106 protein-coding genes and 1 pseudogene (1 of these 107 running past the window's edge) are annotated in these 115,343 nt (G+C 57.1%); 63 read left to right on the forward strand and 44 right to left on the reverse strand.

All coding sequences use genetic code 11. The annotated features are described in order from the left end of the window. Nucleotides 1–345 precede the first annotated feature (345 nt). Entirely contained in the window at nt 346–1,485 is a 1,140-nt protein-coding gene (gene queG / locus IM303_RS10000) for a tRNA epoxyqueuosine(34) reductase QueG (RefSeq protein WP_028015248.1), read from the reverse strand. On the opposite strand from queG, the gene nnr reads away from it, so the two are divergent. From nnr to rlmB, 14 genes are all read left to right on the forward strand, one after another. Further along, nucleotides 1,484–3,007, forward strand: coding sequence for a bifunctional ADP-dependent NAD(P)H-hydrate dehydratase/NAD(P)H-hydrate epimerase (gene nnr, locus IM303_RS10005; protein ID WP_193359864.1), 1,524 nt, complete (start codon nt 1,484–1,486; stop codon nt 3,005–3,007). The two genes, queG and nnr, sit on opposite strands and share 2 nt — an antisense overlap. Next, entirely contained in the window at nt 3,000–3,461 is a 462-nt protein-coding gene (tsaE, locus tag IM303_RS10010; protein WP_048998718.1) for a tRNA (adenosine(37)-N6)-threonylcarbamoyltransferase complex ATPase subunit type 1 TsaE, read from the forward strand. Before nnr ends, tsaE begins: the two co-directional genes overlap by 8 nt. A gap of 16 nt (nt 3,462–3,477) precedes the next feature. Continuing rightward, the gene (amiB, locus tag IM303_RS10015; RefSeq protein WP_048960999.1) at nt 3,478–4,812 is read left to right on the forward strand and encodes an N-acetylmuramoyl-L-alanine amidase AmiB; all 1,335 of its coding nucleotides are present in this window, start codon (nt 3,478–3,480) and stop codon (nt 4,810–4,812) included. 9 nt (nt 4,813–4,821) lie between these two features. After that, nucleotides 4,822–6,666, forward strand: a complete 1,845-nt coding sequence (gene mutL / locus IM303_RS10020) for a DNA mismatch repair endonuclease MutL (RefSeq protein ID WP_048998719.1) — start codon at nt 4,822–4,824, stop codon at nt 6,664–6,666. After that, a complete protein-coding gene (gene miaA / locus IM303_RS10025; RefSeq protein WP_028015253.1) occupies nt 6,659–7,609 on the forward strand; it encodes a tRNA (adenosine(37)-N6)-dimethylallyltransferase MiaA in 951 nt (316 codons plus the stop codon). Before mutL ends, miaA begins: the two co-directional genes overlap by 8 nt. Nucleotides 7,610–7,694: 85 nt before the next feature. Beyond that, nucleotides 7,695–8,006: an RNA chaperone Hfq gene (gene hfq / locus IM303_RS10030; RefSeq protein ID WP_013095287.1), complete on the forward strand. Its 312-nt coding sequence runs from the start codon at nt 7,695–7,697 to the stop codon at nt 8,004–8,006. 73 nt (nt 8,007–8,079) lie between these two features. Further along, nucleotides 8,080–9,360 carry a ribosome rescue GTPase HflX gene (hflX, locus tag IM303_RS10035; RefSeq protein WP_023331851.1) on the forward strand — a complete coding sequence of 427 codons (1,281 nt, stop codon included), beginning with the start codon at nt 8,080–8,082 and terminating at the stop codon, nt 9,358–9,360. A 56-nt stretch (nt 9,361–9,416) separates the two neighbouring features. Beyond that, complete coding sequence (gene hflK, locus IM303_RS10040; protein WP_028015254.1) at nt 9,417–10,676, forward strand: FtsH protease activity modulator HflK; 1,260 nt, start codon at nt 9,417–9,419, stop codon at nt 10,674–10,676. Between the two features lie 2 nt (nt 10,677–10,678). Beyond that, on the forward strand, nt 10,679–11,683 hold the full coding sequence (gene hflC / locus IM303_RS10045; protein WP_028015255.1) for a protease modulator HflC: 1,005 nt from the start codon (nt 10,679–10,681) through the stop codon (nt 11,681–11,683). A gap of 71 nt (nt 11,684–11,754) precedes the next feature. Next, nucleotides 11,755–11,952 carry a DUF2065 domain-containing protein gene (locus IM303_RS10050; RefSeq protein ID WP_003855996.1) on the forward strand — a complete coding sequence of 66 codons (198 nt, stop codon included), beginning with the start codon at nt 11,755–11,757 and terminating at the stop codon, nt 11,950–11,952. Nucleotides 11,953–12,056: 104 nt separating this feature from the next. Continuing rightward, a complete protein-coding gene (locus tag IM303_RS10055; RefSeq protein ID WP_006178975.1) occupies nt 12,057–13,355 on the forward strand; it encodes an adenylosuccinate synthase in 1,299 nt (432 codons plus the stop codon). Nucleotides 13,356–13,547: 192 nt separating this feature from the next. Continuing rightward, complete coding sequence (gene nsrR / locus IM303_RS10060; protein WP_028015256.1) at nt 13,548–13,973, forward strand: nitric oxide-sensing transcriptional repressor NsrR; 426 nt, start codon at nt 13,548–13,550, stop codon at nt 13,971–13,973. Between the two features lie 38 nt (nt 13,974–14,011). Beyond that, nucleotides 14,012–16,453 (forward strand): ribonuclease R, encoded by a 2,442-nt coding sequence (gene rnr / locus IM303_RS10065; protein WP_028015257.1) that lies wholly within the window; start codon nt 14,012–14,014, stop codon nt 16,451–16,453. A gap of 65 nt (nt 16,454–16,518) precedes the next feature. Further along, nucleotides 16,519–17,253 carry a 23S rRNA (guanosine(2251)-2'-O)-methyltransferase RlmB gene (gene rlmB, locus IM303_RS10070; protein ID WP_193359865.1) on the forward strand — a complete coding sequence of 245 codons (735 nt, stop codon included), beginning with the start codon at nt 16,519–16,521 and terminating at the stop codon, nt 17,251–17,253. A 90-nt stretch (nt 17,254–17,343) separates the two neighbouring features. On the opposite strand, the gene IM303_RS10075 is transcribed toward rlmB, so the two are convergent. Beyond that, the gene (locus IM303_RS10075) at nt 17,344–18,618 is read right to left on the reverse strand and encodes an MFS transporter (protein ID WP_193359866.1); all 1,275 of its coding nucleotides are present in this window, start codon (nt 18,616–18,618) and stop codon (nt 17,344–17,346) included. A 194-nt stretch (nt 18,619–18,812) separates the two neighbouring features. On the opposite strand from IM303_RS10075, the gene IM303_RS10080 reads away from it, so the two are divergent. Then, nucleotides 18,813–20,435 (forward strand): isovaleryl-CoA dehydrogenase, encoded by a 1,623-nt coding sequence (locus IM303_RS10080; protein ID WP_193359867.1) that lies wholly within the window; start codon nt 18,813–18,815, stop codon nt 20,433–20,435. Here the strand turns inward: IM303_RS10080 and IM303_RS10085 are convergent. From IM303_RS10085 to bsmA, 3 genes are all read right to left on the reverse strand, one after another. Further along, complete coding sequence (locus IM303_RS10085; protein WP_063437230.1) at nt 20,432–22,363, reverse strand: methyl-accepting chemotaxis protein; 1,932 nt, start codon at nt 22,361–22,363, stop codon at nt 20,432–20,434. The two genes, IM303_RS10080 and IM303_RS10085, sit on opposite strands and share 4 nt — an antisense overlap. Nucleotides 22,364–22,534: 171 nt before the next feature. Then, entirely contained in the window at nt 22,535–22,822 is a 288-nt protein-coding gene (yjfN, locus tag IM303_RS10090; RefSeq protein WP_032644956.1) for a DUF1471 family protease activator YjfN, read from the reverse strand. A 136-nt stretch (nt 22,823–22,958) separates the two neighbouring features. Further along, nucleotides 22,959–23,288, reverse strand: a complete 330-nt coding sequence (gene bsmA / locus IM303_RS10095; RefSeq protein WP_028015263.1) for a biofilm peroxide resistance protein BsmA — start codon at nt 23,286–23,288, stop codon at nt 22,959–22,961. A 137-nt stretch (nt 23,289–23,425) separates the two neighbouring features. Here bsmA and yjfP point away from each other — a divergent pair, with 137 nt between their 5' ends. Next, entirely contained in the window at nt 23,426–24,148 is a 723-nt protein-coding gene (gene yjfP / locus IM303_RS10100) for an esterase (protein WP_193359868.1), read from the forward strand. Here yjfP and ulaR read toward each other — a convergent pair. Beyond that, a complete protein-coding gene (gene ulaR, locus IM303_RS10105; protein WP_024907324.1) occupies nt 24,145–24,900 on the reverse strand; it encodes an HTH-type transcriptional regulator UlaR in 756 nt (251 codons plus the stop codon). The genes yjfP and ulaR overlap by 4 nt on opposite strands. 110 nt (nt 24,901–25,010) lie before the next feature. Next, on the reverse strand, nt 25,011–26,075 hold the full coding sequence (ulaG, locus tag IM303_RS10110) for an L-ascorbate 6-phosphate lactonase (protein WP_006810379.1): 1,065 nt from the start codon (nt 26,073–26,075) through the stop codon (nt 25,011–25,013). A 358-nt stretch (nt 26,076–26,433) separates the two neighbouring features. Between ulaG and ulaA the strand changes: the two genes are divergently transcribed. Genes ulaA through IM303_RS10140 form a run of 6 tightly spaced genes read left to right on the forward strand, consistent with a single transcriptional unit; the run spans nt 26,434 to nt 30,841 of the window. Then, complete coding sequence (ulaA, locus tag IM303_RS10115) at nt 26,434–27,834, forward strand: PTS ascorbate transporter subunit IIC (protein WP_028015265.1); 1,401 nt, start codon at nt 26,434–26,436, stop codon at nt 27,832–27,834. A 12-nt stretch (nt 27,835–27,846) separates the two neighbouring features. Next, nucleotides 27,847–28,152, forward strand: coding sequence for a PTS ascorbate transporter subunit IIB (gene ulaB, locus IM303_RS10120; RefSeq protein ID WP_003856022.1), 306 nt, complete (start codon nt 27,847–27,849; stop codon nt 28,150–28,152). A gap of 9 nt (nt 28,153–28,161) precedes the next feature. Beyond that, a complete protein-coding gene (gene ulaC, locus IM303_RS10125; RefSeq protein ID WP_045259633.1) occupies nt 28,162–28,629 on the forward strand; it encodes a PTS ascorbate transporter subunit IIA in 468 nt (155 codons plus the stop codon). A 12-nt stretch (nt 28,630–28,641) separates the two neighbouring features. Continuing rightward, nucleotides 28,642–29,292 (forward strand): 3-keto-L-gulonate-6-phosphate decarboxylase UlaD, encoded by a 651-nt coding sequence (ulaD, locus tag IM303_RS10130; protein ID WP_023334265.1) that lies wholly within the window; start codon nt 28,642–28,644, stop codon nt 29,290–29,292. Between the two features lie 9 nt (nt 29,293–29,301). After that, nucleotides 29,302–30,162, forward strand: coding sequence for an L-ribulose-5-phosphate 3-epimerase (locus tag IM303_RS10135; protein ID WP_192972012.1), 861 nt, complete (start codon nt 29,302–29,304; stop codon nt 30,160–30,162). Further along, entirely contained in the window at nt 30,155–30,841 is a 687-nt protein-coding gene (locus IM303_RS10140) for an L-ribulose-5-phosphate 4-epimerase (protein ID WP_193359869.1), read from the forward strand. The genes IM303_RS10135 and IM303_RS10140 overlap by 8 nt, the downstream gene beginning before the upstream one ends. Before the next feature lie 139 nt (nt 30,842–30,980). Here IM303_RS10140 and yjfY read toward each other — a convergent pair whose 3' ends face one another. Beyond that, nucleotides 30,981–31,256, reverse strand: coding sequence for a DUF1471 family protein YjfY (yjfY, locus tag IM303_RS10145; protein WP_041911476.1), 276 nt, complete (start codon nt 31,254–31,256; stop codon nt 30,981–30,983). A gap of 340 nt (nt 31,257–31,596) precedes the next feature. On the opposite strand from yjfY, the gene rpsF reads away from it, so the two are divergent. From rpsF to IM303_RS10170, 5 genes are all read left to right on the forward strand, one after another. Continuing rightward, a complete protein-coding gene (rpsF, locus tag IM303_RS10150; protein WP_014068637.1) occupies nt 31,597–31,992 on the forward strand; it encodes a 30S ribosomal protein S6 in 396 nt (131 codons plus the stop codon). Between the two features lie 6 nt (nt 31,993–31,998). Beyond that, nucleotides 31,999–32,313, forward strand: a complete 315-nt coding sequence (gene priB / locus IM303_RS10155; protein WP_028015270.1) for a primosomal replication protein N — start codon at nt 31,999–32,001, stop codon at nt 32,311–32,313. Nucleotides 32,314–32,317: 4 nt separating this feature from the next. After that, nucleotides 32,318–32,545 (forward strand): 30S ribosomal protein S18, encoded by a 228-nt coding sequence (gene rpsR / locus IM303_RS10160; protein ID WP_000135199.1) that lies wholly within the window; start codon nt 32,318–32,320, stop codon nt 32,543–32,545. A 41-nt stretch (nt 32,546–32,586) separates the two neighbouring features. Continuing rightward, the gene (rplI, locus tag IM303_RS10165) at nt 32,587–33,036 is read left to right on the forward strand and encodes a 50S ribosomal protein L9 (protein WP_006810372.1); all 450 of its coding nucleotides are present in this window, start codon (nt 32,587–32,589) and stop codon (nt 33,034–33,036) included. Between the two features lie 152 nt (nt 33,037–33,188). Next, nucleotides 33,189–34,118, forward strand: a complete 930-nt coding sequence (locus IM303_RS10170) for a DMT family transporter (protein ID WP_028015271.1) — start codon at nt 33,189–33,191, stop codon at nt 34,116–34,118. 46 nt (nt 34,119–34,164) lie between these two features. Here IM303_RS10170 and IM303_RS10175 read toward each other — a convergent pair whose 3' ends face one another. Further along, on the reverse strand, nt 34,165–34,803 hold the full coding sequence (locus IM303_RS10175) for an OapA family protein (RefSeq protein ID WP_192972016.1): 639 nt from the start codon (nt 34,801–34,803) through the stop codon (nt 34,165–34,167). Nucleotides 34,804–35,036: 233 nt separating this feature from the next. Here IM303_RS10175 and fklB point away from each other — a divergent pair, with 233 nt between their 5' ends. Both fklB and cycA read left to right on the forward strand, forming a co-directional pair. Continuing rightward, nucleotides 35,037–35,657: an FKBP-type peptidyl-prolyl cis-trans isomerase gene (gene fklB, locus IM303_RS10180; RefSeq protein ID WP_008502892.1), complete on the forward strand. Its 621-nt coding sequence runs from the start codon at nt 35,037–35,039 to the stop codon at nt 35,655–35,657. A 312-nt stretch (nt 35,658–35,969) separates the two neighbouring features. After that, nucleotides 35,970–37,379: a D-serine/D-alanine/glycine transporter gene (cycA, locus tag IM303_RS10185; RefSeq protein ID WP_041911474.1), complete on the forward strand. Its 1,410-nt coding sequence runs from the start codon at nt 35,970–35,972 to the stop codon at nt 37,377–37,379. Nucleotides 37,380–37,465: 86 nt separating this feature from the next. Here the strand turns inward: cycA and ytfE are convergent, their stop codons facing one another. After that, entirely contained in the window at nt 37,466–38,128 is a 663-nt protein-coding gene (gene ytfE / locus IM303_RS10190) for an iron-sulfur cluster repair protein YtfE (RefSeq protein WP_045631260.1), read from the reverse strand. A 244-nt stretch (nt 38,129–38,372) separates the two neighbouring features. Between ytfE and IM303_RS10195 the strand changes: the two genes are divergently transcribed. Beyond that, nucleotides 38,373–40,022 carry a methyl-accepting chemotaxis protein gene (locus tag IM303_RS10195; RefSeq protein WP_193359870.1) on the forward strand — a complete coding sequence of 550 codons (1,650 nt, stop codon included), beginning with the start codon at nt 38,373–38,375 and terminating at the stop codon, nt 40,020–40,022. A gap of 79 nt (nt 40,023–40,101) precedes the next feature. Here IM303_RS10195 and IM303_RS10200 read toward each other — a convergent pair whose 3' ends face one another. The 3 genes from IM303_RS10200 to IM303_RS10210 form a co-directional block, all read right to left on the reverse strand. Further along, a complete protein-coding gene (locus tag IM303_RS10200) occupies nt 40,102–41,067 on the reverse strand; it encodes a DMT family transporter (protein WP_041911471.1) in 966 nt (321 codons plus the stop codon). A 75-nt stretch (nt 41,068–41,142) separates the two neighbouring features. Beyond that, complete coding sequence (locus IM303_RS10205; protein ID WP_028015277.1) at nt 41,143–41,967, reverse strand: AraC family transcriptional regulator; 825 nt, start codon at nt 41,965–41,967, stop codon at nt 41,143–41,145. Nucleotides 41,968–42,048: 81 nt separating this feature from the next. After that, complete coding sequence (locus IM303_RS10210) at nt 42,049–42,897, reverse strand: SDR family oxidoreductase (RefSeq protein WP_041911470.1); 849 nt, start codon at nt 42,895–42,897, stop codon at nt 42,049–42,051. 84 nt (nt 42,898–42,981) lie between these two features. On the opposite strand from IM303_RS10210, the gene IM303_RS10215 reads away from it, so the two are divergent. After that, nucleotides 42,982–43,368, forward strand: coding sequence for a helix-turn-helix domain-containing protein (locus IM303_RS10215; RefSeq protein ID WP_028015279.1), 387 nt, complete (start codon nt 42,982–42,984; stop codon nt 43,366–43,368). 40 nt (nt 43,369–43,408) lie between these two features. On the opposite strand, the gene IM303_RS10220 is transcribed toward IM303_RS10215, so the two are convergent. Beyond that, nucleotides 43,409–45,352 (reverse strand): 2',3'-cyclic-nucleotide 2'-phosphodiesterase, encoded by a 1,944-nt coding sequence (locus tag IM303_RS10220; RefSeq protein WP_193359871.1) that lies wholly within the window; start codon nt 45,350–45,352, stop codon nt 43,409–43,411. Nucleotides 45,353–45,542: 190 nt separating this feature from the next. Here IM303_RS10220 and cysQ point away from each other — a divergent pair, with 190 nt between their 5' ends. Continuing rightward, nucleotides 45,543–46,283: a 3'(2'),5'-bisphosphate nucleotidase CysQ gene (gene cysQ, locus IM303_RS10225; RefSeq protein ID WP_193359872.1), complete on the forward strand. Its 741-nt coding sequence runs from the start codon at nt 45,543–45,545 to the stop codon at nt 46,281–46,283. Here the strand turns inward: cysQ and IM303_RS10230 are convergent. Further along, nucleotides 46,277–46,834 carry a YtfJ family protein gene (locus tag IM303_RS10230; protein ID WP_193359873.1) on the reverse strand — a complete coding sequence of 186 codons (558 nt, stop codon included), beginning with the start codon at nt 46,832–46,834 and terminating at the stop codon, nt 46,277–46,279. The genes cysQ and IM303_RS10230 overlap by 7 nt on opposite strands. Nucleotides 46,835–47,158: 324 nt before the next feature. Between IM303_RS10230 and IM303_RS10235 the strand changes: the two genes are divergently transcribed. Beyond that, on the forward strand, nt 47,159–47,365 hold the full coding sequence (locus IM303_RS10235; protein WP_008501430.1) for a DUF1107 domain-containing protein: 207 nt from the start codon (nt 47,159–47,161) through the stop codon (nt 47,363–47,365). 75 nt (nt 47,366–47,440) lie between these two features. Here IM303_RS10235 and IM303_RS10240 read toward each other — a convergent pair whose 3' ends face one another. Continuing rightward, nucleotides 47,441–48,778: a hemolysin family protein gene (locus IM303_RS10240; RefSeq protein ID WP_193359874.1), complete on the reverse strand. Its 1,338-nt coding sequence runs from the start codon at nt 48,776–48,778 to the stop codon at nt 47,441–47,443. A gap of 211 nt (nt 48,779–48,989) precedes the next feature. Continuing rightward, a complete protein-coding gene (gene msrA / locus IM303_RS10245) occupies nt 48,990–49,631 on the reverse strand; it encodes a peptide-methionine (S)-S-oxide reductase MsrA (RefSeq protein WP_028015284.1) in 642 nt (213 codons plus the stop codon). Nucleotides 49,632–49,854: 223 nt separating this feature from the next. Between msrA and tamA the strand changes: the two genes are divergently transcribed. The 3 genes from tamA to IM303_RS10260 are packed head-to-tail and all read left to right on the forward strand — an operon-like array spanning nt 49,855 to nt 55,708. Next, nucleotides 49,855–51,588: an autotransporter assembly complex protein TamA gene (gene tamA / locus IM303_RS10250; RefSeq protein ID WP_193359875.1), complete on the forward strand. Its 1,734-nt coding sequence runs from the start codon at nt 49,855–49,857 to the stop codon at nt 51,586–51,588. Then, on the forward strand, nt 51,585–55,361 hold the full coding sequence (gene tamB / locus IM303_RS10255) for an autotransporter assembly complex protein TamB (protein ID WP_193359876.1): 3,777 nt from the start codon (nt 51,585–51,587) through the stop codon (nt 55,359–55,361). The genes tamA and tamB overlap by 4 nt, the downstream gene beginning before the upstream one ends. Nucleotides 55,362–55,363: 2 nt before the next feature. Next, complete coding sequence (locus IM303_RS10260; RefSeq protein ID WP_008501424.1) at nt 55,364–55,708, forward strand: gamma-glutamylcyclotransferase; 345 nt, start codon at nt 55,364–55,366, stop codon at nt 55,706–55,708. A 314-nt stretch (nt 55,709–56,022) separates the two neighbouring features. Here IM303_RS10260 and IM303_RS10265 read toward each other — a convergent pair whose 3' ends face one another. The 3 genes from IM303_RS10265 to ppa all read right to left on the reverse strand — a co-directional run bounded on the left by IM303_RS10265 (nt 56,023) and on the right by ppa (nt 57,824). Continuing rightward, complete coding sequence (locus IM303_RS10265; protein WP_047366994.1) at nt 56,023–56,493, reverse strand: hypothetical protein; 471 nt, start codon at nt 56,491–56,493, stop codon at nt 56,023–56,025. Continuing rightward, entirely contained in the window at nt 56,490–57,074 is a 585-nt protein-coding gene (locus tag IM303_RS10270; RefSeq protein WP_028015288.1) for a hypothetical protein, read from the reverse strand. Before IM303_RS10270 ends, IM303_RS10265 begins: the two co-directional genes overlap by 4 nt. Before the next feature lie 219 nt (nt 57,075–57,293). Beyond that, nucleotides 57,294–57,824 (reverse strand): inorganic diphosphatase, encoded by a 531-nt coding sequence (ppa, locus tag IM303_RS10275; protein WP_041911466.1) that lies wholly within the window; start codon nt 57,822–57,824, stop codon nt 57,294–57,296. Between the two features lie 309 nt (nt 57,825–58,133). On the opposite strand from ppa, the gene ytfQ reads away from it, so the two are divergent. The 5 genes from ytfQ to IM303_RS10300 all read left to right on the forward strand — a co-directional run bounded on the left by ytfQ (nt 58,134) and on the right by IM303_RS10300 (nt 64,347). Continuing rightward, nucleotides 58,134–59,090 (forward strand): galactofuranose ABC transporter substrate-binding protein YtfQ, encoded by a 957-nt coding sequence (gene ytfQ / locus IM303_RS10280; protein ID WP_021240696.1) that lies wholly within the window; start codon nt 58,134–58,136, stop codon nt 59,088–59,090. Nucleotides 59,091–59,155: 65 nt separating this feature from the next. Continuing rightward, nucleotides 59,156–60,658: a galactofuranose ABC transporter, ATP-binding protein YtfR gene (gene ytfR, locus IM303_RS10285; RefSeq protein WP_041911465.1), complete on the forward strand. Its 1,503-nt coding sequence runs from the start codon at nt 59,156–59,158 to the stop codon at nt 60,656–60,658. 10 nt (nt 60,659–60,668) lie between these two features. Then, a complete protein-coding gene (gene ytfT / locus IM303_RS10290) occupies nt 60,669–61,694 on the forward strand; it encodes a galactofuranose ABC transporter, ATP-binding protein YtfT (protein WP_192831207.1) in 1,026 nt (341 codons plus the stop codon). Beyond that, complete coding sequence (gene yjfF, locus IM303_RS10295) at nt 61,681–62,682, forward strand: galactofuranose ABC transporter, permease protein YjfF (RefSeq protein ID WP_021240694.1); 1,002 nt, start codon at nt 61,681–61,683, stop codon at nt 62,680–62,682. Before ytfT ends, yjfF begins: the two co-directional genes overlap by 14 nt. Nucleotides 62,683–62,775: 93 nt before the next feature. After that, nucleotides 62,776–64,347, forward strand: coding sequence for a methyl-accepting chemotaxis protein (locus tag IM303_RS10300; RefSeq protein ID WP_028015291.1), 1,572 nt, complete (start codon nt 62,776–62,778; stop codon nt 64,345–64,347). Here IM303_RS10300 and IM303_RS10305 read toward each other — a convergent pair. After that, a complete protein-coding gene (locus tag IM303_RS10305; RefSeq protein WP_041911461.1) occupies nt 64,319–64,675 on the reverse strand; it encodes a LysR family transcriptional regulator in 357 nt (118 codons plus the stop codon). The genes IM303_RS10300 and IM303_RS10305 overlap by 29 nt on opposite strands. A gap of 148 nt (nt 64,676–64,823) precedes the next feature. Beyond that, nucleotides 64,824–65,822 carry a class 1 fructose-bisphosphatase gene (fbp, locus tag IM303_RS10310; protein WP_028015293.1) on the reverse strand — a complete coding sequence of 333 codons (999 nt, stop codon included), beginning with the start codon at nt 65,820–65,822 and terminating at the stop codon, nt 64,824–64,826. 197 nt (nt 65,823–66,019) lie between these two features. On the opposite strand from fbp, the gene mpl reads away from it, so the two are divergent. Beyond that, a complete protein-coding gene (gene mpl / locus IM303_RS10315; RefSeq protein ID WP_048999482.1) occupies nt 66,020–67,393 on the forward strand; it encodes a UDP-N-acetylmuramate:L-alanyl-gamma-D-glutamyl-meso-diaminopimelate ligase in 1,374 nt (457 codons plus the stop codon). Nucleotides 67,394–67,466: 73 nt separating this feature from the next. Here mpl and yjgA read toward each other — a convergent pair whose 3' ends face one another. Continuing rightward, nucleotides 67,467–68,018 carry a ribosome biogenesis factor YjgA gene (gene yjgA, locus IM303_RS10320; protein WP_028015295.1) on the reverse strand — a complete coding sequence of 184 codons (552 nt, stop codon included), beginning with the start codon at nt 68,016–68,018 and terminating at the stop codon, nt 67,467–67,469. Between the two features lie 95 nt (nt 68,019–68,113). On the opposite strand from yjgA, the gene pmbA reads away from it, so the two are divergent. Both pmbA and cybC read left to right on the forward strand, forming a co-directional pair. After that, entirely contained in the window at nt 68,114–69,466 is a 1,353-nt protein-coding gene (pmbA, locus tag IM303_RS10325) for a metalloprotease PmbA (RefSeq protein WP_032644960.1), read from the forward strand. A gap of 40 nt (nt 69,467–69,506) precedes the next feature. Then, a complete protein-coding gene (gene cybC, locus IM303_RS10330; protein WP_028015297.1) occupies nt 69,507–69,893 on the forward strand; it encodes a cytochrome b562 in 387 nt (128 codons plus the stop codon). A gap of 70 nt (nt 69,894–69,963) precedes the next feature. On the opposite strand, the gene IM303_RS10335 is transcribed toward cybC, so the two are convergent. Next, complete coding sequence (locus tag IM303_RS10335; protein WP_041911460.1) at nt 69,964–70,119, reverse strand: Hok/Gef family protein; 156 nt, start codon at nt 70,117–70,119, stop codon at nt 69,964–69,966. A 417-nt stretch (nt 70,120–70,536) separates the two neighbouring features. Between IM303_RS10335 and IM303_RS10340 the strand changes: the two genes are divergently transcribed. From IM303_RS10340 to IM303_RS10385, 10 genes are read left to right on the forward strand one after another with little or no spacing between them, the layout of a single operon-like run. After that, on the forward strand, nt 70,537–70,875 hold the full coding sequence (locus IM303_RS10340) for a PRD domain-containing protein (protein WP_026080657.1): 339 nt from the start codon (nt 70,537–70,539) through the stop codon (nt 70,873–70,875). A 10-nt stretch (nt 70,876–70,885) separates the two neighbouring features. Then, nucleotides 70,886–71,248: an SFCGS family glycine-rich protein gene (locus IM303_RS10345; RefSeq protein WP_023293430.1), complete on the forward strand. Its 363-nt coding sequence runs from the start codon at nt 70,886–70,888 to the stop codon at nt 71,246–71,248. Nucleotides 71,249–71,250: 2 nt separating this feature from the next. Then, entirely contained in the window at nt 71,251–71,550 is a 300-nt protein-coding gene (locus tag IM303_RS10350) for a DUF4312 family protein (protein WP_048999484.1), read from the forward strand. A gap of 22 nt (nt 71,551–71,572) precedes the next feature. Next, nucleotides 71,573–72,349, forward strand: a complete 777-nt coding sequence (locus IM303_RS10355) for a DUF4311 domain-containing protein (protein ID WP_023310182.1) — start codon at nt 71,573–71,575, stop codon at nt 72,347–72,349. A gap of 13 nt (nt 72,350–72,362) precedes the next feature. Next, complete coding sequence (locus IM303_RS10360; RefSeq protein WP_003856081.1) at nt 72,363–73,004, forward strand: DUF4310 family protein; 642 nt, start codon at nt 72,363–72,365, stop codon at nt 73,002–73,004. A 42-nt stretch (nt 73,005–73,046) separates the two neighbouring features. After that, the gene (locus IM303_RS10365) at nt 73,047–74,180 is read left to right on the forward strand and encodes an amidohydrolase/deacetylase family metallohydrolase (RefSeq protein WP_063154902.1); all 1,134 of its coding nucleotides are present in this window, start codon (nt 73,047–73,049) and stop codon (nt 74,178–74,180) included. Continuing rightward, on the forward strand, nt 74,164–75,282 hold the full coding sequence (locus tag IM303_RS10370; RefSeq protein WP_193359877.1) for a DgaE family pyridoxal phosphate-dependent ammonia lyase: 1,119 nt from the start codon (nt 74,164–74,166) through the stop codon (nt 75,280–75,282). The genes IM303_RS10365 and IM303_RS10370 overlap by 17 nt, the downstream gene beginning before the upstream one ends. Next, nucleotides 75,279–76,019, forward strand: a complete 741-nt coding sequence (locus IM303_RS10375; protein ID WP_041911457.1) for a KDGP aldolase family protein — start codon at nt 75,279–75,281, stop codon at nt 76,017–76,019. Before IM303_RS10370 ends, IM303_RS10375 begins: the two co-directional genes overlap by 4 nt. 25 nt (nt 76,020–76,044) lie before the next feature. Beyond that, entirely contained in the window at nt 76,045–77,181 is a 1,137-nt protein-coding gene (locus IM303_RS10380) for a lactonase family protein (protein WP_193359878.1), read from the forward strand. Nucleotides 77,182–77,200: 19 nt separating this feature from the next. Beyond that, on the forward strand, nt 77,201–79,111 hold the full coding sequence (locus tag IM303_RS10385) for a transcription antiterminator (RefSeq protein ID WP_048999489.1): 1,911 nt from the start codon (nt 77,201–77,203) through the stop codon (nt 79,109–79,111). A gap of 31 nt (nt 79,112–79,142) precedes the next feature. On the opposite strand, the gene nrdG is transcribed toward IM303_RS10385, so the two are convergent. The 5 genes from nrdG to IM303_RS10410 form a co-directional block, all read right to left on the reverse strand. Further along, a complete protein-coding gene (gene nrdG, locus IM303_RS10390) occupies nt 79,143–79,607 on the reverse strand; it encodes an anaerobic ribonucleoside-triphosphate reductase-activating protein (protein WP_048999490.1) in 465 nt (154 codons plus the stop codon). A gap of 85 nt (nt 79,608–79,692) precedes the next feature. Next, nucleotides 79,693–81,831 (reverse strand): anaerobic ribonucleoside-triphosphate reductase, encoded by a 2,139-nt coding sequence (gene nrdD / locus IM303_RS10395; RefSeq protein ID WP_048960133.1) that lies wholly within the window; start codon nt 81,829–81,831, stop codon nt 79,693–79,695. Nucleotides 81,832–82,200: 369 nt separating this feature from the next. After that, nucleotides 82,201–82,773: a PTS sugar transporter subunit IIA gene (locus IM303_RS10400; RefSeq protein ID WP_126326224.1), complete on the reverse strand. Its 573-nt coding sequence runs from the start codon at nt 82,771–82,773 to the stop codon at nt 82,201–82,203. A 1-nt stretch (nt 82,774) separates the two neighbouring features. Further along, nucleotides 82,775–85,372 carry a glycoside hydrolase family 38 C-terminal domain-containing protein gene (locus IM303_RS10405; RefSeq protein ID WP_193359879.1) on the reverse strand — a complete coding sequence of 866 codons (2,598 nt, stop codon included), beginning with the start codon at nt 85,370–85,372 and terminating at the stop codon, nt 82,775–82,777. Nucleotides 85,373–85,382: 10 nt separating this feature from the next. After that, nucleotides 85,383–86,780 carry a PTS fructose transporter subunit IIC gene (locus IM303_RS10410; RefSeq protein ID WP_193359880.1) on the reverse strand — a complete coding sequence of 466 codons (1,398 nt, stop codon included), beginning with the start codon at nt 86,778–86,780 and terminating at the stop codon, nt 85,383–85,385. Nucleotides 86,781–86,959: 179 nt separating this feature from the next. Between IM303_RS10410 and IM303_RS10415 the strand changes: the two genes are divergently transcribed. Beyond that, nucleotides 86,960–87,619, forward strand: a complete 660-nt coding sequence (locus tag IM303_RS10415) for a MurR/RpiR family transcriptional regulator (protein ID WP_041911449.1) — start codon at nt 86,960–86,962, stop codon at nt 87,617–87,619. A gap of 8 nt (nt 87,620–87,627) precedes the next feature. On the opposite strand, the gene IM303_RS10420 is transcribed toward IM303_RS10415, so the two are convergent. The 4 genes from IM303_RS10420 to treR all read right to left on the reverse strand — a co-directional run bounded on the left by IM303_RS10420 (nt 87,628) and on the right by treR (nt 92,711). Continuing rightward, nucleotides 87,628–88,374 carry an oligogalacturonate-specific porin KdgM family protein gene (locus tag IM303_RS10420; RefSeq protein WP_028015309.1) on the reverse strand — a complete coding sequence of 249 codons (747 nt, stop codon included), beginning with the start codon at nt 88,372–88,374 and terminating at the stop codon, nt 87,628–87,630. Nucleotides 88,375–88,510: 136 nt separating this feature from the next. Next, nucleotides 88,511–90,166 (reverse strand): alpha,alpha-phosphotrehalase, encoded by a 1,656-nt coding sequence (gene treC / locus IM303_RS10425; RefSeq protein ID WP_193359881.1) that lies wholly within the window; start codon nt 90,164–90,166, stop codon nt 88,511–88,513. A 51-nt stretch (nt 90,167–90,217) separates the two neighbouring features. Continuing rightward, entirely contained in the window at nt 90,218–91,636 is a 1,419-nt protein-coding gene (gene treB, locus IM303_RS10430) for a PTS trehalose transporter subunit IIBC (protein WP_045259643.1), read from the reverse strand. A 127-nt stretch (nt 91,637–91,763) separates the two neighbouring features. Beyond that, nucleotides 91,764–92,711, reverse strand: coding sequence for a trehalose operon repressor TreR (gene treR / locus IM303_RS10435; RefSeq protein WP_028015312.1), 948 nt, complete (start codon nt 92,709–92,711; stop codon nt 91,764–91,766). Nucleotides 92,712–93,101: 390 nt separating this feature from the next. On the opposite strand from treR, the gene mgtA reads away from it, so the two are divergent. Both mgtA and IM303_RS10445 read left to right on the forward strand, forming a co-directional pair. Next, complete coding sequence (mgtA, locus tag IM303_RS10440; RefSeq protein ID WP_193359882.1) at nt 93,102–95,810, forward strand: magnesium-translocating P-type ATPase; 2,709 nt, start codon at nt 93,102–93,104, stop codon at nt 95,808–95,810. Between the two features lie 178 nt (nt 95,811–95,988). Continuing rightward, entirely contained in the window at nt 95,989–98,373 is a 2,385-nt protein-coding gene (locus IM303_RS10445; protein WP_193359883.1) for a beta-N-acetylhexosaminidase, read from the forward strand. 85 nt (nt 98,374–98,458) lie between these two features. Here the strand turns inward: IM303_RS10445 and gbpA are convergent, their stop codons facing one another. The 5 genes from gbpA to IM303_RS10470 form a co-directional block, all read right to left on the reverse strand. Next, entirely contained in the window at nt 98,459–99,910 is a 1,452-nt protein-coding gene (gene gbpA / locus IM303_RS10450; protein ID WP_193359884.1) for an N-acetylglucosamine-binding protein GbpA, read from the reverse strand. Nucleotides 99,911–100,049: 139 nt separating this feature from the next. After that, complete coding sequence (ridA, locus tag IM303_RS10455) at nt 100,050–100,436, reverse strand: 2-iminobutanoate/2-iminopropanoate deaminase (RefSeq protein WP_003863373.1); 387 nt, start codon at nt 100,434–100,436, stop codon at nt 100,050–100,052. 73 nt (nt 100,437–100,509) lie between these two features. After that, nucleotides 100,510–100,971 carry an aspartate carbamoyltransferase regulatory subunit gene (gene pyrI, locus IM303_RS10460; protein WP_010427352.1) on the reverse strand — a complete coding sequence of 154 codons (462 nt, stop codon included), beginning with the start codon at nt 100,969–100,971 and terminating at the stop codon, nt 100,510–100,512. A 12-nt stretch (nt 100,972–100,983) separates the two neighbouring features. Continuing rightward, the gene (gene pyrB / locus IM303_RS10465; RefSeq protein ID WP_028015316.1) at nt 100,984–101,916 is read right to left on the reverse strand and encodes an aspartate carbamoyltransferase; all 933 of its coding nucleotides are present in this window, start codon (nt 101,914–101,916) and stop codon (nt 100,984–100,986) included. Nucleotides 101,917–101,950: 34 nt separating this feature from the next. Next, the gene (locus IM303_RS10470) at nt 101,951–102,055 is read right to left on the reverse strand and encodes a pyrBI operon leader peptide (protein WP_022646880.1); all 105 of its coding nucleotides are present in this window, start codon (nt 102,053–102,055) and stop codon (nt 101,951–101,953) included. On the opposite strand from IM303_RS10470, the pseudogene IM303_RS10475 reads away from it, so the two are divergent. Further along, nucleotides 102,035–102,152 (forward strand): annotated as a pseudogene (locus IM303_RS10475) (hypothetical protein). The gene IM303_RS10470 and the pseudogene IM303_RS10475 sit on opposite strands and share 21 nt — an antisense overlap. Nucleotides 102,153–102,155: 3 nt before the next feature. On the opposite strand, the gene IM303_RS10480 reads toward IM303_RS10475, so the two are convergent. The 5 genes from IM303_RS10480 to arcA form a co-directional block, all read right to left on the reverse strand. Then, a complete protein-coding gene (locus IM303_RS10480) occupies nt 102,156–102,635 on the reverse strand; it encodes an arginine repressor (RefSeq protein ID WP_028015317.1) in 480 nt (159 codons plus the stop codon). A gap of 80 nt (nt 102,636–102,715) precedes the next feature. Continuing rightward, nucleotides 102,716–104,119 (reverse strand): YfcC family protein, encoded by a 1,404-nt coding sequence (locus tag IM303_RS10485; protein WP_045259604.1) that lies wholly within the window; start codon nt 104,117–104,119, stop codon nt 102,716–102,718. Nucleotides 104,120–104,166: 47 nt separating this feature from the next. Next, nucleotides 104,167–105,171, reverse strand: coding sequence for an ornithine carbamoyltransferase (gene argF / locus IM303_RS10490; RefSeq protein WP_003863360.1), 1,005 nt, complete (start codon nt 105,169–105,171; stop codon nt 104,167–104,169). A 25-nt stretch (nt 105,172–105,196) separates the two neighbouring features. Continuing rightward, on the reverse strand, nt 105,197–106,108 hold the full coding sequence (arcC, locus tag IM303_RS10495; RefSeq protein ID WP_192972027.1) for a carbamate kinase: 912 nt from the start codon (nt 106,106–106,108) through the stop codon (nt 105,197–105,199). A 9-nt stretch (nt 106,109–106,117) separates the two neighbouring features. After that, a complete protein-coding gene (gene arcA / locus IM303_RS10500) occupies nt 106,118–107,338 on the reverse strand; it encodes an arginine deiminase (RefSeq protein WP_193359885.1) in 1,221 nt (406 codons plus the stop codon). A gap of 675 nt (nt 107,339–108,013) precedes the next feature. Here arcA and IM303_RS10505 point away from each other — a divergent pair. The 5 genes from IM303_RS10505 (at nt 108,014) to IM303_RS10525 (ending at nt 114,790) form a co-directional block, all read left to right on the forward strand. After that, nucleotides 108,014–108,466: a YhcH/YjgK/YiaL family protein gene (locus IM303_RS10505; RefSeq protein ID WP_028015322.1), complete on the forward strand. Its 453-nt coding sequence runs from the start codon at nt 108,014–108,016 to the stop codon at nt 108,464–108,466. Nucleotides 108,467–108,668: 202 nt separating this feature from the next. Beyond that, complete coding sequence (gene yagE / locus IM303_RS10510) at nt 108,669–109,577, forward strand: 2-keto-3-deoxygluconate aldolase (RefSeq protein WP_028015323.1); 909 nt, start codon at nt 108,669–108,671, stop codon at nt 109,575–109,577. Nucleotides 109,578–109,591: 14 nt separating this feature from the next. Further along, on the forward strand, nt 109,592–111,559 hold the full coding sequence (gene yagF / locus IM303_RS10515; RefSeq protein WP_193359886.1) for a xylonate dehydratase YagF: 1,968 nt from the start codon (nt 109,592–109,594) through the stop codon (nt 111,557–111,559). Nucleotides 111,560–111,785: 226 nt separating this feature from the next. Beyond that, nucleotides 111,786–113,168 (forward strand): MFS transporter, encoded by a 1,383-nt coding sequence (locus tag IM303_RS10520; RefSeq protein WP_150144689.1) that lies wholly within the window; start codon nt 111,786–111,788, stop codon nt 113,166–113,168. Nucleotides 113,169–113,179: 11 nt separating this feature from the next. Beyond that, entirely contained in the window at nt 113,180–114,790 is a 1,611-nt protein-coding gene (locus tag IM303_RS10525; RefSeq protein WP_193359887.1) for a glycoside hydrolase family 43 protein, read from the forward strand. On the opposite strand, the gene xynR is transcribed toward IM303_RS10525, so the two are convergent. After that, nucleotides 114,775–115,343, reverse strand: the 3' portion of a protein-coding gene (gene xynR, locus IM303_RS10530) for a DNA-binding transcriptional repressor XynR (RefSeq protein WP_048998901.1). 193 nt of this gene lie beyond the right edge of the window; only the last 569 of its 762 coding nucleotides appear in the window; its start codon lies beyond the right edge, outside the window; it ends in the stop codon at nt 114,775–114,777. The two genes, IM303_RS10525 and xynR, sit on opposite strands and share 16 nt — an antisense overlap.

Consider the following 115,343-nt stretch of genomic DNA (forward strand, 5'->3'; position numbering starts at 1 on the left):
CGGGAATAGCTCAGTTGGTAGAGCACGACCTTGCCAAGGTCGGGGTCGCGAGTTCGAGTCTCGTTTCCCGCTCCAAATTCTTCTTCATCTCTAAAATATCCACAGCGAAAAGACGCGCTGGGGACGTTTTCTATTGCATCTGAAATACTCTTGTAAACAGAGTTATCCACAGAATTCGCGCTTTACCCAAACCGTACAGAAAGTTAGCAGGGTGAATAATATCTTCCCAAACCACTGTATTAATTGGATAAAATTTCATTTCAAAATGTTATTGAGATCACTTGACCTCTTCTCAAGTCCAGATGGCGCTTGAGTTTTTATTTTTATTCACAGGCTGTGAATATATCACGCATCCCGCGTAAGCCCTTTTTCAATCACCCTAACCAGCCGCTGTTTCTTAGGAAGCTGCACCTCGACCACGCAGGCATTTCGCTTCTCGATTTGCTGCGCAATCGCCCATTCTATGTGTTCATCAAGAAGTGGGTGCTCACCTCTACGGCTTTCGAGCGCCTGAATATTCGCTTCATCCCACGGGGCATTGCCCAGCGCGACGGCCACGTTTCGCAGCCAGCGCAGGTGGCCGATACGGCGAATAGCGGAACCTTCCGTCACCTTCAGGAACCAGGCTTCGGTCCAGGCGAACAGCTCAATAAGCTGTGGCGCATGCAGCGCTTTACGCGGGCTGAAGTCCTCTTCGTCCGTCAGCTGTGAATAGCGGTTCCACGGGCAAATCAGCTGGCAGTCGTCGCAGCCGTAGATGCGGTTGCCGATAAGCGGTCGGAACTCTTCCGGGATCGCCCCTTCAAGCTCTATCGTGAGATAGGAGATGCAGCGGCGGGCATCAACGGTGTAAGGCTCAACGATGGCGCCCGTCGGGCAGATGGTCATGCAGGCCACGCAGCGGCCACAGCCTTCCTCCACCGGGCCATCTACCGGCAGGGGTAAATCTATCAGCAGCTCACCGAGGAAGAAGAACGATCCGGCGTCGCGGCTCAGGATAAGTGAGTGCTTACCTGTCCAGCCAAGTCCGGCTTTTTCGGCGATCGGGCGCTCAAGAACAGGCGCGGAATCGACAAAGGGTCTAAAATTCAGCGAATCACAGTGCTGCTGAATGGTTTCCCCGAGTTTTTTTAAGCGGTTACGCAGAAGCTTATGGTAATCACGTCCCAGAGCGTACCGGCTGACGTAACCCAGGGAGGGATTTTTTAGCGTGCGCGCAAAGGCCGCATTGGCAGGCAGGTAGTTCATGCGCACGCTGATGACGCGTAGTGTACCCGGTAAAAGTTCATGTGGACGGGCGCGCATCATGCCGTGACGCGCCATCCACTCCATTTCGCCGTGGTATTGTTTGTCCAGCCAGGCCTGCAGTTTTGGCTCGCTGGCAGAGAGGTCGGTATCGGTAATGCCTACCTTCTGGAAGCCAAGCTCAGCACCCCACTGTTTTATTTTTTGCGCTAATTCATTGAGATCGAGGGGCTGTGACATGACGGACCATACGGTGAAGAAAAACCCCGCAAGTATACCACATTCCATCTGGCATGCGGACGACCTCCGGCGCGCCGAAAAAGAGGCCGCAGACAGTCTCGGCATTACCCTTTATGAACTGATGCAGCGCGCGGGAGAGGCGGCGTTTAACGTTGCCTGCAGCGCGTACCCGCAGTCCACTCACTGGCTGATTTTGTGCGGGCACGGCAATAACGGCGGCGACGGTTACGTCGTTGCGCGTCTTGCCGTTGCAGCCGGTCTCCGCGTTACCCTGCTGGCGCTGGAGAGTGATAAGCCCCTGCCGGAAGAGGCCTGCGCGGCGCAGGAGGCATGGCTGAACGCAGGCGGCGTGATTCATGCTCCTGATATCGTCTGGCCGGAAGATGTTGATCTGATTGTTGATGGTCTGCTGGGGACCGGGCTACGCAGCGCGCCTCGCGAAAACATTGCCGCGCTTATTGAACACGCTAACGGGTACTCTGCGCCGGTCGTCGCGCTGGATATTCCGTCGGGCCTCATCGCACAGACCGGCGCGACGCCTGGCGCCGTTATTCAGGCTGCGCACACCGTGACCTTTATCGCCCTGAAGCCGGGCTTGTTAACCGGAAAAGCGCGGGATGTGGTCGGCGTATTGCACCATAACGCGCTGGGGCTGGAGAGCTGGCTCGTTGGACAGGAAACGCTCCTGTCGCGCTTTGATTCCTCGCAGCTAAAAGAGTGGCTTCCGCCGCGCCGCCCAACGTCTCACAAGGGCGACAACGGCAGGCTGGTGATTATTGGTGGCGATCGCGGTACGGCAGGAGCGGTTCGCATGACCGGTGAGGCGGCACTTCGCAGCGGTGCCGGGTTAGTGCGAGTACTCACTCGCATTGAAAATATTGCGCCAATCATCACAGCCCGACCGGAACTGATGGTCCATGAGCTTACGCCCCAGACGCTGGAAGAAAGCCTCGAATGGGCGGATGTGGTGGTTATTGGTCCCGGGCTTGGGCAACAGACATGGGGTAAACAGGCCCTGCAAAAGGTCGAGAATTTTCGTAAACCGATGCTGTGGGATGCCGACGCGCTTAACCTTCTGGCAATAAATCCGGATAAGCGTCACAATCGCATTCTGACGCCACACCCCGGCGAAGCCGCGCGCCTGCTTAACTGCAGCGTGGCAGAAATTGAAAGCGACCGCTTACTTTCTGCTCAGCGTCTGGTAAAACGTTACGGAGGTGTTGCCGTTTTGAAAGGGGCAGGCACCGTTGTCGCCAGTGACGAGACGCAGGGCATTATTGATGCCGGAAATGCGGGCATGGCGAGCGGCGGTATGGGCGATGTGCTTTCAGGCATCATCGGCGCATTGCTTGGACAGAAACTTCCCCTTTATGATGCAGCCTGTGCGGGCTGCGTGGCCCACGGCGCGGCAGCTGACAGGCTTGCTGCGCGGGAGGGGACACGCGGTATGCTGGCCACCGATCTCTTTTGCACGCTGCGGCGTGTTGTTAACCCGGATGTGATTGACGTAGAAAATGACTAATCGAGCGATTCCTTTACCTGATGAACAAGCCACTTTAGATCTCGGCAAGCGCGTGGCGCAGGCCTGTCAGGGGGCAACCGTCATTTATCTGTATGGCGATTTAGGTGCGGGTAAAACCACCTTCAGCCGGGGTTTTTTGCAGGCGTTAGGGCATAACGGGAACGTGAAAAGCCCTACCTACACGCTGGTCGAGCCGTACACCCTCGACAATCTTATGGTGTACCACTTTGATTTATACCGCCTTGCGGATCCTGAGGAGCTGGAATTTATGGGGATCCGTGATTATTTTGCCTACGACGCCATCTGCCTGGTGGAGTGGCCGCAACAAGGTGCGGGTGTGCTGCCTGACCCGGATGTCGAAATTCACTTAGATTACCAGGCTCAAGGGCGTGAGGCTCGCATCAGTGCGGTTTCCTCATCAGGGTGTTCCTTACTGGCGCGTCTCGCCGGTTAAGAGTAGGGATGACGGGATGATTAGTCGCGTTAAAGGTTGGGTGTTGGCTGCGACGGTGCTGCTGTGCGCGCAGGCCGGGGCGGCAAGCCTTTCGGATATTCAGGTGTCAAACGGCGAAAGCCAGGCGCGGATTACGTTCAGCTTTATGGGCGACCCTGAATACGCGTTTTCACAGCCAGACAGCCACAGCGTGGCGCTGGATATCAAACAGACAGGCGTGATCCAGGGGCTACCGCTGCGGTTCAGCGGTAACAACCTGGTGAAAAGTATCCGCTCGGGTACCCCTCAGGACAGCCAGTCGCTGCGCCTGGTGGTCGATCTGACCGAAAAGGGCAAAACGAGGGCGGTGAAGCAGCAAAACGGGGCGAACTATACGGTGGTCTTCACCATCAATGCCGACGTTCCGCCGCCTCCGCCGCCACCGGTTGTCGCGAAACGCGTGGAAGAGCCGGTGTATACGCCTCGTCCATCGGAACCTGCGCGTAATCCGTTTAAATCGCAGAACGATCGCATCACCGCGGCAACCAGCAGTAACACGGTAACGCGTCCGGCGGTCAGCGCACGGCGTACGGTCAGCGGTGACAAAGTGATTATCGCCATTGATGCCGGGCACGGTGGACAGGATCCTGGAGCGATTGGCCCGGGCGGCACGCGAGAGAAAAATGTCACTATTGCGGTGGCCCGCAAGCTGCGGACGCTGTTAAACGATGATCCGATGTTTAAAGGCGTACTAACCCGCGACGGCGACTATTTTATCTCTGTGATGGGCCGCTCAGACGTGGCGCGTAAGCAAAACGCCAATTTCCTGGTCTCCATTCACGCGGATGCCGCACCGAACCGTAACGCGACGGGCGCCTCGGTATGGGTCCTGTCGAACCGCCGGGCAAACAGCGAAATGGCCAACTGGCTGGAAGAGCATGAGAAACAGTCTGAACTGTTAGGCGGCGCGGGTGATGTGCTGGCAAACAGCCAGTCTGACCCATACCTCAGCCAGGCGGTGCTGGATTTACAGTTCGGTCATTCTCAGCGCGTTGGGTATGATGTCGCCACTAACGTATTGAACCAGTTGCAGGGCATCGGGGCATTGCATAAGCGCCGCCCTGAACATGCGAGCCTGGGCGTTCTGCGCTCGCCGGATATTCCGTCAATTCTGGTAGAGACGGGCTTTATCAGCAATAACAGTGAAGAGCGCCTGCTGGGCAGCGACAGCTATCAGCAGCAAATTGCCGAAGCGATTTATAACGGTTTACGTAAATATTTTGAGGCGCATCCTTTGCAGTCCGCGCCGCAGGGCGGAGCAGCCCAGACGGCCAGCGCCGCGCAGCCGGGTGGGTTGACCGCCACAAATTAAGGAGATTTCATGCCGATTCAGGTTCTGCCGCCGCAGCTCGCGAACCAAATCGCCGCCGGTGAGGTGGTGGAACGCCCTGCGTCGGTGGTGAAGGAGCTGGTTGAAAATAGCCTCGATGCGGGCGCCACCCGTATTGATATTGATATCGAGCGCGGCGGCGCAAAGCTTATCCGCATTCGCGACAACGGCTGCGGCATCAAAAAAGAGGAGCTGGCGCTGGCGCTGGCGCGTCATGCCACCAGTAAAATTGCCTCTCTGGATGACCTGGAAGCGATTATCAGCCTCGGTTTTCGCGGAGAAGCGCTGGCCAGTATCAGCTCGGTTTCTCGTTTAACGCTGACCTCCCGCACCGCTGAACAGCAGGAAGCCTGGCAGGCCTACGCTGAAGGGCGAGATATGGACGTCACGGTCAAACCCGCGGCGCACCCTGTCGGTACTACGCTGGAAGTTCTGGACCTGTTCTACAATACTCCCGCCCGCCGCAAGTTTATGCGTACCGAAAAAACCGAGTTCGGCCATATCGACGAGATCATCCGCCGAATTGCGCTCGCCCGTTTCGACGTCACCATCAACCTCAGCCATAACGGCAAGGTGATGCGCCAGTACCGCGCGGTGGCTGAAGGTGGTCAGAAAGAGCGACGGTTAGGTGCTATCTGCGGGACGCCGTTCCTGGAGCAGGCGTTGGCTATCGAGTGGCAGCACGGCGATCTGGCTTTACGCGGCTGGGTGGCCGATCCGAACGCCAGTAGCGCGGCGTATTCTGAAATTCAGTATTGCTACGTGAACGGCCGCATGATGCGCGACCGCCTCATTAACCACGCCATTCGCCAGGCCTGCGAAGACAAGCTCGGGGCCGATCAGCAACCGGCCTTTGTGCTTTATCTGGAGATCGACCCGCATCAGGTGGATGTCAACGTCCATCCTGCCAAGCATGAAGTACGGTTCCATCAGTCGCGTCTGGTGCATGATTTTATCTACCAGGGCGTGCTGAGCGTGCTGCAACAGCAGCTTGAACCCACGCTGCCACTGGAAAAAGAAGACTCCGCACCGCGCCCCATTCCGGAAAACCGTGTTGCTGCGGGCCGCAACCATTTTGCGGAGCCTGCCGTCGCGCGTGAACCAGACGCCCCGCGTTTCTCCTCTGCAGGAGTCGCGCCGCGTCCGACGGGCGTGAACTACCCTAACGCTCAGCCCGGCTATCAGAAGCAGCAGGGGGCGCTGTACCGTAAACTGCTGGAAACGCCCGCAGTCGAGCGCAAAGAGCACGTTTCGGTGGCGACACCTTCCCTTGAAGGCCATAGCCAGAGTTTTGGCCGGGTGCTGACGATAATCGCACCAGATATGGCCTTGCTTGAGCGCGACGGCAAACTGCTGCTTCTGGCGCTGCCGGTTGCCGAACGCTGGCTCAAGCAGGCGCAACTGACGCCGGGGGAACATGCGGCCTGTGCGCAGCCGTTATTGATCCCGGTTCGCCTGAAAATATCCGCTGAAGAAACAAGGGTATTGCAGCGTGCAGAGGCCCAGCTGGCGCAAATGGGCATTGAAATTGTGCTCGAACCACAACATGTGACAATTCGCGCAGTGCCTTTACCCTTACGCCAACAAAATTTACAAAACTTGATTCCTGAACTGATAGGCTACCTGGCGCAGCAAACATCGTTGGAGGCTGCCAACACCGCGCAGTGGATCGCCCGCCATCTGGCCAGCGAACATTCACCGTGGAGTATGGCGCAGGCGATTACCGTGCTGGCGGAGGTGGAACGCCTCTGCCCACAGCTGGTGAAAGCGCCGCCGGGTGGGTTATTACAACCTGTTGATTTAAAAACGGCGATGACCGCCCTGAAACATGACTGACGTAAGCAAGGCGAGCCTGCCAAAGGCAATTTTTTTAATGGGCCCAACGGCCTCTGGCAAAACAGCGTTAGCCATTGAGTTACGTAAAGTTTTGCCTGTAGAGTTGATTAGCGTTGATTCCGCCCTCATCTATCGAGGGATGGACATCGGCACGGCGAAGCCCGGCGCAGACGAACTGCGTGCGGCACCGCACCGTTTGCTGGATATTCTCGACCCGGCAGAGGCTTACTCCGCAGCGGATTTCCGCCGGGATGCCTTAGCTGAGATGGCCGAGATAACGGCGGCGGGGCGTATACCGCTGTTGGTTGGCGGAACCATGCTCTACTTCAAGGCGCTGCTCGAAGGTTTGTCACCCTTACCTTCTGCAGATCCTGAAATCAGAGCAAAGATTGAGCAGCAGGCGGCAGAGCAGGGGTGGGACGCATTGCATAAGCAACTGGCAGAGATTGACCCGGTTGCGGCGGCGCGAATCCATCCAAACGATCCGCAAAGGCTTTCCCGGGCACTGGAAGTTTTTTTCATTTCGGGTAAAACTTTAACGGAACTGACGCAAACGTCAGGAGACGCTCTGCCGTATCAGGTGCATCAGTTCGCCATCGCCCCGGCGAGCCGTGAACTGCTCCATCAACGAATTGAGCAGCGTTTTCATCAGATGTTGGCTTCAGATTTTGAAGCAGAAGTGCGGGCGCTATTTGCCCGTGGAGATTTGCATACGGATATGCCTTCCGTTCGTTGTGTGGGATACCGCCAGATGTGGTCGTATCTTGAAGGTGAGATTTCATACGATGAAATGGTTTATCGAGGTGTTTGCGCCACGAGACAGTTAGCGAAGCGCCAGATCACCTGGTTGCGCGGTTGGGAGGGGGTTCACTGGTTAGACAGTGAAAAACCGCAACAGGCGTTAAACGATGTGATTGAGGTTGTTGGTGATATCGCCCACTGAATGTGTACAATTGAGACGTATCGTGCGCAATTTTTCAGAATCGCAAGGTTCTAAGTACAAAACAAGCATATAAGGAAAAGATAGAATGGCTAAGGGGCAATCTTTACAAGATCCGTTCCTGAACGCATTGCGTCGGGAACGTGTTCCAGTTTCTATTTATTTGGTGAATGGTATTAAGCTGCAAGGTCAGATTGAGTCTTTCGATCAGTTCGTGATCCTGTTGAAAAACACGGTCAGCCAGATGGTCTACAAGCACGCTATCTCTACTGTTGTTCCGTCCCGTCCGGTCTCTCATCACAGCAATAACGCTGGCGGCGGCACAGGCAGTAACTACCATCATGGCAGCAACGCGCAGGGTTCTTCTGCTCCTGCGCAGGACAGCGACGAGACCGAATAAGGTTTTAGCTGTTATCCACACGGGGAGCCAGGGATCCTGCGTTCCCCGCTGATCTTTTTAGAGAGGTTTACGCTTGTTTGACCGTTATGATGCCGGTGAGCAGGCGGTGCTGGTACACATCTATTTTTCGCAAGACAAAGATATGGAAGACCTCCAGGAGTTTGAATCTCTGGTCTCTTCCGCCGGTGTCGAAGCAATGCAGGTGATTACCGGTAGCCGTAAAGCGCCGCACCCAAAGTATTTTGTTGGTGAAGGTAAAGCAGTAGAAATTGCGGATGCCGTAAAAGCGACCGGCGCGTCAGTCGTGTTGTTTGATCATGCGCTGTCTCCAGCCCAGGAGCGCAACCTGGAAGCTCTCTGCGAATGCCGTGTTATCGATCGCACGGGATTGATTTTAGACATTTTTGCTCAGCGTGCCCGTACCCACGAGGGGAAACTGCAGGTTGAGCTGGCGCAGTTGCGCCATCTGGCGACGCGTCTGGTGCGTGGCTGGACCCACCTTGAAAGACAAAAAGGCGGGATTGGTTTGCGCGGTCCGGGTGAAACCCAGCTCGAAACCGACCGCCGTTTGCTGCGTGGCCGTATTACCCAGATCCTCTCACGTCTGGAACGTGTCGAGAAACAGCGTGAACAGGGGCGTCGGGCGCGAACCAAAGCCGACATCCCCACGGTGTCGCTGGTGGGCTATACCAACGCCGGTAAATCCACCCTGTTTAACCAGATAACCGAGGCCCAGGTGTATGCCGCAGACCAGCTGTTTGCGACCCTGGACCCGACGCTGCGCCGCATTGACGTTGCAGACGTGGGTGAAACAGTGCTGGCGGATACCGTAGGGTTTATCCGCCATCTGCCGCACGATCTGGTGGCGGCGTTTAAGGCGACGTTGCAGGAGACGCGTCAGGCGACCCTGCTGCTGCACGTGATTGATGCGGCTGACGTACGCGTGCAGGAGAACATCGACGCGGTGAACGTGGTGCTGGAAGAAATTGACGCCCACGAAATTCCCACCCTGTTGGTGATGAATAAGATCGATATGCTGGAGGATTTCGAACCGCGTATCGACCGTGATGAAGAGAACAAACCGATTCGGGTCTGGCTTTCTGCTCAGGCCGGAATCGGTGTGCCACTGCTTTTCCAGGCTTTGACAGAACGTCTTTCCGGTGAGGTAGCTCAGCACACGCTGCGACTGCCGCCACAGGAAGGCAGGCTGCGCAGCCGGTTTTATCAGCTTCAGGCGATAGAAAAAGAGTGGATGGAGGATGACGGCAGCGTGGGGATGCAGGTGCGTATGCCGATCGTTGACTGGCGTCGCCTCTGTAAACAAGAACCTGCGCTGGCGGACTATATCGTCTGATCAGAAAGGGGAAGCCTGAAAAATTCGCCCTTGCATAACAAATATGGAGCATATACATGGCGTGGAATCAGCCCGGTAATAACGGACAAGACCGCGACCCGTGGGGAAGCAGCAATAATCAAGGCGGCAACTCTGGGGGAAATGGCAACAAAGGTGGTCGCGAGCAGGGGCCGCCGGATCTGGATGATATCTTCCGCAAGCTGAGCAAAAAGCTTGGTGGCCTTGGCGGAGGAAAAGGTTCTGGCTCGGGTGGCAGTTCCAGCCAGGGACCGCGCCCGCAATTAGGTGGCCGCCTGGTGGGCATCGTTGCTGCCGGGCTGGTGATCGTCTGGGCAGCCAGCGGGTTCTACACCATTAAAGAAGCAGAACGCGGCGTGGTCACCCGTTTCGGTAAGTTCAGCCATCTGGTTGAGCCGGGCCTGAACTGGAAGCCGACCTTCATTGACGACGTGACTGCGGTAAACGTGGAATCCGTCCGTGAACTGGCCGCTTCTGGCGTGATGCTGACCTCGGACGAGAACGTGGTGCGCGTCGAGATGAACGTGCAGTACCGCGTGACGGATCCTGAGCGTTATCTGTTTAGCGTGACCAGCGCCGATGACAGCCTGCGTCAGGCGACCGACAGTGCCCTGCGTGGTGTGATCGGCAAATACACCATGGACCGCATCCTGACCGAAGGTCGTACCGTTATTCGTAGCGATACCCAGCGCGAGCTGGAAGAGACGATTCGTCCGTACAACATGGGTATCACCCTGCTGGACGTCAACTTCCAGGCTGCACGTCCGCCGGAAGAGGTGAAGGCCGCGTTTGACGATGCGATTGCTGCCCGTGAAAACGAACAGCAGTACATCCGCGAAGCAGAAGCGTACACCAACGAAGTTCAGCCGCGTGCTAACGGTCAGGCGCAGCGTATTCTGGAAGAGGCGCGTGCGTATAAGACCCAGACCATCCTGGAAGCTCAGGGTGAAGTGGCTCGCTTTGCGCGCATCCTGCCGGAATACAAAGCCGCCCCGGAAATTACCCGTGAGCGTCTGTATATCGAGACTATGGAAAAAGTGCTGAGCCACACCCGCAAAGTGCTGGTTAACGACAGCAAAGGCGGAAACCTGATGGTTCTGCCGCTGGATCAGATGCTGAAAGGCGGTTCTGCACCGGCAGCGAAAGACACCAGCGGAGCGAACAACCTGCTGCGTCTGCCGCCAGCCTCATCAGGCAGCTCCAGCGCGAACACAACGCCTTCTTCGAACGATGGTGACATTATGGACCAACGCCGTGCTAACGCGCAGCGTAACGACTACCAGCGTCAGGGGGAATAAGGATGCGTAAGTCAGTTATTGCGATCATCGTCATCGTACTGGTCGTGCTGTATACCTCGATCTTTGTGGTGAAAGAGGGCGAGCGTGGGATCAAGTTCCAGTTCAGCAGCGTCGTGCGTGATGGCGACAAACGTCCGGTGATTTACGAGCCGGGCCTGCACTTCAAGGTGCCGTTCATTCAGTCTGTGAAAACGCTCGATGCGCGTATCCAGACCATGGATAACCAGGCCGACCGATTCGTGACCAAAGAGAAGAAAGACCTGATCGTTGATTCCTACATCAAATGGCGCATCAGCGATTTCAGCCGCTACTTCCTGGCAACGGGCGGCGGTGACGTTTCTCAGGCAGAAGTGCTGCTGAAACGTAAGTTCTCTGACCGTCTGCGCTCCGAGATTGGTCGTCTTGATGTGAAAGACATCGTGACCGACTCCCGCGGTCGTCTGACCCTGGAAGTGCGCGATGCGCTGAACTCCGGTACAGCGGGCACCGAAGACGAAGTGGCAACGCCAGCAGCGGATGACGCGATTGCTAAAGCGGCCGAACGCGTTCAGGCTGAAACCAACGGTAAAGTGCCGGTGATCAACCCGAACAGTATGGCGGCGCTGGGTATCGAAGTGGTTGACGTGCGTATCAAGCAGATCAACCTGCCAGCGGAAGTGTCCGAGGCGATCTACAACCGTATGCGCGCCGAGCGTGAAGCGGTTGCCCGTCGTCATCGTTCACAGGGTCAGGAAGAGGCTGAAAAACTGCGTGCGGCAGCGGACTATGAAGTGACCAAGACGCTGGCGGAATCTGAACGTCAGGGCCGTATCCTGCGCGGTGAAGGCGATGCGGAAGCGGCGAAGCTGTTTGCCGATGCATTCAGCCAGGATCCAGACTTCTACGCCTTTATCCGTAGCCTGCGCGCTTACGAGAATAGCTTTAAGAGCAACCAGGATGTGATGGTGCTCAGCCCGGACAGCGATTTCTTCCGTTATATGAAGACGCCGACCAACGCAACGCGATAAACTCAGGCTCGTTTGAGTATTCAAACCACCGCTCCCAACGGAGCGGTGGTTTTCTTTTATAAGGATGAAAAATGAATTCAACGATCTGGCTCGCGCTGGCCCTGGTTCTGGTGCTGGAAGGTCTCGGCCCGATGCTCTATCCGCGCGCGTGGCGTCGTATGATCGCGACCATGAGCCAGCTGCCGGATAATATTTTGCGTCGTTTCGGCGGTGGTCTTGTGGTTGCCGGTATCGTTATCTACTACATGTTGAGGAAAACGATTGGCTGATCAAAAACTAGCCGCAATTGGCGTATTTTAAGGTCAAAAAGTGCTGTATATCTGAAAAAGCGATGGTAGAATCCATTTTTAAGCAAACGGTGATTTTGAAAAAAATGGGTAACAACGTCGTCGTACTGGGCACCCAATGGGGTGACGAAGGTAAAGGGAAGATTGTCGATCTTCTGACTGAACGGGCTAAATATGTTGTGCGCTACCAGGGCGGTCACAACGCAGGCCATACTCTCGTAATCAACGGTGAAAAAACCGTCCTCCATCTTATTCCATCAGGCATTCTTCGCGAAAACGTCACCAGCATCATCGGTAACGGCGTTGTGCTGTCTCCTGCTGCGCTGATGAAAGAGATGAAAGGTCTGGAAGACCGTGGTATCCCTGTTCGTGAGCGTCTGCTGCTCTCCGAAGCCTGCCCGCTGATCCTGGACTATCACGTGGCGCTGGACGTGGCGCGTGAAAAAGCGCGTGGCGCGAAAGCGATCGGCACCACCGGTCGTGGTATCGGCCCGGCTTACGAAGATAAAGTTGCACGTCGCGGTCTGCGCGTCGGTGACCTCTTCGACAAAGCGACCTTCGCTGAAAAACTGAAAGAAGTGATGGAATATCACAACTTCCAGCTGGTGAACTTCTACAAAGCTGACGCTGTTGACTACCAGAAAGTGCTGGATGACGTCATGGCGATTGCAGACATTCTGACCGGTATGGTTGTTGATGTATCCGATCTGCTGGACCAGGCGCGCAAGCGTGGCGATTTCGTCATGTTCGAAGGTGCGCAGGGTACGCTGCTGGACATCGACCACGGTACCTATCCGTACGTTACTTCTTCTAACACCACCGCGGGTGGCGTGGCGACTGGCTCTGGCCTGGGTCCACGTTATGTGGATTACGTTCTGGGCATCATCAAAGCGTACTCTACTCGCGTAGGTGCGGGTCCATTCCCGACCGAACTGTTTGATGAAACCGGCGAGTTCCTGTGCAAGCAGGGTAACGAGTTTGGCGCGACCACCGGTCGTCGTCGTCGTACCGGCTGGCTGGATGCGGTTGCCGTGCGTCGCGCAGTGCAGATCAACTCCCTGTCTGGCTTCTGCCTGACCAAGCTGGACGTGCTGGACGGCCTGAAAGAAGTGAAAATCTGCGTAGGCTACCGTATGCCGGATGGCCGCGAAGTGACCACCACTCCGCTGGCTGCTGACGACTGGGAAGGCATTGAGCCAATCTACGAAACCATGCCGGGCTGGTCTGAGACCACTTTCGGTGTGAAAGAGCGTAGCGGCCTGCCGCAGGCGGCGCTGGATTACATCAAGCGCATTGAAGAACTGACCGAAGTGCCGATCGATATTATTTCTACCGGCCCGGATCGTACTGAAACGATGATCCTGCGCGACCCGTTCGACGCATAATCTTCGTGACTGCTGGCCTGCGGGGAGACCCGTAGGCCGGATAAGCGTAGCGCCAACCGGCGACCGCTCCTGGATCTCCGCTTTTTCGCCCCGTCTGTCAAATAAATTAGCCGCTAACTATCTGGCTGGTTTATCATCATTAATGAATATCTCTGCGGTTTGACCGCGTTTTCCCTTTTTCCTGAGGTTGATGTGCAGTTAACAAGTTTCACCGATTACGGCTTACGCGCGCTGATTTACATGGCGTCGTTACCCGAAGGGAAGATGACCAGTATCTCTGAAGTCACAGAGGTATACGGTGTATCCCGTAATCATATGGTCAAAATAATCAATCAACTTAGCCGTGCCGGATACGTTGCTGCCGTCCGCGGGAAGAATGGAGGGATCCGTCTTGGTAAACCGGCACAGAGTATTCGTATCGGGGATGTGGTACGCGAGCTGGAGCCCTTGTCTCTGGTGAACTGCAGCAGCGCGTTCTGCCACATTACGCCCGCTTGCCGCCTGAAACAGGCGCTTTCTAAGGCCGTGCAAAGTTTTCTCAAGGAACTGGATAACTACACGCTGGCCGATTTGGTTGAAGAGAATCAACCGCTTTATAAATTATTGCTGGTGGAATGAAGAAAATTTCCACCGGAGCTGACAACGGAGGAACCGACATGTCACAAGATCCTTTCCAGGAACGCGAAGCCGAAAAATACGCGAATCCTATCCCCAGCCGCGAGTTCATCATTGAACACTTAACAAAACGCGAAAAACCCGCCAATCGTGAAGAACTTGCCGTTGAATTAAATATTGAAGGTGAAGAGCAAATTGAAGCCCTTCGCCGCCGCCTGCGCGCGATGGAGCGTGACGGGCAACTGGTATTTACCCGCCGCCAGTGCTACGCGCTGCCGGAACGCCTCGATCTGCTGAAAGGGACCGTCATTGGTCACCGCGATGGCTTTGGCTTCCTGCGCGTGGAAGGCCGTAAGGACGACCTTTACCTCTCATCCGAACAGATGAAAATGTGCATTCACGGCGACCAGATCCTGGCGCAGCCGCTGGGTGCAGACCGTAAAGGCCGCCGCGAAGCGCGCGTGGTTCGCGTGCTGGTGCCAAAAACCAGCCAGATTGTGGGCCGCTACTTTACCGATGCGGGCGTAGGCTTCGTGGTGCCGGACGACAGCCGTCTGAGCTTCGATATTCTGATCCCACCTGAAGAGGTGATGGGCGCGCGTATGGGCTTTGTGGTGGTGGTTGAACTCACCCAGCGTCCGACCCGTCGCACCAAAGCGGTCGGTAAAATCGTCGAAGTGCTGGGCGATAACATGGGCACCGGCATGGCCGTCGATATGGCGCTGCGTACCCATGAAATTCCGTACGTCTGGCCGAAAGCGGTCGAAGAGCAGATCGAAAACCTGCGCGAAGAAGTACCGGAAGAGTCCAAAGCGGGCCGTGTGGATCTCCGCAGTCTGCCGCTGGTCACGATCGACGGTGAAGACGCTCGCGACTTCGATGACGCGGTCTACTGCGAGAAAAAACGTGGCGGCGGCTGGCGTCTGTGGGTTGCTATCGCTGACGTAAGCTACTACGTTCGTCCGCACACGCCGCTGGATAACGAAGCGCGCAGCCGCGGTACCTCGGTCTACTTCCCGTCTCAGGTTGTACCGATGCTGCCGGAAGTGCTCTCCAACGGCCTGTGCTCCCTGAACCCGCAGGTTGACCGTCTCTGTATGGTATGTGAGATGACTATCTCCACCAAAGGGCGCTTAACGGGCTACAAATTCTACGAAGCGGTAATGAGCTCGCACGCGCGTCTGACCTATACCAAGGTCTGGCATATGCTGCAGGGCGACCAGGACCTTCGCGAGCAGTACGCGCCGCTGGTTAAACACATTGAAGAGCTGCATAACCTCTACAAAACGCTGGAGCAGGCGCGCGAAGAGCGCGGCGGGATCTCCTTTGAGAGCGAAGAAGCGAAGTTTATCTTCAACGCCGAGCGCCGCATTGAGCGTATCGAACAGACCCAGCGTAACGATGCGCACAAGCTGATCGAAGAGTGTATGATTCTGGCGAATATCTCGGCGGCACGCTTCGTTGAGAAAGCCAAAGAGCCTGCGCTGTTCCGTATTCACGATAAGCCGACCACGGAAGCCATTACGTCGTTCCGCTCCGTGCTGGCTGAGCTCGGCCTGGAGCTGCCTGGCGGTAACAAGCCTGAGCCGCGCGATTACGCCGAACTGCTGGAATCCATTAGCGACCGTCCTGACGCAGAAATGCTGCAGACGATGCTGCTGCGCTCCATGAAGCAGGCGATTTACGATCCGGAAAACCGGGGGCACTTCGGCCTGGCGCTGCAGTCTTACGCGCACTTTACCTCGCCGATCCGTCGCTATCCGGATCTGTCACTGCACCGCGCGATCAAGTATCTGCTGGCGCACGAGCAGGGCCATAAAGGCAACACCACCGAAACCGGCGGCTATCACTACTCCATGGACGAAGTGCTGCAACTGGGTCAGCACTGTTCCATGACCGAGCGCCGTGCGGATGAAGCGACGCGCGACGTGGCGGACTGGCTGAAGTGTGACTTTATGCTGGATCAGGTGGGCAACGTCTTTAAGGGCGTGATTGCCAGCGTGACCGGCTTTGGTTTCTTCGTGCGTCTGGATGAGCTGTTTATCGACGGTCTGGTGCACGTCTCCAGCCTGGATAATGACTACTACCGCTTCGACCAGGTCGGTCAGCGTCTGATCGGCGAATCAGGCGGCCAGACCTACCGTCTGGGCGATCGCGTGGAAGTGAAGGTCGAAGCAGTGAATATGGACGACCGTAAAATCGACTTCAGCCTGATCTCCAGCGAGCGCGCGCCGCGTAACGTCGGTAAAACCGAGCGTGAAAGGGCGAAAAAAGGCGGAAACGGCAAAGCGAGCGGTAAACGTCGCCAGGCGGGCAAAAAGGTAAACTTCGAGCCGGACAGCGCGTTCCGCGGCGAGAAGAAACAGAAGCCAAAGGCGGCGAAGAAAGAGGCTCGCTCAGCGAAAAAGCCTTCCGCGAAGACGCAGAAAATCGCTGCCGCGACAAAAGCGAAGCGCGCAGCCAAGAAAAAGCAGGCGGAATAATTCTCCCCTCACCCTGACCCTCTCCCCAACCGGGAGAGGGGAAATACTTATTACGAGAACCATCAATGAGTGAAATGATTTACGGCATCCACGCGGTGCAGGCCCTTCTCGAGCGCGCACCGGAGCGTTTTCAGGAAGTGTTTATTCAGAAAGGGCGTGAAGACAAACGTCTGATGCCGCTGATCCACGCGCTGGAAGCGCAGGGCGTGGTGATCCAGCTGGCGAACCGCCAGTTCCTGGATGAGAAAAGCGAAGGCGCGGTGCACCAGGGGATCATTGCCCGCGTGAAGCCGGGCCGTCAGTATCAGGAAAACGACCTGCCGGATCTGATTGCCGCGCTGGAAAACCCGTTCTTCCTGATTCTGGATGGCGTAACCGATCCGCACAACCTCGGCGCGTGCCTGCGCAGCGCGGATGCGGCGGGCGTGCACGCGGTGATCGTACCGAAAGATCGCTCCGCGCAACTGAACGCGACGGCCAAGAAAGTGGCCTGCGGCGCGGCGGAAAACGTTCCGCTGATCCGCGTGACCAACCTGGCGCGCACCATGCGTCTGCTGCAGGAAGAGAATATCTGGATCGTCGGTACCGCGGGCGAAGCGGATCATACTCTGTATCAGAGCAAAATGACCGGCCGTCTTGCGCTGGTGATGGGGGCGGAAGGTGAAGGCATGCGTCGTCTGACGCGCGAGCACTGCGACGAGCTGATCAGTATCCCGATGGCGGGCAGCGTGTCGTCTCTGAACGTTTCCGTTGCAACGGGTATCTGCCTGTTTGAAGCGGTGCGCCAGCGCGGAGAATAAACAGCAAGGCCGTCCAAAGGACGGCCTTTAGTGTTTTCTCCCTCTCCCCGTGGGAGAGGGCCGGGGTGAGGGCACCAGACGGTGACAATCTCACTCCTCTAACGACCGTAAATGGTCATCCTTCCTGAGCGTCATCAGCGCGAAAATACTCACCACCGCCGTTGCCATCACGTAATAGGCCGGAATGTCCAGGTTACCCGTCTGCTTAATCAGCCCGGTAATGATTAACCCCGCACAGCCCGAAAAAATCGCGTTCGATAACGAATAGGCCAGCCCCAGTCCCGTATAGCGCACGCGCGTCGGGAACATCTCAGACAGCATCGCCGGCCCCGGCCCTGCCAGCATCCCCACCAGACCGCCCGCAATCAATACCACTATCGCTTTCACCGGCAGCGTACTGGATTCCGCCTGCAAAATTTTCAGCAGCGGCAGGGCGAGGATCAGCAGGAGCACGGTGGCGATAATCATCACCGTTCGCCGCCCGATCCTGTCGCTCAGCATTCCCGACGGAATGATGGTGAGCGCAAACCCAATGTTAGAAATCACCGCTATCAGCAGCGCCTGATTAAACCCGGTGTGCAGCGCAGACTGCAGATAGGTCGGCATGATCACGAGGTAGGTATACCCCGCCGCGGACCAGACCATCACGCGGCCAATGCCCATCAGGATGGTTTTGAGCGTGGCGGAAGTACTGGCCTGAGCAATGACCGCTTTTTCCTTCTGCTGCACAAAGCTCGGCGTCTCTTCCATGCTCACCCGCAGCCATAGCGCGACCGCGCCCATCGGCAGGGCAAGGAAGAAAGGAATGCGCCAGCCCCAGTCGTGCAGGGCTTCAGGCGTGAGGAGGACAGAGAGCAGCGCGACAATACCTGCGCCTGCTAGCAGCCCGAGCGCCACGGTAAAGGACTGCCACGCGCCGTACAGACCGCGCTTGCCGCGCGGGGCGAACTCCGTCATCAGTGAGACCGCACCGCCGTACTCGCCGCCCGCGAACAGGCCCTGCAGGATGCGCAGCAGCGTAACGATCAGCGGTGCAGCAATGCCGATGCTGGCGTAGACGGGCACGATGCCGATGGCCGTGGTGGCGAGCGTCATTAGCACCAGCACAATAATCAGCGTCGGTTTTCGGCCTATCCTGTCACCAATGCGGCCAAATACCACCGCACCCAGCGGACGGAAGAAGAAGGCAATGGCAAACGAGGCCCAGGTGAGGATCAGACTGGTCAGTCCCGCCTCTCCCTCAAGCTGGAAGAAGTTCTTCGCAATCACGGTCGCCAGAAAACCGTAGACCGCAAACTCATACCACTCGATAAAGTTACCAATGGAGCCTGCAATTAATGCTCGCTTGTGCGCATCCTGTTGCATAACGATCCTCACAAAGACGGGTTAAGAATAAATTATTCAACATAAGCGGAGTAATGAAATAGTTTATTCTTATGTTCTGTGAGCTATTTCACGAATGATATCAGCGGGATCGCCATCGTGTGACCTCACACCCATGCAGCGTTCATACGGTCTGTCCATACTTACCTTCATTGCCACTGAAGGAGGGAGACAGCATGCACTGGCAGACCCATACCGTTTTTAATCAACCAGCCCCACTCTCTAACAGCAACCTTTTCCTCTCTGACTGCGCCCTGCGCGACGCGGTTGTGCGCGAGGGTGCCGAGTGGGATATGGATCTTCTTGCCAGCATTGGACAACAGTTAGGTACGGCGGAGTCGCTGGAGCTGGGCAGGCTGGCGAACGTGAATCCGCCGGAGCTATTACGCTACGACCCCACGGGAGAGCGGCTGGATGACGTCCGCTTTCATCCGGCATGGCACCTGCTGATGCAGGGGCTCTGCGCTAACCGGGTACATAATCTGGCATGGGAGGAAGAGGCACGAAAAGGTTCTTTCGTCGCCAGGGCCGCGCGCTTCGTGCTCCATGCTCAGGTAGAAGCGGGGACGTTATGCCCGGTGACCATGACCTTCGCCGCCACGCCGCTGTTGCAGCAGTCGCTGCCCAAACCGTTTCATGAATGGTTAACGCCGCTGATGAGCGACCGTTACGATCCCCATCTCGCGCCGGGTGGGCAAAAGCGCGGCCTGCTGATCGGCATGGGAATGACGGAAAAGCAGGGCGGCTCGGACGTGCTCAGCAACACCACCAGAGCGGAAAAATGCAGCGACGGCAGCTACCGGCTGGTGGGCCACAAATGGTTTTTCTCCGTGCCACAGAGCGATGCGCATCTGGTGCTGGCGCAGGCGAAAGGCGGTTTGTCCTGCTTCTTTGTCCCGCGTTTCTTACCCGACGGACAGCGCAACGCCGTACGGCTGGAACGTCTGAAAGACAAGCTCGGCAACCGCTCGAACGCCAGCAGCGAGGCGGAGTTCCTCGATGCCTCCGGCTGGCTGCTGGGTGAAGAGGGAGAAGGCGTGCGGCAAATCCTGAAGATGGGCGGGCTGACGCGCTTCGACTGCGCGCTGGGCAGCCACGGGCTAATGCGCCGGGCGCTTTCCGTGGCGCTGTACCACGCCCATCAGCGTCAGACCTTCGGCAAAAACCTTATCGATCAGCCGCTAATGCGTGAAGTGCTAAGCCGTATGGCGCTGGTGCTGGAGGGACACACGGCGCTGCTGTTCCGTCTGGCCCGGGCGTGGGATAACCGCACCGACCCGCAGGAGGCCGCCTGGGCGCGGCTTTTTACCCCAGCCGCAAAATTCAGCGTGTGCAAAGCGGGTATTCCGTTCGTGGCGGAGGCGATGGAGGCACTCGGCGGGGGCGGGTACTGCGAGGAGAGTGAACTTCCACGCCTGTATCGCGAGATGCCGGTGAACAGCATCTGGGAAGGATCGGGCAATATCATGTGCCTGGACGTGCTGCGGGTGCTGGCGAAGCAGTCAGGTATCCACGACCTGCTTGCCGACGAGTTTGCCCAGGTCAAAGGGCAGGACAGACACTTTGACCGCAGCTGGCGGCAGCTTCAGCAAAAGCTGCGTAAACCGCAGGAGGCGCAGGGGAGGGAGATAGCTCAGCAGCTCTTTTTGCTGGGGGCCGGCAGCCAGATGCTGCGGCACGCATCGCCGCCCGTGGCGCAGGCGTGGTGCCGCATGATGCTGGATACCCGTGGCGGTACGCTCATGAATGAGCAGGTGCAAAGCGATCTGCTGCTGCGCGCCACGGGCAGGGTTGGCTAGCGTTTAAGCTGGAACAGGCTGACCAGTTGGGTAAGGTGTGACCCTTTCTCGCGCAGCGTGCGTGCGGTTTGCTCGCTGCGTGAGATGCGATCGGCATTGATATGCGACGCTTCGCCAATGTGGGTCATGGCAAGATTGACCTGGCCGATCCCCGCGGACTGCTCGCGTGACGCGTGGTTAATCTCCGTGACCAGCTGGCTGATGTTGTCGATATGAACGATGATGGAATCCATCGCCAGACGCGTCTGTTCAGACAGCGCATGGCCTTCGCCCACTTTTCGCAGGGTATCGCCAATCAGATGTTCAATCTCCTTCACCGCGTTGGCGCTTCGACCTGCCAGGGCGCGAACTTCCTGCGCGACCACAGCAAAACCTTTTCCATGCTCGCCTGCGCGTGCCGCTTCTACCGCCGCATTCAGCGCCAGAATATTAGTCTGGAACGCGATGGACTCGATCACGCGGGTGATGTCTTCGATACGTTTTGACGCTTCGCGAATGTCGTCCATGGTGGCAACCGCATGGGTCACCGTTTCACCACCCTGATGAACCGCGCGCGAGGTTTCACCTACCAGCTGCTGCGTTTGCTCCATGTTGGCGGCATTTTGCTGCACGGTCGCGGCCAGTTGCTCCATGCTGGCGGAGGTCTCTTCAACGCTGCTGGCCTGCTTGTTGATCTGCTCGGAGATGTCTCCGGTATCGGAGGCCAGCGCATTGGTGCCCAGATGGATCTCGCCCGCGGCCTCGCGGACCTGCAGGACAATTTTTTGTAGCCCATCACCGATACCGTTAATGGCTTCAACCAGCTGGCCAACCTCATCCTGGCGGGTCACGGGCAGGCTGGAGCGTAAATCGCCCGCGGCATACTGGCGGGCAAGGTCAATCACGTTACGCAGCGGACGGGTCAGCATCCGGCGAATAAGCACCACAAACAGGCCCGCGAAGAGGACGGACAACGCTACGCCGGCCAGCAGGAAACGGTCGCGCATGGCGTTAACGCTTGAGAGCAGGACTGATTTATCCACTTCACCGACGATGGTCCAGTTCCAGCCGGGCAGCGGCGTATAGGCCATTTTCAGCGTGCGACCGTCGTCGCTTACGCGTTCCAGCGAGCCTGAGGAATCGCTCAACAGCTGCTGTTGGGTGGCGCTATCCCACTTCGGCAGTTTTCCCTCTTCGCTGGCGTGGAACAGATACTGACCGCGCGTTTTGCCGTTGCTGCGGTCCAGCACGAAGAAGTGCCCGCTCTCGCCCAGGCGGCGGTTGAGGATTTTCTCGCGCATGACATTCCAGGAGTGAGTGATATCCACCCCAACGAAGATGATCCCGATAACCTGACCTTCACTGTTCTTCACGGGCTGGTACTGGGTTATGTAGCGCTTGCCAAACAGGAGCGCCAGGCCGCGGTATACCTCGCCTTTCGAGACGGAGGCAAACGCCGGGCTGCTCGTGTCCAGAACCGTCCCCATAGCGCGATCGCCGTTCTCTTTGCGCAGGGAGGTGGCAACGCGAATGAAGTCGTTACCGCTGCGAACAAACAGCGTTGAGATCGCTCCCGTACGGCTCAGAAAATCATCAGAAAACGTTGTATTTTCATGGAGTTCAGCGTCGCCCCCTTTCAGCAGGGGAACGGCGAGCCCGTTTATGGTCCGGGTCTGCTGAGTATCGACGCTAAACGGCTGAGGCAGAAATGTCGTAAACAGTCTGGTGTAGCTTTCGACTTCTTCGCTCAGGCTGGTATTAAACATCTGCACCATGTCGACCATACCGGTGGACTGATTATGCAGATCTTCGACCGCGAGGGCTTCAAGCTGCTGGCTGGCTTTTTGGCTGAGCAGGAAAGTGAAAAGCAGAAACAGTGTGGCGACACTGACGCCCGTCAGCAGCGACAGCTTTGTTCCAAGGCCCGCACGGCGGAAAACATTGATCATAAATTGCTCATCATTGAAAAGGTATGGTTCTTCAACGGCAGAGCGGAGATTACGTTTACTGAATTAATGTAACAAAATGTTATTCTATTGTTTTAGAGTAGTTTTAAATTAGATAAAAAATTTGCAAAAACGAAAAGCCACTAAAATTAAGTGGCTTTTATCAGGAAGGATTTATACGTAGAGAATGGCCTGTACCCGCCACTGGTCGATATGGTTATCTTCCTGCATCTGGATGATGCGATACCATGACGCGCCCTGTTCATCGGCCTTTAATGCCACGATACGTTCAACGTCTTGCGGGCTCCCCGGAATGTTATTGACGGAGATCTGGCCTATTTCATTCAGACCTGTTACGCAATCCGCACTGGCGAATTCTGCTGACTGCGCGGTGGTGCTCACCAGGCCTGCAGAGAGCAACAGAGAGGTCAAAGCAAGAGTTCGTTTCATCGTCAGCTCCATTTCACATATTTCCGGTATCCGCCGGGCAATCCTTCGCGAATAAACTCCCATTCCTTGTCGCTGGCATGGAGTTTATTGTGGACAGGAAAATGTCTATGGACGCAAAGCAGTGTAAATGTCGTTCAAAGGTAAACCATTATTTCCGGTACAAAATGGCTTGTGAATACCACTGTCCCGTTATGATGGTTTCGTCGATCATAATAATGACGTAATAATCTGCTTTGGCAGCGACGGCTTGTGCCTTTATTGCGTCTTCTGCATCATCCGGCGAACCGCGAACGAGCGCGGAGACGGTGCCCATTCGCTGTAATCCTTCCGTCTGATTACGACGAATCTCCTGCGGATGATCGGCAACCGGGGGAGCGGGTTGCGGTGTACCCTGCAGTGCGCTACAGCCGCTGAGCAGAAACACCAGCAATAAAGCAGCAAACCTGTGCATAACCATATCTCGTTTCCTGTTAGCCATAGTGTAGTTGTCTGCGAATTTAGTTTTGGGGGAATGTTCCCGAAGTGTTATCTGGGGCGTAATTTTCGAATGAAAATAGCGTCAAACCGTAATCCAGTTCTCAACATTATGAATCATTCATTCGTACAGGGTCGACAATGATTGAAATTGAAATACGCCATCTCGGCGACCATGAAATTTTACACGCTGTGCCGGCAGGGAAACGTGATAAATCGCTGCCTGTTGTGGTTTTTTATCATGGGTTTACCTCATCGAAACTGGTTTACAGTTATTTTGCAGTGGCGCTGGCTCAGGCGGGTTTTCGCGTGGTAATGCCGGATGCGCCTGACCACGGCGCGCGCTTTACGGGCAATGAGCGGGCGCGACTGGGGCAGTTCTGGCACATTCTGCACGGCAGCATGACCGAGTTTGCCGGGTTGCGCGATGCGCTCTATGAGGCAGGGCTGGTGGCCGATAATCGGCTGGCGGTGGCCGGGGCGTCGATGGGCGGCATGACGGCGCTGGGGATTATGACGCATCATCCTGACGTGCGATCTGTCGCCTGTCTGATGGGCTCGGGCTATTTTACCTCGCTGGCGAAGACGCTTTTCCCCCCTCAGGATTTAACGGAAATTACGCCGATGCTGGCAGAGTGGGAAGTGACCCGGGCATTGCCGCGCCTGGCCGATCGCCCGCTGCTGCTATGGCACGGTGATGCGGACGATGTTGTCCCGCCCGATGGAACCTTCCGCCTGCAGCAGGCGTTAAAGAATGAAGGACTGGACGCTAATCTGACCTGTTTGTGGGAGTCAGGCGTCCGCCACCGCATCACGCCAGCGGCGCTGGACGCCACGGTGGCGTTTTTCCGCAAGCATCTTTAAACGCGCAGGACTTTGACGCCCTGATCTTCCAGCTTCTGGAGGATCTCGGGGTTCGCCCCTTTGCCGGTGATCACCATGTCGATCTGTTCTGCGCGGCTGAACAGCATGCCTGCGCGTTCACCGACTTTGCTGCTGTCGACCAGCACAACGAGCTTGCCCACCACGTTGAGCATGTTTTGTTCCGCCATCGCGGTCAGCATATCGGTTTTATACAGGCCGTCAGCGGTCAGGCCTTTGCCGCTGGTAAACATCCAGTGCCCGGCGTAGAGACTGTTTTCGCTGTCCTGCGGGCTGAGCGTGATGGACTGGCTTTTGTTGTACTGGCCGCCCATGATCACCACGCTTTCATGTTCCTGATCGATCAGGTAGTTAGCCAGCGGCAAATAGTTGGTAATGATTTGCACCGGCTTGCCGCACATTTCACGGCCCAACAAAAACGCCGTGGAGCCGCAGTTGATGACGACGCTCTCACCGGGGTTCACCAGCTGTGATGCCGCTCTGGCAATCCTTACCTTTTCATCGTGATTCTGCGCCTGATGAATATTCATCGGCGACCAGCGTGGACGCTGCTGGCTGATGGCTTCTGCGCCGTTGCGGACTTTTTTCAGCTTGCCGCTCTCATCCAGCTTGTTGATGTCTCGCCGCGCGGTGGCGGGGGAGATCCCTAAACGTTCGATCACTTTCTCGACGGTGATAAACCCTGTTTGCGCCAGGAGTTCCAGTAAAATTTGATGCCGTTGCGCTTCCGTCATGAGCTATTCCGATAAGAATTGATTTTAAAAGATGATATTTGAAATAGCATGAAATTACTAAAATAAATATGAAATCGCCAGACACAGGGTCTGGCGATGTGGCCTCACAATCAGAGGAAGGATTTGAACGGGAGATCTGGCTCAATGGTGAAGCAATCATCGAAGCCGCGCGGGTAGTGATACTCGAGATTGTCTTTGTCCAGCGGCCAGGTGAACTTGCCGCCTACCTGCCAGATAAAGGGCTTGAAGCCGTACTTTAGGCGGTCTTTTTTCATCTCCCACAGCACGCGGATCTCTTGCGGATCGGCCTGGAAGTTTGACCAGATATCGTGGTGGAACGGGATCACTACTTTGGTGTTGAGCGCTTCCGCCATGCGCAGCATATCGGCGCTGGTCATTTTGTCCGTAATACCGCGCGGGTTTTCCCCGTACGAGCCCAGCGCCACGTCAATCTGATGTTCGTTGCCGTGCTTCGCGTAATAGTTAGAGTAGTGGGAATCACCGCTGTGATACAGGGAGCCGCCCGGCGTCTTGAACAGGTAATTCACCGCACGCTCGTCCATGCCGTCTGGTAGTACCCCAGCAGCCTTCTGGTCGGCTGGCAGGGTAATCAGCGCGGTACGGTCAAAGGCATCCAGCGCGTGGATTTCAATGTCTTTAATTTTCACCACGTCGCCAGGCTTCATCACGATGCAGCGCTCTTTAGGCACGCCCCAGCCAATCCAGAGATCTACGCAGGTTTGCGGCCCGATAAACGGTACGTCGTCCGCGCAGTTTTGCATCACCGCTGCCGCCACGTTCACGTCGATATGGTCGTTGTGATCGTGAGTAGAAAGCACGGCATCGATCTGGCGAATGGCAAAAGGATCAAGCACAAACGGCGTGGTGCGCAGGTTCGGCTGGAGCTTTTCCACGCCGGCCATACGCTGCATCTGGTGGCCTTTTTTCATCAGCGGGTTACCGTGGCTCTGTTTGCCGGTGCCGCACCAGAAATCGACGCAGATATTGGCGCCGCCTTCAGATTTCAGCCAGATACCGGTGCAGCCCAGCCACCACATTGCAAACGTGCCAGGAGCAACCTGTTCCTGCTCGATCTCTTCGTTCAGCCAGCTACCCCACTCCGGAAAGGTGCTCAGAATCCATGACTCACGGGTAATGGTTTTCACTTTACTCATCGTTTTGACTCCTGGTTTAATCAAAAGTAATCACATGGTGATTCGTTATGATTAATGCTGGCACTATTTGACGTGCTTTGCAATGGTCAAAATGCGGAATTTTATCTGCGCGACTTCACGGACTCTCCACTCTTTACTTGTTAGATTATCCTGCATTAAACATTAATTTCATGAATTATAAGGATTAATTTATTTTTGTGGTGCGGTAGTGAAAATCATTACTAACAGCATGGAAATAAATTGCGTGATGCGTCACAAATAATCAAATTCAATCTTGTGGTGATTATTTGTGATTAATAGAGTGATGGCACCAACCGCACAGGGATTGCCCCTCGTGTTCTCATTTCTGGAGAGAGTTATGGAGATCCTCTACAACGTCTTTACCGTTTTCTTTAATCAGGTAATGACCAACGCCCCGCTGTTGCTGGGTATCGTGACGTGCCTGGGGTACATCCTGCTGCGCAAAAGCGTCAGCGTGATTATTAAAGGCACCATCAAAACCATTATCGGTTTCATGCTGTTGCAGGCGGGGTCAGGCATTCTGACCAGCACGTTTAAGCCGGTCGTCGCCAAAATGTCGGAAGTGTATGGCATCAACGGCGCTATCTCTGATACGTACGCCTCAATGATGGCGACCATCGATCGCATGGGTGATGCCTATAGCTGGGTGGGGTATGCGGTGCTGCTCGCGCTGGCGCTGAACATCATTTACGTGCTCCTGCGCCGCATTACCGGCATTCGCACCATTATGCTCACCGGGCACATCATGTTCCAGCAGGCGGGGCTGATCGCGGTTTCTCTCTATATCTTCGGTTACCCAATGTGGACCACGATTATCTGCACCGCGGTGCTGGTCTCGCTCTACTGGGGTATCACCTCCAACATGATGTACAAGCCAACGCAGATCGTGACCGACGGCTGTGGCTTCTCCATCGGTCACCAGCAGCAGTTTGCCGCCTGGATTGCCTATAAAGTTGCGCCGTACCTGGGCAAAAAAGAGGAGAGTGTCGAAGACCTCAAACTGCCTGGCTGGTTGAATATCTTCCACGACAACATCGTCTCCACCGCGATTGTGATGACCCTCTTTTTCGGCGCCATTCTGCTCTCTTTCGGCATTGACGTCGTGCAGGCGATGGCGGGTAAAACCCACTGGACGGTCTATATCCTGCAGACCGGTTTCTCCTTCGCGGTAGCGATTTTCATCATCACTCAGGGCGTGCGTATGTTCGTCGCCGAGCTGTCGGAAGCCTTTAACGGCATCTCTCAGCGCCTGATCCCTGGTGCGGTACTGGCGATTGACTGTGCGGCTATCTATAGCTTTGCGCCAAACGCCGTCGTCTGGGGCTTTATGTGGGGCACCATCGGCCAGCTGATTGCGGTGGGCATCCTGGTGGGCTGCGGCTCCTCAATCCTGATCATTCCTGGCTTTATCCCGATGTTCTTCTCCAACGCCACCATTGGTGTGTTTGCTAACCACTTCGGCGGCTGGCGCGCGGCGCTCAAGATCTGCCTGGTGATGGGCATGGTGGAAATCTTCGGTTGCGTGTGGGCGGTCAAGCTCACCGGTATGAGCGCCTGGATGGGCATGGCGGACTGGTCAATTCTGGCCCCACCGATGATGCAGGGCTTTGCCTCCGTCGGTCTGGCCTTTATGGCCGTCATCATCCTGATTGCTCTGGCTTATATGTTCTTCGCTGGCCGTTCGCTGCGAGCTGAAGAAGATGCGGAAAAACAAACAGCAGAAGTGTCTGCTCATTAAGGAGTTTCGATTATGACCGTACGTATCCTGGCTGTGTGTGGCAATGGGCAAGGTAGCTCCATGATCATGAAGATGAAAGTGGACCAGTTTTTGACCCAGTCAAACATCGACCACACGGTGAACAGCTGCGCAGTGGGTGAATACAAAAGTGAACTGAACGGCGCGGACATCATCATCGCTTCAACTCATATTGCCGGTGAGATTAGCGTGTCGGGCAACAAATATGTGGTAGGCGTGCGCAACATGCTCTCGCCTGCGGATTTCGGGCCAAAACTGCTGGAAGTGATCAAAGAGCACTTCCCACAAGACGTGAAGTAAGGACGCCACATGAAACTACGTGATTCGCTGGCAGAGAATAACGCCATCCTTTTACAGGCCGACGCCAGCACCTGGCAGGAAGCGGTGAAGCTGAGTGTGGATCTGCTGGTTAAAGCGGACGTTGTCGAGCCGCGCTATTACCAGGCCATTCTGGATGGCGTGGCGCAGCACGGCCCCTATTTCGTGATTGCGCCGGGCCTGGCCATGCCGCACGGCCGCCCGGAAGAGGGCGTCAAGAAAACCGGGTTTGCGCTGGTGACGCTGAAAACGCCGCTGGTGTTCAACCACGAAGATAACGACCCGGTCGACATTCTCATCACCATGGCGGCCGTTGATGCCAACACCCACCAGGAGGTGGGCATCATGCAGATCGTCAACCTGTTTGATGACGAAGCCAATTTTGACCGTTTACGCGCCTGCCGCACCGCGCAGGAAGTGCTGGATTTAATTGATAACGCCACTGCGGCGGCCGTTTAAGAGGAATTGAACATGTCATTACCAATGTTGCAAGTTGCGCTGGATAACCAGACGCTGTCTCACGCTTACGAAACCACCCGCCTGATTGCGGAAGAGGTGGATATCATCGAAGTGGGGACCATTCTGTGCGTGGGCGAAGGCGTGCGCGCCGTTCGTGACCTGAAAGCGCTCTATCCGCACAAAATCGTGCTGGCGGATGCCAAGATTGCTGACGCAGGCAAAATCCTTTCCCGCATGTGCTTTGAAGCCAACGCCGACTGGGTCACCGTGATCTGCTGTGCGGATATCAACACCGCCAAAGGCGCGCTGGACGTGGCAAAAGAGTTTAACGGCGACGTGCAGATTGAACTGACCGGCTTCTGGACCTGGGAGCAGGCGCAGGAGTGGCGCGATGCGGGCATCCAGCAGGTGGTGTATCACCGCAGCCGCGATGCGCAAGCCGCAGGCGTGGCGTGGGGCGAAGCGGATATCAGCGCGATTAAGCGTCTGGCGGATATGGGCTTCAAAGTCACCGTCACCGGTGGCCTGGCGCTGGAAGATCTGCCGCTGTTCCAGGGTATCCCTATTCACGTCTTTATCGCTGGCCGCAGCATTCGCGACGCGGCATCTCCGGTGGAAGCGGCGCGTCAGTTCAAACGCTCAATCGCTCAGCTTTGGGGTTAAGGAGCGGGTATGTTGTCAAAACAGGTCCCGCTTGGCATCTATGAAAAGGCACTCCCTGCAGGGGAGTGCTGGCTGGAGCGGTTACGGCTGGCAAAACAGCTGGGTTTCGATTTTGTCGAAATGTCCGTGGATGAGACGGATGTGCGCCTTTCTCGCCTGGACTGGAGTCGCGAGCAGCGCCTGGCGCTGGTGGGCGCCATTGCCGAAACCGGCGTGCGCGTGCCGTCCATGTGTCTGAGCGCCCACCGCCGTTTTCCGCTCGGCAGTGAAGACGATGCCGTGCGCGCTGAAGGGCTGGAGATCATGCGCAAAGCCATTCGTTTTGCGCAGGATGTCGGCATCCGCGTGATCCAGCTGGCGGGTTACGACGTCTACTATCAGGAAGCCAACGACGAAACGCGCCGTCGTTTCCGTGACGGCCTGAAAGAGAGCGTTGAGATGGCAAGCCGCGCGCAGGTCACGCTGGCGATGGAGATCATGGACTACCCGTTGATGAACTCCATCAGCAAGGCGCTGGGCTATGCGCACTATCTGAATAACCCCTGGTTCCAGCTTTATCCGGATATCGGCAATCTGTCGGCCTGGGATAACGACGTGCAGATGGAGCTGCGGGCGGGCATCGGGCATATCGTGGCGGTGCACGTCAAAGATACCCGCCCTGGCGTGTTTAAAAACGTACCGTTCGGCACCGGGGTGGTGGATTTCGAACGGTGCTTCGAGACGCTCAAACAGACAGGGTATTGCGGGCCTTATCTGATTGAGATGTGGAGCGAAACGTCAGACGATCCGGCTGCGGAAGTGGCAAAAGCGCGGGACTGGGTGCGCGAGCGTATGGCGCGCGCGGGGTTACTGGAGGCTGAACATGCTTAAGCTGAAACAGCAGGTCTTTGAGGCCAATATGGATCTGCCGCGCTATGGCCTGGTAACGTTCACCTGGGGCAACGTGAGCGCCATCGACCGAGAACAAGGTCTGGTTGTGATCAAGCCGAGCGGCGTGGCGTATGAAACCATGAAAGCGGACGATATGGTGGTGGTCGACCTCGAAGGAAACGTCGTTGAGGGCAAATGGCGTCCTTCTTCTGATACGGCGACCCATCTGGCGCTGTACCAGCGTTATCCATCGCTGGGTGGCGTTGTGCATACCCACTCCACGCACGCCACCGCCTGGGCACAGGCGGGGCTGGCGATTCCGGCGCTGGGAACAACGCATGCGGACTACTTCTTCGGCGACATTCCCTGCACGCGGGCATTATCGCAGGCTGAAGTAGAAGGGGAGTACGAACGCAACACCGGCAAGGTGATTATTGAAACGCTGGGTGAAACTGAACCGCTGCATACGCCGGGGATTGTGGTGTATCAGCACGGTCCGTTCTCCTGGGGTAAAGATGCCCACGACGCCGTTCATAATGCGGTTGTCATGGAGGAAGTGGCGCGCATGGCGTGGATTGCCCGCGGCATCAACCCACAGCTTCAGGGCATTGACGATTACCTGATGAACAAGCATTTCATGCGCAAGCACGGCCCGAATGCCTACTACGGGCAGAAGTGAATAAGTGCTCTGGAATACCGAAAAACAGTTGTAACCGGTGGTATTCCGGAGCCATTCACAAAAAAAGCCCCCGGACAGGGGGCAACGTCAACTATGGCTATGTTCTCGTTGTTGGCTTTCCTGGTGCTAGCGTTAAGGGTTACCGGTAGATATCTGCACTGGCGTGCATATTGCCGTTGCTGCCGGGCTCACGGGTTAACATCACGTGGTAATAGGTTGCGCCCTGGGCATCGGTCTCTTCATTTAGTGCCCGATCTGCTTCGCTTTCAGTGGCGAAATTATGATTGATATAGATTACGCCTAAGCTATGCACATCATCCATGTTTCTGGCCTGCCGGCCGTCTATTTTGATGGCTGCCATCGCGTTTGCACTGAGCAAAAGCGCCGCCATTATGGCTACTGCGATTTTTTTCATGATATGCGCTCCACGACTGCGTGCTGTGTGAGAGGAATACTCCTTCTTTAATTCAGTTGATCTCTGATTAAAGTGTAATCATTCCTCCGGCGGGGATGCGTGACCATTTCTGATGCAGTTGTTCAAAAAAACAACGCTTCCTGATGCGATTAATTTTAAATCACCCACTTAGACCAGCTTTACGCTTTGTGCGAATTATTTGTGCAATCAGCTTGAGTTTCCTGGGGGGGGCAAGTATTATGACGCGTCAATTTTTCAGCCGACCTTTAACACGTTCCTTGCCTCCCCGGGCCTCGGCTGACCCAGACAGGAGGCTGAATAATCCGTAAGGAGCAATTCGATGCGTCATTACGAAATCGTTTTTATGGTCCATCCTGACCAGAGCGAACAGGTTCCGGGTATGATCGAGCGTTACTCTGCTGCCATCACTGGTGCAGAAGGTACGATCCACCGTCTGGAAGACTGGGGCCGCCGTCAGCTGGCTTACCCGATCAACAAACTGCACAAAGCACACTACGTTCTGATGAACGTTGAAGCGCCGCAGGAAGTGATCGATGAGCTGGAAACTACCTTCCGCTTCAACGATGCCGTTATCCGCAGCATGGTTATGCGTACCAAAAACGCAGTTACCGAAGCATCTCCGATGGTTAAAGCGAAAGACGAGCGCCGTGAGCGTCGCGATGATTTCGCAAACGAAACCGCAGATGATTCTGATGCTGGGGATTCTGAAGAGTAATTTCTGATGACCAACCGTCTGGCGTTGTCCGGCATCGTATGCAGGGCTCCCCTTCGAAAGGTCAGTCCATCAGGAATTCCGCATTGCCAGTTCGTGCTTGAGCATCGTTCTGTGCAAGAGGAAGCCGGGTTTCACCGGCAGGCGTGGTGCCAAATGCCCGTTATTATTAGCGGACACGAAAACCAGGCCATTACTCACAGTTTAACGGTCGGTAGCGCAGTAATCGTTCAGGGGTTCATCTCTTGCCACAAGGCAAAGAACGGCCTGAGCAAAATGGTTCTGCATGCCGAGCAGATTGATTTGATAGATACTGGAGACTAGCCATATGGCACGTTATTTCCGTCGTCGCAAGTTCTGCCGTTTCACCGCGGAAGGCGTTCAAGAGATCGACTATAAAGATATCGCAACGCTGAAAAACTACATCACCGAAAGCGGTAAGATTGTCCCAAGCCGTATCACCGGTACTCGTGCAAAATATCAGCGTCAGCTGGCTCGCGCTATCAAACGCGCTCGCTACCTGTCCCTGCTGCCGTACACTGATCGTCATCAGTAATCGGGCACGGTCCATTAATACGACTTTAAGAGGATAAGGTAATGCAAGTTATTCTGCTTGATAAAGTAGCAAACCTGGGCAGCCTGGGTGATCAGGTTAACGTTAAAGCGGGCTACGCTCGTAACTTCCTGGTTCCACAGGGTAAAGCTGTTCCAGCTACTAAGAAAAACGTAGAGTTTTTCGAAGCACGTCGCGCTGAACTGGAAGCCAAACTGGCTGACGTTCTGGCGGCTGCTAACGCTCGCGCTGAAGCAATCAACGCACTGGGCACTGTTACCATCGCTTCCAAAGCTGGCGACGAAGGTAAACTGTTCGGTTCCATCGGTACCCGCGATATCGCTGATGCAGTTACTGCAGCAGGCGTTAAAGTGGCTAAGAGCGAAGTTCGCATGCCGAACGGCGTTCTGCGTACCACTGGTGAGCACGAAGTTGACTTCCAGGTTCACAGCGAAGTGTTCGCTAAACTGGTTGTTAACGTTGTAGCTGAGTAATTTTTTACTCTGCTCGCGTCGAAGCGCCGGCCTTGTGCCGGCGTTTTGCTATTTAAAGCTACCGGAAATTCTCTTTTTATCTCGTATGGTAGCTATTCCTGACGCATTCTCTGATAATAAATTGAAACGCAATTTTATTTATGAGATTTGTCATGGATACCGCTCTGCCCACGCCCGTCTTTGCCCGTCGACATGTGGCCTACGCCTGCGCCACGCTCTGCTGCCTGCTTTGGGGGAGCTCGTACCCGGCCATTAAAAATGGCTACGAACTCTTTCAGATCGCGACCGATGATATTCCGTCCAAAGTCGTTTTTGCCGGATACCGTTTTCTGTTTGCCGGTGCCTTGCTGCTGCTGTTTGCGCTGGCCCAGCGCAAACCGATTGGCAGGCTCACGCCCGAGCAGTTTGGCCAGCTCACGATCCTCGGGCTGACCCAGACCACCATTCAGTACACTTTCTTCTATATAGGACTGGCCTACACGACGGGGGTAAACGGCTCAATCATGAACGCCACCGGGACTTTCTTCAGCGTACTGCTGGCGCACTTTATCTACCACAATGACAAACTCAGCTATAACAAAACGCTGGGCTGTATTCTTGGGTTTGCCGGTGTGATGCTGGTGAACTTTCACAGTGGGTTAAGCGATTTCCAGTTTGTCTGGAAAGGCGACGGTTTTGTGGTGCTGGCGGCTTTTATTCTCTCTGCCGCCACGCTTTACGGGAAACGTATTTCCCAGACCGTCGACCCAACGGTGATGACCGGCTGGCAGCTGGCGATAGGCGGGGCTGCGCTGGTTGCGGGAGGTTATGCCACGGGCGGAACGCTGGAAGTGCACAGCATGAAGGCCGTTGCGGTGCTGGGGTATCTGACGCTGCTCTCATCGGTGGCGTTCGCCCTGTGGAGCGCGCTGCTGAAAGTGAACCGGGTAAGCATGATTGCTCCGTTCAACTTTGTCATTCCTGTTGCAGGGACGGTGCTTTCCGCCATCTTCCTCGGCGAAAACATCCTGGATATCAAATATGCGATTGCGCTGGTGCTGGTCTGCTCGGGGATCTGGTGGGTGAATAAACGGAGTGCCTGAGAACAAAAGTGCCGGGTGGCGACTTCGCCTTACCCGGCATACGCCATTAACGTGCTCTGATGAAACTGCCGTCCGGCTGGCGGGTAAACAGCACCTGCTGCCCATTTCCGGTATCAATGGTCAGCCCGGTGACCACCCCGCTGGCGTTCTGGCGAATCTGCACCATCTGGCCGTTCTGTAAGTTACTCAGCGGTTTACCTGCGCCTTCCACTTTTGCCATGGCATACACGTCGGTCGGCGGCAGATTGTGATCGCGGAAAAGCTGTGCCAGGGTTTTTCCCGGCTCCACGCGATAGGAACGCCACTGCTGCTCGATGCCGGTCGGCTGCTGGGTTTGCGGCTCAGACGGCGCTGCGGCCTGCTCCTGTTCATCCTGAACGGGTTCGGGTTCAACAGGCGCGACCTGACCTGGATCGTTAGACGGGGTTACCAGCTGCGTCTGCATCGGCTGCGCGTCAGACTGCGGCCGCGTTTGCGACTGAAGATCCAGCTGCGCATTGCGGGTGACCGGCGCGGTATCAACATCATCACCGCCGGAAGGAAGCAGGAAGCCCACGATCACCATCAGCGCACCAATGATGATCCCCCTGCGGTGCAGAGGAGGCAGCGGGTCCATAATGCGAAAATTGTCCGGCGCCTGCCAGATTTTCGCCAGGGTAGGTTTCAGTTCAAATCGCCCGGGCATGGCTCTCCTCCTGCTCCGCGTCTTTTATATCCTGTGCTTCGAAGTATAGTTCGCTAACTGCCTGAACGACGTAGCAAACCGGACATCCGTGACATCAGTTCGGGATTAATCCTGGTTGTCTCTATTGTTTCTGTTTCGTCGCGGTTTGTCACCTTAACTTCAGACAAAGTTTTACCCATAAGGGCATGGCTGATATGCTGCCCGCTACTTTAAATGTGATGGAAGGAAAACCCATGACCACCCCGACTTTTGACACTATCGAAGCGCAGGCAAGTTACGGTATCGGCTTGCAGGTAGGACAGCAGCTGAGCGAATCCGGCCTGGAAGGTCTGTTACCTGAAGCGCTGGTGGCGGGTATCGCTGATGCGCTGGAAGGCAAACAGCCTGCCGTTCCGGTTGACGTTGTGCATCGTGCGCTGCGTGAAATCCACGAACGTGCTGACGCTGTGCGTCGCGCGCGCTTCGAAGAGATGGCAGCCGAAGGCGTGAAATATCTGGAAGAGAACCGCGAGCGCGAAGGCGTGAACAGCACCGAATCCGGCCTGCAGTTCCGCGTGATCAACCAGGGCGACGGCGCTATCCCGGCGCGTACCGACCACGTTCGCGTGCACTATACCGGTAAGCTGATCGACGGTACCGTGTTCGACAGCTCCGTGGCGCGCGGCGAACCGGCTGAGTTCCCGGTCAACGGCGTTATCGCCGGCTGGATCGAAGCCCTGACCCTGATGCCAGTGGGTTCCAAATGGGAACTGACCATCCCGCACAACCTGGCTTACGGCGAGCGTGGCGCTGGCGCGTCCATCCCGCCATTCAGCACCCTGGTCTTTGAAGTCGAGCTGCTGGAAATCCTGTAATCGACTTTTCTTATTTCCTCTCTCCGCCCGGGGAGAGGAAAATAGTGATAAAACCCATAGTTACGACGGAATCAACATTTTATCTTGCAAACGAAACTGTTGCGTGTATTTTTGTGAGCTGTTTCGCGCTGTATGAGTGATATGACACTCACTTTCAACATATTATTAACATAATATCTAAATCATAGTATTCATCCCGCCGATTCTTACCTAATATCGATAAACCCTTACGAAGGGACCGTCATTTATTTGACGTTTTTAAAGGCCAGAAGAGCCTTAACAACACAGACAGGCATAAACAGGAAAAATTACATGGTAGATCAGGTCAAAGTCGCCGCTGCAGAAGAGGCGACGTCTGAACAGTCGCTACGGCGCAATCTCACAAACCGTCATATACAGCTTATCGCCATCGGCGGTGCCATCGGCACCGGGCTGTTTATGGGGTCGGGCAAAACCATCAGTCTTGCCGGGCCGTCGATCATCTTCGTTTATATGATCATCGGTTTTATGCTCTTCTTCGTGATGCGCGCAATGGGTGAATTGCTGCTCTCGAACCTCGAATACAAATCCTTCAGCGACTTCGCGTCGGACCTGCTCGGCCCGTGGGCGGGCTATTTTACCGGCTGGACCTACTGGTTCTGCTGGGTGGTCACCGGCATGGCGGACGTCGTGGCGATTACCGCTTACGCGCAGTTCTGGTTCCCGGGGCTGTCGGACTGGGTCGCCTCGCTGGCGGTGATTATTCTGCTGCTGAGCCTGAACCTCGCCACCGTGAAAATGTTCGGTGAGATGGAGTTCTGGTTCGCGATGATCAAGATTGTCGCTATCGTAGGGCTGATTGTGGTGGGCCTGGTGATGGTCCTGACGCACTTCCAGTCGCCAACGGGCGTTCAGGCGTCCTTCACCCATCTGTGGAACGACGGTGGCTGGTTCCCGAAAGGCATCAGCGGCTTCTTTGCGGGCTTCCAGATTGCGGTGTTCGCGTTTGTGGGGATTGAGCTTGTCGGAACGACCGCTGCGGAAACCAAAGATCCGGAGAAGTCCCTGCCGCGCGCCATCAACTCCATACCGGTGCGTATCATCATGTTCTACGTCTTCGCGCTGATCATCATTATGTCCGTGACGCCGTGGAGCTCCGTGGTGCCCAGCAAGAGCCCGTTCGTTGAGCTGTTCGTGCTGGTAGGGCTGCCTGCTGCGGCGAGCCTGATTAACTTCGTGGTGCTGACCTCTGCGGCATCGTCTGCGAACAGCGGCGTGTTCTCAACCAGCCGTATGCTGTTTGGTCTGGCTCAGGAGGGCGTAGCGCCGAGCGCCTTTGCGAAACTCTCTAAACGTGCGGTACCGGCGAAAGGGCTGACCTTCTCCTGCATGTGCCTGCTGGGTGGCGTGGTGATGCTCTACGTAAACCCAAGCGTAATTGGCGCGTTTACTATGATCACCACGGTGTCGGCGATCCTGTTCATGTTCGTCTGGACCATTATCCTGTGCTCGTACCTCGTGTACCGCAAACAGCGTCCGCACCTGCATGAGAAGTCGATCTACAAGATGCCGCTGGGCAAGCTGATGTGCTGGGTGTGCATGGCGTTCTTCGTGTTCGTGCTGGTGCTGCTGACGCTCGAAGATGACACCCGTCAGGCGCTGATCGTCACGCCGCTGTGGTTTATCGCGCTGGGGCTGGGCTGGCTGTTTATCGGTAAGAAACGGATGGCAGGCATGCGTTAAGCATATTGCCGGGTGGCGCTGACGCTTACCCGGCCTATGTTCGAGGACGTTGTAGGCCCGGTAAGCGCTAGCGCCACCGGGCTTTTTTATTCCCCCGCCAATGCCCGCGGGAACAGCACGTTATTCTCAAGACTGATGTGCTCCATCAGGTCGTCAATCATCTCGTTAATGCCGTTGTACATCGCTTTCCAGGTGGTGCACGCTTCCGGCGGCGGCGTGACGTTGTTAGTGGTGTGTTTGATCACATCCAGCAGTTCGCCCGCGTCATCGTGCTCGCTTTCCATTACGCTGATAGGCCCCATCGCCTGGCTTCCCATTCCCTGTTTAATCATCGGGAAGAGGATCTGCTCTTCTTTCATCATGTGGCTGGAAAGCTCTTCATGCAGCATGGTCAGGTATTTTGCCAGACCGCGCGGCACGGAAGGCTTGTCGGCATGTACGCGCTCAACTTTCGTTGCCTGCAGGATCAGCTCAGGCAGCTGTTCACGGTGGCGGTCGTGGTAACGCACGATGATATGGTCGATGATTTCCGTGAGCGGGGCGGTGCGCCAGTCTTTTTCAACAGGCTGTTCAGCCAGCAGCGCCAGTTCCGCTTCGATAGCCTCCACGTCCAGTTCCTTGCGCGAGGCCGCTCGCGCCAGCGTTTGCTTACCGCCGCAGCAGTAATCCATATCGTATTTACGGAACAGCGCGGAAGCGCGAGGGATGGAGAGCGCCAGCTCGCCGAGGGGTTGGTCGCGAAAGGCCATAGCAGTTACCTCGTTATTAAAAATATAAAATGCATATTAAATGCATCTTTAAGGCGGCGCTATAACCCTTTAGAGGGAAGGGGGAAAGTGCGACACGGATCACAAAAAAATGTCCCGTTTAACTCCCTGAATGGATTTAGGAAAGTGGTTTAGAAAGTTTTTAAAGGTGGAGAAACAGTAAACAACCCGCCGCGCGTGCCGATAGATACACGTCAGACAAACCTGCATATAACAAAGGCAACGCATGTTTAAACGTATAAAAGTCATTACTCTTCTTATTTCGGTGCTGCTTGTGCTCGGCATCATGCAAGTGATTTCCGCGGGTATCTTTATCAACGCGCTGAATAACGATAAAGACAACTTCACCGTGTCGCAGCTTTCCAGCCAGAACGTGGCGGAATTTACCGACGCCTGGATCAGCCTGAACCAGGCGCGCGTCACGCTAAACCGCGGGATGCTGCGTCTGCAAAGCAGCATGGCCTCTCAGATTAACGGCGGACAGCTGAACGAGCTGGTTAACACCGCGAAAAATCTGCTGGCCAATGCGCAGGTCCATTACGACAAATACTACGCCCTGCCGAATACCCCGGGTCTGGATGAGAACCTGGCCGATCGGCTGGAAGAGCAGTACCGCATCTACTCCGCCACGTTGACGCAAATGAACGTTCTGCTGGGCCAGGGCAACCTGGAAGATATGTTCAGACAGAATGCAGAACAGAAGCAGACGGCAATGCAAAAGGTCTATCGCGAGTGGCGCGAGGCGCAGGCTGCGCTCACCAGTAAAGGCATTCAGGATAACGAAAGCGACTACAAGCGCATCCTGTGGATCCTTTCTGCCGTCATGATCCTCGTCATTGCGGTGATTATCTCCAGCTGGATCGCCATGCGCCGGGTACTGCTCCTGCCGCTGGAAGAGGTGATCAACCATATCCGCGCCATCGCGGCAGGGGATTTAACCCAGCCGATTCAGGCTGAAGGCAAAAACGAAATGGCTATCCTGGCGCGCAACGTGCAGGAGATGCAAACCTCGCTGGCGAACACCGTGGGCGTGGTGCGTGAAGGCGCAGACACCATCTATACCGGTGCGGGTGAAATCTCGGCGGGCAGCAACGACCTCTCTTCCCGTACCGAGCAGCAGGCCGCGTCTCTGGAAGAGACGGCAGCCAGCATGGAACAGCTGACCGCCACCGTGAAGCAGAACGCGGATAACGCGCGTCAGGCGTCTCGTCTGGCGCTGGATGCCTCCTCAACCGCGAAGAAGGGCGGTAACGTGGTGGAAGGCGTGGTGCGCACCATGGACGAGATCGCCACCAGCTCCAGCAAAATCGCACAAATTACTAACGTTATCGACGGCATTGCCTTCCAGACCAACATTCTGGCGCTGAACGCGGCGGTGGAAGCGGCGCGTGCGGGCGAGCAGGGCCGTGGCTTTGCGGTGGTTGCAGGAGAAGTACGCACGCTTGCCCAGCGCAGCGCCCAGGCGGCAAAAGAGATTAAGGCGCTGATCGATGATTCCGGCGAGCGCGTGAACGCCGGCTCGCAGCTGGTGAACGAAGCGGGCGCGACGATGGCGGAAATCGTTAACGCGGTTACCCGCGTGACCGACATCATGGGCGAAATTGCCTCTGCCTCTGACGAGCAGAGCCGCGGTATAGACCAGGTTGGTCAGGCGGTAGCCGAGATGGACCGCGTGACCCAGCAGAACGCCTCGCTGGTGGAGGAGTCTGCGGCGGCAGCGGCGGCGCTGGAAGATCAGGCCGCACGCCTGAACGAAGCGGTAGCGGTGTTCAAAATAACGCGTAATCAGGCGGTCAAAGCGGCACCGGTGAAAACCTATGTGCCAAAAGCGCAGCCAGCAGCGACGGCGTCTGAAGCGAACTGGGAAACGTTTTAAAGGCTTGCCCGGTGGCGGCTACGCCTTACCAGACCTACTGTTTTGTAGGCCCTGCAAGCGTAGCGCCGCTGGGCATTACTCACATCTCCGAAGCCGGAACGACTCTCGGTTTTTCCGGCTTCGCTCTTACCGCCATCACCACTCCCACCACCAGCAGCGCGATCCCGCAGGCCGTTAACAGCGGCGGCACGCTCTGGCGCATCAGGAAGGTGTACAGCAGCCCGGCCAGGGTTTCGAACACAATCAGCGGCCCTAAGATCACCGTCGGCAGCTTCTGGCTGGCAATGTTCCAGCACAGCGCGCCCACCCAGGAGCACAGCACCGCAATCGCAACCATTAAGCCAATAAAGACCCAGGGTCTTGGCCCGAAGGGCTGGGCAAATTCCGGCTGCTGATGACCCAGCCAGAGGCATGCGCCGGCATACCCCACTAACGAGACGGGGAGCGTGACCAGCGCCTGCGCCGTTGCCCACATCATCGGGTGTTTATCCGGGTTCTCCCGCAGCCAGCGCGCATTGCGCAGGGCGTACCAGGCCCAGCACGCGACCGAGATGAACGCTAAAACGATCCCCGAACCGTAACGCCATAAGCTGAAGTCTGCCAGGCCGTGGCGCAGCTCGGCGATATTGACGCACACCAGCCCCACGGCGGTGCAGGCCAGGGCGGGTATCATTTTCGACCACGCCAGCTTGCCGTCCCGATGGCTATAAAGCAGATTCGCGAAGATGGGGATGACCACCGGCAGCGTGCCGATAATCATGGTCGACACCGGCGCTCCGGTTCGCTGAATGGCGCTTGCCAGGCAGACGTAATAGATGAGATTGCCCATCATGGTCAGCGCCAGCGCGGTGCCCCAGTCCTGACGGCTGAGCTGTCGCAAGCGCGTACGCCCCAGCCATGCCAGAGGAAGGGCAATCAGCCCGAGCGCCAGATAACGTCCGGTAGACTGCAATATCGCCGGGTATTCCGGCACGATCAGAGGGCCGACAAAGATCAGCCCCCACATCAGACCTGCAAGCAGGGCATACAACACGCCGCTAATCATTTTTCCATCCACATTGATTTACTCTGCACTCAGTCTAGAAGGGGGAAACGCGCGCGTATTGTATGAGATTGCGCATTAGCGCCGGGCGACCTGTTTCTGGTAGCGCACGGGCGTAATGCCGTAGCGGCGGGTGAAGGCGCGGGTTAAATGCGACTGGTCGGTCAGCCCCGTTGCGGCGGCGACTTCGGCGGCGGGCATACCGTGGGTGAGAAACGCCTTGGCGCGCCACAGGCGGATGGCCATCAACATCTGGTGCGGCGTAACGTGAAAATGGGCTTTGAACTGGCGCTGGAAATGGTACGGGCTGAGCGAGACAACGTTCGCCAGTTCGTCCAGCGTCAGGGCGTGCATATAGTTGTCGTGCAAATACTCGCGCACGCGCTCGAAACGGTGTGCGCCTTCCTGAACCACCGGCGCGTGATGGGCTAGCGGCTGAAAGGTCTCGATCAGATCCAGCAATAAGCCTTTTTGCGCCAGCGGATCGTCCGTATGCCACAGGCCGTAAATTAGCCTGCCGATCTGCTGAGAGCGCTGCGGGTCGTAACGGGTTACATCGCTGAACCACCAGTGGCGCAGGCCGGTTACCTCTTCCAGAAGATCGGGTTCGATGTAGACCATCCGGTAGCGCCAGCCGTCTTCGGTCGCGGACTCCCCGGTATGGATCTCGTCCGGGTTCATGGTAACAACGGATTTTTCAGGTGCGAGATGCTGGGTGCCGCGATAGCGAAAGCGTTCGGCGCCGGTTTCGATGGTGCCGATGCCGAAGGCTTCATGAGTGTGGGGCTCAAAGGCGTAGTCAGAGATATGCGCGTGATAGAGTTCAAGGCCCGGCAGCTGCGCCAGATGGCGAAAGCGCGCGCTGTCTCTCTCGTCAGTAAACTGTTCCGGTACGCCTTGCACGATGGGCCTCCTCATGGGTCATCACTACATTATCAGAGATGACCCGAGGGGATGCCACAAAAAATAACCAATCCGTAACAATTACAGAATGGCTTTGACGCTCTCCGCCAGCGGTGTAGTCGGGCGGCCAATCAGCTTGCTCAGGGTACGGCTGTCGTCAAACAGGCCGCCTTTGGACGCGCCCACGTCGGAGTCCGCCAGCATATCCGCCAGCCCGGCGGGTAAACCCACGCTCTTCAATGCGGCTGCAAAGTCTGCTTCGCTCAGGTTTTGATACGCCACAGGTTTACCGCTCTGCTTGCTCAGTTCCGCCGCCAGCTCGCTCAATGTCCAGCCGTGGTCGCCTGCCAGTTCGTATACCTTGCCCGCATGACCCTCTTCAGCGATCACTTTGGCTGCCGCCGCGGCATAGTCTGCGCGGGTGGCAGAGGCAATTTTGCCTTCGCCTGCGGCACCAATGAATACGCCGTGTTCCAGCGCAGGCGGCGCGCTCGCCAGGTAGTTTTCGGTGTACCAGCCGTTGCGCAGCAGGGCGTATGGCACGCCAGATTCTGCCAGCGCTTTCTCGGTTTCGACATGTTCAACGTGCAGACCCAGCGGTGATTTATCCGCGTGCAGCAGGCTGGTGTAGGCGATAAATTTCACGCCTGCCGCTTTGGCGGCGTTGATCACGTTCTGGTGCTGGGTCGCGCGCTGGCCCACTTCGCTGGAGGAGATGAGCAGCAGCTTTTCCACGCCGCTCAGCGCGGCAGTAAAGGCGGCCTTATCGGTGTAATCCGCCTGACGAACCACAATACCCTGGTTGCTTAACGCTTCAGCTTTCGCCGGGTTACGAACAATGGCAACAATCTGGTTTGCTGGAACGGTTTTCAGCAGTTCTTCAATAACGTGCTGGCCAAGCTGGCCGGTAGCGCCGGTAATCGCGATCATGATAAATCTCCTTCGTGTTTGTCTGGTGTTGTGGCACACTATCACCATAGCTAACTTTTAGTAAGTACGTACAAAAAGGTAAGTATGAAAAAAACGATCCCAACGCTCAGCGAGCAAATGCGCGATGGCAATCTCTTCGCGGAACAGTGCCCTTCACGGGAGGTGCTTAAACACGTTACCAGCCGCTGGGGCGTGCTGATCCTGCTGGCTCTGCGCGGAGGAACGCACCGTTTTAGCGAGCTGCGCCATAAAATGGGCGGGGTGAGCGAAAAGATGCTGTCCCAGTCGCTTCAGGCGCTGGAGCAGGACGGGTTTGTCGATCGCGTGTCGTATCCGGTCGTGCCGCCGCACGTCGAGTATAGCCTGACACCGATGGGCATCGAGGTGAGCGAGAAAGTCGCCGCGCTGGCGGACTGGATTGAAGTCAATACGCCGAAGGTGATGGCGAATCGGGATGAGCGTGCGGCGTAAAAGCCGGGTGGCGGTTTCGCCTTACCCGGCACAATCACCGCTACCTGCTCAAATCCACCTGATAAATCGCGAACCCGATATCATCCGTCGCAACCTTCTTCATCGGATACTGCGCCTTATCCTTAATAAACAAGGCTGCCTTATCGGACGGTGACGTTTCAAAGCGGATATCCAGTTTCGCATCGCTGTGGATTGGCGCAAGACGCCAGTTGTTATCCACCGCCGGGTGAATTTCGCCCGCCTTCTTCGACTCCGCGCCGATCCACGCCGCCAGCACCGAGCGGTTTTCGTCCGGTGACGCAAAAGCGATGTGGCTATCTCCCGTACCGGCAAACTTGCCGCCGTAGGCGCGGTAGTTATTGGTTACCACCAGGAAGGTGGCATTCGGGTCGATCGCCTTGCCTTTGAACGTCAGGTTTTTGATGCGTTCGGCCTGCGGGTTAATCGCCTGGCACTCGCCGTCATATTTCGCCGGCTGGGTGACGTCAATCTGGTAATTTACGCCGTCGATCACGTCGAAGTTGTAGGTGCGGAAGCCGTCCCAGTTAATCAGCGACTGCGGCTTGCTGTTGTGCGGGTCAATCTGGTTAAACTGCCCGGCGGAGCACTCCAGCCACTCCTTCACCTCTTTCCCCGAGGCTTTAACCACCACCAGCGTATTCGGGAAGAGATAGAGATCGGCGGCGTTACGGAAGGTGAGCTGGCCTTTTTCGACCTCAACATAGCTTGCCGGGTCGTTCTTGCGTCCGCCCACTTTGAATGGCGCAGCGGCAGACAGCACCGGCAGTTTTGCCAGATCCGGATCGCCCTGAACAAAGTGTTCGGCATAGGCTTTCTGGGCCATGTTGACTACCTGAACGGTCGGATCGTCCTGCACCAGCGCCAGGAAGCTGTACATATTGTCGGCGGATTTGCCGATCGGCTTGCTGACGAATTCGCGGGTGGCGTCGTGGTCGTGCTTCAGCACGTCCACCAGCTTTTTATCTTCCGCTGCCAGGGATTTTTTAGCCGCCGCGTCGTAAATTGGGCGCGCTTCGGCTTTTGACTGCGTCACCCTCCAGCTGCCGCTGTCGTTATTTAGCACCAGATCCACCACGCCAAGGTGGTCGCCCCACATGCCCGGCATCACCGACGGCACGCCGTTGAGCGTCCCTTTCTCGATATCCGCCCCTTTAATGCTGGCAAAATCTTTGCCCGGGAAAACGGCGTGAGCGTGGCCGAACAGGATCGCGTCAACGCCCGGGACTTCGCTCAGATAATAAACGGAGTTCTCCGCCATGGCCTGGTACGGGTCGGCTGACAGGCCTGAGTGAGCCACCACGACAACGACATCCGCGCCTTTCGCGCGCATTTCCGGCACGTACTTGCGCGCGGTTTCGGTAATGTCATTAACGGTCACTTTGCCGTCGAGGTTGGCTTTATCCCAGGTCATGATCTGCGGCGGTACGAAGCCGATATAGCCGATTTTGAGCGTCTGCTTTTTACCGTCCCGATCGACAACTTCACTCTCTTTAATCAGGTAAGGGGTAAAGAGCGGCTTTTGCGTCTTAACGTCGATGATATTGGCGTTAACGTACGGGAACTTCGCGCCGGCCAGCGCATCGTGCAGGTATTTCAGGCCGTAGTTGAATTCGTGGTTGCCCAGGTTGCCGACGGCATAGTCCAGCGTGTTCATCGCTTTATAAACTGGGTGAATCTCGCCTTTCTTCAGACCTTTCGCCGCCATGTAGTCGCCGAGCGGGCTGCCCTGAATGAGATCGCCGTTGTCCACCAGCACGCTATTTTTGACTTCACCCCGCGCGGCGTTGATCAAACTTGCTGTACGTACCAGTCCGAATTTTTCCGTAGGGGTATCTTTGTAGTAATCGAAGTCCATCATATTGCTGTGCAGATCGGTCGTTTCCAGAATACGCAGATCTACCGTCGCCGCCTGCACGCTCGCTGCAATCAGCGTCGCCAGAAGCGTTGCACTAAACTTAATCATCAGAGGAGTCCTTTTTTCGATCCGTTCCACAAAAGAGTATGTATCTATCGTTTGTTGCTTACAGAAATGTGAATCCTGACAGAAAAAAGCGACCTGAAACCGGAATTGCTTCACAGATAGCGGAATTGTTCACATTACGATATAACTAAAACAAAGAGTTAACCTCACTGCGTTAACAAAGAGGTGGAAAATGCTAGATAAGATTTGTCAGCTCGCACGGGATGCGGGAGATGCCATCATGCAGGTGTATGACGGTGTTAAACCGATGGAGGTCGTCAGCAAGGCGGACGACTCCCCGGTCACGGCGGCCGATATCGCGGCGCATAAGGTGATCCTGCAAGGTCTACAGGCCTTAACACCGGATGTCCCCGTTCTGTCTGAAGAAGCGCCGCAAAGCTGGGACGAGCGCCAGCACTGGCAGCGCTACTGGCTGGTCGATCCGCTGGACGGGACAAAAGAGTTCATCAAGCGCAACGGTGAGTTCACCGTCAATATTGCCCTGATTGAGAAGGGTAAAGCGGTGCTCGGCGTGGTCTACGCGCCGGTAATGAAGGTGATGTACAGCGCTGCAGAAGGGAAGGCCTGGAAGGAGGAGTGCGGCGTACGCAAGCAGATCCAGGTGCGCGATGCCCGTCCACCGCTGGTGGTGATTAGCCGCTCGCACAGCGACAGCGAGCTGGAGGAATACCTGCAACAGCTGGGTGAACACCAGACCACCTCGATTGGCTCGTCGCTGAAATTCTGCCTGGTGGCGGAAGGTCAGGCGCAGCTGTATCCGCGCTTTGGGCCAACCAACGTCTGGGATACCGCGGCAGGCCATGCCGTTGCCGCGGCCGCCGGGGCGCATGTCCATGACTGGCAGGGCAAGCCGCTGGACTATACCCCGCGCGAATCATTCCTCAACCCCGGCTTCCGCGTCTCTCTTTACTGAGCCAGCAGTTTGTGCAGCAGGGCGACAACCTGCTGCACCTCTTCCTGAGTTAACGCGCCGTCTTTCACCCACTGCACGCGGCCGTCCTTATCCAGCACGACAATCGCGGAACTCTCTTCCTCTAGCTGCCAGGCCTTTCGCGTCACGCCGTTGCTGTCGACGATAAACTGCGACCACGGGTAGAGCTTTTTATTGCTTTCAAGGCTTGAGCGCACAAACATCCCGGAGCCAGGAATGGCATCATCGGTGTTCACAATCGTGGTGGTCTGGTAGCGGTCATGGGGGAATTTTGCGGCCTTGATCGCCTCCACCAGGCTGGCATTTTTTTCTTTTGCGGATGTACGACCGGCAATATGTTGTACAACTCTCACTTTGCCCGCGAGCTGCGCGCTATTCCAGGCTTTATAGCTAAACTTATCATTGTCGAGAATCAATTCTCCCCGGTCAGCAATGCCGACTGGCGGTACACGTTGTCCTTTTTCAATGCTGTGAGCGGAAGCCCACAGGGGCAGCAGCAGACAAGCTGCCGCAAGGATGGTACGTAGGGTCATGGCGTTTCCTTATTGTTTGCAGGTGATCCGACCACTTGGTCATACGCTTTTAATCATAAGTGCGATCAATGTGGTTTTCCCGCAATCCCAGTGCCAGTTTGCGGGTGAACGCACATATCCATGAAAAAACGACGGCTTATACTGCTCTCTCTCACGCTTTGCAAAGATTATTCTGAATAATTGTAATCAAACGGTAAATAAACTTATGCACACTGGGTAACACCGTAGTTCTGGTCTATAGTCATTGGGCATCAAAATTTGCGCTCAGGACAGTCGGGCCGATTGTGGCACCGCAAGAGCGTATGATTCGCAGGAGATACAAGAATGAAAATTTTCCAACGCTACAACCCGCTTCAGGTGGCGAAGTACGTGAAGATCCTGTTCCGTGGACGGTTGTACATCAAGGATGTTGGCGCTTTTGAGTTTGATAAGGGCAAGATCCTTGTCCCAAAAGTGAAGGACAAACAGCACCTGTCTGTGATGTCCGAAGTCAACCGTCAGGTTATGCGTCTGCAAACTGAGATGGCTTAACCAACGTGCTATGCAGTAGGTAGTTAAAAAGACGGCTCCCGATGGGAGCCGTTGATGTTTGTGGGGGCAGGAACGTTACGCCGACACCTTCTCTTCCGCGTCCGGCAGCTTCGGCACCAGTACGGTCGGCTTGTTGTCAATACGCGTCACCAGCAGCTGGTCGATGCGATAGTTATCAATATCCACCACCTCAAACTTGTAGCCGGAGAACTTCACCGAGTCGGTGCGTTTCGGGATTTTACGCAGCATAAACATCATAAAGCCGCCGATGGTTTCGTAGTTACCGGACTGCGGGAACTCGTCGATATCCAGCACGCGCATGACGTCTTCAATCGGCGTACCGCCGTCGATCAGCCATGAATTATCGTCACGCTGAACAATCTGCTCTTCCAGTCCCTGGCCAACCAGGTCGCCCATCAGCGTGGTCATCACGTCGTTCAGCGTGATGATACCCACCACCAGCGCGTATTCGTTCATGATCACCGCGAAGTCTTCCCCGGCGGTTTTGAAACTTTCCAGCGCTTCGGAGAGCGTCAGGGTGTCCGGCACAATCAGGGTATTGCGGATCTGAACGCCGCTGTTCAGCGCCAGGCTCTGGTTTGCCAGTACGCGGTTCAGCAGGTCTTTGGAGTCGACGTAACCGATGATGTGGTCGATATCTTCATTACAGACCAGGAACTTGGAGTGAGGATGCTGCGCCACTTTGTTCTTCAGGCTCTGCTCATCTTCATGTAAATCGAACCAGATAATGTTTTCACGGCCCGTCATGGAAGAGGGCACGGTACGGGATTCCAGTTCAAATACGTTCTCAATTAGCTCGTGTTCCTGCTTACGCAGCACCCCGGCCAGCGCGCCGGCTTCCACCACCGCATAAATGTCGTCAGAGGTGATGTCGTCTTTACGCACCATTGGCAGCTTAAAGATGCGGAAAATCACGTTTGCCAGGCCGTTGAAGAACCACACCAGCGGACGAAACACGTACAGACAGAAGCGCATCGGGTTGATGATACGCAAAGCTACAGCTTCTGGCGCAATCATACCGATGCGTTTCGGGGTCAGGTCTGCAAAGAGGATGAACAGGCCGGTTACCAGCGAGAAGGAGAGAATAAAGCTCAGCTGTTCGGCAAGCTCAACGGACATGTATTTGACAAAGAGGCTATAAAACGCTGGAGAAAAGGCCGCATCGCCCACGATACCGCCGAGAATGGCGACCGCGTTAAGGCCAATCTGCACCACGGTGAAGAACATGCCGGGGTTTTCCTGCATTTTAAGGATGCGGGTGGCATTGATGTTGCCCTCGTCGGCAAGCAGCTTAAGTTTGATTTTGCGGGACGCGGCCAGCGAGATCTCAGATATCGAGAAAAATGCACTGACGGTAATAAGACAAAGTATTACTAAAATACTGTTTAACATAGTTTATCCGGCTTCTCGCCAGATCCTCAGAAGGGGAGTTGATACCATTTGTGTGAAAACACGTAGAACGTCAGCTCGTAGCGTTGAGCCGATTATTTCAGCGGTAGTATAGCGTAAAGAGATGTAAATCTGCCAGAGGTCACATTTTTGGCATAAAACAGACCGGACAGCGTGCGCTGTCCGGTACGGGTGACGATTTAACGGTTAATAATCAGGCCAGCTGTGGCGGCAGGCAGACGCCGATGCCCCCGATGCCGCAGTAGCCGTACGGGTTTTTGTGCAGATACTGCTGATGATCGTCCTCGGCATAGTAGAACGGCTTCGCGGTGGCGATTTCCGTGGTCACCTCGCGCGTATCGCCTGCTTCACGCATGGCCTGCTGGAAACGCTCAAGGCTGGCGCGCGCGGCGGCGTCCTGCTCAGGCGTGAGCGGATAAATGGCCGAGCGATACTGTGTGCCGTGGTCGTTGCCCTGACGCATGCCCTGTGCCGGGTCGTGGTTTTCCCAGAAGACCTGCAGGAGCTGTTCGTAGCTGATGACCGTCGGGTCATATACCACGCGTACCGCTTCCGCATGGCCGGTTTCGCCGGAGCAGACTTCGCGGTAGGTTGGATTCGGCGTATAACCGCCCGTGTAGCCGGCCGCGGTGCTGTAAACGCCGGGCAACTGCCAGAAGAGGCGCTCAACGCCCCAGAAGCAGCCCATGGCGAACAGGGCGATTTCCATTCCATCAGGAACGTTGGTCATTGAATGGTTATTGACGGCGTGTAAGGTCGCCACAGGCATAGGGGTGTTGCGTCCCGGTAATGCATCAGCTTGTGAAACCAGATGCTTCTTGTCGAATAAACTCACGATGGGGCCTCCCGGGGTGCGATGTTTCGGTTAAGGTTGTCACGAAGCGTTTAATTGAACACAATAAATGCGCTGAATGAGACTAGATTTAATCATAAGAAATATTTGGGTGTTACACCCGTTTTCAACCCACGTTTTGGGTTTTTGGCTTCCGGGCCGTATTTTGCCGCACGGCGGCGCTTCATTTGCTTCCAGGGTGGAAAAGGGATATTCAGGAGAAAACGTGACAAAAATCCGCCAGTTATGTTTAGTCAGTGTATTGCTGACAAGCGGGGTTGCCAGCGCGGCGAATGTCCGTTTGCAGGTTGAGGGGTTATCCGGGACGCTGGAAAAAAACGTGCGTGCGCAGCTGTCGACCATCCAGAGCGATGAGGTGACGCCGGACCGGCGTTTTCGCGCGCGCGTGGATGACGCGATCCGTGAAGGGCTAAAAGCGCTGGGGTATTACGAACCCACCATTGATTTCGATCTTCGCCCGCCGCCAAAGAAGGGGCGTCAGGTGCTTATTGCCCGCGTCTCGCCGGGCGAGCCGGTGCTGATTGGCGGCACGAACGTCATCCTGCGCGGCGGCGCGCGTACCGACCGCGACTACCTGGACCTGCTCAGCACGCGACCGAAAATCGGCACCGTGCTCAACCACGGTGACTACGACCACTTCAAAAAAGAGCTGACGAGCGTCTCCCTGCGCAAGGGCTACTTCGACAGCCAGTTCAATAAAAGCCAGCTGGGCATCGCGCTGGAGCGACGTCAGGCCTTCTGGGATATTGACTACTACAGCGGTGAGCGCTACCGCTTTGGCGATGTAACGTTTGAAGGTTCGCAAATTCGTGAAGAGTATCTGCAAAACCTCGTGCCGTTTAAAAAAGGCGATTACTACCAGTCGAGCGATCTGGCGGAGCTGAACCGTCGCCTCTCCGCTACCGGCTGGTTTAACTCCGTGGTTGTCGCACCGGAATTTGATAAGTCTAGCAAAACCAAGGTGTTGCCGCTGCATGGCGTTGTCTCGCCGCGCACCGAGAACACCATTGAGACCGGTGTTGGCTACTCGACAGACGTCGGTCCGCGCGTGAAGACCTCCTGGAAAAAGCCGTGGATGAACTCCTACGGCCACAGCCTGACCACCAGCGCCAGCATTTCCGCACCGGAACAGCAGCTTGATTTCAGCTATAAAATGCCGCTGCTGAAAAACCCGCTTGAGCAATATTACCTGTTGCAGGGCGGCTTTAAGCGTACCGATTTGAACGATACCGAGCAGGACTCGACAACGCTTGCGGTTTCACGCTTCTGGGATCTCTCCAGCGGCTGGCAGCGCGCCATTAACCTGCGCTGGAGCCTTGATCACTTTACCCAGGCAAACGTCACCAACACCACTATGCTGCTTTATCCGGGCGTGATGATCAGCCGCACCCGCTCGCGCGGCGGCCTGATGCCAACCTGGGGTGATTCACAGCGTTACTCTATCGACTACTCCAATACGATGTGGGGCTCTGACGTCGACTTCACGGTGGTGCAGGCGCAAAACGTCTGGATCCGCACGCTGTATGACAAACACCGCTTTGTGATGCGCGGCAATCTCGGCTGGATTGAGACGGGTGATTTCGAGCGCGTTCCGCCGGACCTGCGCTTCTTCGCCGGGGGCGACCGCAGCATTCGCGGGTACAAGTACAAATCGATCTCACCTGAAAACGAAAAAGGCCAGCTGACCGGGGCATCCAAACTGGCGACCGGATCGCTGGAGTATCAGTACAACGTCAGCGGCAAGTGGTGGGGCGCAATGTTTGTTGACGGTGGTGAAGCGGTGAACGATATCCGCCGCAGCGATTTCAAAACCGGTGCAGGCGTGGGCGTACGCTGGCAGTCACCCGTCGGACCTATCAAGCTCGACTTCGCCGTGCCGGTGGGCGACAAAGATGAACACGGATTACAGTTTTACATCGGTCTGGGGCCTGAATTATGAGTTTATGGAAGAAAATAAGCCTCGGGGTGCTGATTTTTATCGTGCTGCTGCTCGGTACGGTGGCGTTTCTGGTGGGAACGACGACCGGGCTGCATCTGCTGTTTAACGCCGCGAACCGTTGGGTGCCGGGGCTGGAAATTGGTCAGGTAACGGGCGGCTGGCGAGACCTGCGTCTGAAGAACATCCGCTACGAGCAGCCGGGCGTGGCGGTCAACGCCGGGGAATTCCATCTCGCGGTGAAGCTGGGCTGCCTGCGGGACAGCAAGCTCTGCGTGAACGATCTGTCGCTAAAAGACGTCAACGTGGCGATAGACTCAAAGAAAATGCCGAAGTCTGCGCCGGTTGAGGAAGAGGACAGCGGCCCGCTGAATCTCTCCACGCCGTATCCGATTGCGCTCTATCGGGTGGCGCTCGATAACGTCAATATCAAAATCGACGACACCACCGTTTCGGTGATGGATTTCACCTCCGGCCTGCGCTGGCAGGAGAAAAACCTCACCCTGACGCCAACCTCGCTGCAAGGGTTGCTGATCGCGCTGCCGAAAGTGGCGGACGTGGCGCAGGAAGAGATCGTCGAACCGAAGATCCAGAACCCGCAGCCGGAAGAGAAGCCGCTGGGCGAAACGCTGAAAGAACTCTTCTCGAAGCCTGTCCTGCCAGAAATGACCGACGTGCATCTGCCGCTGAACCTCAACATTGAGGAGTTCAAAGGCGAGCAGCTGCGCCTGACCGGCGACACCGATCTGACGGTCTTTAACATGCTGCTGAAAGTCAGCAGCATTGACGGCAACATGAAGCTCGACGCGCTGGATATCGATACCAACCAGGGCTCGGTGAACGCGTCAGGCAACGCCCTGCTGCGCGACAGCTGGCCGGTGGATATCACCCTCAATAGCGCCCTGAATATCGACCCGCTGAAGGGCGAAAAAGTGAAGGTTAAAGTGGGCGGGGCGCTGCGCGAGAAGCTGGATATCGGGGTGAATCTCTCCGGCCCGGTAGACATGGCCCTGCGCGCGCAAACCCAGCTGGCGGAAGCCGGGCTGCCGCTCAATCTGGAGGTTGTCAGCAAGCAGCTTTACTGGCCGTTTACCGGCGAAAAACAGTATCAGGCCGACGATCTGAAGCTGAAGCTGAGCGGCAAGATGACCGACTACACGCTCTCGTTCCGCACAGCGGTGAAGGGGCAGGGCGTGCCGCCCGCGACCATCACGCTGGATGCAAAAGGCAACGAACAGCAGGTTAACCTCGACAAGCTGACCGTCGCGGCGCTGGAAGGCAAAACGGAACTGACCGCGCTGCTCGACTGGCAGCAGGCGATCAGCTGGCGCGGCGAGCTGAAGCTGACGGGAATTAACACCGCCAAAGAGGTGCCGGACTGGCCGTCGAAGCTGGACGGGCTGATCAAAACCCGCGGCAGCCTCTACGGCGGCACGTGGCAGATGGACGTGCCGGAAATCAAGCTCACCGGGAACGTGAAGCAGAACAAGGTGAACGTTGAAGGCTCGGTGAAGGGCAACAGCTACCTGCAGTGGATTATCCCGGGGCTGCACGTGGCGCTGGGCCGCAACACGGCGGATATCAAAGGCGAGCTGGGGGTAAAAGATCTCAATCTTGACGCCACCATCGACGCGCCGAATCTGGATAACGCCCTGCCGGGTCTGGGCGGTACGGCGAAAGGACTCCTGAAAGTGCGCGGCACCGTGGACGCGCCGCAGCTGCTGGCAGATATCACCGCCAACAATCTGCGCTGGCAGGAGCTGAGCGTTGCCCGCGTCCGCGTGGAAGGGGATGTGAAATCCACCGATCAGATCGGCGGCAAACTGAACCTGCGCGTGGAGCGCATTTCCCAGCCGGACGTGAACATTAGCCTGGTGACTCTGGACGCCAAAGGGAACGAGAAGCAGCACGACCTCCAGCTGCGCGTGCAGGGCGAGCCCGTCTCCGGCCAGCTTCACCTGACCGGCAGCTTCGACCGGAAGGAAACGCGCTGGAAAGGAACGCTGGACAACACCCGCTTCAACACCCCGGTGGGGCCGCTGGCGCTGTCGCGCTCCATTGCGCTGGACTACCGCAACGCCGAGCAGAAGATCAGCATCGGGCCTCACTGCTGGACCAACCCGAACGCGGAGCTGTGCGTGCCGCAGACCATTGATGCGGGGGCGGAAGGGCGCGCGCAGATCAACCTGAACCGCTTCGATCTGGCGATGCTGAAACCGTTTATGCCGGACACCACGCAGGCCAGCGGCGTCTTCAGCGGGAAAGCCGATGTCGCCTGGGACACCACCAAAGAGGGGCTGCCGCAGGGCAGCGTCACGCTTTCCGGGCGCAACGTGAAGGTAACGCAGGAGGTGAACGATGCGACGCTGCCGGTGGCCTTCGACACCCTGAATGTGAGTGCAGACCTGCATAACAACCGTGCGGAGCTGGGGTGGCTTATCCGTCTGACCAACAACGGCCAGATGGATGGGCAGATACAGATTACCGATCCGCAGGGGCGGCGCAATCTGGGCGGCAACGTCAATATTCGTAACTTCAACCTGGCGATGGTCAACCCGATCTTCGCCCGCGGGGAAAAAGCCGAGGGCATGGTGAATGCCAACCTGCGCCTGGCGGGCAACGCGCAAAGCCCTCAGCTGTTCGGCCAACTGCGGCTCAGCGGTGTGGATATCGACGGTAACTTTATGCCATTCGATATGCAGCCCAGCCAGATTGCGATGAACTTCAACGGCATGAGCTCGACGCTGAACGGCTCGGTATTAACTCAGCAGGGGCAAATCAACCTGAGCGGCGACGCGGACTGGAGCCAGCTCGACAACTGGCGCGCCCGTATTGCCGCGAAAGGCAGTAAGGTGCGCATCACCGTACCGCCAATGGTGCGCCTGGACGTCTCGCCGGACGTGGTCTTTGAGGCGACGCCAAGCCTCTTCACCCTGGATGGCCGCGTGGACGTGCCGTGGGCGCGCATCGTGGTTCACGAGGTGCCGGAAAGCGCGGTCGGCGTCTCCAGTGATGAAGTTATGCTCAATGAAAATCTGAAACCTGCCGAAGAGAAGAGCGCTGGTATACCGATTAATAGTAACCTTATCGTGCACGTGGGAAATAACGTGCGGTTGGATGCGTTTGGGCTGAAGGCGAGGCTCACGGGCGACCTGAAAGTGGCGCAGGATAAACAAGGGCTTGGCCTCAATGGGCAGATCAATATTCCTGAAGGGCGTTTTCATGCCTATGGTCAGGATCTGATTGTCCGTAAAGGCGAGCTGCTGTTCTCCGGCCCACCGGATCAACCATTGTTGAACATCGAAGCGATTCGTAACCCGGAAGCGACGGAAAACGACGTCATTGCTGGCGTACGCGTCACCGGCTCTGCCGACGAACCGAAGGCGGAGATCTTCTCCGACCCGGCGATGTCGCAGCAGGAAGCCCTCTCTTATCTGCTGCGCGGACAAGGTCTGGACAGCGGACAAAGCGACAGTGCGGCGATGACCTCAATGTTGGTCGGTCTGGGGGTTGCACAAAGTGGGCAGGTTGTGGGTAAAATCGGCGAGACGTTCGGCGTAAGCAATCTGGCGCTGGACACCCAGGGCGTGGGTGACTCCTCGCAGGTGGTGGTCAGCGGCTATGTACTGCCGGGTCTGCAGGTAAAATATGGTGTGGGGATCTTTGACTCACTGGCAACACTCACGTTACGCTATCGCCTGATGCCTAAGCTATATCTGGAAGCAGTGTCCGGCGTAGACCAGGCACTTGATCTGCTCTATCAGTTTGAGTTTTAGCAATGCGAATATTTGTCTACGGCAGTTTACGAACCAGGCAAGGCAACAGTCACTGGATGACCAATGCCCAGCTACTGGGGAATTACAATATCGAGAACTACCAGTTGTACAGCCTGGGCCACTATCCAGGCGCGGTTCCCGGCGAAGGAACAGTACAGGGTGAAGTTTATCGTATTGATAATGCTACACTTGCCGAACTTGATGCCTTGCGCACCAGGGGCGGTGAATACGCTCGCCAGTTGATCCAGACACCGTACGGAAGCGCGTGGATGTATGTCTACCAGCGTCCGGTCGACGGGTTAACGCGGATTGTAAGCGGTAACTGGTTAGACAGAGACCAGTACTGAAAAACGACAACGCCACCGTGAGGTGGCGTTGTTTTTTTCAGTTTCAATTCTTTTCTGTATCCCTGCGTCGGGTTAAAAAAAGAGGAACGAACAGCATGATGTATGGGGCAATAAGCCATAAAAAACACAAGGCGCGTGAACGGCCATAGTAGTTTATGCATCGCGTATTGCTTGATATGACGGGCAGGAAAAACAGTAAAAACAGCAAAATCGCATAATCGCTTCGATAAGGGATCCATAAGTAAAACAAAAACCAGGCAAGTTGGAATGTCAGGATGCAGAGATACTGCCATTTGCTGTCTTTGCCGTAACAGTCAAACGCCTTTATGTAGCCCATCTTTATGCTTTGAAGAAAGAAACTTAGCATGTATAACGCTCACGATCGCGACGGTCAGAAGCGTGCTCGTCAGCAACGCTCCTAAAAAATAGCTGTGGGTGATATCAGTAGCACCCGAGCTTAAAGTATGTAATTTACTATATCCTCTATCTACTGCAACAAAAAGCGTATATAGCCCGATGTTAATACAGAACTGAAGCAGACAAGAAGTGACAATATTCGCTGGAATTCTTTTTAATAGAGTGAGTAACGTATAAATAATACTTGCTGAAAGAGCGAAGTAAAGCCCGTTAAATAAACTGGATAGTAAGGAGCTGTTTATTTCGCTGAATATTAAATTATCGCTTCCATAATACCATGCCAGATATTGAGTATACGTACTTCTGCCAAAGATAAAGGAGGCAATAATAATGACGAGTAGACTTACGATATGGATTTTCTTACTCATAATTTTGCTCCCTTAGAAAGCAGTTCCTTCATCGTTTTACTGGCCTCCAGCTGATCTTTGATTATGGCAAGATCACGATTGTTGTGATTATATTTTGCAATAGCGGTTGGCGTTCCTTTACCACCATTGTCCATAAAGAAGACAATATCCTTACGACCATAAAGAAGGACCTGTGGGATGGGATCACGCCCATAGCTCACCGCCTGAGGAAGGGAGTGAATAGACTCTGTCGTGAGGAAGCGAGGAATATTTTCATGCTCAATATTGCCTAAAGGTGTAGTGGCTACAAGAGAGCCGATAAAATCAGTCGTATACACTAACGTATCTGTATCTTTGGTCGTTACTTTCGAGCCCGTAAGATATTTTATCTGTTGCCAAAGTGTAATATCTTTTGGGGTAACCTTAACACCATCCATAAACATATCTTGCTTGCGTTTTAGCTGAATGACAGTGCGGTGTACCTGTGTCAAAGAGGGGCTGATTTCCCCAACGGAAGGCATAAGTCCATCGCGGGAATATAGCCTTTCAATAATAAAGTAAATTCCAGTTGGGCGGGCAACATCAATGTTAATGGATGACATATGAATCCTGTAATCAATGGGGATTAATGCTCATTATGACAGTATGTGATTAATTGACAGCCTATTCAACCACTCCCACCATAAATGAGAGGGTGTCTTTGTTGTATTAACATGAAAGCCAAAGGGAATGGGATTTATCTTAAAAGCTAATGTATGCTGCTTTTAACAAAGATAAAAAAAGCCCCAGTATGCGGGGCTTTCATCAATCGACAGTAAGAATTACTTCTTAGCAGCGCGTTCGAAAGAGGCGATGATTTCTGCTTTCGCCGCTTCTGCGTTGTCCCAGCCGTCAACCTTAACCCATTTACCTTTTTCGAGGTCTTTGTAGTGCTCGAAGAAGTGGGCGATCTGCGCTTTCAGCAGCTCTGGCAGGTCATTCACATCTTTAATGTGATCGTACTCTTTGCTCAGCTTGGTGTGCGGTACCGCAACCAGCTTCGCATCTTCACCCGCTTCGTCAGTCATCTTCAGCACGCCAACAGGACGGCAGCGAATGACAGAGCCTGGCTGCAGTGGGTATGGCGTTGGAACCAGCACGTCAACCGGGTCACCGTCCAGAGACAGGGTGTGGTTGATGTAGCCGTAGTTGCACGGATAGAACATGGCGGTAGACATGAAACGGTCAACGAACAGCGCACCGGTGTCTTTGTCGATTTCGTATTTGATTGGATCTGCGTTGGCCGGGATTTCAATAACAACGTAGATATCTTCTGGCAGTTCTTTACCCGCTGGGACGTTGAGTAAGCTCATGTCGGTGTCCTTTAAAATGGATGGTAAACAAGTGGCAGGTATTATAGCCAACTCACGCTGAATGTCTCCGCCTCTTTTCGCTTTCTCTCCCCGCAAGCCCCACTTTTCAGACCGTTTCCATGACAGGAAAATCCATAAACTCAGCCGCATTTTTAATGGTGAAATGAAAGCGATTACAAACTTGTGATTAACATTTTATTCACTTTCCTGAAGTGTGATGTAACGCAATTCGTTACATATTTCATTGGCTATAGTCATTTCGCAGAACATCTTTTAACCAACAATAAACACCCCTACGAGGACGCTCATATGTGGAAGCGCTTACTTCTTGTCACAGCAGTTTCGGCAGCCATGTCGTCTATGGCGATGGCCGCTCCCTTAACCGTAGGTTTTTCGCAAGTTGGCTCTGAATCCGGCTGGCGTGCGGCGGAAACCAACGTTGCGAAAAGCGAGGCTCAGAAACGCGGCATCACCCTGAAAATCGCCGATGGTCAGCAAAAGCAGGAAAACCAGATCAAAGCCGTGCGCTCGTTTATCGCCCAGGGCGTGGATGCCATCTTTATTGCGCCAGTGGTGGCGACCGGCTGGGAACCGGTTCTGAAGGAAGCGAAAGACGCTGAAATTCCGGTCTTCCTGCTCGACCGTTCCATCGATGTTAAAGACAAATCTCTCTATATGACCACCGTCACCGCGAATAACGTGCTTGAAGGGCAGTTAATTGGCGACTGGCTGATTAAACAGGTCGACGGCAAGCCGTGTAACGTCGTTGAACTGCAGGGCACCGTCGGCGCGAGCGTGGCCATCGACCGTAAGAAAGGGTTTGCTGAGGCTATTGCCAAAGCGCCAAACATCAAGATTATCCGCTCCCAGTCCGGCGACTTTACCCGCAGTAAGGGTAAAGAGGTTATGGAGAGCTTTATCAAGGCTGAAAACAACGGCAAGAATATCTGCATGGTTTACGCCCACAACGATGACATGGCGATCGGGGCGATTCAGGCGATTAAAGAAGCGGGCCTGAAGCCGGGCAAAGATATCCTCACCGGCTCTATCGACGGCGTGCCGGACATCTACAAAGCGATGATCGACGGTGAAGCCAATGCCAGCGTCGAGCTGACGCCGAACATGGCGGGCCCGGCATTCGACGCGCTGGAGAAATTCAAGAAAGACGGCACGATGCCTGAGAAGGTGACCGTCACCAAGTCCACGCTCTACCTGCCTGATACAGCGAAAGAAGAGTTAGAGAAGAAGAAAAATATGGGCTACTGATCCAGTGAAATTGCCGGGTGGCGCTGCGCTTACCCGGCCTACGGGAACGTGCCGGGGACATGAATATGAAAACTGAACAACACCAGGAAATCCTCCGCACAGAGGGCTTGAGTAAATTCTTCCCCGGCGTGAAGGCGCTGGATAGCGTTGATTTCAGCCTGCGGCGCGGTGAGATCATGGCGCTGCTGGGCGAGAACGGCGCGGGAAAATCGACGCTGATTAAATCGCTGACCGGCGTTTATCACGCCGATCGCGGCACCATCTGGCTGGAAGGCAACGCCATTTCGCCAAAAAATACCGCCCACGCCCAGCAGCTGGGGATCGGGACGGTTTACCAGGAAGTGAACCTGCTGCCGAATATGTCGGTGGCGGACAACCTGTTTATTGGCCGCGAGCCACGCCGCTTTGGCCTGCTGCGCCGCAAAGAGATGGAGGCGCGCGCCACGAAGCTGATGGAGTCCTACGGCTTCTCCCTCGACGTTCGCGAGCCGCTGAACCGCTTTTCCGTGGCGATGCAGCAGATCGTCGCCATCTGTCGCGCGATCGATCTCTCTGCGAAGGTGCTGATCCTCGATGAACCCACCGCCAGCCTCGATACCCAGGAAGTGGAGATGCTCTTCACCCTGATGCGCCAGCTGCGCGATCAGGGCGTGAGCCTGATCTTCGTCACGCACTTCCTCGATCAGGTGTATGAGGTGAGCGACCGCATTACGGTGCTGCGCAACGGCAGCTTTGTCGGCTGCCGCGAAACCCGCGAGCTGCCGCAGATCGAGCTGGTGAAAATGATGCTGGGCCGCGAACTGGAAACCAACGCGCTCCAGCGTGCGGGCCGCACGTTGCTGAGCGAAAAACCGGTTGCCGCGTTCAGCGATTACGGCAAGAAAGGCGTGATATCGCCGTTTAACCTTGAGGTGCGTCCCGGCGAAATTGTCGGGCTGGCGGGCCTGCTGGGCTCGGGCCGAACCGAAACCGCCGAGGTGATCTTCGGGATCAAGCCTGCCGACAGCGGCACCGCGCTGATCAAGGGCAAACCGCAAACCCTGCGATCGCCGCATCAGGCCTCCTGTCTGGGCGTTGGCTTCTGCCCGGAAGACCGGAAAACGGACGGCATCATTGCCGCCGCCTCGGTGCGGGAAAATATCATCCTGGCCCTGCAGGCCCAGCGCGGCTGGCTACGCCCGATCCCTCGTAAAGAGCAAAACGCCATCGCCGAGCGCTTTATCCGCCAGCTCGGCATCCGCACCCCGAGCGCGGAACAGCCGATTGAATTTCTCTCCGGCGGTAACCAGCAGAAGGTGCTGCTCTCCCGCTGGCTGCTGACCAAACCGCAGTTCCTGATCCTTGACGAGCCGACGCGCGGTATCGACGTGGGCGCGCACGCCGAAATTATCCGGCTTATCGAAACGCTCTGTGCGGACGGGCTGGCCCTGCTGGTTATCTCATCCGAGCTGGAGGAGCTGGTGGGCTATGCCGATCGCGTCATCATCATGCGCGATCGCAAACAGGTGGCAGAGATCCCGCTGGATAAACTGTCCGTTCCGGCAATCATGAATGCCATCGCGGCGTAAGGAGTGAATCGTGATGTCCCGTTCGCTTTCGCAAACCGGTGAGTCAAAGCGCCGCTTTAGCTGGCCAACCGGCACGCCGCAAATTGCAGCGCTGCTGGTGGTGCTGCTGGTAGATAGCCTTGTCGCACCGCATTTCTTCCAGATTATTGTTCAGGATGGCCGCCTGTTTGGCAGCCCGATCGATATTTTAAACCGCGCCGCGCCCGTGGCGCTGCTGGCGATTGGGATGACGCTGGTGATCGCCACCGGCGGAATAGATCTCTCCGTCGGCGCGGTGATGGCTATCGCCGGGGCCACGGCAGCCTCAATGACCGTGGCCGGTCACAGCCTGCCGGTGGTACTGCTGGCGGCCTTAGGCACCGGCGTGCTGGCCGGACTATGGAACGGCATTCTGGTGGCGGTGCTGAAAATTCAGCCCTTTGTCGCTACGCTGATCCTGATGGTGGCCGGGCGCGGGGTCGCACAGCTGATCACCTCGGGGCAGATTGTTACCTTCAACTCTCCGAGCCTGGCATGGCTTGGCAGCGGCAACCTTCTGTTCTTCCCGACGCCAGTGATTATTGCCCTGGTCACGCTTATTGTCTTTTGGCTCTTCACCCGCAAAACGGCACTCGGCATGTTTATTGAGGCGGTGGGGATCAACATTCGCGCCGCGCGCAACGCCGGGGTCAACACCCGCCTGATGGTGATGCTGACCTACGTGCTGAGCGGCTTCTGCGCCGCCATTGCCGGTGTCATCGTCGCCGCCGATATTCGCGGGGCCGATGCCAATAACGCCGGGCTCTGGCTGGAGCTGGATGCGATCCTCGCGGTGGTGATCGGCGGCGGGTCGCTGATGGGCGGGCGCTTTAACCTGCTGCTCTCGGTGATCGGCGCGCTGATCATTCAGGGCATGAACACCGGGATCCTGCTGTCGGGATTCCAGCCGGAACTCAACCAGGTGGTAAAAGCGGTAGTTGTACTCTGCGTGCTGATCGTCCAGTCGCCGCGCTTTGTCAGCATCATTAAGGGGATCCGTGGCCATGATAAAACGTAATTTACCGTTAATGATCACGCTGGGCGTGTTTGTGCTGGGGTATCTCTACTGCCTCACGCAGTTCCCCGGTTTTGCCTCAACGCGCGTGATCTGCAACATTCTGACGGACAACGCCTTTTTAGGCATTATCGCCGTCGGCATGACCTTTGTGATCCTCTCCGGCGGGATCGATCTCTCAGTTGGCTCGGTGATCGCGTTCACGGGGGTATTCCTTGCGAAGGCGATCGGCTTTTGGGGCATCTCGCCGCTGGTGGCGTTTCCGCTGGTGCTGGTGATGGGGTGCGCGTTTGGCGCCTTTATGGGGCTTCTGATCGACGCGCTGAAAATTCCGGCCTTTATCATCACGCTGGCCGGGATGTTTTTCCTGCGCGGCGTAAGTTATCTGGTTTCTGAGGAGTCGATTCCGATTAACCATCCGGTGTATGACACGCTCTCCAGCCTGGCGTGGAAAATTCCCGGCGGCGGTCGCCTGAGCGCGATGGGGCTGCTGATGCTGGGCGTGGTGGTGATTGGCATTTTCCTCGCCCACCGCACCCGGTTCGGCAATCAGGTATATGCCATTGGCGGCAACGCCACGTCGGCCAACCTGATGGGGATCTCAACCCGCAGCACCACCATCCGCATCTATATGCTTTCGACCGGCCTGGCAACGCTGGCGGGTATTGTCTTCTCGGTGTATACCCAGGCGGGCTATGCCCTTGCAGGCGTCGGCGTGGAACTGGATGCGATTGCCTCGGTGGTTATCGGCGGCACGCTGCTCAGCGGCGGGGTAGGGACGGTGCTGGGAACGCTGTTCGGCGTGGCGATTCAGGGGCTGATACAAACCTATATCAACTTTGACGGCACGCTCAGCTCGTGGTGGACGAAGATCGCCATTGGCATTCTGCTGTTTATTTTTATTGCCCTGCAGCGGGGGCTGACGGTGCTCTGGGAGAACCGTCAAAGCTCGCCTGTTACCCGCGTAAACACATCGGTAACAGAGCGATAACACCCTGAATTTGCTTAAAGTCTAAACATTTTCCGGTAGCGGCCGATACTCTTCTTTTATGCCCAGAAATATCTCGCTACCGGAAATAATATCATGCTTAAAACGCTATCGATTCGTACCGGCTTGCTCTCTTTACTGGCCGTTATGACCCTTCTGCTGCTGATTGTCAGCGGCATCGGCATTTATGCCCTCACACAGAGTTCTTCCTCACTGCAGCGCATTAATCACCTTCAGGGTGAGCAGATGGTGCAGCTGAACACCGGCTATACGCTGATCCTGCGCGCACGCAATGAGGCGGGTCAGGCCGTCCGCATGATGGAAATCGGCATGCTGGACGATGCGGCCAAAGCGGTAAAAAACATCAATCAGGAAGTCGCCCTGGCCCGGAAAACGTTAAAAGGCGTGATTGACGGCGGCGTGGCTGACGAACAGGGGCAGCAGCTCCTCGACAAAGTCGCGGCCAGCCTGGCGACGTATAACCAGCAGGGGATCGGCCCGATGCTGAAAACCCTGAATGACCAGAGTGCAGACAGCTATTACGATCTGCTGGAGAACACGCTGATTCCGGTGGCGAAGCAGTTCGATAACGACATGCAGGCGTTTCAGAAATGGAGCGAAGCGCGAGGTCAGGCGGAAGTGAGCGCCGTGCAGGCGAGTAAAAGCCGCGTGCTGATCCTGATTATTGTCGCCGCGCTGCTGACGGCGGGCATTATCGTGCTCGCCTGGCTGGCGCTGCGCCATATGCTGCTCAAGCCGCTCTCGGCGTCGATTGCTCAGCTGGAGAACGTGGCAGCGGGCGATTTAACCCACACGCTGAATGCCCCGGCGAGCCAGGAGTTTAACCGCCTCAACGCGGCGATAGAGGAGATGCGTAAGTCGCTGATGAGCTCGGTTCTGCGGGTTCGCGATGCCAGCTCGCAAATTGATACCGGCAGCCGCGAGCTGACGGCGGGGAACCGGGATCTTGCCGAGCGCACCGAATCCACCGCCACGTCGCTGGAGCAGACCGCCGCCAGCATGGAGCAGATCACCGCCACGGTGAAGCTTAACGCCGACAACGCCGAGCAGGCGCACCAGCTGGCGAAGTCTGTTTCCGACACCGCCGATCACGGCAGCGAAATGGTCTGCTACGTGATTGAAAAAATGCGCGATATCTCCGGCAGTTCGGCGCGCATCGCCGACATCCTGAGCGTGATTGACGGTATTGCCTTCCAGACCAACATTCTGGCGCTTAACGCCTCCGTGGAAGCGGCGCGCGCGGGCGAGCAGGGGCGCGGGTTTGCCGTGGTCGCGGGTGAAGTCCGCAACCTTGCCAGCCGCAGCGCCGACGCGGCGAAAGAGATCCGCTCTCTGATCGGCGATTCGCAGGCCCACGTTAACGAGGGCAGCGAGCTGGCCCAGCAGGCGGGTGAAACGATGGATGAGATTGCCACCGAAGTGCTGCGGATGACCAAACTGATGCGCGAAATTGCCACCGCGTCTCAGGAGCAGAGCCGCGGCATCGAGCAGGTGAATATTGCGGTGAACCAGATGGATGAAACCGCGCAGCAGAATGCGGCGCTGGTGCAGCAATCCTCCGCCGCGACCCGCTCCCTTGAGGAGCAGTCGCGTCAGCTGATGGAAGCCATGTCATCATTCAAAGTGACGGCTCAGACTGCGGCATAATATTTCCCAGCCCCGGTGCGTTCTGTGCCGGGGCTTTATTTCTCGCGGAATTTACCGCCGCAATATTATCGTGAATATCACCCATTAATAATTCCAGCGAGTTGGTTAACGCTAACGCTTTTTCAGTCGGCTCGAGATATAAACCTTTGCGAAAAAATAACGGCTCATCAAACAGTTGATTAAAACGCTTCAACGCCAGGCTCACCGCAGGACGGGACATCTCCAGGCGCAAAGAGGCTTTTGCCATACTGCCGCAGCGGACGACTTCAATAAATACAGGGATAAGATTTAAATCAATGCCGGTATTAGCCCGGGAATAATTTTTCATTGCAATTCTGCTCCAGGAAATAAATGTCAAACTGTTATGGAAATAATGCAGGAGCAGGGGTGAAGATTAAAGCGTGATTTTTATAAACACTTATACGGTAAAATATATAAATGTGTTGGGGAGCCAGACTGGCTCCCCGGGAGAGATATTACGCGTCCGGGTACTCACGGATAAAACGTTCAACGTCTTCAACCATATGGTTGTTGCCAACGAAGAACGAACGGCGCTGGTGAAGGCTTTCCGGCACGATGTCCAGAATACGCTGTTTACCGTCGCTCGCCTTGCCGCCCGCCTGTTCGGCCAGGAACGCCATCGGGTTGCATTCGTACAGCAGGCGCAGCTTCCCGTCCGGGTGGCTGGCGGTGCTTGGGTAGAGGTAGATACCGCCCTTCAGCAGGTTACGGTGGAAATCCGCGACCAGAGAGCCAATGTAGCGGGACGTGTAAGGGCGCTGGGTCGCTTTATCTTCTTCCTGGCAGAATTTGATGTACTTCTTCACGCCGTTCGGGAACTTGATGTAGTTGCCTTCGTTGATGGAGTAAGTGCTGCCTTTCTCCGGGAAGCGCATACGCTCCTGGCACAGGCAGAAGACGCCCAGCGACGGATCGTAGGTAAAGGCGTGAACCCCGCATCCGGTGGTGTAGACCAGCATGGTGGACGAGCCATAAACGACGTAACCGGCCGCAACCTGGTTACTGCCCGGCTGCAGGAAATCTTCTTCGGTTACCGGCGTACCAACAGGCGTGACGCGGCGGTAGATGGAGAAAATGGTACCGACAGAAACGTTAACGTCGATGTTGGAGGAGCCGTCGAGCGGATCCATCAGTACGACGTATTTCGCGTGTTCACACCCTTCGAAAACAACAATTTCATCTTCTTCTTCGGAGGCGATACCCGCAACGATGTCGCGCGCGCGCAGTGCAGCTTTCAGTTTTTCATTTGCGAACAGATCGAGTTTCTGCTGAACCTCGCCCTGAACGTTCTCGGCACCGCTGGCACCCAGGATATCGACCAGACCGGCCTTGTTGATATCACGGTGGATGATCTTAGCGCCCAGCTTTATTGCCGACAGCAAAGCAGTGAGTTCACCCGTAGCATGAGAGAACTCGTGCTGCTTTTCGACAATAAATTCACCTAACGTTTTCATAACACTTTCCCTGCATCTTTGTGAGTAGAGCGATTGTATGTTCACTAAAACGACTAAAGCCCAACAATCTTAACAAATATTCAAATAGTAGCGCAGAGGTGAATCGCGCCAGCAACATACGGATTTACCTGAAATGCGTTTCACAGCCGCTAACATGTGAGTAAAATGTGCGCCACATTAAAGAAGGATAGTGACGTATGCGCATTCATATATTGGGGATTTGTGGCACTTTCATGGGCGGACTGGCAATGCTGGCGCGCTCGCTGGGCCATGAAGTGACAGGTTCGGACGCCAATGTGTATCCGCCGATGAGCACGCTTCTGGAGAAACAGGGCATCTCTTTAATTCAGGGCTACGATGCCAGCCAGCTGGATCCCGAGCCGGATCTGGTCATCATTGGCAACGCCATGACCCGCGGTAACCCGTGCGTTGAAGCGGTGCTGGAACGCAATATTCCGTTCATGTCCGGCCCGCAGTGGCTGCATGATTTCGTGCTGCGCGACCGCTGGGTGGTTGCCGTAGCCGGTACCCACGGCAAAACCACCACCGCCGGCATGGCGACCTGGATCCTCGAAGCCTGCGGCTACAAGCCGGGCTTCGTGATCGGCGGCGTGCCGGGTAATTTCGACGTCTCTGCGCGTCTCGGCGACAGCCCGTTCTTTGTGATTGAAGCGGATGAATACGACTGCGCATTCTTCGACAAGCGTTCCAAATTCGTGCACTACTGCCCGCGCACGCTGATCCTCAACAACCTTGAGTTTGACCACGCGGATATCTTTGACGACCTGAAAGCCATTCAGAAACAGTTCCACCACCTGGTGCGCATTGTTCCGGGCCAGGGCCGCATTATCCTGCCGGAGAACGACATCAACCTGAAGCAGACCCTGGCGATGGGCTGCTGGAGCGAGCAGGAGCTGGTGGGCGAGCAGGGCCACTGGCAGGCGAAAAAACTCAACGCGGATGCCTCCGAGTGGGAAGTACTGCTCGACGGTGAGAAAGTGGGCGAGGTGAAGTGGGGCCTGGTGGGCGAGCACAACATGCACAACGGCCTGATGGCGATCGCCGCGGCGCGCCACGTGGGCGTGCTGCCTGCGGATGCGGCCAATGCGCTGGGGACGTTTATCAACGCCCGCCGCCGCCTGGAGCTGCGCGGCGAAGCGAACGGCGTGACGGTGTATGACGATTTCGCGCACCACCCAACGGCCATTCTGGCGACGCTTGCCGCCCTGCGTGGCAAGGTTGGCGGCACCGCGCGCATTCTGGCGGTGCTGGAACCGCGCTCGAACACCATGAAAATGGGCATCTGCAAAGACGACCTCGCGCCGTCCCTGGGACGTGCCGACGAAGTCTTCCTGCTGCAGCCGCAGCATATTCCGTGGCAGGTGGCTGAAGTGGCCGACGCCTGCATTCAGCCTGCGCACTGGAGCGCGGACGTGGATGTCTTAGCGGATATGGTGGTGAAAGCCGCACAGCCTGGCGACCACATTCTGGTGATGAGCAACGGCGGGTTCGGTGGGATCCATCAGAAGCTGCTGGACGGTCTGGCGAAGAAAGCCGCGGCCGCAGAGTAAAAAAAGCCCGGTGGCGCTAGCGCTTACCGGGCCTACATTATCTCTTCTCCCTCTCCCCTTTGGGGTGAGGGGCTTACTCTGCGTTTTCAGACAGCTCGCGCAGATACTGGAAAATCAGACGCGCGGATTTCGGCGGCTTATTCCCCTCTTTCTCTTTCTTCGCGTTGCGGATCAAAGAACGCAGCTGCTGGCGGTCGGCATCCGGCCACAGGTTCAGCACTTCCGGTACCGCATCATCACCCTGTTCAATCAGACGATCGCGGATCTGCTCCAGCTTATGGAACAGCGCAACCTGCTGGTTGTGGCGGTTTTTCAGCTTGTCCAGCGCCTGACGGATCGGATCCACGTCGCGCTGACGCAGCATTTTACCGATAAGCTGAAGCTGGCGACGACGGCCTTCTTTCTTGATTTTCTGTGCCAGTTCAATGGCATCACGCAGATCCTGGTCGAGCGGGATCTTATCCAGCGCGTTTTTACCCAGTTCTACCATTTCTGCGCCAAGCTGTTTTAACTCTTCGGCGTCACGTTTAATTTCACTTTTACTGACCCAGATGATCTCATCATCTTCGTCTTCGATGTCATCACCGGGAACGTCGTCGAGCCAGTCTTCGGGCTGCTTAGTCATGTCAGGCTCCTTAAAAAAAGAGGCTAATGTTACCAGTTAAGACGCGCACTGAAAAACGGTTCTCTGTTAGACTTCACTTAACTCTCTCTTACAGTATGGCATTTGCGATGAAAGTAACCTCACAAGTTGAAGCGCAGCGTAAGATTCTGGAAGAAGCCGTCTCCACCGCGCTGACGCTCGCTTCAGGTAAATCAGATGGCGCCGAAGTGGCGGTCAGCAAAACCACTGGCATTAGCGTGAGCACCCGCTATGGCGAAGTGGAGAATGTAGAATTTAACAGCGATGGCGCGCTTGGGATCACGGTGTATCACCAGAACCGCAAAGGCAGCGCGTCGTCCACCGATCTCAGCCCGGATGCCATCGCCCGCACGGTGCAGGCGGCGCTGGATATCGCCCGTTACACCTCTCCGGATCCTTACGCAGGCGTGGCGGATAAAGATCTGCTGGCGTTTGACGCGCCGGATCTCGATCTGTTCCACCCGGCTGAAGTCACGCCGGATGAAGCGATTGAGCTGGCCGCGCGCGCCGAGCAGGCGTCTTTGCAGGCTGACAAGCGCATCACGAATACCGAAGGCGGCAGCTTCAACAGCCACTACGGCATCAAAGTTTTCGGCAACAGCCACGGCATGCTGCAGGGCTACTGCTCCACCCGTCACTCGCTTTCAAGCTGCGTAATTGCCGAAGAGAACGGTGACATGGAGCGTGACTACGCCTACACCATTGGCCGCGCGCTGGGGGATTTGCAGTCTCCTGAATGGGTGGGCAAAGAGTGTGCCGAACGCACGCTGTCTCGCCTGTCGCCGCGTAAGCTTTCCACCATGAAGGCCCCGGTCATTTTTGCCAATGAAGTGGCGACCGGCCTGTTTGGTCATCTGGTGGGCGCTATCGCGGGCGGCTCGGTGTACCGTAAATCGACCTTCCTGCTCGACTCGCTGGGCAAGCAGATCCTGCCGGAGTGGCTGACTATCGAAGAACATCCGCACCTGCTGAAAGGGCTGGCCTCCACGCCATTCGACAGCGAAGGCGTGCGCACGGAACGTCGGGATATTGTTAAAGACGGCATTCTGACCCAGTGGCTGCTGACCAACTACTCCGCACGCAAGCTGGGGCTGAAAAGCACCGGGCACGCGGGCGGGATCCACAACTGGCGCATTGCCGGGCAGGGCCTGAACTTCGAGCAGATGCTGAAGGAGATGGGCACCGGTCTGGTGGTCACCGAGCTGATGGGCCAGGGCGTAAGCGGCATCACCGGCGACTATTCTCGCGGTGCGGCAGGCTTCTGGGTCGAAAACGGCGAAATTCAGTATCCGGTGAGCGAAATTACCATCGCCGGAAACCTGAAGGACATGTGGCGCAATATCGTTACGGTCGGTAACGATATTGAAACACGTAGCAATATACAGTGTGGTTCTGTATTACTGCCGGAAATGAAAATCGCCGGCCAGTAATACCCGAAAAGCGTTTTAATAATAAAAAAGGAAGTGAGCAATGCGTAAACACCTGTTAGCGATCGTCGCGGCTTCAACGCTGGTTCTTGGCTCTTCTGCGTTTGCTGCCGATCTCGAAGACAACATGGACATCCTCAGTCAAAACCTGAAGGTAGTGCAGAAAACGGACAATGCGGCGGAAATGAAAGGCGCACTGACCAAAATGCGTGAAGCGGCGCTGGACGCGCAAAAAGCGACGCCGCCAAAGCTGGAAAGCAAAGCGGCAGACAGCGCAGAGATGAAAGACTATCGCCACGGCTTTGACGTGCTGGTCGGTCAGATCGACGGCGCGCTGAAGCTGGCTAACGAAGGCAAAGTGAAGGAAGCCCAGGCGGCGGCCGACCAGTTTGTGGCGACGCGCAACACGTATCACAAGAAATACCGTTAATTGGGTGCCTGAGCTGTACGTCTTTCCTCCGTATGCGGAGGCGCACTAAGCGCCCCCGCATCCTTGCTCCCTACTGGCCGGAGCGACAATCCATCCGCGCTGTCACTTCAAGCGAGCCGTTTCGAAAACGGATCTCGCACAGTGTTTTCCTCGTCACCAGCGTTAAGATGATTATTGTCAAAGCAACAATCATCGAAACCCGGATAATTGGGGATTGGCGTTTCATGGATGCCTCCTTGCTTTAAAGCGGGCGAGGTAGCGAACTCCACGGTCGTGACGTGTCGTTTCGAGCCCCCGCCCTGATTTTCTATCAGGCGGGGCTTTCCACTTTCCGTCCCATGCCTGAGACGGTCAGTCTCAAGCACCCGCAGCCACTCTAGCGAATCCCCATAAGAAAACCTTATCCACGTCACATTTCTACGAGCCTGCTCGTAAACTTTTCCACTCCGCTTACCTGTTTAGTGCCGCTTAATAGCGTGATATTCATCACGTAAATGCGGCCGTTAATCCAGATTCACCATATTTATGTGGCACAGATCACTGCTGCGGCTCGCCTTTCCACTTCGAAGTGGAAAACAACTCGCTACAAACCCTTCACGCCCAACGTTAGTTTTATTCCAGAGCCATTAACGGGGTAAGACGAGTGATTAACGGAGCGGTAATGAACGACGTTGGGGAACAGGCGGTGCAAACAGAACAGCTCGCGAACACCATGCTGCAGCAGGTTTATGCCCTGCTGGCCCGGCACAACATCATCCCCAATGCGGTACAGGAGCAGATGCTCACCTCCCACGTTCGCGCAATGGCGCACCGGTCCGTGACCGGCGAGCCGCTGCCGGAGGTTGAAGCAGAGCTGTTCGACGAAATTTCACCAGATTCAATGCAGCTTGCCCGTGAAGTGGTGGCGCAGTTTGGCAACCTTCCTGATGAAGAGGCCTGGCTGCTCTCCGTTCACTTTGAAGTCGCGAAAGACAACCTTTAAGGAGCAACACATGGAACAGATTACAGTCGTGATTGGCGATCGCCTGGGTAAAGGTCAGAAAGTGGCTGCGGGTGTGGAAAAAGCAGGTGGACGCGCAGTGGTTGTGCCGGGCATGGCGGCGGACATGAAGCTCGGCGACGTAATGAAAGCGGAAAACGCCACCTTCGGCATCTCCTTCTGCGGCAGCGGCGGCGCGGGCGCCATCACCGCCCAAACCAAATATGGCTACAAGGCCAAATACGGCATGCGTTCCGTGGAAGAGGGCGTGACCGCCATCAACGAAGGCTGCAACGTGCTGGGCTTTGGCTTTATGGATAAAGAAGAGCTGGGCGAGCGTCTGGTGCAGGCGTGGCAGAAGAAATACGGCGCATAAGCATGAAAGAACAGTTCACAACCACGGTGAGAGTGAAGGGGAAGGGCGACGCCAAAGCGCGCGCCTTTGCCGACGCCCTCAACCACGTTCAGGCCGCGGTGATGAAAACCTCACCGCATATCTTACTGCGTATTGAGCCACAGGATGTGCAGGTTGTTCAGGCGCAAGAAGCGGTGCGTAAAGAAGCGTTTCTGTTCTTCTTTTTGCGCCGGGAAAGACGCACCTACAGCGTGGAGCTGGATGTGACCGTCAACGTGACCGCCATCAATCTTGACCGGGTGGATTTCGTCACGCAACGCTGATTATTCATAAAAGGGCAGACTGATGTTCTTAATTATATTAATAAAATCGCTCATCATTGGCGGCCTGGTTGGCGTCGGTGTCGGAGCCGGGGCTGCACGCATGTTTCATGCGCCTACCACTCAGGGTATGGGCGCGTTTCGTACGTTGGGGGAACTGAACTCCTGTGAAGGGGATCCGGCGTCCCACTTCTCCTTTGGGTTAGGTTTCTTCTTTAACGCCTGGGCCTCTTCCGTGGCTGCAGGTGCCTTCACACAGGACGTTGACCACCGCATCATCCCGAACTGGGGTGCTGCTGCACTGATGATCAAAAACCGTAACGTCGGCGAAACGCTGCACGATCCCCGCAAAATGGCGATTGCCTGCGGCGTGATTGGCATGCTCGTCGTCACCTTCCTGAACCTGACCGCCTCCTCCGTGCCGGCAGCGCTGCAGGTCACCGCCGTGAAGGTGCTGGTGCCTGCCGCGAACCTGCTGGTTAACACCGTGATGCCGGTGATCTTCTGGCTGGCGGCCATCGACGCGGGTAAAAAATCGGGCTTCTGGGCCACCATCTTCGGCGGCGCGGCGCAGCTGATCATGGGGAACGCCGTACCGGGTCTGGTTCTCGGCATCCTGATCGGTAAAGGCGTTGAGGAGAGCGGCTGGAACCACGTCACCAAAGTGATGATGGCGGCGATCGTGCTGCTGTTCGTGTTGAGCGGCTTCTTCCGCGGCTTCGACATGAAGATGATCGAATCCTTCCATCTGACCGTGCCGAACTGGCTCGACATGATCCACAACTCGCTCAGCGGTAAATAACAGGAGCCTCTAAATGGAACAGAATAAAGGTTTTTGGTATGCCGACTGGTCGTTCCCGATCTTCGTTGGCCTGCTCTCCTCCGGCGTCTTCGCCGGGACGCACATGTACTACCTCTACGGCATCGGCGCGTTTAACGAAGTGGCCTTCGTGGCGATGCTGAAAGCGGGAATCGATACCGGCGTCTACGGCGCGGTGGCGGCGTTCGGCGCGAGCTTCCTGTTCGCCCGCATTATTGAAGGGTCGCTGGTGGGTATTCTCGACATCGGTGGGGCGATCCAGACCGGCGTGGGCCTCGGCGTACCGGCGCTGCTGCTGGGCGCGGGGATCATGTTCCCGGTGACCAACTTCATTGCCTCGCTGATTACCGGCCTGGTGATTGGTCTGGCGATTGGCTACGTCATCATCCTGGCGCGTAAGTTCACCATCAACCAGAGCAACTCCACCTACGGCGCAGACGTGATGATGGGCGCGGGTAACGCCTCCGGCCGCTTCCTCGGGCCGCTGATTATCCTCAGCGCGATGACCGCCTCCATTCCAATCGGCGTCGGTTCGCTGGTAGGCGCGCTGCTGTTCTACATCTGGCAGAAGCCGATTACCGGTGGCGCCATCCTCGGCGCAATGATTTTGGGCTGGCTGTTCCCGGTCGCCCTTTAATACCCGCGGGCGCATCTGCGCCCGCCCTATCAGGAGATCCTCATGTTTGATTTACTCCTGCGCCGTGCGCGCCTCGCCGACGATACCCTGACCGATATCGCCATTCAGGACGGGAAGATCGCCGCGACGGGCGAAATTGACGCTCCGGCCCGTAAAACGGTTGAGCTTAACGGTGACGTGTACGTTAGCGCGGGCTGGATTGACTCCCACGTTCACTGCTACCCGAACTCACCGATTTACCACGACGAGCCGGACAGCGTGGGCATTGCCACCGGCGTCACTACCGTGGTGGACGCGGGCAGTACCGGGGCCGACGACGTGGACGATTTTTACGACATCACCCGCAAAGCCTCCACCGACGTCTTTGCCCTCCTGAATATCTCCCGCGTGGGGCTGATTGCCCAGAACGAGCTGGCCAACATGGCAAATATTGACGCCGATGCGGTGAAGCAGGCGGTGAAGCGCCACCCGGATTTTATTGTCGGCCTGAAGGCGCGCATGAGCAGCAGCGTGGTCGGTGAAAACGGCATTACGCCGCTGGAGCGCGCCAAAGCCATCCAGAAAGAGAATGGCGACCTGCCGCTGATGGTGCACATCGGCAATAACCCGCCGAACCTCGACGAAATCGCCGAGCTGTTAAGCTCCGGCGACATCATTACCCACTGCTACAACGGCAAGCCAAACCGCATTCTGACGCCGTCCGGCGAGCTGCGCGCCTCCATCACCTCCGCCCTTAAGCGCGGCGTGCGTCTGGACGTCGGGCACGGCACGGCGAGCTTCAGCTTTGAGGTGGCAAAACGCGCCATCGCGATGGGCATTCTGCCGCACACCATCAGCTCGGATATCTACTGCCGCAACCGCATCAACGGCCCGGTTGGCTCGCTGGCAAGCGTGATGTCGAAGTTTCTCGCCATCGGCATGTCATTGCCGCAGGTGATTGACTGCGTGACCTCGAACGCCGCCGACGGCCTGCGCCTGACGCGCAAGGGTCGCATCCAGCCGGGTCTCGACGCCGACCTGACGCTGTTCACGATTAAACGCCAGCCAACGGTGCTGACGGACGCTGAAAACGACAGCCTGCAGGCTGAACACATTCTGGTGCCGCTTGCCGCGATCCGCGCGGGCAAGGGCTATATGACCGAACAAGGGAGCACGGAACATGCCTTCGATTTATGAGAAGTATAATTTAAAGCAGGTTATCAACACCTCTGGCCGCATGACGGCGCTGGGCGTCTCCACGCCGCGCCCGGAAGTAGTGCAGGCGGCGATGGACGGCATGAATCATTACTTCGAGATGAAGGATCTGGTCAATAAAACCGGGGAATACATCGCGAAGCTGCTGGATGTGGAAGGCGCGACGGTGGTCTCCTGCGCGTCGGCGGGCATCGCCCAGTCCGTGGCGGCGGTGCTGGTAAAAGACAGCGACTGGCTGCTGGAAAACCTGCACGTCACGCCAATCGAGAACAATGAAATCGTCCTGCCGAAAGGCCACAACGTTAACTTTGGCGCGCCGGTCGGCACCATGGTGGCGCTGGGCGGCGGCAAGCTGGTGGAAGCGGGTTACGCCAACGAATGTTCCGCCGATCAGCTGGCGGCGGCCATCACCCCGCGCACGGCGGCGATCCTCTACATCAAATCGCACCACTGCGTGCAGAAAAGCATGCTCAGCGTCGAGCAGGCGGCAGTCGTCGCACGTAAACACTCCCTGCCGCTGATCGTCGATGCTGCGGCGGAAGAAGATCTGCACGTGTACTACCGCTCCGGCGCGGATCTGGTGATTTACAGCGGCGCGAAAGCGATCGAGGGGCCAACCAGCGGCCTGGTGATCGGCAAAACCCAGTTCGTTGAGTGGGTGAAGCGCCAGACGGCGGGTATTGGCCGCGCCATGAAGGTGGGTAAAGAGGGGATCCTCGGCCTGACCTGCGCCATCGAACACTACCTGACGGCCACCAAAGAGAGCGGTGCCGAGATGGTGGCGAAGATGACACCGTTTATCGACGCGCTCAACACCCTGAACGGCGTCACCGCCCGCGTGGTCTGGGACAGCGCGGGTCGCGATATCGCCCGCACCGAAATTAAGTTCGACGAAGCTACCACAGGCGTCGGCACGGGTGATCTGGTGAACGCGCTCAAGCAGGGCGAGTACGCCATCTATTTCCGTGGCTACAAGGCCAACGAAGGGATTATCGAAGCGGACGTGCGCAGCGTAAGTGCTGACCAGCTGAACATCGTCTACCGCCGCATTAGCGAAGTATTAGGACAGGAGAAAAACGCATGAAACTGACCCCCAATTTTTACCGTGACCGCGTCTGCCTGAACGTGCTGGCCGGCTCAAAGGCCAACGCCAGCGCCATTTATGAGGCGGCGGAAGGTCATGTGCTGGTGGGCGTGCTCTCCAAAAACTACCCGGACGTGGCGAGCGCGGTCGCGGATATGCGCGAGTACGCGGCGCTGATTGATAACGCGCTCTCCGTGGGGCTGGGCGCGGGCGATCCGAACCAGTCGGCGATGGTAAGCGAAATCTCTCGTCAGGTGCAGCCGCAGCACGTTAATCAGGTCTTCACCGGCGTGGCCGCGAGCCGCGCGCTGCTGGGGCAGAATGAATCGGTGGTCAATGGCCTGGTCTCTCCGACCGGTACCGTCGGCATGGTGAAAATCTCCACCGGCCCGCTGAGCAGCAAAGCGCCGGACGGCATCGTGCCGGTTGAAACGGCGATTGCCCTGCTGAAAGACTTCGGCGGCAGCTCGATTAAGTACTTCCCGATGGGCGGCCTCAAGTGCCGTGACGAATACCAGGCGGTGGCGGAAGCCTGCGCCCGTCACGACTTCTGGCTGGAGCCGACGGGGGGGATCGATCTGGAAAACTATGAGGCGATCCTGCAGATCGCCCTCGACGCGGGCGTGAGCAAAATCATCCCGCACATCTACAGTTCAATTATCGACAAAGCCAGCGGCGATACGCGTCCCGAAGATGTGCGTACGCTGCTGGCGATGACGAAGAAGCTGGTGAAGTAGAACTCACACATATAAAGGAGCCACCATGCACACCCGTAACCTGCTTGTCGCTTCACTCTCAATGCTCGCCACCGCCGCCATCGCCCAGACGCAATACGCCTGGGTGGGCACCTATAATCCGAACGGTGAAGGGCTGTACCGTTTTACCGTCGACCCGCAAACCGGCGCGCTGGACGATAAAACGCTGGTGAGCAAACTGCCGAACGCGGCGCAGTTGACCCTTTCGCAAGACGGTAAAACGCTGTATCTGGCAAGCGAAGTGGAGCAGGGCGTGGTGCAGGCGCTGCGCGTCGGCGATAACGGTGAGCTGAGCGAACTGAATCAGGTGTCCTCCGGTGGCGCCGGGCCGGTGTATCTTTCGCTAACGCCAAACGGCAAGCATCTGCTGGTGGCGAACTACGTCAGCGGATCGATTGCCGTTTTGCCCGTCAACGCGGACGGCAGCCTGGGTGACGCGACGGACAGACATCAGGACCAGGGCGAACCGGGCGCGGCGAAGCCGGAAGCGGCTGTCGAAGGTAGCTTTGCCATCAGCGATCACAACGGCCCGCATGCGCACATGATCGCCGCCGATCCGAGTGGGAAGTACGTTTTTTCCACCGATCTTGGGCTGGATCGTATCTATCAGTACCGCTTTGACGATCGAACCGGAAAGCTAACGCCGAACGATCCGCCGTTTATCAGCGCCTCCTCAAAAGGCGCCGGTCCGCGCCACTTCGTCTTTACGCCGAAAGGCGATGCCCTGTGGCTGATTAACGAAGAGGCCTCTACGCTCACCCATTATGCGCTGGACAGCAACGGCAGGCTGAAAGAGGGCAAAACGGTCTCTGCCCTGCCGGACGGTTACAAAGGCACCAGTTTTGCTGCCGGGCTGGCGCTAAGCGCCGATGGTAAACAGCTGTATGTGGCGAACCGTTTGCATAACAGCATCGGGCACTTTACCGTAACAGCGGAGGGCACGCTGACGCATCAGGAGGATGTCTGGACGCGCGGCGACTACCCGCGCACCCTGACGCTCGATAAGCAGGGCCGCTGGCTGTACGTCATGAACCAGCGCAGCGACAACATTACCCGTTTCCGCGTGGCGCCGGACGGCAAGCTGAGCGCCGAGCCAGACTATACCCCGGTCGGCAGCCCATCCCAGATGGTCATTTCACCCTGAGCAGTAAGAGGACAACGACGTGCGATTTCCGAACCAACGTTTAGCGCAACTTTTCGATCTGTTGCAAAACGAGACGCTGCCGCAGGACGAGCTGGCGCAGCGGCTGTCGGTCTCCACGCGAACCGTCCGCGCAGATATCACCGCCCTGAACGCGCTGCTGGCGAGCCACGGCGCGCAGTTTATTCTGAGCCGGGGTAACGGCTACCAGCTTAAAATTGACGATGCCGAGCGCTATCAGCAGCTGCAGGCATCGCACCCGCGTGCACTGCGTATTCCCCGAACGGGACCGGAGCGCGTGCACTATCTGGTGGTGCGTTTCCTGACGTCGGCGTTTTCACTTAAGCTTGAAGATCTGGCCGACGAGTGGTTTGTCAGCCGCGCCACCTTGCAGAGCGACATGGTGGAAGTGCGCGAGTGGTTCCAGCGCTATAACCTGACGCTGGAAACCCGCCCGCGCCACGGCATGAAGCTGTTTGGCAGCGAGATGTCGGTCCGCGCCTGCCTGACCGATCTTCTGTGGGAGCTGGCGCAGCAGGACAGCCTTAACCCGCTGGTGACGGAGGTCGCGCTCAACGCTGGGGTACCGGAGCAGATGGTGGTCGTGCTTCACGACGCGCTCACCCGCCATCACATTCGTCTGACCGACGAAGGCGAACTGTTCCTGCGCCTGTACTGCGCGGTGTCGGTGCGGCGCATCAGCGAGGGGTATCCGCTGCCGGAATTCCACGCGGAAGACGTGGAAGAGAACGTGCGCGAGGCGGCGAAGGATATCGCGGTGGCCATTCAGGAGCTGGCGGGCAAGGCGCTTGCGCCATCGGAAGAGAGCTGGCTGTGCGTCCACATCGCGGCGCGGCAGATTCAGGAGATTGCCCCCAGCGCGATTAACGCCGACGACGACGAAGCGCTGGTCAACTATATCCTGCGCTACATCAACACCCACTATAACTACAACCTGCTCAGCGACGCGCAGCTGCACGCCGATCTGCTCACGCACATCAAAACCATGATCACCCGCGTGCGCTATCAAATCATGATCCCCAATCCGCTGCTGGACAACATCAAGCAGCACTATCCGATGGCGTGGGATATGACCCTCGCGGCGGTGTCGAGCTGGGGGAAATACACGCCATATGCGATCAGCGAAAACGAGATTGGTTTTCTGGTGCTGCACATCGGCGTGGGGCTGGAGCGCCACTATAACATCGGCTACCAGCGCCAGCCGCGCGTGCTGCTGGTGTGCGACGCCGGTAATGCGATGGTGCGCATGATCGAGGCGGTGCTCCAGCGCAAATACCCGCAGATCGAGGTGACGCGCACGCTCACTCTGCGCGAGTACGAGCTGGCGGATGCCATCGGTGAAGACTTTGTCATCTCCACCGCCCGCGTGAGTGAAAAATCTAAACCGGTGGTGACGATCGCCCCGTTCCCGACCGATTATCAGTTAGAGCAGATCGGCAAGCTGGTGCTGGTGGACCGCACCCGCCCGTGGATGCTGGAGAAATATTTCGACGCGGCCCATTTCCGCATTCTCGACAAGCCTGTTGACCAGCAAACGCTGTTCCGCGAGCTGTGTGAACAGCTTGAGGCCGAAGGCTTTGTCGGCGCGGAGTTTCTGGATTCGGTCGTTGAGCGTGAAGCTATCGTCAGCACCATGCTCGGCGACGGTATCGCGCTGCCGCACTCCCTCGGCCTGCTGGCACAGAAAACGGTGGTCTATACGGTGCTGGCTCCGCAGGGTATTCAGTGGGGGGATGAAACGGCGCACGTCATCTTCCTGCTCGCCATCAGCAAAAGCGAGTACGAAGAGGCGATGGCGATTTACGACATCTTCGTCACTTTCCTGCGAGAACGCGCGATGACGCGCCTGTGCCAGTGCGAGGATTTTGCGGCGTTTAAGGCTGAGGCGATGGAGAGTTTGAGCCGGTTTTGAGGCCAGGCGGATAGAGATTATCCGCCTTCATTCACCGCAAATGATGCACAACCTGGTTGCTGCTGCCGCGCCAGATCAGGGCCGGGTCTTTTAAATCCTGCACGAACTTGCCGTCCACCAGCACGTTAATTAAATCCACAACTTCCTTCTGAGCTGCATTCAGCTCATCCAGCTTATATCCCGTCCAGACCCAGATATCTTTTCCCGCGCACTCGCGGCGGATGCGCTTCACCAGCTTCAGGATCTCCGGCACGTTTTGCGGATGGAGCGGATCGCCGCCGGAGAGCGAAATCCCCTGGCGTTTGATGCGCGTGTCGTTCAGGTCGTTGATGATGCGGTCTTCCATTTCAGCGGTAAACGGCATGCCGGAATTTACGCGCCAGGTGCTTTTGTTGTAGCAGCCGGGGCACTCATGTACGCAACCTGAAACGAACAGGGTGCAGCGGGTGCCGGGGCCGTTGACGATGTCGACGGGGTAGTACTGATGGTAGTTCATAGCGGTTAACCAAGCCGGGTACAGTGTGAGTGCGGATTGTAGGCCCGGTAAGCGTAGCGCCACCGGGCATAAATGTGGCAGTGGCTCAACCGATCTGCCCATTCCCCAGATGTTTCACCCGGCGCTTCACCTCTTCCTGCTTGCCGGCGTTAAACGGACGGGCATCCGGGCTGCCGAGATAGCCGCACACGCGGCGGGTCACGGACACGCGGGCCGCATCGTGGTTGCCGCATTTCGGGCAGGTAAAGCCTTTACTGGTGCACTCGAACTCACCGGTAAAGCCACACTCGTAGCATTCGTCGATTGGCGTATTGGTCCCGTAATACGGCACGTGCTGATAGCTATAATCCCACACGTCTTCCAGCGCCTTCAGGTTGTGCTGGATGTTCGGGTACTCGCCGTAGCAGATGAAGCCGCCGCTGGCGATGGGCGGATAGGCCGCTTCGAAGTCGATCTTGTCGTACGGGTTTACCTTTTTCTCCACGTCGAGGTGGAAGCTGTTGGTGTAGTACCCTTTGTCGGTCACGCCTTCCACAATCCCGAACTCGGCGGTGTCCAGACGGCAGAAGCGGTCGCACAGGTTCTCGCTCGGCGTACTGTAGAGGCTAAACCCGTAGCCAGTTTCCTCTTTCCACTGGTCAACCGCGTCGCGCAGGCGCTGGACAATCGCAATGCCTTTTTCGCGCAGGGCCGCGCTGTCGTACATATGCGCGTCGCCAGACAGGGCGTTGATGGTTTCGTGGATGCCGATATAGCCCAGCGAAATCGACGCGCGGCCGTTTTTGAAGATCTCGGACACGTCATCGTCCGCCTTCAGGCGCACGCCGCAGGCCCCTTCCATATAGAGGATGGGCGCCACGCGGGCTTTCACCCCTTCAAGGCGTGCGATACGGGTCATCAGCGCCTTACGCGCCAGCTGCAGTCGTTCATCCAGCAGTTTCCAGAATTCAGCTTCATTGCCTTTGGCCTCCAGCGCGATGCGCGGCAGGTTCAGGCTGATGACGCCCAGGTTGTTACGCCCGTCGTGGATCTGCTCGCCGTTTTCATCCTCGTACACCCCGAGGAAGCTGCGGCAGCCCATAGGCGTTTTAAACGAACCGGTGACTTTTACCACCTGGTCATAGTTCAGGATGTCCGGGTACATGCGCTTGCTCGCGCACTCCAGCGCCAGCTGTTTGATGTCGTAGTTCGGATCGCCAAACTTGTGGTTCAGGCCGTCGCGGATGGCGAACACCAGTTTCGGGAACACCGCGGTTTTGCGGTTCTTGCCGAGGCCGGAAATACGGTTGCGCAGAATGGACTGCTGGATCAGGCGTGATTCCCAGCTGGTGCCCAGGCCAAAACCGAAGGTCACAAACGGCGTCTGCCCGTTGGCGGTGTGCAGCGTGTTCACTTCATATTCCAGCGACTGGAACGCGTCGTAGCACTCTTTTTCGGTACGGGAGCGCGCATAGCCGTCCGCGTCCGGGATCTGCCACTCTTCGGCAGTTTTCCGATGCTTGTTGAAGCTCGCCGTCACGAACGGGGCCAGCACTTCGTCAATACGGTTAATGGTGGTCCCGCCATAAATGTGGCTCGCCACCTGAGCGATGATCTGTGCCGTTACCGCTGTCGCCGTGGAGATCGACTTAGGCGGTTCAATCTCGGCGTTACCCATTTTAAAGCCCTGGGTCAGCATGCCTTTCAGGTCGATCAGCATGCAGTTGAACATCGGGAAGAACGGCGAGTAATCGAGGTCGTGATAGTGGATCTCGCCGCGCTCGTGTGCCGAGACCACGTCGCGCGGCAGCAGATGCTGGCGGGCATAGTGTTTGGCGACGATACCGGCCAGCAGATCGCGCTGGGTCGGAATCACTTTGCTGTCTTTGTTGGCGTTTTCATTGAGCAGGGCAGAGTTGGTCTGCTCCACCAGGCCACGGATCTCCTGATTCAGGCGACCGCGCTTCTCACGCTGCACGTCGCGATCGTGGCGATACTCAATGTAGGCGCGGGCTAACTGTTTGTAGGGGCCTGCCATCAGCTGGTTTTCAACCGCGGTCTGGATCTCGTTGATATCGACCTGGCTGCGTTCAGTCATCTGGCTGCTAACGACTTCTGCGACGGTGGCGCAGTAATCTGCGTCATCGACTCCCGCTGCTTTAGCTGCACGCAGAATGGCTTCCTGGATGCGCTCTGATTTAAACGGCACTTTACAGCCATCACGTTTCATCACATGCGGTGTCATGATCACTCCATTTTTAAAAACAGGTTATCCACAGAGGTGGAGAAGTATTCACCGGACGTATTCCCCGCCAGGCCAAAGACTTCCCCCGTTCCCAGCTCGTGTTATCCACAATTCCGGCCAGCGTAAGCGCCGTCTTGTTGTTGGAATAGTAGACGATTAATACAAGATATTGGGTCGGCGTGCATTTTAAGTTCTACATATAGTGATTTGCATCAAACAAGTTTGCGATTTATTTGACGCAGAACAAAGTAAAAAGACGAGAGTACAAACGGCGGGCGCTGGAGCAATTGTAAATACGTGCAGGAAAAATCTGATTAATTATTCAACAAAAACAAGCGCTCAACGCGGTACGTGCTGAGCGCCGTTCGGTTAACTCACCGCGCAGGCCCAGCTCAATCCTGCCTGTAAAAAGGCTGCGGTAGCGATACTGCCCAGTATCACCGGAATGAGAAGGGAGCGGTCAGGGGCCGCATCCTGTTTTTGAGGTTCTTCAGCACTCAGGGCGTACATCGCCTCTTCCCGGGTGCGCGCCGCCAGAAGCTGCGCGCGCACTCGATCTTCTGTCAATAAACTGGTCAGCGTCGTCAGCAGTTGCATATGGGTACTGCCTGCTTCCGCGGGCGGAATGGCGAGCAGGAAAACCATTCTGACCTCTTCATCACCGTCCAGCCCCGGCCAGCGTATCGGGTCGTCAAAGAGTGCCAGACAAAACGCCGCCTGCTGCACCGCCTCGGTTTTACCGTGCGGAACGGCGAGCGCTTCACCCAGCGCGGTAGGGCCTTCGCTTTCGCGCTGTAATACGCTCTGGATGAATGTTTCTTCATCGCAGATGATTTTTCGCCTGGCGAGCGGTTCGGCGAGCCAGCGGATCAGCGCTTCAGGCGTACGGTGCGGCGGGTTGATAAAAACCAGATCGGGGTGCGTCAATGCAAGCAAGTTCATATTAAGCCTCCATCAAAAAATCGCAGGTTGCGAAAGGGGGGATTGCCGTTACCGGCGGCACAGGCTCTTCCAGATAGTTGATCTGACATAGCCCCACCAGACTTTCCGGGACGGGAACCGGCTGCGTCCCGGCGTTAAACACGCGGACGACGGTCCCATTCGACCGTTGCGCATGGGGCAGGGCAGAAAGGACTAGCGGCTCCGGCAGAGTCAATAATGAGAATTCTGCCGGAAGCTGATGCTCGGGCAGACGCAACGCAAAGCGTTCAAGTCGGTGATCGAGCGTATGTAGCGTTTGCCGCTGATAGGTGAAAGGCTGTCCCGCAGCCTGGTTTTCCAGCTGGCGAAGCGTGAGATGATCGGCGCTGTCGGCCAGCGCGACGGTAAACGTGAAGCGCAACGGTTTCAGTAACTGGGCGTCGGGGGTCTCAACCACCGTATTATTAATGCCGGACGCACGTCCCGGTCGCCAGTCGAGATCGTTGCGCCCGAGCACGCCCGTCGCTTTAAACAACGTCAGGGCAATCGTCGCGGGTTCGCTGCCGATAATCTGAAATTCCTTCATACCGCGACTATTCACCACCAGCGCTTTGCCCACTTCCGCGACAGCAATAATGCCTTCGGTGGTTTCGATATCCACGGGCATCTCGCGATAGCGCTCCTGCCAGTTTTCACTCTCACACCCCGTATCGCGCTGGATTATCGCGAAGGGCTGGGAGGCGATAGCGTGACGGGTGCGAATATCGCTGCCGATCAGTAAACGTAGCCGGTGATCGCAGTGGCTGTTTTCCAGCGAAGCCTCGACGTACAGGTTCGGATCGTCTTCGCGTAATGTGCACTCCAGACGAATGGATAACGGCGTTCGGGCAGTATCCTGGCGTCCGGCGAGATCTGGCGGAAGATACAGGGTGGCTTCAACGATCAGCTTTTCGACAAGCGGCGTTTTCAGGCAGCCGACGAGCGTGAAATGGTCGCATCGCGTCGGCGTATCGCCCGCAAGCGGTGAGAAATCGTAGCTGTCGCCGGCATCCGCACAGTCTTCAAGGGTAAAGAACGAGGGGATGCATCTGCCGCTGCGTTTGTCGTGCAGGGTTAGCGTTCCGTCGTCCAGCGTTAATCGATACTGTGCATTCTCTATCTCGCTGCCCGTTGTCTGTTCAGGCTGCCGGAAAGGCGCCGGGTCATCTTCAACGTTAACGCTGAGATAGCCGACCGGCGGCAGAACCGGTGTTTTCACAGCAACGTGCCAGCGGTAATAAGGGGGAAGGGGCGTTTCACACTCGCCTTCGGCGTTAAGGGAGATCGCCGTTCCGCCGGGCAACACGTCTCTTTTCAGGACGTCGAAGGGGATGGCCTGCCCCTGATACATCAGGGCGATATTTTCAGCGCGGCTATAGAGAGTGGTTTTCACCACGCGCTGCGTTTGCGTGCCCAGCGGGTTAAAAATCAGCAGATCGCCTTCCCGAGCGCAGGCGGCGGCCAGGGTTTTCACCACCAGATTCCACAGGCTGTGGCACAGCTGTTCGGTTTGCTCCAGTCGATGCAGAATATCGCGGTTGGTGGCATCGCTGTTACAGCCGCCGATGGAGTCATGAGCATGGCTTCGCAACAGCTTCTTCCAGAGCGTATCGACCACCGAGAGGTTGACCGGCAGCCCCTGATGACGCGCCATGGCGATTGTCGGCTCCAGCTGCCGCAGGATGAACTGCTCAACTGCATCATTTTTCTTTTTAATGTCGTAGCGCACGGAGCCGATCGTTTTATGGATGCGGGTGTAGCGCGGCGATTTCAGCTCTCCTTCCCAGAATTCAAACTGCTCACGCTGCGCGCGCAGAATGTCGACGTAGCGCTCCAGCGAACTGATGACGTAACGGTCTTCATCCGGGGAGCGTGCGCTGGCGACCTGCAGGATTTTCGGCAGCGCCGGGTCGATGCTGACCTGATCGCCGCCGCAGGGTAGCAGCAGGTCATTTATTCCGGCCCGCGAGCGCAGAAGATTGACCATCGGGAAGATTTTTCCCTGCAAATGGCTCGCGTCTGAAGAGATGTTTTTAGCCGCGCCATAACCGAGCGCCATCGCGCAGGCGATAACGGTCGCCCCTGACGGCGCGCGCCAGAGGAACTGGCTGCTTTTCGCCTGTCTGTCGTGATCGATGCCGCGCCAGAAGACGATGTTGTCGATATTGCAGCCCTGTAAAATTGTGGGCATCTGCGCATTGTGGCCGAAGGTATCCGGAAGATACCCAACCTGCATGGCGTGCCCCAGCTTACGGGCAGAGAAGATGCCGTATTTGAGGTTGCGGATAATGGATTCGCCATGCACGTTGTAGGTATCCGTCTGGGTATACCACGGCCCCACAAAAATCCTTTTCGCTCTGACCAGCGTCTCCAGCCTGGTGCGATAATCGGGATTGATGGCGAGAAAGTCCTCTACCACCGCCATCTGTCCATCAAGGTGATAGCAGCTGTAAGCCGGGTCGTGCTCCAGCGTGTCGATGACGTCCGCAAAGTTATATGACGCCAGCACCATGCTGTCCTGACGGGTGAAATACCACTCTTGATCCCAGTGCGTATGGGCAATGACGTGGATCTGATTCATGACCTTCCCCTTAGCTGGCGTTCTTTGGGCTGACGTAAAGCACGCCCAGGGCGCAAATCAGTGCGCCAATAAAGACGCTCGCCAGGTAGCCCGCCACGTTGGTTGCCAGCGGCCAGCCCCAGATGGCCGGCAGCGGCAGCGTCTGCTTCACGCCGAGTGCAATGGCGACCAGCGCGCCGGCAACGGCACCGGTCATAAACACCGGGATCAGACGTGGGTTTTTCAGGATGAACGGGATCGCGCCTTCGGAGATCCCAATCACGCCCAACAGCAACGAGGTGCTGCCAACGGTTTTCTCTTCCCGGCTAAAAACATCCGGTAGTCCAAAGCGGCCGTTGAGGAACGCGGCAAAGCCGACGCCAATAGAGGGGATCACGATGGAGAGTTCGCGGGCGGTGAGATCAAACGTTTCGCTCATGCCATTCAGGCCGAGCGCGACTGAGCCTGCCGCCTTGTTGACCGGGCCGCCCAGGTCGAACGCGGTGCCTGCGGCGATCATCGCGGAATAGAATCCGCGCCCGGTGTCACCTGCCGAGGTAAAAAAGACCACCATCAGCTGGTTAAGCGAGCCGAAAATCGGGTTAATCAAATATTCCATGACCATCACCAGCGTAATGCCGGTGATAAGCGGGACGACCAGCATGGTCTTGATGGTCGTGAGCTGCTGGCGGACGTGAATGGAATCATTCAGCCAGCGCACCAGATAGCCCACAAAAAAGCCAATGCCGATCGCGCCGAAAAAGCCGGACGGCATAAAGCCTTCGATATCAAAGAAGCGCTTGTAGACCTCGTCTGACATGATGCCGCCGATAAGTCCGGGGATCAGCGCCGGTTTGCCGGCAATGGAAAACGCCAGATACATGGCGAAAACCGGATACATGAACTTAATGGTCATAAAGCCCACTTTATCCAGCACGCTGAACGGCGAATGGTCGATGTTAATAAACTGGCCGGTAATTTTGGCCGTTGCCATCATCAGCCCGCCCATGACCACCACCGGCAGCATATAGCTGATGGCCGCCATGATATGGCCAATAAAAATCTGGTAAGCCGAAGGCTGGAGTTCGTCTTCATGTACGACAGTCGTGACGTTTTTTTCCATGGCAAGCGCCTGACGCAGATAGCGATCGGTATGCTTGATCAGCTCTTGCGTGCGGGTCTGAAGGTGGGGAATGTTTTCAAAGCGCTCGGCATCCTGAATGGGGACGTCGGTTGCCAGAATAATGGCCGTGGCGGAGGCGATATCCTGCTTCGTTAAGCGGTTTTTAACGCCGTCGCTGCCCTGCGTTTCGACCTTAACCTCAATATTGTGCTCTCTAGCCCATGCAATAATTTTATTCGCCGCCATAAAGGTATGTGCAATGCCCGTCGGGCACGCCGTTACCGCGACAACTTTCTGTTTCGTCATTGTCATAATTCCCTGGATGTGAAAACAGGGAAAGTATAAAGAGAACCTAAAACAGTTTTTAACGTTTGCTAATACTAATTACGTATCGCGATACGCGTAAATGCAATGTGTGAAGCGCCTTCCAGAGACTATTTCTCTGTTGTGTTAATATCATGCTGGGATTAAACAGGGTGTAATATATGAATTCATTCCAGGGAAGTGAACGCTTGATATTTGAATACATTCAGCATCACGCGTGTAATATTTCTAATATTTCGGCAAAAGAGATTGCCCGTGATACCTTTACAACGACAACATCCGTTAATCGTGTGTGTAAAAAAATGGGGTATAAAAGCTATACCGAGCTTCGGTATCGTTTTTTACGCGATCATTTTACCCCGGCGCCTGCAGTGCCCGACGCGGGTCCGCAGGCGGACGACATTGTGGCGGAGGTGTCCAGGCTGCTCATCCATTCCAGCCATATCTATCTGTACGCACGCGGCGCCTCGCTTACCAGCCTTAACTACCTGTCGCGCTTTTTATCGCTGGCGAGCCTGCCGCATCTTATTTTGAATGACATGCACCAGCTGACACGGGTATCGAAGGGGACGCTGGTGCTGATCAGCAAATCCGGGGAGACACAGTCGCTGATAGAAATGGCGCGAAACGCGCTGCGCAAGGGCTTAAAGATTATTGCAATTACCCGTCAGGGGGCGACGCTGGCGTCGATCTCAACGCTATGCTGGCCGTTATCGATCGACATTAACGCGGTATCGCTGTATCAGCGGGAGGGCCAGCTTGAACTGTTAAGCGCCGTGGACCGTATCGGCTGCAGGCTGCTGCAGCACGATACGGTGTAGTCAGGCCGTCAGAGCTGCTTCACTATCCCCAGACGTACGGCATAATCATTTTCATGGTTGCCGTCATTGTTGATATAGGTTTTATCCAGTGACACCAGCTCGACGTAAGGCGTCCAGCCATCGTCGAGCTGGTAGTTGAACGCAACGGTATGCTCCCAGTAGGTATCATCCCCGGTTCCCTGATCGACATTATCCTGCCAGCGGAAGCGCGGGTTGTAGGACATACCGAATTTACCAATGTTGTACGCGAACCAAATGTCGAACTGGTGTGACTGACGGCGGGTATAGCCGCTGCCGTCGAGTTCTTTGTCGCTGTGCGCGTCATTGATGGTGTTATAACGGTAACGGGCAGAGAGGTTCAGACCGTTATCAAACGCTTTCCAGCCCTGAATGAAGGGGCGATAGTGGGTATTACTGGGGGTGAAAACCGTCACCATGCCAGGCGCAACGGCAAAGCCATTGCCCAGATTGAAGCGCCAGCGCGTTTCAATCTCCTGTGCAGCCTCCGTTAATCCTTTGTCATCGGGATTATTTCGGTCGGTATCACCAAAAAAGGTGTCGTTATGGTTTTGTGCGGCTTCAACGGAGAAGTAAAAACCGTTATCCGCCTGATGCATAACCTTAATACGAGAATCATTTACGTCAGAGCGCGTATTATGGCCAAAGCGAAGGTCGACGGACGTATTTCCGCACCATCCCTGTGTGCTCAATAATAATGCGCTAATACACGTTACTTTAATAATTGTCTTTTTCATCATGTCCTGCCGAGGTTATTTAATTGGCAGGGCTATTTTTATTTTCGGTACGCCGTGATGTAAAAGTTATCGTCGTACATTTAGCGTATCGCTAAACATAAAAAAAGGAGATACAGCATGCTGTATCTCCTGACGTTTATTCCTGCACCCACCAGATGGCTTCAAACGGGCGCAGTTGCAGCGTATCGGGACGAGAGGAGACGTCCTCATAGTTGCTGAGTGCGACCTGCCATGCGCTCTGGACCGGGTCCGGCTGCCACTGCTGGCGCTCTCGGCTCAGGTTCGCCACCACCATCAGCGTCTGGCCCTGCCACTGGCGGCGATAGCACCACAGGGAAGGGTGTTCCGGCAGGAGATCTTCATAATCTCCCCACGTCAGCACCGGGAGGGTTTTGCGCAGACGAATCAGCGACTGATAGGTGTAGAACACTGAATCCGGGTCGTCCAGCGCCGTACGGGCATTCACGGTTTCATAGTTATCGCAGACCCCAATCCACGGCTCGCCCTCGGTAAAGCCCGCATTGTGCGACGCGTCCCACTGCATTGGGGTTCGCCCGTTATCGCGGGATTTACTCGCCAGAATCGCCAGTAATTCATCCGGCTCACGGCCATTGGCCCGCAGTTCGGCGAACATGTTCAGGCTTTCCACGTCGCGGTAGTCGGTGATGCGGCTGAAGTGCGGGTTGGTCATGCCCAGCTCTTCACCTTGATAGATGTACGGCGTGCCCTGCATGCCGTGCAGCACCATACCGAGCATCTTCGCGGCGTGAACGCGGTATTCCCCTTCGTCACCGAAGCGCGACACGATGCGCGGCTGGTCGTGGTTACACCAGAACAGCGCGTTCCAGGCTTTGTTGTGCATGCCCTGCTGCCAGTGACGGAAGAGGGTTTTCAGCGCCACGAAGTCCGGCTTTGCCTTCGTCCACTTTTCGCCGCCGGGGTAGTCCACCTTCAGGTGGTGGAAGTTAAAGGTCATCGACAGCTCGCGCCCGTCGAGCGACGCGTACTGCTGGCAGTTCTCCAGCGAGGTTGACGACATCTCCCCCACCGTCATCAGGTTGCGCGGGGTGAAGACGTCGCGGCTCATCTCCTGAAGATATTCGTGGATGCGCGGCCCGTCAGTGTAGAAGCGGCGACCGTCGCCAATGGTGTCGTCCGGGAAATCCTGATCTTTAGAGATGAGGTTAATCACGTCCAGACGCAAGCCGTCCACGCCGCGATCGGCCCAGAACTCGCATACCTTTTTCAGCTCGGCGCGCACCGCCGGGTTTTCCCAGTTGAGGTCCGCCTGCTCTGGGGCGAACAGGTGCAGGTAATACTGCTCGCTCTCGGCGTGCCAGCGCCAGGCGTTGCCGCCAAACTTGGAGCGCCAGTTGTTGGGGAGCTGCTCCGGCGTGCCGTCGCGCCAGATGTAGAACTGGCGGTACGGGCTCTCTTTGTTCAGCGACTCGCGGAACCAGGCGTGCTGCGTGGAGGTATGGTTAAACACCATATCCAGCACGATGCGAATGCCGCGTTCGTGCGCTTCGGCAACCAGCTCGTCAAAGTCATCCAGCGTGCCGAAGGACGGGTCGATGGCGGTGTAATTCGCCACGTCGTAGCCGTTATCCACCTGCGGGGAAATATAAAACGGCGTCAGCCAGATGGCGTCGATGCCGAGGGTTTTCAGGTAATCCAGCCGCTGCGTCACGCCGCGCAGATCGCCGGTGCCGCTGCCGGTGGTGTCCTGAAAACTCTTTGGGTAAATCTGGTAGATGACGCCGTTCTGCCACCAGTGAGGAAGGGTATTCATAGTGCGTTCCTGCAAATGCGAAGGGGCGCAACTGCGCCCCGAAAGATGAAGTTAAACAATCTGCAGCGTGCCCTGACGGAACTTACGCTGGTAAACCACGGTGGTGAGCGCCATGGGGACGATAATCGCCACCGCCATTGCCAGGGCAAACACCTGCCAGAAAGTAGGCTGGATGGAGAGGATGCCCGGCAGGCCGCCGACGCCAATCCCGTTCGCCATCACGCCGTTCAGGCCGCACAGCAGGCCCGCCAGGCCAGAGCCGATCATCGCGCAGAGCATCGGGAAGCGATACTTCAGGTTGATGCCGTACATCGCCGGTTCGGTGACGCCGAGATAGGCGGAGATGGCCGCCGGAACGGAGATCTCACGCTCGTTGTGCTTACGGCTAACGATAATGATGCCGGTCACCGCAGAGGCCTGCGCAATGTTAGAGAGGGCGATAATCGGCCAGACTGGGGTACCGCCGAGGCTCTGGATCATCTGCATATCGATGGCCAGCGTGGTCTGGTGCACGCCGGTGATCACCAGCGGGGCATACAGGAAGCCAAACAGCGCGGCACCGATTGGCGCGAAGCTGCCGGTCATCAGATGACGCACCGCGAAGGCCACGCCGTCGCCGATCATGCGGCCAAACGGACCGATAAAAGCGTGCGCCAGGAAGACGGCCAGGATCAGCGAGCAGACCGGCACCACCACCAGGTAGAGGTAATCCGGCACGATGCGCTTCAGACGCGTCTCAATAAAGCCCAGCGCCAGACCCGCCAGCAGGGCCGGAATGACCTGCGCCTGATAGCCCACCTTGGCGATGGTAAACAGGCCGAAGTTCCATACCTCAGGCACCTGCTGACCAAGTAAGTAAGCGTTCATTAACTGCGGAGAGACCAGCGTGACGCCCAGTACGATACCGAGAATTGGCGTACCGCCCATCTTGCGCACCGCGGACCAGCAAATCCCCACCGGCAGATAGAAGAAAATCGCTTCGCCAATCAGCCACAGGAAGTCATAGATGCTTTGCAGCGCCGGGTACATCTGCGCCAGGGTTTTACCGTCGCTCATCGGCACATCGCCGATGACGTTACGGAAGCCCAAAATTAAGCCCCCGCTGATCAGCGCCGGCAGCAGCGGGAAGAAGATTTCTGCAAAGTGGGAAATCAGCTGCTCGTGCCATTTCATATTCTGGCGCGCCGCCTTCTTCGCCTGCTCTTTATCGGCAGAAGAGTGTCCGGTGGTCGCCAGCAGAGCCTGATAGTAATCGCCCACTTCGGTACCAATCACCACCTGGAACTGTCCGGCGTTGGTGAAGCAGCCTTTCACCATGGAAAGCTCTTCAATCGCCTTCGGGTTGGCCTTGGCCGGATCGTTCAGCACGAAGCGCAGGCGGGTAATGCAATGGCTGACGGTGGCGATGTTTTCGCGGCCGCCGACCAGGACGATCAGCCGATCGATATCTGCTTGTTTGACTTTACTCATCATGAAACCTCATGACAGATGTTGAGGGGGGTAATGACCTGAGCGCAAGCCTACTCCTTCAGCGTGACGGCGAAAATGGGAACGTTCCCGAAATCGGGCGAAGATCACAATAAACGATTCAGGGGGGTTATGAGAGACGGGCAGGAATAACGATCTGGCGCGGCTCGCTCCGCCCGTTGATCTGCTCGATCAGCTGCGCGGCGGCCTGTCTGCCGGACTCGGCGTAGCCCGGATCGACGGTGATAATTTCAGGGTGCAGGAACTTCATCAGCGGCGTGCTGCCGACGCTCGCCACCTGCAGGTTATCAATGCGCTGCTCCTGCAGATACTTGCTGGCACCCAGCGCAAGGGTGTCCGTGGCGCACACCAGCGCGGTGGTCTGCGGCGTCAGGACGCTGGCGACCTGCTCGTAGCCCTGCTTCATGCCCAGCCCCGGCAGGGAGGCCACGGCAGGGAGATTGTGCTTTTTGCAAAAGGCCAGATAGGCTTCGTGGCGGCGCTTGCCGGTGGTAACGTCCGCGTGCGGCACGCCCAGATAGCTGATGTGGCGGTGGCCTTCTTCGTACAGGCGCTGCATCAGGGTAATAATCGCCCCCTCATCGTCATAACAGACGGAGGCAAAGCCGTGGGCATCGCGCGCCAGCAGCACCAGAGACGGCTGCCAGTGTTTCAGCATCTCCTCGTCAATGCCGGTAAAACCAAACAGCACCACGCCGTCAATGTTACGGCGCTGGAGCATGCCGAGATGTTCTTCCACCAGCTGTGGCGAGAACTGGCTCTCCATCATGATCGGATCATAGCCCTGCTCGTAGAAGGCAGGCAGCATGGTCTGAACGGCGAGGTTTTCGGAGAGGGAATCCAGACGCGAAACGATGATCGCAACCACTTTATCGCTCTGCCCGCGCATGGCGCGCGCGGAGCGGGAAGGGGAAAAACCGTGCTGATTCATGACCGCCTCAACGCGCTCGCGGGTGCGTTCGCTGACGCCGCTTTCGTTGTTCAGCACGCGTGAGACGGTTGATTTCCCCACGCCGCTTAAACGCGCGATGTCTTTAATTGTAAGGCGGTTCTGCATGCTGTTTTCCCTGTAACAACGACAAAATGGTCAATTGAGCCTAATGCTATAGCGCGATTTCGCTATGGGCAAAGTCTGGTTTACGTACTGTTTATTTGCAGGCGCGTATAATACCGCCCGAATCGTCACAAAGGGTACGCTTAAATCTTTATACTGCGCGGCGACACCCTGTTTTTTTACTTACCGGAGGCTTTATGGATCCCGATCCCGCACCTCTCCTGAACGGGAGAATTTGTTCTTTCCGGTAAGCCAGCTTTTGCTGTCTCACCGGTAATGTGAGGCAGCAACGTCCCAAACGTTCCTGCTTGAAAAATTGAGTGCCTGACAGGTACGGCTTTGCCACGCCTGAAGGGAATGCTGCGTCCGCCTGGCGGATGCGGAGGAATGTCTATGTTTAAAAATATCACCCGGCAGCTGCAGGCGCTGCTGAGCCGCCATCTGCCACACCGTCTTGTTCAGCGCGATCCGCTGCCCAATGCCAAAAACATGGCGGGAGCGGCGATCCCGGCGTCCCTGACCGAACGCTGCCTGAACGTGGCGGCGATGGATGAAAACGAAGTCTGGCGCGCCTTTGGCGGCCATCCGGAAGGGCTGAACGCGTCTGAAGTGGAAAAAATCCGCGCCGTGCACGGCGATAACGAGATCCCGGCGCAGAAGCCCTCTCCGTGGTGGGTGCACCTGTGGCTCTGCTACCGCAACCCGTTCAACCTGCTGCTGACCGTGCTCGGCATCATCTCTTACGCGACGGAAGATCTTTTTGCCGCGGGCGTAATTGCCCTGATGGTGGGTATCTCCACGCTGCTGAACTTCATTCAGGAAGCCCGCTCCACCAAAGCGGCGGACGCCCTGAAGGCGATGGTCAGCAACACCGCGACCGTCTCGCGCGTGATTAACGACCTCGGCGAAAACGCCTGGGTTGAGCTGCCCATTGACCAGCTGGTGCCGGGCGACCTGGTGAAGCTGGCGGCGGGAGACATGATCCCGGCGGATTTACGCATCATCCAGGCGCGGGATCTGTTCGTGGCGCAGGCCTCCCTGACCGGCGAGTCCCTGCCCGTTGAGAAGGTATCGCGCAGCCGCGACCCGCAGCAGATGAACCCGCTCGAGTGCGACACCCTGTGCTTTATGGGCACCACGGTGGTCAGCGGCACGGCGCAGGCAATTGTCACCGCCACCGGCGGCAATACCTGGTTTGGACAGCTTGCCGGGCGCGTCAGCGAGCAGGAGAGCGAGCCGAATGCGTTCCAGAAAGGCATTGGCCGCGTCAGCATGCTGCTGATCCGCTTTATGATGGTCATGACGCCGATTGTCCTGCTGATCAACGGCTACACCAAAGGCGACTGGTGGGAGGCGGCGCTGTTTGCGCTCTCCGTGGCCGTCGGCCTGACGCCGGAAATGCTGCCGATGATCGTTACCTCCACGCTGGCGCGCGGGGCGGTCAAACTCTCTAAACAAAAGGTGATCGTCAAGCACCTCGACGCCATCCAGAACTTTGGCGCGATGGACATCCTCTGCACCGATAAAACCGGCACCCTGACGCAGGACAAAATCGTGCTGGAGAACCACACCGACATCGCCGGTAAAACCAGCGAGCGCGTGCTCCACAGCGCGTGGCTGAACAGCCACTACCAGACCGGGCTGAAAAACCTGCTCGACGTGGCGGTGCTGGAAGGCGTGGACGAGGAGGCCGCCCGTACGCTCTCCGGCCGCTGGCAGAAGGTGGACGAAATCCCGTTCGACTTCGAGCGCCGCCGCATGTCGGTGGTGGTGAGCGAGCAGCCGGACGTGCACCAGCTGATCTGCAAAGGCGCGCTGCAGGAGATCCTGAACGTCTCCACGCAGGTTCGCCATAACGGCGACATCGTGCCGCTGGACGACACCATGCTGCGCCGCATCAAGCGCGTCACCGACAACCTGAACCGTCAGGGGCTGCGCGTGGTGGCGGTGGCGAGCAAATTCCTGCCCGCGCGGGAGGGGGACTATCAGCGTATCGACGAATCCGATTTGATCCTCGAGGGTTACATCGCATTCCTCGATCCGCCGAAAGAGACCACCGCACCGGCGCTGAAGGCGCTGAAGGCGAGCGGCATCACCGTCAAAATTCTCACCGGCGACAGCGAGCTGGTGGCGGCCAAAGTGTGTCACGAAGTGGGGCTGGACGCGGGCGACGTGGTGGTGGGGAGCGACATCGAGCACCTCACCGACGACGAACTGGCGCAGCTTGCCCAGCGCACGACGCTGTTTGCCCGCCTGACGCCGATGCACAAAGAGCGCATTGTGACGCTGCTGCGTCGTGAAGGGCACGTGGTGGGCTTTATGGGCGACGGCATCAACGATGCGCCCGCGCTGCGTGCGGCGGACATTGGCATCTCCGTGGACGGCGCCGTGGATATCGCCCGTGAAGCGGCGGATATCATCCTGCTGGAAAAGAGCCTGATGGTGCTGGAGGAGGGCGTCATCGAAGGGCGTCGCACCTTCGCCAACATGCTCAAGTACATCAAAATGACCGCCAGCTCCAACTTCGGTAACGTCTTCAGCGTGCTGGTGGCGAGCGCGTTTCTGCCGTTCCTGCCGATGCTGCCGCTGCACCTGCTGATCCAGAACCTGATGTACGATGTCTCTCAGGTAGCGATCCCGTTTGATAACGTTGATGACGAGCAGATCCAGAAGCCGCAGCGCTGGAACCCCGCCGATCTGGGTCGCTTCATGCTGTTCTTTGGGCCGATCAGCTCCATCTTCGACATTCTGACCTTCTGCCTGATGTGGTTTGTGTTCCACGCCAACACGCCGGAACACCAGACGCTGTTCCAGTCCGGCTGGTTCGTGGTAGGGCTGCTGTCCCAGACGCTGATTGTGCATATGATCCGCACGCGCCGCATTCCGTTCATCCAGAGCCGTGCCGCGTGGCCGCTGATTGTAATGACGGGCATTGTGATGGCGCTGGGTATCGCGCTGCCGTTCTCGCCGCTGGCAAGCTACCTGCAGCTGCAGGCGCTGCCGCTGAGCTACTTCCCGTGGCTGGTGGCGATCCTCGCGGGCTATATGGTGCTGACGCAGATGGTGAAAGGATTCTATGCGCGTCGATATGGCTGGCAGTAAGCTCATTTTGCCACAATCCAAACGTAGGCCGGGTAAGGCGAAGCCGCCACCCGGCATCTGGCTTTCCTCTCAAATTCAACAACCTGTGATCTCCGTCGGCGCATTCGCTTGACGACAATTTGTACGCATGTTAACAGAATGTTTTGCCTGTATTTGGCCCGTCAGATAAGGAACATTCATGTTACGGTACAGTCTCTTAACCGCCGGGCTTATGCTCGGCGCCTCCGCTTTTGCCGCACCGGCAGGCGACCTTCCCCTGATGCCCTGGCCTGCGAAGGTTGAACGCCCGACGACGCAGGGCGCGCTGGTGCTTAACAATCAACTCTCCGTGAGCGTCAGCGGCGACGATCTGGGGGACGCGGTCAACCGCCTGCGCCAGCGCATTGCGCTGCAAACCGGCTGGACGCTACAGCCACAGGCCGAAAAACCTGACAAGCCGACCATCCGTATCGCCATCGCTAAAAAGGTGAAGCCGCAGCCGCTGCCGGACAGCGATGAGAGCTACAAACTCATTGTGGATGCCAACGGCGTGAACATCTCCGCTAACACCCGCTTTGGCGCATTGCGCGCAATGGAAACCTTGCTCCAGCTGATGCAGAACGGTGCCGAAAACACTTCGATTCCGTGGGTTACCATCGAAGATTCGCCGCGCTTCCCGTGGCGCGGGCTGCTGCTCGATTCGGCGCGCCATTTCATCCCGTTACCCGATATCAAGCGTCAGATCGACGGTATGGCTGCGGCCAAGCTCAACGTCCTGCACTGGCATCTGACTGACGATCAGGGCTGGCGCTTTACCTCGAAGCGTTATCCAAAATTAACCCAGCTTGCCAGCGACGGGCTGTACTACACCCCTGAGCAGATGCGCGAGATTGTGCGTTACGCTGCCGAACGCGGCATACGCGTGGTGCCGGAAATCGATATGCCGGGCCACGCCTCAGCGATTGCCGTCGCCTATCCAGAGCTGATGAGCGCGCCGGGGCCTTACGCTATGGAGCGCCACTGGGGCGTGCTGAAGCCTGTGCTGGATCCCACCAAAGAGGCGACTTACACCTTTGCCGACGCGATGGTCAGCGAACTGGCGGCGATCTTCCCCGATCCGTATCTGCATATCGGCGGCGATGAGGTGGACGACAGCCAGTGGAAGGCAAACGCGCCGATCCAGAAATTTATGCGCGACAACAAACTGGCGGACAGCCACGCGCTGCAGGCGTATTTCAACCGCAAGCTGGAGACGATCCTTGAGAAGCACCACCGGCAGATGGTCGGCTGGGATGAGATCTACCATCCCGATCTGCCGAAAAGCATTCTGATCCAGTCCTGGCAGGGGCAGGACGCGCTGGGGCAGGTGGCGCAGAACGGCTATAAGGGCATTCTCTCAACCGGCTTCTACCTCGACCAGCCCCAGTCCACCGCCTATCACTACCGCAACGAAATCGTGCCGCAGGGGCTGAGTGGCGTGGACGTGATAGCGGACACCGACAGCGCCCAGAGCTGGGCTTTCTCCATGCCGCGCCTGAAGGGCAAGCCGGTGGAAGGCAGCTTTACGCTGGTGAAAGGCGACGCCGGGTGGCGCGGATTTATTGATTTTGCCGGGAAATCGCGTCGGGCGGTGAATAACATTCAGTGGCGCGACGACAACCAGGTGACCTTTACCGTCGACACCTGGATGGGTGAAACGCGCCCGGTGGTCAACGTTGATAACGACAAACTCACCGGCTATTTCCTGGTGGGAAACACCCGCTACCCGATTAGCGGCGCGCGTCTGGACGACGTGCCGAAAGGTACCCCTCCGGTCGTGCCGGACGTGGCGAATCAGGCCAACCTGCTCGGCGGCGAAGCCGCGCTGTGGGCGGAAAACGTGGTCGCGCCGGTGCTGGACATCCGCCTGTGGCCGCGCGCCTTTGCGGTGGCGGAGCGGCTGTGGTCCGCGCAGGACGTCAACGACGTCGATAACATGTATACCCGCCTGCAGGCGATGGACAGCTGGTCGACGGTGTCCGTCGGGCTGCAGCAGCATACCCAGCAGCAGGTGCAGTTCACGCGCCTCGCTAACAATGCCGACACACTGCCGCTGCAAATCCTCGCCCAGGCGCTCGAGCCGGCCCAGTATTACACCCGCCAGCACCTGAAGTTCCAGGCCGGAAACTACCATCAGTTTGAGCCGCTTAACAGACTTGCAGATGCGCTGAACGCCGAAAGCGCTACCGTGCGCCAGATGCACAAGTGGGCGGACCGCCTGGTGAGCGACGCGGAAGACACGGAGAGCGCCGAGGCGCTGCGCCACGTCTTTAACCGCTGGCAGAACAACACCAGCGATGTGCTGGCCTTGAGCGAAAACAGCTATCAGCTGAAGGCCATTAAGCCGGTCATTCTGGAGGTGGATAAGCTGGCCTCGATTGGCCTGAGGCTGACGGATCTGGTGGCGCGTCAGGGGACGCTGGACGACAAAGAGATCGCGTCGATCCAGAGCGAGCTGGACAGCGCGGCGAAGGTGCAGGATGAGGTGGTGATTGCGGCGGTCTATCCGCTGGAGACGCTGCTACGCGCCACGCGAAATCAGTAACACGCATGCCCGGTGGCGCTGCGCTTACCGGGCCTACGTGGTGTGTAGGCCCGGCAAACGCAGTGCCGCCGGGCGTAAAGGCCACTCAGTTCTTCAGAACCCACGCCTCTTTCCAGTGTGCGCCAACGCCTGGCTCATACTGGTTTGCGGTTGGGCTGTACTGCACGCAGAAGCCGCTGTACGGGAATGGCTTACATTCGTAGGTCTTACCGTCTTTAGGCTGAAGCACCACGGTACCCGCCTTGTACGACGCGATATTGTCCGGGAAGGTAAAGTCGTGGTGGCCGGTGCTATCCGCAGCGGCATCGCCTTCCAGCATCAGGTTCAGGACGTCCTGCGCGAACAGGGTGCCGTCTTTATTGGTCGCGTAGTATTTCAGCATGTGGTGACCGGCGGTCACGTCGGTCAGGGTCATGGTGACGTCCTGATTGCTGTTGTTCATGTCCTGCTTCAGGTAGCCTTTTTCCGCACCGTGGTGGTTCATCACGTGTGCTTCAAAATTCACGTCGCCCTGCGTATTCACGTGGAAGGTCACGGTCGCGTTGCCATGTTCGATTTTGCTGTATTGCAGATCGGTAACGGCAATGGTCTCATTCACCTGCGCTTTTTGCTCTTCATAAGAGATAGCAACGGACTGCAGCGTGCTGCCGTCTTTCACGAATACGCTGTTGGCGCCGTGAACCGGGCTGATGTCACCGGCTTCATCTTTCACGCCGACGCGCACGTCGTGCTGTGCGGTGTTGATCTTCTGCGCCAGATCGTAGGACCACTGGTTAGCGTCGCCTTGTTCAGCAGAGCCGATGGTCATCTCGGTGCGCATGGCGGTCACTTCGCCGTGGGCGTCGAAGAAGCGTGCGATAACTTTATCGCCCACGTTCAGGTTATTACCGGCAATCTGGCCGCTCAGGCTTTTGCTCCACTCGGACACAACCGCAGGCGTTTCGTCCGGGGTAACGTTGCCGCCATTCCCGAAATCAACGTCGATAGCCTGATAGAAGCTGTTTGTGGTATCTGCAATTTCCCATACGCCGTAAATTACCTGATAGCCTGTGCGTTCAGGAACATTACAGGTCATGGATTTAGTTACGGCTGGCGCCTGGCTATTTCCGTTAATTGTACAGAACGGGGTTAATTCAAACTGATCGCGAGTTAGCGGCTTATTTGGGTCCCAGTTTTGTTTGGTAATGTAATAACGCCAGTTGGTGGTTTTGTGCGGCGCAGTATGGTGCCAGACAAATTCATGCGGGCCCGCGGTCATCGGGTTTTTAGTCCACGCATTCAGGCTCTGCTTATCCAGCTGAGAATATTGAGAGATACCCGCGCTGGCGAGGTGTCCGTCTGCTGGCTCTGCCCCGGTCGGGAAGCCGGAGGTTTTCTCTACGCTCTGCGGTTCATACTGTACGGAGCCGCAATCAATATTTTGACCCAGCTTACACATATAGGCGCGGCTGGCAGGAGATTCAATATATCCGTGAGCAAATGCCGAAGATGCAACGGTCACTGTTGCGAGGGCAAGTGCAATTTTTGAAAGTTTCATTACTCATCCATTATTAGAGAATATTACTAGGCGAGGGAGAGTCTAATAATGGATCTGGCTCTGTGTCATTTTACCCGGAGAGTAAAAATAACCGAAATAAAAAAGGCAGCCCGAGCTGCCTTCTGTTTATTGAAATGTATTAACGACGTACGGCGATCGCTTCAATTTCAATTTTCACGTCTTTTGGCAGACGCGCCACTTCCACGCAGGAGCGCGCCGGGAAGGTGGCGTTGTGCTCGGTGAAGAACGCTTCGTAAGTGGCGTTAACGGTGGCGAAGTCGTTCAGATCTTTCACGAACACCGTCGTTTTGACGATATCACCCACTTTCAGGCCCGCAGATTCAACGATAGCTTGCACGTTTTCCAGCGACTGACGCGCCTGCGCCGCCACGTCGGCCGGTACTTCACCGGTTTTCGGGTTTACCGGGATCTGGCCAGAGGTGATGATCATGCTGCCCAGATCAACGCCCTGAACGTATGGGCCGATAGCCGCTGGTGCATTTTCCGTCGCGAGTACTTTGCTCATTTTTTCTCCAGAATTACAGCGTTAAGAATGTTCCCGGCCATTATAACAGCCGGGATTTCATTACCAACCTCAATTAGTTGGCCAGCACCACATAATGGGAAAACTCTTTTTCGCAGTATTTGCATTTAAGCGCGATGTCATTGGCGCGCTTTTTCACTGCAAAGCTGGACGAAACCGGCTCGGCGTGGCTGATGCAGTTGCTGTTCGGGCAGACCAGCACGCTTTCGATGCGCTCCGGCAGGCTCGGGCGGGATTTGCCCACCACGTCGTAATCGTCGATGCGGTTAACCGTGGCGTCCGGCGCGTACAGCGAGAGCTGGTTGACCTGCTCGTCGGTCAGGAAGGTGTTCTCGATCTTGATCAGATCTTTACGGCCCATTTCGCCGGACGGCAGGTTCAGGCCGATGGTGATGCGCTGGTCGGTTTCGGTCAGTTTGAACAGCGTCAGCAGCTTAAAGCCCACCTGCGCAGGGATGTGGTCAATCACGGTGCCACGCTTGATGGCTTCAACCTGGAGTTTGTTATCGTGTGTCATGGTCGTCTCCCCTTACAGAGCTAATTCGCGATTCAGAACCAGTGCCAGTAACGCCTGGCGAGCGAAGATGCCGTTCCCGGCCTGCTGGAAGTACCAGGCGTGCGGCGTTTTATCCACGTCGGTGGCAATCTCATCGATGCGCGGCAGCGGGTGCAGCACCTTCATGTTGTCGCGCGCGCCGTCGAGGTCGCTGGCGCGCAGCACGAACTGCGCCTTCACGTTGGCGTATTCGGACGGATCCAGACGCTCTTTCTGCACGCGGGTCATATAGAGAATATCCACGTTGCCCACCACCTCTTCGATGCTGGCGTGCAGGCTCCACGTAATGCCTTTCTCGTCCAGCATGTCGAGGATGTACTGCGGCATCGCCAGCGCGTCCGGGGCGATGAAGAAGAAGCGGTTGCCGCTAAATTTCGCCAGCGCCTGGGTCAGGGAGTGGACGGTGCGGCCGTACTTCAGGTCACCGACCATGGCGATGTTCAGATTTTCAAGCGTGCCCTGGGTCTCCTGAATGGTGAACAGGTCCAGCAGGGTCTGCGTCGGATGCTGGTTGGCGCCGTCACCGGCGTTCAGCACCGGAATGCCGCCGGAAAACTCGGTCGCCAGACGCGCCGCGCCCTCCTGCGGGTGGCGCATCACAATCGCGTCAACGTAGGTGCTGATCACTGAAATGGTATCCGCCAGGGTTTCGCCTTTTTTGCCCAGCGACGTATTGCTGCTGTCCGAGAAGCCCACCACGCTCGCGCCCAGGCGGTGCATGGAGGTTTCAAAGGAGAGGCGGGTGCGCGTCGAGGCTTCAAAGAAACAGCTCGCGATCACCTTGTGCTTCAGCAGCTCCGGCTGCGGATTGGCCTTCAGTTTTGCCGCGGTTTCCAGAACCAGTTCCAGCTCTTCACGGCTGAGGTCGTTTATGGAAATGATGTGTTTTTGATAAAGCGGATTCATGTTTATCTCCTGACGCCGGGCAAAAAAAAGCCCCTCAAATGAGGGGCTCTGGGAATAGGTTTAGCAACGGGAAGAAAAACGGCAGGCCAGCGTCTGATTTCAGACGCGGTAAGACGTTATGTCGTACACGCTTGACCATGCTTCCTCCCGGCAAATTGTCGGGCATTATACGCAGCTCGTTTTTGGGATCAAGCGATTTAATGCACGCTTTACTCAATGCAAACGGTTCTTTATGAATATTAATGCATTCTGAGTAAATAATTAATTTGCTTATGCACCAGCGCGGTACGCTTCACCACTCGGGGCGCGACCCAGACGATACTGCTTCCCGCCACCACGCCTAAAATTTCCGGTAACTGGTGATAATCCAGAATACGCGCCACCGCGCGGCCATATCCGGCAACGGTATGAATAAGGATAAATTCGCTATTGTGCTCCACGCTTACCACCATTTCGGAGACGGTACGCGCGGCATCGGGGGCAGGGCGCAGCTGGGGATTCAGCGAATAAATCTTTAGCCCTTTGGCATTGCGAATTTTTATGACGCCAAGCAGCTTGAGCAGACGTGAAACGGTGGACTGGCTGATGGTCTCAAAACCCCGCTCCTGCAAGTCGCGGCGGATCTCTTCCTGAGAGAGATAGCTCTTTTCCGCGATCAGACGCTGGCAGACCGTTAGCTGTAGTTGCTCTTTGGGAGAGTACTCTTCGTAATCCATCATAGTTCCCATATCAGTTCCCGAAATAACCGGTGGCACCGCACCGATCCGTAGGCCGGATGAGCGCAGCGCCATCCGGCAAATCACAACAACGCGCCCAGGCTTAACGCCACCATAATCACCACCGTCAAAATCCCCAGTAGCGGCGCGACCCATTTCAGATAACGCACGTAGGGCACGCGGGCGATAGCCAGCCCGCCCATCACAACGGCAGAGGTGGGGGTGATAAGGTTAACGATGCCGGACGCCGACTGGTAAGCCGTAACCACCAGGTCGCGGTTGACGTTAGCGAAATCGGCAAGGGGCGCCATGATCGGCATCGTCAGAACGGCCAGGCCGGACGAAGAAGGCACAAGAAACGACAGCACCACCTCCAGCCAGTACATCACGTTAATGAACGCCACCGTCGACAATCCGGTGACCATCCCCTCGGCGCTGTGCAAAATGGTGTGGGTAATCATGCCCTTATCCATAATCACTACGATACCGCGCGCGATGCCGATAATCAGCGCGACGCCCAGCAAATCTCGCGCGCCGTTGATAAACGTCGACGTCAGCTCCTCTTCGCTCATGCGGGCGATAAGCCCAACGATAATGGCGCTGGCGAGGAACACCGCCGAGATCTCCGCCATCCACCAGCCCAGCACCGCCACGCCGTAGATCATCACCGCGAAAGCGAGGGCGAAAATCACCAGGATGAGTTTGCGCACCGGAGTAAATTCCAGCGACTGCTCGCCCTTGTTGCCGAGGAAGTGGGCGAGGTTCTCCTCCTGTTTATCCGCCACGATCGACAGCGACGGATCTTTGCGCACCTTACGGGCATAGCGCATCACCCACGCCACGCAGATGATCCAGCCGATGACCAGCAGCGCGATGCGCAGCATGATCCCATTGGTGAAGGGGATCCCGGCGGCGTTGGCGGCGATCACCGTCGCGAACGGGTTAATGGTGGACCCGAGCGTGCCGATCCCCGCCCCGAGCAGTACGGTGGACGCGGCAACCACCGGATCGAACCGCGCCGCCAGCATCACCGGCACCAGTAAGGTATAGAAGGGCAGCGACTCTTCGGCCATGCCGTAAATCGTGCCGCCTGCGGCAAACAGCGCCATCAGGATCGGGATCATCCACTCTTCGCGCCCGCGCAGCTTTGTGGTGACGCGCTCGATCCCGGCGTCAATCGCTCCGGTTTTGGTGACGATCCCGAGAAATCCCCCGATGATCAGGATAAACAGCGCAACGTCGATCGCCCCGGCCTGGCCGGATTCCGGATCGTACAGTCCGGCAATCGGCGCCATCAGCACCGACACCAGCCCCTGCGGGTGCGATGCCACGTGCGCATAGGTGCCGGCAACCGGCACCTCTTTGCCGAGCGCCTCGTTCATCGCCATATGGTACTGCCCGGCCGGAACAATCCACGTCAGCACGGCAACCACGGCAATCAGAAAAAAGAGAATGGTGTAAGCGGAGGGAAACTTGAACTTGCCCATGATGTTCTCCTGAAACCCGGCGCACCCCGCGGCGCGCCGGGCGGTGATTAGTCGCCGAGTGTCGCCACCATGACCGCCTTAATGGTGTGCATGCGGTTTTCTGCTTCGTCAAAGACGATGGAGTTCGGTGATTCAAAGACCTCTTCCGTCACCTCCAGCCCCTTCAGGCCGTACGCCATCTCGATCTCGCGGCCCACTTTGGTGTGCTCGTTGTGGAACGCGGGCAGGCAGTGCATGAACTTGACGTTCGGGTTGCCGGTGGCCTTCATGACGTCCGCGTTGATTTGATACGGCTTCATCAGGCTGACGCGCTCGGCCCAGGCCTCCTTCGGCTCGCCCATGGAGACCCACACGTCGGTGTAGAGGAAATCGGTGCCCTGCACGCCTTCTTCCACATCGTCGGTGAGGGTGATGCGCGCGCCCGTTTCTTTGGCGATGGCGCGGCACTGCTCAACCAGCCCGGCTTCCGGCCAGAAGGATTTCGGTGCCACGAGGCGGATATCCATCCCCATCTTGGCCGCGCCGACCATCAGGGAGTTGCCCATGTTGTTGCGCGCGTCGCCGAGATAGGCAAAGCTCAACTCCGGCAGGGTTTTGCCCGGAGAATGCTCCAGCATGGTCATCAGGTCAGCGAGAATTTGCGTTGGGTGGAACTCGTCGGTCAGGCCGTTCCACACCGGCACGCCCGCGTACTCGCCCAGCTCCTCGACGATGGCCTGGCCGTAGCCACGGTACTCGATGCCGTCATACATGCGGCCCAGCACGCGGGCGGTGTCTTTCATCGACTCTTTGTGACCGATCTGCGACCCGCTTGGGCCGAGGTAGGTAACCTGCGCGCCCTGGTCGAACGCGCCCACTTCGAAGGCGCAGCGGGTGCGGGTGGAGGTTTTTTCAAAGATCAGGGCGATGTTTTTCCCGACCAGGGTCTGCTTTTCGCGCCCGGCTTTTTTGGCCGCCTTCAGCTCGATGGCGAGGTCGATCAGGTACTGAATTTCCGCCGGGGTGTAGTCCAGCAGTTTGAGGAAGTTGCGGTTTTTCAGGTTGATGGTCATGGCTAAATCCTTTTTAAATGAGTGATCAGTTACGAATCAGCGTGCCTTTCTCGCCCGCCAGGATCTCCGCGCCGTCGGCCAGCGCGCCGATCCCGGCAATGCCGTTGCAGGCCTCAACAAATTCGCGGCAGGCGGCCACTTTCGGCCCCATCGATCCGGCGTCGAACGTCATGTCTTTAAGCAGTTCCGGCGTCACCTGCGCCAGCGGGCGCTGGGTCGGCTTGCCCCAGTCGAGGTACACCGCGTCGGCATCGGTGAGGATCAGCAGGGCGTCGGCCTCGATCTGACGCGCCAGCAGGGCGGCGGAGAGGTCTTTGTCGATCACCGCCTCAACGCCGCGATAGCCGTTGGCGTTTTCCACTACCGGCACGCCGCCGCCGCCGTTGCAGATCACCAGGTGGTCACGCTGGATCAGCGCCGTAATGGCATCGCTCTCCACGATGCGCTTCGGCTGCGGAGAGGGCACCACGCGGCGGAAATAGGTGCCGTCGGCCCTGAACGTCCAGCCTTTTTCTGCGGCCAGCGCTTTCGCCTGGGCCTCGCTGTACACCGGACCGATGTACTTGGTCGGGTTGCTAAAGGCCGGATCGGCGGCGTCCACTTCCACCTGGGTGAGCAGGACGCTCACCTCACGCTGCGGCAGATTGTTTTTCAGCGCCTGCTGGAGCATGTAGCCGATCATCCCCTGGCTTTCCGCGCCGAGAACGTCCAGCGGGTAGGGCGTCACTTGGTCGTAGGCGCTGTTTTGCAGCGCCAGCAGCCCGACCTGCGGCCCGTTGCCGTGCACCAGCACCACGCGCCACTGTTCTGTTAATCCGGCGATGGTGCGGGCGGCCTGCTCGATGTTCTGGCGCTGGATATCCGCTTCCAGCGGCTCGCCGCGCTTGAGCAGCGCGTTGCCGCCCAGGGCCACAACCAGAGTGGGTTTTCGTTCCATGATGGCTCCTCAAATTTCGTCGCGTTCCAGTGGGCAGCTCATGCAGCGCGCGCCGCCGCGACCGCGTCCCAGCTCGTCGCCGGGGATCGGCAGCACGGTAATGCCCGCTTTGTCGTACTTCTCGTTGGTCCAGACGTTACGCTCGTAGCCGATCACTACGCCCTGGCGGATGGTCAAAACGTTGTTGGCGTCGTTCCACTGCTCGCGTTCGGCTTCAAAGGCGTCGCCTCCGGTGGTGATCAGCCGTACCTGGTTAATGCCGAGGGCTTTCTCAATGGCGTGCAGCAGGTCGGTTTCCTGCGTGCGCAGCAGGCCGCCGCGTCCGTCCGGCGTGAGCGTCCAGCACTGGGCGTCTTTGCGCACCACTTCCGGATAGACGGAGAAGGTGTCCACGTCGATGTGGGTCATCACCGTGTCGAGGTGCATGCAGGAGCGGTGTTTAGGCAGCTCAACGGCAATCACGCGTTCGGCCTGACGGTGTTTAAACAGGCTGTTGGCGAGGAACTCCACGCCCTGCGGCGTCGTGCGCTCGGACATGCCGATCAATACCGCCCCGCGGCCAATCACCAGTACGTCGCCGCCTTCTAAGGTCGCGTGGTCGTAATTAATATTCTCGTCGCCGAAATACTTAATAAAATCGCCGTCGGCAAATGCCGGGTGCCAGCGATATATCGCGCGCAGATTATTGGTTTCACGCTGGCGGGCGGGTTTCGCCATCGGGTTAATGGACACGCCGTTATAAATCCAGCAGGAGGTATCGCGGGTAAATAAATGGTTCGGCAGCGGCTTCATAATAAAATCATTCGCCGTGTGGGTATCCACTACCATATTTTTAATGGCTGCCGGAATTTCGCCGTAGGTTAATCCCCCGCTTAATCGCCGCGCCAGTTCGCGGTGCGGCATATCCGCCAGCCAGCCGCGCACGTCGCCGGCAAAGGTTGGCCCGAGGCGATAGTCGGAGATTTGCGTTTCAAGAAGCCAGGCTTTCGCTTCTGCAATATCAAGCGTTTGCGTGAGCAGGTCGGTCAACAGCAGGACTTCCACACCCTGCTCGCGCAACGTGTTTGCAAAGATGTCATGCTCCTCACCCGCCCGTTCAACCGACAGTACATCATCAAATAACAGCTCCTGACAGTTTGAGGGGGTTAACCGCTTCAGACTTAAATTAGGGCGGTGCAGCATAACGCTACGCAATTGACCAATTTCAGAACCGACGTAATGCTTTTCCATAATTATTCCTTTAACTGTTTTTCAGAATAAAAAGGGCATGCGCCATGTGGTGTGTTTAATTACATGGCGGCTAAGCTCAATTGATTTCGTGATTTATACTAGGCAGTTAAATAATCCGTAATGTGATATTGCTCACGCGAAAATGGATATTAATGAGTTTGTTTTCATTTGCATGATTCGCATCAGATAATGATTAATTTCATATTATTGGGAGTTGAATAGCTAAGCAGGATCCGGTGGCATTATTTGAGGTTGTTATTATTTTGTAGAATTACACATTTTGTAATTATTAGTTATCCTTTTGATTTTAAAAGATTAAATAAAGTTGAAAGAATGGCTATGCAATAATGACAATTAACTATTTTTGACTTAAGGAAAATCCATAAATAATTATGGGCTTATAACGGAAATTATCAAAGTCGTAAAATGTGATACGGCAGCGGGTTTTGTTATTAAGCTCTTTATTTCAGTGGGTTATGTGAGAGCCTTAGTGTGTGCGAAATGAGGTTATGCATAACCGCTGCATAATTGCCTGGGCAGGATTAACAGCGGGTTAACACCTTTCCCGATAAACATGCGCTCGCGCAAGCCTCGTCGAAAAAGGGCTGGTATGGCAGCTTGGATTCTCGTATAAAAGATAAAAATGAAACATTGTTTTATATTGAGGATTGAAACATGATTATCGGCAACATCCACCATCTGCAGTCCTGGCTGCCTGACGCGCTGCGCCAGGCCATTGAGCACGTTAAAGCCCACGTCACCGACGCCACGCCGCTCGGAAAGCATGACATCAACGGCAACAGCCTGTTTTATCTGGTGTCAGAAGACATGACCCAGCCGTTCGCCGAGCGCCGCGCCGAGTACCATGCGCGCTATCTGGATATCCAGATTGTGCTGAAGGGCCAGGAAGGGATGACGTTCAGCACCCTGCCGCACGGCACGCCGGACACCGATTGGCTGGCGGATAAAGACATCGCGTTCCTGCCGGAAGGCGAGCAGGAGAAAACCGTGGTGCTGAGCGAAGGGGATTTTGTGGTGTTCTGGCCGGGTGAAGTGCATAAGCCGCTGTGCGCGGTGGGGGAGCCTGCTAAGGTCAGAAAAGTGGTTGTTAAAATGCTGGTGGAGTAATTTCCCCTCACCCTAACCCTCTCCCTGTGGGAGATGGTTAGGGCACCAGACCGCACCCACGCATAATGTGATCCAGCTTAAACTTCCCGCACTCCCTCCTCATCTCCCATTTACCTCCCCTTTTTCTGCGTCATAGTATGATCGTTAAATTAATGAACGCTGTTCTATAATATAGAACAAAATGATTCAACAAGGAGATCTCATGCCGCAGTCCGCGTTGTTCACGGGAATCATTCCCCCTGTCTCCACCATTTTTACCGCCGACGGCCAGCTTGATGAGCAGGGCACCGCCGCGCTGATCGACGATCTCATCAAAGCAGGCGTTGACGGCCTGTTCTTCCTGGGCAGCGGCGGCGAGTTCTCCCAGCTCAGCGCCGAAGAGCGTAAAACCATTGCCCGCTTTGCTATCGATCATGTCGATCGTCGTGTGCCGGTGCTGATCGGCACCGGCGGCACCAACGCCCGGGAAACCATTGAACTCAGCCAGCACGCGCAGCAGGCGGGCGCGGACGGCATCGTGGTGATCAACCCCTACTACTGGAAGGTGTCGGAAGCGAACCTGATCCGCTATTTCGAGCAGGTGGCCGACAGCGTCACGCTGCCGGTGATGCTCTATAACTTCCCGGCGCTGACCGGGCAGGATCTGACTCCGGCGCTGGTGAAAACCCTGGCCGACTCGCGCAGCAATATTATCGGCATCAAAGACACCATCGACTCCGTCGCCCACCTGCGCAGCATGATCCTCACCGTTAAAGCCGCTCATCCGCACTTCACCGTGCTGTGCGGCTACGACGATCATCTGTTTAATACCCTGCTGCTCGGCGGCGACGGGGCGATTTCGGCGAGCGGCAACTTCGCCCCGCAGGTGTCGGTGGATCTTCTGAAAGCCTGGCGGGATAAAGACGTGGCGAAAGCGGCTGAGTATCATCAGACCCTGCTGCAAATCCCGCAGATGTATCAGCTGGATACGCCGTTTGTGAACGTCATTAAAGAGGCGATCGTGCTTTGTGGTCGTCCTGTCTCCACGCACGTGCTGCCGCCCGCCACGCCGCTGGACGAGCCGCGTAAGGCGCAGCTGAAAACCCTGCTGCAACAGCTCAAGCTCTGCTGAGCCGGACGATAACGATGACCATTGAGAAAATTTTCACCCCGCAGGACGATGCGTTTTATGCGGTGATCACCCACGCGGCGGGGCCGCAGGGCGCGCTGCCGCTGACCCCGCAGATGCTGATGGAATCCCCCAGCGGCAACCTGTTCGGCATGACGCAGAACGCCGGGATGGGCTGGGACGCCAACAAGCTGACCGGCAAAGAGGTGCTGATTATCGGTACCCAGGGCGGTATTCGCGCCGGAGATGGACGCCCGGTTGCGCTGGGCTACCACACCGGGCACTGGGAAATCGGCATGCAGATGCAGGCGGCGGCGAAGGAGATCACCCGCAACGGCGGGATCCCGTTTGCGGCCTTCGTCAGCGATCCGTGCGACGGGCGCTCGCAGGGCACGTACGGCATGTTCGACTCCCTGCCGTATCGTAACGACGCGGCGATCGTGTTTCGCCGTCTGATCCGCTCTCTGCCCACGCGCCGGGCGGTGATCGGCGTGGCCACCTGCGATAAAGGGCTACCCGCCACCATGATCGCGCTGGCCTCCATGCACGACCTGCCGACCATTTTGGTGCCGGGCGGGGCGACGCTGCCGCCGACCGTGGGGGAAGATGCGGGCAAGGTGCAGACCATCGGCGCACGCTTTGCCAACCACGAGCTCTCCTTGCAGGAGGCCGCCGAGCTCGGCTGTCGCGCCTGCGCGTCGCCGGGCGGCGGGTGCCAGTTCCTCGGCACGGCGGGCACCTCGCAGGTGGTGGCGGAAGCGCTGGGGCTGGCGCTGCCGCACTCCGCGCTGGCGCCGTCCGGGCAGGCGGTGTGGCTGGAGATCGCCCGCCAGTCGGCGCGGGCGGTGAGCGAGCTGGATAACCGCGGCATCACCACGCGCGATATACTCACCGATAAAGCCATCGAAAACGCCATGGTGATCCACGCGGCGTTCGGCGGTTCCACGAACTTACTGCTGCACATCCCGGCCATCGCCCACGCGGCGGGCTGCACTATTCCGGACGTAGAGCACTGGACGCGCGTCAACCGTAAGGTGCCGCGCCTGGTGAGCGTGCTGCCCAACGGCCCGGACTACCACCCGACCGTGCGCGCGTTCCTCGCGGGCGGCGTGCCGGAAGTGATGCTCCACCTGCGCGATCTCGGCCTGCTGCACCTGGACGCCATGACCGTCACCGGCCAGACGGTGGGCGAGAACCTCGACTGGTGGCAGACGTCCGAGCGCCGTAAGCGCTTCCGCCAGTGCCTGCGCGAGCAGGACGGCGTGGAGCCGGATGACGTGATCCTGCCGCCGGAGAAGGCCAAAGCGAAAGGGCTGACCTCGACGGTCTGCTTCCCGACGGGCAACATCGCGCCGGAAGGTTCGGTGATCAAGGCCACGGCGATCGACCCGTCGGTGGTGGATGACGATGGCGTTTACCGCCACACCGGCCGGGTGCGGGTGTTCGTCTCGGAAGCGCAGGCGATCAAGGCCATCAAGCGGGAAGAGATTAAGCAGGGGGATATCATGGTGGTGATCGGCGGCGGCCCGTCCGGCACCGGCATGGAGGAGACCTATCAGCTCACCTCCGCGCTGAAGCATATCTCGTGGGGCAAGACGGTGTCGCTCATCACCGATGCGCGCTTCTCGGGCGTGTCGACGGGCGCCTGCTTCGGGCACGTGTCGCCGGAGGCGCTGGCGGGCGGACCGATTGGCAAGCTGCGCGACAACGACATCATCGAGATTGCCGTCGACCGCCTGACATTAACAGGCAGCGTGAACTTTATCGGCACGGCGGATAACCCGCTGACGCCCGAGGAGGGCGCGCGCGAGCTGGCGCTGCGGCAGACGCACCCGGACCTGCACGCCCACGACTTTTTGCCGGACGATACCCGGCTGTGGGCGGCATTGCAGTCGGTGAGCGGCGGCACCTGGAAAGGCTGTATTTATGACACCGATAAAATTATCGAGGTAATTAACGCCGGTAAAAAAGCGCTCGGCATTTAATTATTTTTCACGCGATTGTCGTCTACGGAATATATTCCGTGGGCGGCTTTTACTCATCTGTAATTTGTTAATTTAAACAATACGTTGCGATATATCGATGGCGTCACAAAAGCAAAATAACGTAATTCAGAAATAAGATATGACCATTGCTGGTTAATTGAACAGCTCATTACACTCCATTAACACGATGTTGTAATTCAGCACACTAAATAAGGGTGTAATTCTGATGACGCAATTAACCATGAAAGACAAAATTGGCTACGGGCTGGGTGACACCGCCTGCGGCTTTGTCTGGCAGGCCACGATGTTCCTGCTGGCCTATTTCTACACCGACGTGTTTGGTCTCTCCGCGGGCATTATGGGCACGCTGTTTTTAGTCTCCCGCGTGCTCGACGCCGTGACCGACCCGCTGATGGGGCTGCTGGTAGACCGCACCCGCACGCGGCACGGCCAGTTCCGCCCGTTCCTGCTGTGGGGCGCCATCCCGTTTGGCATCGTCTGCATGCTGACCTTCTACACGCCGGACTTCTCCGCGCAGGGCAAAATCATCTACGCCTGCGTGACCTACATTCTCCTGACCCTGGTTTACACCTTCGTTAACGTGCCCTATTGCGCCATGCCCGGCGTCATCACCGCCGACCCGAAAGAGCGTCACGCCCTGCAGTCCTGGCGTTTCTTCCTGGCGGCGGCGGGATCGCTCGCCATCAGCGGCATCGCGCTGCCGCTGGTCAGCATCATCGGCAAGGGGGACGAGCAGGTGGGCTATTTCGGCGCCATGTGCGTGCTGGGACTGACCGGCGTGGTGCTGCTCTACGTCTGCTTCTTCACCACCAAAGAGCGCTACACCTTTGAGGTGCAGCCGGGCTCGTCGGTGGCGAAAGATCTCAGGCTGCTGCTGGGCAACGGCCAGTGGCGCATCATGTGCGCGTTCAAGATGATGGCGACCTGCTCCAACGTGGTGCGCGGCGGGGCGACGCTCTACTTCGTGAAATACGTGATGGATCACCCGGAGATGGCGACCCAGTTTTTACTTTACGGCAGCCTCGCCACCATGTTCGGCTCGCTCTGCTCGTCCCGCCTGCTGGGCCGCTTCGACCGCGTCACCGCCTTTAAGTGGATCATCGTCGCCTACTCGCTCATCAGCCTGCTGATTTTCTTTACGCCAGCAGAGCATATTGCCCTGATTTTCGCCCTCAACATCCTGTTCCTGTTCGTCTTCAACACCACCACGCCGCTACAGTGGCTGATGGCCTCCGACGTGGTGGATTACGAGGAGAGCCGCAGCGGGCGTCGCCTCGACGGGCTGGTGTTCTCCACCTATCTGTTCAGCCTGAAGATTGGCCTGGCGATTGGCGGGGCGGTGGTGGGCTGGATCCTGGCCTGGGTGAACTACTCCGCCAGCAGCAGCGTGCAGCCGGTTGAGGTGCTCACCACCATCAAAATTTTGTTCTGCGTGGTGCCGGTGGTGCTCTACGCGGGCATGTTCATCATGCTGTCGTTCTACAAGCTCACCGACGACCGCGTGGAGGCCATCAGCCAGCAGCTGATCAAACACCGCGCGGCGCAGGGCGAGGCCGTACCCGACGCCGCGACAGCCGCATCCCATTAACCGGAGGCAACATGGAAATTACTAACCCGATCCTGACCGGCTTCAACCCGGACCCGTCTCTCTGCCGTCAGGGCGAGGACTACTACATCGCCACCTCGACCTTCGAGTGGTTCCCGGGCGTGCGCATCTACCACTCCCGCGACCTGAAAAACTGGTCGCTGGTCAGCACGCCACTGGACCGCGTGTCGATGCTGGACATGAAGGGCAACCCGGACTCCGGCGGCATCTGGGCGCCTTGCCTGAGCTACGCAGACGGCAAGTTCTGGCTGCTCTATACCGACGTGAAGATTGTCGACTCACCGTGGAAAAATGGCCGCAACTTCCTCGTTACCGCGCCGTCCATCGAAGGGCCGTGGAGCGAGCCGATCCCGATGGGCAACGGCGGGTTTGACCCGTCCCTGTTCCACGACGACGATGGCCGCAAGTACTACCTCTACCGCCCGTGGGGGCCGCGCCACCATAGCAACCCGCACAACACCATCGTGATGCAGGAGTTTGACCCGCAGACCGGCACGCTCTCGCCCGAGCGCAAAACCCTGTTTACCGGCACGCCGCTCTGCTACACCGAAGGAGCACATCTTTATCGCCACGCGGGCTGGTACTACCTGATGGTTGCCGAGGGCGGCACCAGCTACGAGCACGCGGTCGTGGTACTGCGTTCCAAAAATATCGACGGGCCCTACGAGCTGCACCCGGACGTAACGATGATGACCAGTTGGCACCTGCCGGAGAACCCGCTGCAGAAGAGCGGCCACGGCTCGCTGCTGCAAACCCATACGGGAGAATGGTATATGGCCTACCTCACCAGCCGCCCGCTGCGCCTGCCCGGCGTGCCGCTGCTGGCCTCCGGCGGGCGCGGCTACTGCCCGCTGGGGCGCGAGACCGGCATCGCCCGTATTGCGTGGCGCGACGGCTGGCCGTACGTGGAAGGCGGCAAGCACGCGCAGCTGACCGTGCCCCGCCCACAGGTGGCGGAGCAGCCCGCAGCCGCTCAGGGTAACTGGCGGGAGGATTTCGACGGCAGCACGCTTGACCCGGAACTGCAGACCCTGCGCATTCCGTTCGACGACACCCTCGGCTCGCTCACCGCGCGCCCGGGCTTCTTACGGCTCTACGGCAACGACTCGCTCAACTCGACCTTCACCCAATCGACCGTGGCGCGCCGCTGGCAGCACTTCACCTTCCGTGCCGAGACGCGGATGCAGTTCTCGCCGATCCACTTCCAGCAGAGCGCCGGGCTGACCTGCTACTACAACAGCAAAAACTGGAGCTACTGCTTTATGGATTACGAGGAGGGTCAGGGGAGAACCATCAAGGTGATCCAGCTCGACCACAACGTGCCGTCGTGGCCGCTGCACGAGCAGCCCATTCCGGTGCCGGAACATGCGGAGAGCGTCTGGCTGCGGGTGGACGTGGATACGCTAGTCTACCGCTACAGCTACTCCTTCGACGGCGAGACGTGGCACGCCGTGCCGGTGACCTATGAAGCGTGGAAGCTGTCAGACGATTACATCGGAGGGCGCGGCTTCTTTACCGGCGCGTTTGTGGGGCTGCACTGCGAGGACATCAGCGGTGACGGCTGTCACGCGGACTTCGACTACTTCACCTACGAGCCGGTATAGCCCAGCGCGCGTGACAGCTCGAGCCCGGCCTGCTGAAGCTCCTCGCGGAAGCGGGCCAGCTCGGCGTCATCCACGCGGGAGGTGAGCGTCGACAGGCTCAGGGCGGCAATGACGCGGGATTCATGGTTCCACACCGGCACCGCCACGCAGCGCACGCCCTGCTCGTTCTCTTCGCTGTCCAGGGCATAGCCCTGCTCGCGGGTCTGCGCCAGGGCGTTCATTAAGGCTTCACGAGAGGCGAGGGTCGCGGGAGTAAAGGTGGTGTAGTGATAGCCCTCCAGCAGGGCGTTCAGCTCGGCCTCGCCCAGCCAGGCAATCAACACCTTGCCGATGGCGGTGGCGTGAACCGGCAGGCGGCGGCCGATGCGCGAATAGGCGATGGCGGCGAGCTTGCCTTCAATCTTCTCGATATAGACCCCTTCACGCCCGTCCAGGATCCCCAGATGGGTGGTCTGCCCGGTACGCTGTGACAGCTCTGTCAGCCAGCCTTTCGCCTTCTGGCGAATATCGATGGAGCCCACGACAAAATGGCCGCGCTCGACCAGCTTCATGC

Source organism: Enterobacter cloacae complex sp. P38RS (assembly GCF_014930775.1).
Classification (GTDB): domain Bacteria; phylum Pseudomonadota; class Gammaproteobacteria; order Enterobacterales; family Enterobacteriaceae; genus Enterobacter; species Enterobacter bugandensis.

Coding starts and splice junctions, on each gene's coding strand:
- IM303_RS10195 (WP_193359870.1), top strand. CDS start 38,373: ATGTTTAAACGTATAAAAGTCATTACTCTTCTTATTTCGGTGCTGCTT.
- yagF (WP_193359886.1), top strand. CDS start 109,592: ATGACCATTGAGAAAATTTTCACCCCGCAGGACGATGCGTTTTATGCG.
- IM303_RS10525 (WP_193359887.1), top strand. CDS start 113,180: ATGGAAATTACTAACCCGATCCTGACCGGCTTCAACCCGGACCCGTCT.
- rlmB (WP_193359865.1), top strand. CDS start 16,519: ATGAGTGAAATGATTTACGGCATCCACGCGGTGCAGGCCCTTCTCGAG.
- ulaA (WP_028015265.1), top strand. CDS start 26,434: ATGGAGATCCTCTACAACGTCTTTACCGTTTTCTTTAATCAGGTAATG.
- IM303_RS10210 (WP_041911470.1), bottom strand. CDS start 42,897: ATGATCGCGATTACCGGCGCTACCGGCCAGCTTGGCCAGCACGTTATT.
- ytfR (WP_041911465.1), top strand. CDS start 59,156: ATGAAAACTGAACAACACCAGGAAATCCTCCGCACAGAGGGCTTGAGT.
- treC (WP_193359881.1), bottom strand. CDS start 90,166: ATGAATACCCTTCCTCACTGGTGGCAGAACGGCGTCATCTACCAGATT.
- IM303_RS10410 (WP_193359880.1), bottom strand. CDS start 86,780: ATGACGAAACAGAAAGTTGTCGCGGTAACGGCGTGCCCGACGGGCATT.
- IM303_RS10400 (WP_126326224.1), bottom strand. CDS start 82,773: ATGAACTTGCTTGCATTGACGCACCCCGATCTGGTTTTTATCAACCCG.
- IM303_RS10230 (WP_193359873.1), bottom strand. CDS start 46,834: ATGACCCTACGTACCATCCTTGCGGCAGCTTGTCTGCTGCTGCCCCTG.
- ulaR (WP_024907324.1), bottom strand. CDS start 24,900: ATGACGGAAGCGCAACGGCATCAAATTTTACTGGAACTCCTGGCGCAA.
- IM303_RS10345 (WP_023293430.1), top strand. CDS start 70,886: ATGGAACAGATTACAGTCGTGATTGGCGATCGCCTGGGTAAAGGTCAG.
- IM303_RS10375 (WP_041911457.1), top strand. CDS start 75,279: ATGAAACTGACCCCCAATTTTTACCGTGACCGCGTCTGCCTGAACGTG.
- cycA (WP_041911474.1), top strand. CDS start 35,970: ATGGTAGATCAGGTCAAAGTCGCCGCTGCAGAAGAGGCGACGTCTGAA.
- IM303_RS10380 (WP_193359878.1), top strand. CDS start 76,045: ATGCACACCCGTAACCTGCTTGTCGCTTCACTCTCAATGCTCGCCACC.
- ytfE (WP_045631260.1), bottom strand. CDS start 38,128: ATGGCCTTTCGCGACCAACCCCTCGGCGAGCTGGCGCTCTCCATCCCT.
- IM303_RS10085 (WP_063437230.1), bottom strand. CDS start 22,363: ATGATCAATGTTTTCCGCCGTGCGGGCCTTGGAACAAAGCTGTCGCTG.
- IM303_RS10220 (WP_193359871.1), bottom strand. CDS start 45,352: ATGATTAAGTTTAGTGCAACGCTTCTGGCGACGCTGATTGCAGCGAGC.
- IM303_RS10415 (WP_041911449.1), top strand. CDS start 86,960: ATGAATTCATTCCAGGGAAGTGAACGCTTGATATTTGAATACATTCAG.
- arcA (WP_193359885.1), bottom strand. CDS start 107,338: ATGGAAAAGCATTACGTCGGTTCTGAAATTGGTCAATTGCGTAGCGTT.
- hfq (WP_013095287.1), top strand. CDS start 7,695: ATGGCTAAGGGGCAATCTTTACAAGATCCGTTCCTGAACGCATTGCGT.
- argF (WP_003863360.1), bottom strand. CDS start 105,171: ATGACCATCAACCTGAAAAACCGCAACTTCCTCAAACTGCTGGACTAC.
- IM303_RS10050 (WP_003855996.1), top strand. CDS start 11,755: ATGAATTCAACGATCTGGCTCGCGCTGGCCCTGGTTCTGGTGCTGGAA.
- tamB (WP_193359876.1), top strand. CDS start 51,585: ATGAGTTTATGGAAGAAAATAAGCCTCGGGGTGCTGATTTTTATCGTG.
- ulaC (WP_045259633.1), top strand. CDS start 28,162: ATGAAACTACGTGATTCGCTGGCAGAGAATAACGCCATCCTTTTACAG.
- rnr (WP_028015257.1), top strand. CDS start 14,012: ATGTCACAAGATCCTTTCCAGGAACGCGAAGCCGAAAAATACGCGAAT.
- IM303_RS10335 (WP_041911460.1), bottom strand. CDS start 70,119: ATGAAACGCCAATCCCCAATTATCCGGGTTTCGATGATTGTTGCTTTG.
- IM303_RS10470 (WP_022646880.1), bottom strand. CDS start 102,055: ATGGTCAAGCGTGTACGACATAACGTCTTACCGCGTCTGAAATCAGAC.
- IM303_RS10505 (WP_028015322.1), top strand. CDS start 108,014: ATGATTATCGGCAACATCCACCATCTGCAGTCCTGGCTGCCTGACGCG.
- pyrI (WP_010427352.1), bottom strand. CDS start 100,971: ATGACACACGATAACAAACTCCAGGTTGAAGCCATCAAGCGTGGCACC.
- IM303_RS10355 (WP_023310182.1), top strand. CDS start 71,573: ATGTTCTTAATTATATTAATAAAATCGCTCATCATTGGCGGCCTGGTT.
- IM303_RS10445 (WP_193359883.1), top strand. CDS start 95,989: ATGTTACGGTACAGTCTCTTAACCGCCGGGCTTATGCTCGGCGCCTCC.
- cysQ (WP_193359872.1), top strand. CDS start 45,543: ATGCTAGATAAGATTTGTCAGCTCGCACGGGATGCGGGAGATGCCATC.
- rpsR (WP_000135199.1), top strand. CDS start 32,318: ATGGCACGTTATTTCCGTCGTCGCAAGTTCTGCCGTTTCACCGCGGAA.
- IM303_RS10370 (WP_193359877.1), top strand. CDS start 74,164: ATGCCTTCGATTTATGAGAAGTATAATTTAAAGCAGGTTATCAACACC.
- amiB (WP_048960999.1), top strand. CDS start 3,478: ATGATTAGTCGCGTTAAAGGTTGGGTGTTGGCTGCGACGGTGCTGCTG.
- nnr (WP_193359864.1), top strand. CDS start 1,484: ATGACGGACCATACGGTGAAGAAAAACCCCGCAAGTATACCACATTCC.
- yjfP (WP_193359868.1), top strand. CDS start 23,426: ATGATTGAAATTGAAATACGCCATCTCGGCGACCATGAAATTTTACAC.
- ridA (WP_003863373.1), bottom strand. CDS start 100,436: ATGAGCAAAGTACTCGCGACGGAAAATGCACCAGCGGCTATCGGCCCA.
- rplI (WP_006810372.1), top strand. CDS start 32,587: ATGCAAGTTATTCTGCTTGATAAAGTAGCAAACCTGGGCAGCCTGGGT.
- IM303_RS10300 (WP_028015291.1), top strand. CDS start 62,776: ATGCTTAAAACGCTATCGATTCGTACCGGCTTGCTCTCTTTACTGGCC.
- fbp (WP_028015293.1), bottom strand. CDS start 65,822: ATGAAAACGTTAGGTGAATTTATTGTCGAAAAGCAGCACGAGTTCTCT.
- IM303_RS10175 (WP_192972016.1), bottom strand. CDS start 34,803: ATGCCCGGGCGATTTGAACTGAAACCTACCCTGGCGAAAATCTGGCAG.
- queG (WP_028015248.1), bottom strand. CDS start 1,485: ATGTCACAGCCCCTCGATCTCAATGAATTAGCGCAAAAAATAAAACAG.
- pyrB (WP_028015316.1), bottom strand. CDS start 101,916: ATGAATCCGCTTTATCAAAAACACATCATTTCCATAAACGACCTCAGC.
- rpsF (WP_014068637.1), top strand. CDS start 31,597: ATGCGTCATTACGAAATCGTTTTTATGGTCCATCCTGACCAGAGCGAA.
- nrdG (WP_048999490.1), bottom strand. CDS start 79,607: ATGAACTACCATCAGTACTACCCCGTCGACATCGTCAACGGCCCCGGC.
- treB (WP_045259643.1), bottom strand. CDS start 91,636: ATGAGTAAAGTCAAACAAGCAGATATCGATCGGCTGATCGTCCTGGTC.
- arcC (WP_192972027.1), bottom strand. CDS start 106,108: ATGGAACGAAAACCCACTCTGGTTGTGGCCCTGGGCGGCAACGCGCTG.
- miaA (WP_028015253.1), top strand. CDS start 6,659: ATGACTGACGTAAGCAAGGCGAGCCTGCCAAAGGCAATTTTTTTAATG.
- yjfY (WP_041911476.1), bottom strand. CDS start 31,256: ATGAAAAAAATCGCAGTAGCCATAATGGCGGCGCTTTTGCTCAGTGCA.
- IM303_RS10305 (WP_041911461.1), bottom strand. CDS start 64,675: ATGAAAAATTATTCCCGGGCTAATACCGGCATTGATTTAAATCTTATC.
- bsmA (WP_028015263.1), bottom strand. CDS start 23,288: ATGGCTAACAGGAAACGAGATATGGTTATGCACAGGTTTGCTGCTTTA.
- gbpA (WP_193359884.1), bottom strand. CDS start 99,910: ATGAAACTTTCAAAAATTGCACTTGCCCTCGCAACAGTGACCGTTGCA.
- IM303_RS10200 (WP_041911471.1), bottom strand. CDS start 41,067: ATGATTAGCGGCGTGTTGTATGCCCTGCTTGCAGGTCTGATGTGGGGG.
- yjfF (WP_021240694.1), top strand. CDS start 61,681: ATGATAAAACGTAATTTACCGTTAATGATCACGCTGGGCGTGTTTGTG.
- IM303_RS10360 (WP_003856081.1), top strand. CDS start 72,363: ATGGAACAGAATAAAGGTTTTTGGTATGCCGACTGGTCGTTCCCGATC.
- ulaG (WP_006810379.1), bottom strand. CDS start 26,075: ATGAGTAAAGTGAAAACCATTACCCGTGAGTCATGGATTCTGAGCACC.
- hflK (WP_028015254.1), top strand. CDS start 9,417: ATGGCGTGGAATCAGCCCGGTAATAACGGACAAGACCGCGACCCGTGG.
- yagE (WP_028015323.1), top strand. CDS start 108,669: ATGCCGCAGTCCGCGTTGTTCACGGGAATCATTCCCCCTGTCTCCACC.
- ytfQ (WP_021240696.1), top strand. CDS start 58,134: ATGTGGAAGCGCTTACTTCTTGTCACAGCAGTTTCGGCAGCCATGTCG.
- treR (WP_028015312.1), bottom strand. CDS start 92,711: ATGCAGAACCGCCTTACAATTAAAGACATCGCGCGTTTAAGCGGCGTG.
- tsaE (WP_048998718.1), top strand. CDS start 3,000: ATGACTAATCGAGCGATTCCTTTACCTGATGAACAAGCCACTTTAGAT.
- IM303_RS10270 (WP_028015288.1), bottom strand. CDS start 57,074: ATGTCATCCATTAACATTGATGTTGCCCGCCCAACTGGAATTTACTTT.
- IM303_RS10055 (WP_006178975.1), top strand. CDS start 12,057: ATGGGTAACAACGTCGTCGTACTGGGCACCCAATGGGGTGACGAAGGT.
- IM303_RS10265 (WP_047366994.1), bottom strand. CDS start 56,493: ATGAGTAAGAAAATCCATATCGTAAGTCTACTCGTCATTATTATTGCC.
- IM303_RS10235 (WP_008501430.1), top strand. CDS start 47,159: ATGAAAATTTTCCAACGCTACAACCCGCTTCAGGTGGCGAAGTACGTG.
- IM303_RS10170 (WP_028015271.1), top strand. CDS start 33,189: ATGGATACCGCTCTGCCCACGCCCGTCTTTGCCCGTCGACATGTGGCC.
- IM303_RS10365 (WP_063154902.1), top strand. CDS start 73,047: ATGTTTGATTTACTCCTGCGCCGTGCGCGCCTCGCCGACGATACCCTG.
- IM303_RS10140 (WP_193359869.1), top strand. CDS start 30,155: ATGCTTAAGCTGAAACAGCAGGTCTTTGAGGCCAATATGGATCTGCCG.
- IM303_RS10260 (WP_008501424.1), top strand. CDS start 55,364: ATGCGAATATTTGTCTACGGCAGTTTACGAACCAGGCAAGGCAACAGT.
- mpl (WP_048999482.1), top strand. CDS start 66,020: ATGCGCATTCATATATTGGGGATTTGTGGCACTTTCATGGGCGGACTG.
- pmbA (WP_032644960.1), top strand. CDS start 68,114: ATGGCATTTGCGATGAAAGTAACCTCACAAGTTGAAGCGCAGCGTAAG.
- ppa (WP_041911466.1), bottom strand. CDS start 57,824: ATGAGCTTACTCAACGTCCCAGCGGGTAAAGAACTGCCAGAAGATATC.
- IM303_RS10240 (WP_193359874.1), bottom strand. CDS start 48,778: ATGTTAAACAGTATTTTAGTAATACTTTGTCTTATTACCGTCAGTGCA.
- fklB (WP_008502892.1), top strand. CDS start 35,037: ATGACCACCCCGACTTTTGACACTATCGAAGCGCAGGCAAGTTACGGT.
- IM303_RS10480 (WP_028015317.1), bottom strand. CDS start 102,635: ATGATGGATTACGAAGAGTACTCTCCCAAAGAGCAACTACAGCTAACG.
- nrdD (WP_048960133.1), bottom strand. CDS start 81,831: ATGACACCGCATGTGATGAAACGTGATGGCTGTAAAGTGCCGTTTAAA.
- cybC (WP_028015297.1), top strand. CDS start 69,507: ATGCGTAAACACCTGTTAGCGATCGTCGCGGCTTCAACGCTGGTTCTT.
- ulaD (WP_023334265.1), top strand. CDS start 28,642: ATGTCATTACCAATGTTGCAAGTTGCGCTGGATAACCAGACGCTGTCT.
- IM303_RS10075 (WP_193359866.1), bottom strand. CDS start 18,618: ATGCAACAGGATGCGCACAAGCGAGCATTAATTGCAGGCTCCATTGGT.
- IM303_RS10420 (WP_028015309.1), bottom strand. CDS start 88,374: ATGAAAAAGACAATTATTAAAGTAACGTGTATTAGCGCATTATTATTG.
- IM303_RS10485 (WP_045259604.1), bottom strand. CDS start 104,119: ATGGGCAAGTTCAAGTTTCCCTCCGCTTACACCATTCTCTTTTTTCTG.
- mgtA (WP_193359882.1), top strand. CDS start 93,102: ATGTTTAAAAATATCACCCGGCAGCTGCAGGCGCTGCTGAGCCGCCAT.
- hflC (WP_028015255.1), top strand. CDS start 10,679: ATGCGTAAGTCAGTTATTGCGATCATCGTCATCGTACTGGTCGTGCTG.
- IM303_RS10215 (WP_028015279.1), top strand. CDS start 42,982: ATGAAAAAAACGATCCCAACGCTCAGCGAGCAAATGCGCGATGGCAAT.
- yjfN (WP_032644956.1), bottom strand. CDS start 22,822: ATGGAGCTGACGATGAAACGAACTCTTGCTTTGACCTCTCTGTTGCTC.
- mutL (WP_048998719.1), top strand. CDS start 4,822: ATGCCGATTCAGGTTCTGCCGCCGCAGCTCGCGAACCAAATCGCCGCC.
- IM303_RS10080 (WP_193359867.1), top strand. CDS start 18,813: ATGCACTGGCAGACCCATACCGTTTTTAATCAACCAGCCCCACTCTCT.
- ulaB (WP_003856022.1), top strand. CDS start 27,847: ATGACCGTACGTATCCTGGCTGTGTGTGGCAATGGGCAAGGTAGCTCC.
- IM303_RS10135 (WP_192972012.1), top strand. CDS start 29,302: ATGTTGTCAAAACAGGTCCCGCTTGGCATCTATGAAAAGGCACTCCCT.
- IM303_RS10520 (WP_150144689.1), top strand. CDS start 111,786: ATGACGCAATTAACCATGAAAGACAAAATTGGCTACGGGCTGGGTGAC.
- IM303_RS10350 (WP_048999484.1), top strand. CDS start 71,251: ATGAAAGAACAGTTCACAACCACGGTGAGAGTGAAGGGGAAGGGCGAC.
- yjgA (WP_028015295.1), bottom strand. CDS start 68,018: ATGACTAAGCAGCCCGAAGACTGGCTCGACGACGTTCCCGGTGATGAC.
- IM303_RS10405 (WP_193359879.1), bottom strand. CDS start 85,372: ATGAATCAGATCCACGTCATTGCCCATACGCACTGGGATCAAGAGTGG.
- priB (WP_028015270.1), top strand. CDS start 31,999: ATGACCAACCGTCTGGCGTTGTCCGGCATCGTATGCAGGGCTCCCCTT.